Here is a 115,343-nt window from a genome sequence, read left to right on the forward strand (position 1 = left end):
ATGTTTTTGTTGAAGTAGTAGTAAGAACCTACAGAGATGTATTTAACTAGATCTTCGTTACCGTAACCTTCGATGTCTTTACCTTTAGATTGGTTATAACCTAAAGATGGTTTCAGACCGAAGTCGAACAGGTATTGAGCTACTAATTCAACGTTTTGAGTTTTGTTAGCAATTTCGTGATCTGTACCGAAGTGAGTAGTGTTCAGTGCTTCACCGTACATAGCTGCTAAGTATACGTTGTTAGCGTCAAATTTCGCACCAACGTTCCATGCTTGAGCACGTTTACCTTCAGCTTCTGAAGTTTTTTGAGCTTCAGTACGAGCAGAGTTAGAGTAACCACCACCCAGAGTCACGCCCCAACCTAAGTCATAAGCGGTAGAGAAACCGTAACCGTCACCGTTGTCTTTGTAACCAACGCCAGTACCTGATTTGTTAGAATCAGTGTTTTTGCCTTGGTATTGCAGCGCGAAGCTCAGGCCATCAACATAACCGAACATGTTGTTGTTACGGTAAGTAGCTAAGTTACGGTTACGTGAAGTCATGAACGTGTCAGTTTGAGCCATAGTGTCGCCGCCCCATAATGGGAAAACGTCGGTCCATGCGTTCGTGTCATAGATAACACCGTAGTTACGACCGTAGTCGAAAGAACCGAAATCTTTAAATTTCAGACCAGCGTAAGCTAAACGGTTTTTGTTATCGTTGTTGGTTTCAGTTTTGTTAGTCTTAGTTTCCCACTCGAAACGACCAAAACCAGTCAGTTGGTCAGTGATTTGAGTGTCACCTTTAACACCTAAACGAACACGTGAATCGTCGCCGTCTTCGCCGCTTTCTGAGTTAGCGAAGTAGTGACGAACGTCAACTTTACCGTACAGGTCTAATTTGTTGCCGTCTTTGTTGTAGATTTCAGCTGCGTTTGCTGCACCAGCAGCTAACAGAGCTGGGATAACCATTGCAAGAATATTGCGTTTCATCATTATTATTACCCTCATTGGTGTTATTCGGACACCTGCCACTGCCAAAAATAATCCATAAATTTCTTTTGAACTATTTATGAGAGATTAGTGTCGTCTTTAGTCGGCGTCCAGTGTTCCATTGGTAGATAAATTTATCTACCCCCAAAATGCTACAAAAACGAAGATTCTGAAACAAATGGTAACAAGGTGTTTCTAAATGTAAAAAATAGAGTAAAAAATAACCACTCATCCTACCAGTTGAAAAAATTTTACAAAAAAGAGGGAACTTTTTTGAAAGACAAATTGAACTTTTTTCGAACGATATCATTCATTGATGAGGGAAAAGTGTACTGACAAATAAGAATGGCAACACGCTTAAAGCAGATTATTCTTAGTCGGAATAGGAATCGTTAATAAAAAAGCAAAAAATAGGGCAATAAAAGGAAAACTGTGACAGTGCTCTCAAAATATTCAGTCAGGGCCAATAGTTAGCGATAAATCAGTATTTGCGACCCTTTGGGGTATAACGCTTTTGATAAAAAGCGAGTAATAAAATAAACAGTAGGGATAAAATATCGGGCCACTCAGTGACCCGATATGAATAACCATTTAAGCCCTATGATGGGTAATTGGCATTAGAATGCTGCGTTTCTTGGAGTACGTGGGAATGGGATCACTTCACGTACGTTGCTGACACCAGTGACGTAAGCAATTAAACGCTCAAAGCCAAGACCGAAACCGGAGTGTGGCACGGTGCCGTAACGGCGCAGATCACGATACCACCAGTAATCTTCTTTATTCATGCCCATTTCTTCTAAACGTGCATCCAGTCTGTCCAAACGTTCTTCACGCTGAGAGCCACCGATGATTTCGCCAATGCCAGGGGCTAAGACATCCATCGCTGCAACGGTTTTACCGTCTTCGTTAAGGCGCATATAGAAAGCTTTAATATCTTTCGGGTAGTTTTTAACCACCACAGGCGCTTTAAAGTGCTGCTCTGCTAAGTAACGTTCATGTTCAGAAGACATATCGACACCCCAATAAACTGGGTTTTCGAATTTCTGACCACAGGTTTCGAGGATTTTGATCGCATCGGTATAGTCAACTTGCGCAAAATCAGAACTCACAAAACGTTCCAGACGGTTAATCACGTCTTTATCGACACGCTCAGCAAAGAATTCAAGATCATCACGACGTTCAGTTAATGCCGCTTTGAATGCATATTTCAGCATTTTTTCAGCTAGACCCGCGATGTCATCTAAGTTAGCAAATGCGACTTCAGGCTCTAACATCCAGAATTCAGCCAAGTGGCGGCTGGTGTTGGAGTTTTCAGCACGGAAAGTTGGACCAAAGGTGTAGATTTTGCTTAATGCGGTGGCATAAGCTTCACCGTTCAACTGACCAGAAACCGTTAAGAAGGCTTCACGACCGAAGAAATCTTCGCTGAAATCCACTTCGCCTTTGTCATTACGTGGCAAGTTGTTGTAGTCCAGTGTAGAAACACGGAACATTTCACCCGCACCTTCAGTATCTGATGCAGTGATAAGTGGGGTAGAGACCCAGAAGAAACCTTGCTCATCAAAGAAACGATGCAGAGCTTGCGCTAATGTGTGGCGAACACGCGCAACAGCACCGATTAAGTTAGTGCGTGGGCGCAAGTGAGCGGCTTCACGTAAAAACTCGACGCTGTGGCGTTTGGCTGCCATTGGGTAAGTGTCAGGATCTTCAACCCAACCAACGACTTTCACTGACGTTGCTTGCAATTCAAAAGATTGACCTTGACCTTGAGATTCGGTCACGACACCGGTGACTTCCACAGAGCAGCCTGTGGTTAAATGCAGGACTTCGTCATTATAATTAGATAAATTATTATTGATGATAGCCTGTAATGGGTTAAAGCATGAACCGTCATAAACGGCGAGGAAAGAAAAACCAGCTTTTGAATCTCTCCTTGTACGTACCCAGCCTTGAACGGTGACTTCAGAGCCCACCGCCACACGGCCTTGCAGTACATCGACTACAGGCGCAACGATCATAAAAATTACTCTCTTTTAAATAATATTAACGATATGAGATGACGAGTATGCGTTATTGGGGTTGACTGCTTAAGGGTTTACAAAGAAACACTATATAAGAAGAAAACTCACGATAAGAAAAAGCGATAACCCGACATCTTTTCCGAAATCCCATATTTCAGGGGTAATCTGCTATGTTACTTGCCATTTGGCAGGAAACAAGTAAAAAATCGCTATCGGGTTATTAATTTGTTTTTAGCAGGCTTTTTCCATTTTAGGAAGGTCAAAGGCTTTGCGTAGCTGATTCACAAATTCATCATCTTCACAGATGGTTTTTCCGGGGCTATCGGATAATTTAGCAACGGGCTTGCCATTACATTCCACCAGCTTGATCACGATATTCATCGGAACAACATTCGGAATGTTGCAAGTGAGCCTTGTGCCAATACCAAACACTAAATTTATCCGTTTATGGAAATAATGGTAGAGCTCTAGGGCTTTTTGCAGGTCTAAATTATCAGAGAACACCAACGTTTTACTCAGTGGGTCAATGCCCAATTTCTGATAATGGGCGATGGCTTTTTCACCCCATTCAATAGGATCCCCTGAATCGTGGCGTAATCCTTGGTAACGATTAGCAAATTCACGGTCAAAATCACGCAAGAATGCATCCATCGTAATACAGTCGGTGAGGGCGATACCTAGATGATTTGGGTACTCATCTAGCCAGCTTTGTAGGGCTTCACGTTGGCTATTGGCGAGTTCAGGGCTTATCTGTTGATGAGCTTGGAACCATTCATGCGCTTGAGTGCCTACAGGCATTAAGCCCAATTCACGCGCCAATTTGTAGTTACTGGTACCCACTAAATAAGGGAATTCTTGCTTGAGCATACCCACAATAGCCGCTTGCACTTCATAGGAAAAACGGCGGCGAGTACCGAAATCCATCAACTTAAAACCCGATAGGTTCAATTGGCGTTCGCTGGCTTCTTGATAAAACAGCCCCAGTAACTTGTGCAGTTGGTTAACAGCATCATCAGCGGTAATGGTAGGGTGTCTGTCACGTTGAACAATTTCACTCACTAACGCTAACAGTGGCACTTCCCACATAATGACTTCGCGCCATGGACCACTGATGCGTATGGCCAGTTGACCATTATCAGCGACGCTGATGACAACTTGCTCAGGATTAAAGCGGAATGTTTTTAGCCACGAGAGGTAGTCTTCGGTGAAAAAGGGCAGAGTACGCAGGTACTGATATTCATCATCCGAAAGAGAAAGCTGTGCCATCAATTGGATTTGTTGTTCAATCTCATTGGCATAGGCACCTAAAATATCACTGCTACGGCAACGAAATTCAGCGACAACGGGAACTTGGTTGTAGCGGTGAAAAACGGCTTGCTGCATATGAAGCTTATAAGCATCGGTATCCAGCAGTGATGTAATAATCGGTGTTACGTCTAAATTCATGCGCGCAGAGTTCCTCGCGGAGCTGACTAATTGCTAAATCGTTAAAGTTGAAAAAGTATACCCGCTTTAACAAAAGATAGAAGTTTTATTCTATCTGTATGTTGTTGGAAGATAATTCAACTTTAATCCACCCAATTAACTGTTGAGTTAAACGCGTTCAACGTGGTGATTATTCTAAACGAATCTTCATTTACTGTTCGATAACATACTCAGAACAATAATCACTGAATGATACTAACATGTAAATTTAGATTTAATAGATCTATAGCACCAACAGGCAAACCGCATGCCCACAAAGTTGGATACTACTCTCATAAATTTGATGGGAAATAATAGAAAAATATCGCAATTTGTGATGAAAATGTTTCTCAAGTCCATTCACATTAGTTCATCTTATAGTATTGTATGCAGTAGAAAGAGACTATGACACGGATATAACGAATAAAAAGGTTACCTATGACTCAGTTAAGACAAGCGAAATATCGTCAAGATTATCAAGCACCTGATTATACAATTACAGAAATATCCCTTGATTTTGACCTTGATCCCGCCAAAACCAAAGTGACCGCTATCAGCAAGGTGAAACGCCTTAATCCGCAATCTTCCACCTTAGAATTATTTGGTGAAGATTTAACTCTTATTAGCCTTGAAATCGATGGTAAAGCGTGGACAAACTATAAAGAAGAATCCGGCAAGCTTATCATTGAATCGCTACCAGAGACGTTTACACTGAGTATTGTTAATGAGATTAGCCCTGAGAAAAACAGTGCGTTAGAAGGTTTATATGTTTCTGGTGAAGCTTTATGTACTCAGTGCGAGGCAGAAGGTTTCCGCCACATTACTTATTACCAAGATCGCCCTGATGTTTTAGCGCGTTACACCACCAAAATCACGGCAGATAAATCCCGCTATCCTTATTTACTTTCTAACGGTAATCGCATCGCGGAAGGTGAACTGGAAGATGGTCGCCACTGGGTAAAATGGGAAGACCCATTCCCGAAACCAAGTTACTTATTTGCATTGGTCGCAGGGGACTTTGATGTGTTACGCGATGAGTTTGTGACTCGTACTGGTCGCAAAGTCGCATTAGAGCTGTTTGTTGATAAAGGCAACTTAGACCGTGCGCCATGGGCCATGAAATCCCTGCAAAATGCAATGAAATGGGACGAAGAGCGTTTCGGTTTAGAGTATGACCTTGATATTTATATGATTGTTGCCGTTGATTTCTTCAATATGGGCGCAATGGAAAATAAAGGTTTGAACGTATTTAACTCGAAGTACGTTTTAGCAAAAAGCGAAACTGCCACAGATAAAGATTATCTGAATATTGAATCTGTGATTGGTCACGAATATTTCCATAACTGGACAGGCAACCGTATTACTTGCCGTGACTGGTTCCAATTAAGTTTAAAAGAAGGGTTAACTGTATTCCGTGATCAAGAATTTAGCTCTGATTTAGGTTCACGTTCAGTTAACCGTATTAATAATGTCAAAGTCATGCGGGCGGCGCAGTTTGCGGAAGATGCAAGCCCAATGGCTCACCCGATCCGCCCTGAAAAAGTGATCGAGATGAACAACTTTTATACACTGACAGTGTATGAAAAAGGGTCTGAAGTTATCCGCATGATCCACACTTTGCTTGGAGAAGAGATGTTCCAAGCAGGGATCCAGCTGTATGTTCATCGCCATGATGGTAGCGCTGCAACCTGTGATGATTTCGTGCAGGCGATGGAAGATGCATCGAACGTGGATTTGTCTCTGTTCCGTCGCTGGTATAGTCAATCAGGAACGCCAGTGTTGACCGTTCGTGATGAATATTCGCCAGAAAAGCAACAATATACGCTGCATGTTAGCCAAATGACGCCACCAACTGCCGACCAAGCAGAAAAACAGCCTTTGCATATTCCATTGGATATCGAATTGTACGGTGAAGATGGTGCAGTGATCCCACTTAAGCGTGATGGAAGCTTGGTTAACTCAGTCTTAAATGTCACTCAAGCGTCACAAAGTTTTGTATTTGACCATGTGACTTCTCGCCCGGTGCCTTCTTTATTACGTGAGTTTTCTGCGCCAGTAAAATTGGATTATCCATATACGGATGCACAACTGGCATTTTTAATGCAGCATGCGAGCAATGAATTTTCTCGCTGGGATGCGGCGCAGCAACTGATTAATAACTACGCCAAAATTAACGTAGAAAAACTGCATAAAGGGGAAGCGCTAGTTCTGCCTGAGCATGTTGTGGATGCATTCCGCGCTGTATTGCTCAGTGACAATATTGATCCTGCATTAGCCGCTTTAATTTTGACTCTGCCTTCAGAAAATGAAATTGCGGAGTTGTTTAGTGTTATTGATCCTGTGGCAATCCATAACGCGATTGAGTTTATCCACTCAACGCTAGCGAATGAAATGCACGATGAATTCTTAACTGTTTATCGTTCGATTAATATTGATGGATATCGCGTTGATCACGGCGATATTGCACTGCGTTCACTGCGTAATACATGCTTGCAATATTTGGCGGCAGCGGACGATCGTGAGTTAGCGAATAAGCTGGTGGAAGCTCAATATCGCAGTGCGGATAATATGACCGATTCACTCGCGGCATTAACCGCTGCAAACGAAGCGGGCTTGCCATGTCATGCTGAGCTGATGTCAGATTTTGACGATCGTTGGCATCATGATGGCTTGGTGATGGATAAATGGTTTACGCTGCAAGGCACCAATCCAGCTAAAAACACTCTGGCAAAAGTACGTGAACTATTAAATCATCGCTCATTTAGCATGACTAACCCGAACCGTGTCCGTGCATTAGTGGGTTCATTTACAGCAGGCAACCCGGTGAACTTCCACGCGGAAGATAGCAGTGGTTATCAATTCCTGTATGAGATCTTAGTGGATCTGAATACCCGTAACCCGCAGGTGGCTTCGCGATTAATTGAGCCATTAATCCGTTTTAAACGTTATGATGAGAAGCGCCAAGGTTTAATGCGTGAGGTTCTGGAAAAACTCAAAGGGCTAGAAAACCTTTCTGGGGATCTGTTTGAGAAGATAACTAAAGCGCTAGAAAGTTAATTCTTCGGATAGTAGGCAGTTAATTCTTAGAATAAATGCATGTAAGCCCTTAGATTTTCGAGTCTAAGGGCTTTTTTATGGTAGAAGATCAAAACAATTAGCACTTTTAGTGATATTTTCATGGATTATTACCCCACAGTTGGGGTAGCATATGTGCCGTTTTATCAAGCCAATCTCACTTGTATACTCACAAACCCTATTTGGTAAAACAGGTTTGGGGGTATTTTTGCACGCGCTGAGTTTGAGTGTGTCGTGTAGAGAAATGCATATTCAATCGTACTTAGACAGAAAGTAGGTTAATAGCTATGTTATATCACCTTGCCCGAAAGGCACTGTTTCAGCTCGACCCTGAAAAGGCCCATGAATTAACGTTTCGTCAGCTTCAGCGTTTAAACCACTCTCCTCTCCAATTCCTCCTTCGTCAATCCATTGCAACCAAACCCGTTACTTGTATGGGACTCTCCTTTAAAAATCCATTAGGCCTAGCCGCAGGACTCGACAAAAATGGCGAGTGCATTGATGCGTTTGGTGCTATGGGATTTGGTTTTGTAGAAATTGGAACCGTTACACCACGTCCTCAAGATGGAAATGACAAACCAAGATTATTCAGAGTTGTTGAAGCGGAAGGGATTATTAACCGCATGGGTTTCAACAATAAAGGGGTTGATAACCTTGTTGAGAACGTTAAAAAATCAACCTACGGCGGGATTATCGGGATTAATATTGGTAAGAATAAAGATACGCCCGTTGAGAATGGTAAAGACGATTATTTAATTTGTATGGATAAAGTGTATGCCCATGCAGGGTATATCGCGATTAATATTTCATCACCAAATACCCCTGGATTACGCACATTACAATATGGGGAAGCGCTGGATGATTTATTAAGTGGCATCAAAGAGAAGCAATTAGCATTGCAATCACTCCATCAGAAATATGTTCCTGTTGCGGTCAAAATTGCACCGGATTTAACTGAAGAAGAAATTGTGCAAGTGGCTGACAGTTTAGTGAGACATAATATTGATGGCGTTATTGCGACGAACACCACATTGGATCGTTCTTTAGTTCAAGGTTTAAATTACTGTAATGAAGCGGGTGGTTTAAGTGGTCGTCCGGTGCAATTAAAAAGTACCCAGGTCATTAAACTTATTTCCCGTGAATTAAATGGAAGGTTACCAATTATTGGTGTTGGTGGTATTGATTCATTAACTGCAGCCAGAGAAAAAATGGAAGCAGGGGCATCATTAATCCAAATTTATTCTGGTTTTATTTACCACGGACCAAAATTAATAAAGGATATTGTTAATCACATCTAAAAAATGGTGATTAATTATACAAGGGGGGTTTATTTATTCCCCCTTTTATCCTATATTAAGATTGAACATAAATTATATCCATTAAATGACAAGTTATACGTGTAGTTGTGCGCCATATAGTTTTCGCTCATCTGATTAATTCGTTTTTAAAAAAGCCGACATTGATGTTTGCTTAATATTGATCAGTCTGTCGTGTATCTTTTTCTTTTAAGCTTTAGGATATAACAGAGATATGTTTAAAGGGATCTTAATAAAGGATCCAAACAAAGCTTATTTGCTTATAACATCGCTAAAGGATCGTTTATGAATATTAAACCTGATGATCATTGGCGTTGGTATTTTGATCGTGACCATGACAGAGTGATGTTAGATCTCGCCAACGGCATGATATTTCGGTCTTGTTTTCCAGCTAAAATGTTGACTGTTTCTGCACAAAATGAAATGCCTTTTAGTATTGAAGATGCAGCAGAGTTTTATTTATTTGATGAGCAAGCCAAGAGATTAAATATTAGTTATGAAGAGAGAGCGGAATTAGTCTTAAATAGCCTAGTTGCTTACCGCTTCTTAAAGCCCCAAATGCCAAAAAGTTGGTATTTTTCCAGTTTCCATTTTATGAGTACGCCAGAACGTGGTCAGTTAATTCAAGTGTGCTTAGAAAATACCAATGTTTATTCAACATTTATTATTGCAGAAGCGGGTCACTCAGCAAGCTTATGTTTATTAGCTGAGCCATCATTAGAATTACCGGATCGTACTTTACGATTCTGTGATCCAATTAAGATCATGAACGATCGAATGATGCATTATCAATCGAGAACCAAGCGTCTATTATATGGAAATGCTATGTAATTGATCACTGATGATCATATTCGTATTTCGATTACTTAATGTGCGGAATAAAGTTTTCCATGCAAAATAAATAAAATGAAAAATAGGCATGATAAAATTTTTACGATAAATGTAGCTGAAGAATATGGGAAAAATTTATCTTTAATTAAGAGCCTCAACTAAAAGATTATTTTCTTAGTTGAGGCTTTATTTTTATTTAATCAGCTTGATTAAAAGCAAGCTTGATGGCAGTTTTTGGAATACAGCTACAAGCTAAAATATCTCCATTATCTTTGATAGCGCTTTGTTTTAGTGGGGTGACTTCCCCTTCAAGCAGTGAAATTCGGCAACGTCCACAAATTCCCGCGCGGCATGAATAAGGGATTGAAAGCCCGTGAGATTCAAGCTGTTCAAGGATCACATGCTCTGTGTTTCCACTATATTCTATCTCTTCAAAAACTAGGTTTACGGTGGTTGGAGTTGGCTTTGTAGCCTGAGCAATAGGCGCTTCTCTATCGCGTAATGGATACTGTTTTGGCTGCTTAGTTTCTAATACCGTGAGGGTATCTCCTACGCGGATGATCCCCGTATTTTCGATTAATGCATTTTGTCCAAAATCCACATCACCGGAGTCATCCATCCGGAAGGTTTGCAGTGTAGCAAGAGGTTCTGCATGGGGGTGTTTGATCCCTTTTTCTGGGCTGACGGTGGTCAAAATACAGCGGCTACAAGGCTTATCTAAGGTAAAGATCACATCACCAATTTGAATGCGTTTCCAGCTATCTTCTTCGAACGGCTTAGCACCGGTAATAATTAAGTTACCGCGAAATTGTTCGAGTTTTACGCTGGCAGGGCAGCGGCGTTGTAGCTCTTGTACTGAGGCTTCATTGATAAGTAAAAATGGGTAGCCATCGGCGAAAGATAAGGGAACGTCTTGGTGCTTTTTGACTCGACGAGATAGTTCAGGACTTAACCATCTTAGTTGTACTGGCTCGTCAAAAAAGCCGCTTAACCAACTATTTATCTCATCGGGTGCAATAAGTGCATGAAAATGATTGCCCCAAACTTCTGTAGGACTCTGCTTCTCATTAAAGTCCTGATACAATACGGTGGCGCTTTCACCATTAAGTGCTTTTAGATAAAGCCCATTATTGAGCATAGCCGGGGTAAATAATAACATCTGCGGATATTTACGCGCAGTGATAAACTTACCTTCTAATGTGGTGACCATAAAGTTACGATCAAACGTCAATCCGCTGATATCAGCGTAACCATGAGATAGACGAATGCCCCTCATTGACTTGACTGGGTGTGTATACAGGCGCGAAAGCGTAATCATTTTTTAATCCTATAATTGTTGTGCAGCAACTTTATGACAAGTGCATGAGATTAGCTATAATGCGCAACAATTTTTCATCGAAATCGGTAATAAATACTATGAATTTTCTGTTTGCCAGCACAGCTCGAGGCCTGGAAGAACTACTGAAAACTGAATTGGAAGCGCTAGGAGCTAGCCAGTGCAAAGTGGCACAAGGGGGCGTCTATTTTCAGGCTGATGACCGTGTGATGTATCAAAGTCTGCTGTGGAGTCGACTGGCATCCCGTATTTTATTACCGCTGAATGATTTTGATGTCTATAGCGACCTTGATTTATATCTGGGTGTTCAAGCGATTGATTGGTCTGAAATCTTCGATGTGAATGACACATTTGTGGTGCATTTCACGGGAACCAACGAAGAAATCCGCAATAGCCAATACGGGGCATTGAAAGTGAAAGATGCCATTGTCGACAGCTTTGTGCGTAAGTTAGACCAGCGCCCGAATGTTGCTCGCCAAGAAGCTGATATTCGTATTAACGTTTATTTAAATAAAGAACGTGCAAGTGTGGCACTCGACTTGAGCGGAGATTCACTACACATTCGTGGTTATCGTGACCTTGCCGGACAAGCACCATTAAAAGAGACGTTAGCGGCAGCAATTATTAGCCGTTCAGGGTGGCAGAAAAATACCCCAATGGTCGACCCAATGTGTGGTTCTGGAACACTATTAATTGAAGCGGCAATGATTGCCGCAGATAGAGCGCCGGGATTATATCGCCAGCATTGGGGATTCAATGCATGGTTGAAACATAACCCTGAATTATGGCGTGAAGTTGTCACGGAAGCTCAGGTACGTTTCCGCCAAGGCTTGAAAGATACCACTTCCCGTTTCTATGGTTTTGATATTGATAAGCGTGTGCTGGATATGGCGCGTGCCAATGCTCGTCGTGCAGGATTGCAAGATTTAATCACTTTCAATCATGGTGATGCTGCGGCGCTGGAAAACCCAGTTAAAACGGATATCACGGGAACCATTATCAGTAACCCACCATACGGTGAGCGTCTGGAAAGTGAACCGGCATTAATCGCATTACATAGCCAATTTGGTCGTATTGTGAAAGCGCGTTTCCCAGGCTGGCGTTTATCGATTTTCAGTGCATCCCCTGAATTATTAAGCTGCTTACAATTACGTTCTGAACGTGAATTTAAAGCGAAAAATGGTCCACTGGATTGTGTACAGAAAAACTATCAATTAGCGGAAACGCCATCAGAAACTATTGCGGAAATTTCACCAGATTTTGCTAACCGTTTACGTAAAAACCAGAAAAAACTGACGAAGTGGGCGAAGCAGCAAGGTGTTGATTGCTACCGTCTATATGATGCGGATTTACCTGAATACAATGTGGCTGTGGATATTTATGGCGACAAAGTCGTTATCCAAGAATACGCACCGCCAAAAACCGTTGATGAGCGTAAAGCGCGTCAGCGCCTGTTCGATGTGATCACCGCGACAATGAATGTCCTTGAGTTAACCTCGAATCAATTAGTATTGAAAACGCGTCAGCGCCAAAAAGGTAAACAACAGTACGAAAAATTAGCGCAGAAAGATGATTTCTTTTTAGTGAATGAATATAACGCTAAATTGTTAGTTAACTTAACTGACTATCTGGATACTGGGTTATTCCTCGACCACCGTATTGCTCGTCGTATGTTAGGTGAAATGAGCCGTGGTAAGGACTTCTTAAACCTCTTTTGCTACACCGGTACTGCCACCGTTCATGCGGGGCTAGGTGGTGCGAAGAGCACAACCTCTGTGGATATGTCTCGTACCTATTTAGAGTGGGCAGAGAAGAACCTGCAAGCCAACCAGCTTACAGGTCGCCAGCACCGTTTAATGCAAGCGGATTGTTTGAATTGGTTAGCCAATACTGATGAGCAATTTGACTTGATTTTCATCGATCCACCGACGTTCTCAAACTCGAAACGTATGGATGGAACCTTTGACGTTCAACGTGACCATGTGCAATTAATCACCCATTTGAAACGTATGTTGCGTCGCGGTGGTACCGTGATGTTCTCCAACAACAAGCGCGGATTCAAAATGGATCTCGAAGCACTGACTGAACTTGGCCTAAAAGCACAAGAAATCACCGCTAAGACACTGTCAGAAGACTTCGCACGTAACCGTCAAATTCACAACTGCTGGTTAATTAGCCACGCAGAGTAAGGAACAGAATTAATGGCTTTGATTAATTTATCAGGTGCATACCTCGCGTTTAGTGATGCGCCTCTGTTAGACAATACTGAAATTCATATTGAAGATAATGAACGTGTCTGTTTAGTGGGTCGCAACGGGGCAGGAAAATCGACCCTGATGCGTGTCTTGACGAAAGAGCAGCCACTGGATGATGGTTCATTAACTTATGAACAAGATTTAATTGTTGCTCGCTTACAGCAGGATCCACCGCGTAACGTGGAAGGCACTATTTTTGACTTTGTGGCCGAAGGTGTTGCTGAACAAGCACAATATTTAAAAGATTATCACCATGTTGCTAAGCTGGTGGAGTCTGATCCAAGTGAGAAAAATTTAAATAAACTGGCGGATTTACAAGAGGTTCTGGATAACTTAAATCTCTGGTTATTAGACTCGCGTATTAATGATGTGCTCAAAAAACTGGGTTTACCGGCGGATGCAGAATTATCTTCACTTTCCGGTGGCTGGTTGCGTAAAGCGGCATTAGGACGTGCTTTGGTAAGCAATCCTCGTGTGCTTTTCTTAGATGAGCCGACTAACCACTTGGATATTGAAACCATTTTATGGTTAGAAACCTTTTTGAAAGATTTCCAAGGTAGCATTGTCTTTATTTCCCATGACCGTTCTTTCATTCGTAATATGGCGACCCGTATTATCGATTTAGACCGTGGTCAGCTCGCGTCTTGGCCGGGTAACTATGATGATTATCTGATCAATAAAGAAGAAGCGCTGCGTGTTGAAGAGATGCAAAATGCGGAGTTTGATCGCAAATTAGCCCAGGAAGAAGCCTGGATCCGCCAAGGGATCAAAGCGCGTCGTACCCGTAATGAAGGGCGTGTTCGCGCGCTGAAAGCATTGCGAGTCGAACGCTCGGAACGTCGCGAAGTGATGGGCACTGCGCGTATGCAAGTGGGTGAAGCAGCGCGTTCTGGTAAAATTGTATTTGAGTTAGAAAACGTTAATTATCAAGTTGATAATAAAGTTTTAGTGAAAGATTTCTCTGCGCAAGTGATGCGTGGCGATAAAATTGCATTGGTGGGACCTAACGGTTGTGGTAAAACCACACTGTTACGTTTAATGCTCGGCGATTTGCAAGCAGATAGTGGACGCGTTCACTGCGGGACTAAACTTGAAGTTGCGTATTTCGACCAGCACCGCGCAGCACTCGACCCAGATAAAACTGTTATGGATAACCTTGCCGAAGGTAAGCAAGAGGTCATGGTTAATGGTAAACCTCGTCATGTATTGGGTTACCTGCAAGACTTTATGTTCCCGCCCAAACGCGCGATGACGCCTGTAAGAGCGTTATCCGGTGGTGAGCGTAACCGCTTATTATTAGCGCGTTTATTCTTAAAACCAAGTAACTTGCTGATCCTCGATGAACCAACCAACGACCTTGATGTTGAAACATTAGAGTTATTGGAAGAGCTGGTGGATGGGTATCAAGGTACCGTTTTATTAGTTAGCCATGATAGAGAATTCGTGGATAACAGTGTAACAGAGTGCTGGATTTTCGAAGGTAACGGCGAAATTAACCGCTTTGTGGGGGGCTATAATGATGCTCAACAACAAAGAGCACAAACCGTACGTCTGAAATCGGAGCAAACCAGTAAAGTAGCTGCGCCAGAAAAAGAAGCTAAGCCAAAAGAAGCTCCTAAACGTGCAAATAAGCTTAGCTATAATTTATTGCGTGAATTAGAGCAATTACCGGCGAAATTAGAGCAACTTGAAGGGGAAATTGAAACTCTTCAAGCACAAATTGGCGATGCAGATTTCTTTAATCAGCCACATGATGTGACTGAGCAAGCGTTAACTGCACTTGCCGCTAAAGAACAAGAGTTAGAACAGGCGTTTGATCGTTGGCAGGAGCTAGAGCTGTTGAAAAACGGTTGATATGACGGCTTGAATCAAAAGGAGAGAAAACACCTTGTGTTCTCATGAGCCCCATGAACATGTGCTCTGTCCACAGTGCGACATGATGGTTGCTGTTCCTGAATTGGAACAAGGAAATAAAGCCACATGTCCGCGTTGTGAAACAACACTCATATCCAAGTGGCGTTATCCTTACAGGCAACCCGCAGCATATGCATTTAGTGCATTGATTATGCTGGTAATTGCCTGTCTTTTCCCATTTGTAAAAATGAGTGCAGCAGGCATTGAGAATGAAATCTCCATGTTTCAAATCATCGAGATTATTATGGGGACGCGTTACAGCGGCTTAGCGCTGTTTTTTCTCCTATTTTCTTTGATTATTCCTGCGTTTTGCATGGTGACTATCATCTTGTTAGGGCTGCAGGTTCACCTTCCCAAATCAATCAAAGTGCTTATAACCCGAATTCTCTTTCAGATGAAATCGTGGTGTATGGCGGAGATTTTTTTGGCGGGGGTATTAGTTAGTTTTGTTAAGTTAATTGCCTATGGTGATATTGGCATTGGGATGAGTTTTCTCCCTTATTGCGCATTTTGTATGATGCAAGTGCGAGCATTCCAGTGCCTAGATCGACATTGGTTATGGAACCGAATTGAAGAGGCGCCCAAACTCAATAAACCGCTGATTGTTGGGAAAACAGGAATTAGCCAAGATGTGCGTTTATGTTTAGTTTGTACGGCAATTTTGCCAGCAGACCAACATGAATGTCCGCGTTGCCATGCCCATGGTAGCGTACGTAAAAAGCAAAGTTTGCAGTGGACTTTGGCATTATTGTTAACTTCTATTTTGCTTTATATTCCCGCAAACGTTCTGCCGGTGATGACAACAAACGCCTTAGGTAGTGGGTTGCCTTCTACTATCATGGATGGTGTGATCCTTCTTTGGGAAGATGGTTCATTCCCCGTCGCCATGATTATTTTTATTGCCAGTATTATGGTGCCTTCCTTGAAAATGATTGGTATAGCATGGCTATGCCTCGACTCTAAAGGGTTTGGTAACCGTGATCCTCATCGAATGCATTTTATTTATGAGCTGGTGGAGTATGTTGGTCGCTGGTCAATGATCGATGTGTTTGTAATTACCATTTTGACTGCATTGGTTCAAATGGGGCAGTTAATGAATATCGTACCGGCACTGGGGGTTATTTTCTTCGGTGTAGTGGTGATTTTAACGATGTTTGCCGCAATGACATTTGATCCTCGCTTAACATGGGATCGTTGTGAAAAGAGAGATGCAGTTAAGACTGTTGAACAAGAAGGAGCCGCAGGGTGACAGATCAAGAAACACCACAGGCCAATGCTAAAGTGAGTAAGTTAAAGAGCTGGTCACCGGTTTGGGTGATCCCGATTGTGACTCTACTCATCGGTGCTTGGATCATGTTTTACCATTTCAGCCATCAAGGCCCAGAAGTGACGTTAATCACTTACAGTGCGGAAGGGGTTGAAGCAGGTAAAACCAAAATTAAAAGCCGTAGCGTGGATATTGGGGTGGTTGAAAGCGTCACCCTCGATGCTAATTTTAGCCGCGTGATTATTAAAGCCCGCTTGAATCCTGAAATGGAAGGTTTGCTGCGCTCTGATTCTGCCTTTTGGATAGTGAAACCTACGATAGGTCGTGATGGGGTAACAGGGCTAGGTACTCTGTTATCAGGGGCATATATTGAACTGCAGCCGGGATTAGCGGCAAAAGAACATTTTGAGTTTACGTTATTAGATACGCCGCCTTTGGCGTCTCCTGATGCTAAAGGTAAACGGATTATTTTAACCAGTGACAAAGCAGGGCAGTTAAATGCTGGCGACCCTGTGTTATTCCGTGGTTATCGTGTCGGATCCGTTGAAACCAGTAATTTTGATATGGATAAACGCGATATGCGTTATCAGCTGTTTATCAATGCACCGTATGACAAGTTAATTAGTAGTAACGTACGTTTCTGGAAAGACAGCGGTATTGCCTTTGATATGTCTTCCCAAGGTGTTCATGTTTCCATGGGATCGGTGGCGACATTATTAACTGGTGGCGTGAGTTTTGATGTGCCTGAAGGGTGGGTACCAGGAGAAACAGTTAAAGAGAATGCACAGTTCGAACTGTTTGATACTCAATCAAGTATTCAGGATTCGTTATACACCACATACCAAGATTTTGTGCTGTTCTTCTCTGATTCTGTACGCGGTCTACAGCCGGGGGCTCCAGTAGAATTCCGCGGTATTCGCTTAGGTACAGTGGCACAAGTGCCATTCTATACGGCGGGTCTGGATCAATCACTGGATAATAACTTCCGCATTCCTGTTCTTATTCATATCGAACCAGAGCGTTTTTCTAAGGATGTTGGTAAAGATTTTAACCTGAAAAATGAACTGAATCTGGCGATGAAAAATGGCTTAAGAGCCTCGTTAAAGTCCGGTAATTTATTAACGGGTGCACTGTATATCGACCTCGACTTTATTCCAGATGTGCCAGAGTACAAAGGTCCTTATGTTATTGCTGGCTATAAAATTATTCCAACACACAGTGGTGGTTTAGCGCAGATCCAACAGAAAGTGATTGCCGTACTGGATAAAATCAACAATATGCCAATTGAGCCTATGTTGAAACAAACAACGCAAACATTAGCTGAAGGTCAAAAACTGGTTCAAGAAGCAAATGTGATGTTTACGCAGTTGAATAAATTGATGTCTAGCAAAGAGTTCCAGAGTTTACCTGCTGACATGCAAAAATCATTGAAAGAGATAAACAAAACGATGCAAGGCTTCCAACCAGGCTCACCAGCCTATAATAAGATGGTTGATGATATGCAGCGTTTAGATCAAGTACTGCGTGAAGTACAACCACTACTGCGCACGCTGAATAATAAGAGCAATGCGCTCGTGTTTGAAGCAGAGCCAAGCAAGGACGTTGTGCCTAAAGGAGTGAAAAAATAATGAGATATCTATTAGCGATAGGCGTTTTTCTCCTGGCGGCTTGTAGTAGCAGCCCAGAAAAAATGTATTATCAATTACCTATGAAGGCCCCCGAAGTTCAATCTGTGGCTGTGATGGATAAAGGACAAATCTGGCTACAGCGTATTACGCTGGCGGATGTGCTGACATCAAATGGGATAACTTACCAAACGTCCGATGTTGCTTATTCAAATGCGAGTGCGCATTTATGGGCAAGCCCGTTAGAGCAGCAATTAGGGCAATCAATGGTGCGTGAGCTATCTTCTGCTCTACCGGATAGATTTATCTCATTACAACCTTTGCAAAACTCACCTGAGACGTTAGACATCACTCTAACGGCATTTAATGGTCGTTATGATGGAAAAGTGTTAGTTCAGGGATTTTGGACATTGATGCGTGGCGATAAAGTTGTTCGCCGCAACTTTGATATCCAATTAGAACAGCAAGAAGATGGTTATCCTGAATTAGTCAGAACATTAGCGAATGGTTGGCAAAAAGTGGCGGCAGATATTGCTCAAGAGATAAGCAAGCCATGATTTGATAATGATTTTGTTGTGAAATGAATGCGCTACGGTAAAACGTAGTGCATTTTTTTATTATTTTTCATTTTGAAAAGTGGATATTATGAATCTTAATTAACTGATAAATAATGAATTTATTTTTAATCATTTGAATATCAGTAGGTTGTGATTATCACGAAATGTAGGTCACATTTATCATAATTATGACAATAATATGAAATTCTTTACTTGCATTTCTTATGGACGGGCGCTATTTGTATAGTGTATCTATTAACAAAAAATAGATGCTGTTTTCTTTTCCATTTAAATGATGAGGGAAGTAAGGCATGAAAAGACAGAAGCGAGACCGTTTAGAAAGAGCGTTATCAAGAGGTTATCAAGCAGGTTTAACCGGACGTTCCAAAGAATTATGTCCTTATCAGGCAGTAGATGCCCGTTCGCATTGGCTAGGTGGTTGGCGAAAAGCGATGGAGGATAGAGCGGCAGTAGCCGTTTAATTGGTCATTTAACGAGGATCATTAAATTATTTTGCGGAAATTAATTAGACGCATAATTTAATACCATCCCCCTGAAATTATAAACCTCCGCATTTGCGGAGGTTTGCATTTAAGGCAAGCTACGATTAGAACGCGCTTGTATCCTTAAATAAGCCGACTTTCAGGTCTGTTGCAGCATAAATCAGTTTGCCGTCTACCAGAACTTCACCATCTGCTAATCCCATAATTAACTTACGGTTAATCACACGTTTAAAGTTAATACGGTAAGTGACTTTTTTTGCGGTCGGTAATACTTGTCCAGTGAATTTCACTTCACCGACACCTAACGCACGACCTTTACCTTCGCCGCCTAACCAGCCGAGGTAAAAACCAACCAGTTGCCACATAGCATCAAGACCTAAGCAACCTGGCATAACAGGGTCATTCGTGAAGTGGCAACCAAAGAACCATAAATCTGGATTGATATCCAGTTCAGCTTCAACGTAGCCTTTATCAAATGTACCACCATCTTCGGTCATTTTGATGATGCGATCCATCATCAACATATTACCTGATGGCAATGGAGGACCATTTTCCCCAAATAATTCGCCTCTTCCAGAAGCCTCTAAATCTTCTTTTGTATAGGATTCGCGTTTATCAACCATGATCTTCAGATAGCCTTTATTATGTGTAGGTCAACAGAATAGCTTACACTTGTACGCTGAACAACTCCGATCAGCTAATATTTACTCAATCTTTACTTAGCCCATCCACTTTAAAAACCAAGGTAATCTAGACTTATCCGGTGAATTTGCTTGGTTTATGCGTTCTTGAATTAAAGCTAACAAGTGTACGTTATCACCTTCTACTTGTTGTTCAAAGTAAGGTTGTTTCGTTAAGAGAGAAATTGCTTGAGCAACATGTTCGACAGGCCAAATATGGAATTTCTCTTCTTTGACTGCCTCGATAACTTCTTGTTTCAAACAGAGATGGCGTACATTAGACATTGGGATGATGACACCTTGATTACCTGTTAGCTCACGCTTATCGCAGATATCAAAAAATCCTTCAATCTTTTCGTTAACACCGCCAATCGGTTGAACATAGCCAAATTGGTCAACCGCACCAGTGACGGCAATTTGTTGGTCGATAGGCTGCAATGATAATGCGCTAATTAAGGCACACAGTTCAGCTAATGATGCGCTATCACCGTCAACTTCACCATAAGACTGTTCAAATACAATAGAGGCAGAGAAAGGCTGTGGTTGCTCTAATTTTAATTCATAGTTTAGGTAGGCTTGCATAATCATCATACCTTTTGCATGAATATTGCCGCCTAATTCTGCTTTGCGCTCGACGTCGGTAAACTCACCATCGCCTAGATGCGCCACGCAGGTGATCCGTGATGGTTCACCAATTGCATCAGGGTATCCCGGATACTGTAAGACAGATAGCCCGTTAATTTGACCAACAACTTCCCCTTCAGTTTTAATCAAAACTTGCTCTTGCAGGATGTCGTCTTGATTGCGCTCAACAAGGAAAGAATGACGCCATAAACGATTTTCTTTGGCTTGAGAGAATGATTCAGCCGTTAAATAGCCTTCATGAACGTATTGAGCTGCATTGGTTAAATTGCGAGTTAGCCAATTAATATCAAGAGGCAAATTGTATTTGTCTTCACAACAACGCGTCGCTTGCAAAATAAATTCAGACCAGCCGTCAGCAGCAATTTCTGGTAGCTGATTACTGTTGATAATGAATTTAATGAAATTCATCCATAAGCTTAATTGTTCTTCGTCTTCGAAAAACATGAGAGGTTCATATTCTGCATATATTGAATAATCAAACAGCTCAGGAGCTGCAAACTCAAACTCTTCGAGTATGAGTCTATCACCGACAACAATTACTTTAAGTTCAAGCGGCTGAGGCTCAATTTCAATCGGTAAGGTTTGATTTTCACTATGTGGCAGCCACTCTAATTGACGGCGAGTCACCATATTTTTTAGGCGAGTCCACATTAATGGCTGAGTGACCAATGCGGTTGCAGAAATAACGAGGACTCCGCCGTTAATTTGGTGTAGCAAACCTGGGACTAGATTTTGATTTGGCGTGATATAGCCGAACAGTTGTTCTGGTTCAATCCAGTGGCGGTAAGCGATTTTTTCATGTGAGGAAAAACGACCAGTAACATCGTTTTGCCACTGATATCGTTGCTTATCTTCAGATAATTGATAATTACCATTAATAAATTGGGTTTTAGTCAATAGTGGAGTGATAGAGTCAGTAAATAGTTTGAGATATTCTTCACTTTCGTCAGACTTGATGAACATAAAGCGCGTTTGAGCATATTCACGAATGAAATGCTGCATCCCATCGAATAATCTTGGTTGAATATCAGCCAATGTTGCCGGAGTCAACGTCGCTGAAGAGGCAAATTTTGTCTGAAAAGACGATAAGTTAGGAGTTAGGCCTTGCCATGTTAATTCTTGACTGATCACTATAATTATCTGCTATTAGTATGGTTATCAATAAATGCCTGCCAATCAGCAGGGCGCATATGCCTGAGTTTATTTCTGTACCGTCTGTTTTATATACAATTTCAGGCTAATTTATTACCTTAAAATATTTTAGGCTTAAGATTGTTATATTAGCCTTTGAACGCTAATCTTGCAGCAATATTTGTCGAAATATCGAGTTAGAATAAAGAAAACATGAGAGCGACGGGTAAACTCAGTGGCCATGTAAAGCCAATCAGAAGCGCACTCAATAATCTCATGCAAAAACTAGGATCTTTGGTTACTAGCAGGGCGAATAACGCTGAACATACTCCTCCAATCCCATAGATAAGAAGTATGTGTTCAAAAGTGGACATGCGATTTTAGTGGTTTGTTAACGTGTGGATGCGAATTGTACACTATTTTTTTATTTACTGTTATTTTCTTTGTGTTAATCAATGGATAGTCGATTAAATGAAATCCACCTTGAGCATTTTTCTTATATTATTGCTAATATAATGATAGGTACGATTTTCTTCGGGAAAAAATATGAAATATCAGCAACTTGAAAATCTTGAATGTGGCTGGAAATGGGAATATCTAGTCAATAAAGCGAGAAGTGGGGAGCCTATTACCCGATATATAGAAAGAAGTGCGGAGCAAGAGGCAATTGAGCTGCTGTTAAAGCTGGAAAATACGCCTGTGGATGTATTGAAGTGGATTGCAGATCATATGTCCCCTCAATTAGATAACCGTATGAAACAGAGTATTCGTGCGCGTCGTAAACGTCACTTTAATGCTGAGCATCCACATACTCGAAAAAAGTCGATTGATTTAAATTATTCGGTTTGGCAACGACTATCTAATTTGGCAGTAAAACGAAATAAAACCTTATCAGAGACGATTATTCAGCTAATTGAAGATGCGGAACATAAAGATAAGTATGAGAGCCAAATGAGCTTATTGAAGCATGATCTTCAAGCGATCTTAGGTAAGTCAGAGAAAGAGTAACGATTTTCAGTTGAACAAATGGATTACTGTAACGATCTTTATTTCTAAGGATGAAAAAAAGCCCCAATAAATTGGGGCTTTTTATATTCAGTTCGAAATTCAAACTAGGGCTATAAATTAAGCGCCTGGTTGAGTTACAACTTCAGTTGTACCTTGGATTTCGATTTCAACGCGACGGTCTGGCGCTAAGCACTCGATCAGAGCTGCACGGCCTTTAACTGCGTCACATTTGTTACCAGTTACTGGATCTTCTTTACCACGACCTTCAGCAGCGATTGCGCTTGCTGGAACGCCTTTAGATACTAAGTAGTCTACTACTGACTGAGCACGTTTTTGTGACAGTGGCAGGTTGTAGTTTTGTGAACCGATACGGTCTGTGAAACCAACTACCAGCACGCGACCTTGAGTTGGGTCGATGTTGCTCAGTTCGTTGTACAGTTCGTTCAGTGCTTGCTGACCTTCTGGCTTCAGAGTCGCTTTGTTGAAGTTAAACAGAACGTCTGAACGCAGAGTGAAGCGTTTGTTTTCAACAACTGGAGCTGCTGGCTCAGCAACTACTGCTGGAGCAACAACTGGAGCTGCTTCTTGACCGAAACGGTATGCAAGACCAACGCTCAGCATGCCGTTGTCTGGGCTAACACCGATGTTGTCTTTGTCACCCATGCGGCTAACCCACTGGTAGTCTAAACGAGTCGCTAATTCTGGAGTGATAGCATACTCAAGACCCAGTGCGTAAACTGGAGAAACGCCAGTGTCAGTTTCTTTACCAACGCCGTTAACTTTAGCTTCTGTACGGTAAACCATACCACCCAGACGAGTATAAACGTCTAAGTCATCCATGATTGGATAGCTCAGTTTGGTAGTCAGAGAAACGCCCATTGAAGAAACGCTACCTGCGTTGTCACCTTTGTACTTCATTTTACCAAACCAGTCATAGCCCATTTCGAAGCCCATGTACTGGTTGTATTGGTAACCTGCGTACAGACCCGCACCTAATTGGTCACGAGTTTTTTTGCCAGTACCAACTGAAGTTTCATCTCCAGCAGCATCTTCAAAAGTAAATTTAGCGTGCTCGTAGTGAGACCAACCTAATTTACCACCAGTGTACCAAGTGTTATCTTTTGGAGCTGCTTGTGCAACAGTTGCAAATGCTGCCACTGCCACTGCTACCGCGATAGCTGTCTTTTTCATTTTTACGCCTCGTTATCATCCAATATTGGCTTGGCTTCGTGAGCCTTATTATTTGCCATTGGTTCAATTTAATTGCTAGGTTCAGCTGACATTATCCACAAAAATTTACGAAAAGTAAAAAAATAATGTCATGAGCTTAACAGGCTAAAGTCTACAACGAACTCCAAAAGATACAAGTATGGTAAGCAATAAAGGTTAAAAAAAGTCTTTTTTTACCGTTGAAATCAGAGAGATAAATATATTACCCATTTTGTTGTTAATAAACGCATCTTATTGTTTTTAAAGAATTTAAATATATTTCTTTATAATTATCTTGATGAATGTAAAATTTCGTAAGAAAAATCTTATTATTGTTTAGTGAATGTTATTGGCGTGAATCTTTAAAAGGTTTTGATGTCTAATATCCGCTGAGCTTGTATTATATGTTTTTTCTGGTCTCATAATGAATCCCATCGAATGACCTGCTTCTGCTGCATTTTGTAAAAGAATAAAATCTTGTTCATTTATTTCTGGCAACCATCCTAATACAACACTGTAATTACCGCTTCTTAATGCTTTTTCCATGGCATCAATGGTCGTAATAGAATTAACTTGGTTAAATTGCATGATTTTATTGATGGGCAAACCAGCTTGCTCTAACCAGTGTTTACTCAGTTTTTTATCTGGGCTCAGCCATAATAGCCAACGTGATTGAATACCGAACTGGCGCAACATGGGTAGCAAGATGTAATCCATAATTGGGTGTTGTTCGTTATAGACTAGCTCGCTCACCATGCCTTGTTGTATTGAGCCATTTGCAAAACTCATTGCTGGGGTTGCATTGCTTAAATTGCTATGCGTAAGACGGTCATGCGTGAAGCTATCATTAGTAAAATGATTAAGAGAATGTGTTGTTGCGCTATTCCAAGTAGAAATACTCATAATTCACCTCGCTACAATTTTACATGTAGAACAATGTTTCATGGAGATAGTTGCTGTATGAACATACAGTAACTGTATATTTATACAATATCAAGGCTATTTTTACAAAGCGCTTCGCAACTTTGTGGTTTTTATGCGAGTTATACTTGGCATTTTTAACTGAAACTTTAAAATCGATTAAACATAATTATATGTAAAAACAGTTGTTTTTTTATTGCTTGAAGCTCAAGGACGATTGTGTTTTTTTTATTCATAAGGAGATGGAAAAGTGTCATTACAAAATGAAAGAAGTTCCCTTTTACAACAAATTTTGGGGCAGTTTGGCGCGCTAAAAAAGAAAAACCATTTCGGTGGATACTGTTTGTGCATTGATAATGCACTGGTGGGGTTAGTACTGGATGGTCAATTCTATGTTCGTGGGTGCCTGTTTTCTCGTAGCTATTTTGAATCAGTTGGGTTTGAACGGTTGGTATACAGTAAAAGAGGTATACCTCTAGAGATGCGCTATTACCAACTTCCGGAAGAGGCCTGGTGTAACCCATCAATATTGAGTCATATCATTGAATTAGCTTACCGCTCAGCCATGGAAGAAACTCAACAAAGAGAGTCGGCGGCGGTACGCATCAAGGACTTGCCAAATATGAATATGGCAATGGAGAGGGCGCTTGGGAAAATTGGAATTTTCCATGCTGAAGACCTCATTATGATTGGTGCTAAAGCGTGTTTTTTGAAACTAAAACAGCATGGGAAGCTAATACCAAGTGTAAAACAATTGATTGGATTGGCTGCGGCTATTGAGGGGTGCCATAGTGAAGTATTACCTTCTCGAACTCGGCAGGAGCTCATTAACTGGTTTAACAGCATGAACTAATTTTCATTCTTTCAAATCAGCGGGCATGACCATTAATAGGTTTTAATGCCCGCTCATCAGTTTATTTTATGACAAACTAATCTGTTTAATCATTGATTTTATTTCAGGAATTAATTCAACCAGTAATTTAGTTTGTTCCATGATCAAGACGGTTTTCTCATCGTCATCGCTGGATGCACGGTCAATGCGATTCAGTAAGCTCACTCTTAGGCGCTCTGATTTTTCGTCAATAATTGCGGGATCTAAGGATGTGGCTTGAATAGACGATTCGATATAGCAGATTGCATCATTTAATAAGGCGAGATTCGCTTCGTTTTGCATTTGCTCTCGATGGGCGCCGAGTGCTGAAATATAGCTCAGTAATGTATGGTTTAAACACAGTAAGCGGAATGCTTGCTCTTGCGTAATTTGGTATGACTTAGGATCCGATGCCATATTTGAAACAATTGAAGCAAATTCTGCGTCATTATTATGGGCGTCACGCCTTGCAACACGGTACTCCAAGCTATTATCTTTACCTTGATAATATTGCTGCAAAATAGCGTCTAAATAACGGCAGTTGCTATCCATCGTTTTCTGAACTACTTGTGGTAACTGTCGAAATTTCCAGTCAGGCCAAATAAAACTGACGGCAAGTAATGCGATAAAACAGCCAATTAGAGTGTCGATTATTCGAGGTAATGCGACTTCGAAACCTTCACCGAGTAAATTGAAGCAAAATAGCACCAGTAATGTAATAAATAGTGTTGCTTGGGCATATTGGCTGCTACGGAACATGAAGAACAGTAACCCGGTGATAACGATTAGGGTGAGCTGCCCCTCAATGGATGGCACGATATTGAGTAAAGGTAAGCCAATGGCAATCCCTAATAACGTGCCTGTAATACGTAATGCTAGACGGCGCTTAGTCGCATTATAGTTGGGTTGGCATACAAATAAGCTAGTGAGTAAGATCCAATAACCGCGTTCTAAATCAAATAATTGAATAATCAAGTATCCAGTACAAAGCAAGACTGACATTCTGATTGCATGACGAAACAGCGAGGATTTGGGGGTTAAATGATGTTTGAAGCGGGCAAATACATCACGAATACCCGAGACTGATTCGTCAGATAATTGTTCAATTTGCTTATTATTTTGCTGCCAAGAAGCTTGGCCTAAGCTCAAGCCTTTTAGTTGGACATCAATACCTTTGAGATTTTTTAGCAAATTTCGTAATGCTTTTATTTCATGCAATTCAGGAGATTGTTGCTGGAGTAGCTGCAAGGAGTTTTCAATATACGTAAATGTGCGCTCAAAGCGTGGATTATGCTGATACTGCTTGCGCCATAACACGGATTGAGCTATCTGCTGGCAGGCTCTAGCTTGCATGGTTAATAAGCGTTGAAAGCGAAATAAAATATCACAATGACGCAAACGACGACTAAGTTGTTGATATTGAATGTGCGATGAACTAGCTCGTTCATGAATGTCTTGAGCGACAAAGTAATATTGCAATGTATTACGCGTGCCTCGCTGACCTCTATCGCCTTTTAATCGGCTGAGTAGCGATATTTTTGCCTGATTCATTGTACTGACTAACGTACTGTTAACTAAGGCTAAATCATAGACTGATTGCTGATAGTCATCTTCAAGATCAGGATCAAATAAGTTTGCCTTTGCATCAAGATAAGCCGAAAGCTGCTGATAACATTGTGTTATGGCATCTTGTAGCGGGCGAACAGGGAACAGGATATGCCCGATAAGGGTAAGAATGTTGTACCAAATGGCGCCAGTTAATAAGAGCGCTGGCTGGATGTACCAAGTATCAAAAATAGGTACGCCCAGCATGGTGTATATTGCAATGAGCAGAGCACCGAAAGCGATAGTGGCATAACGTTGCCCTAATGCGCCAAGTAAGATAAAACCGCAGGTTGAGAATGCTAACCCAAAAAAGAATAAAACAGGGTAAGGGAAAAGTAATTCAATAGAGACAGAGGCAATTAAAAAGCAGAATAAAGTGATAATTAAATTTTTTATTCTGCCAGTCAATCTATCATCTAAGTCAGTGAGTGCGGCAGCGACAACGCCTAGAGTTAAAGGGATAGTGACTTTAGGCTCTAAGCCTAAAAGCCATGGAACCAAGGTTGAGCCTGTCAGCGCAATTAAGATTCGGATATAATATAAAATATGGCTGTTATAGAGCACACGACGATAACTGGTTAGCAGCGTTAGCACAAAGTACCTCAGTGGTAAGACAAATCCTTATCTATATAGAATAACGTGTTTACGTAGAATAAAAAACTATTAGCAATTATGCTTTGATTATTTTCACGAATGATTCACACAGGTGCAGAACGTATGGAACTGAAATCGACACAGATTGGACAGCGCCTGGCTCAGCATCCCTATAATCGGGTTCGCTTACTTAATGCAGGCATTGAAGTTAGTGGTGAAAACCATCAATATCTTATTCCCTTCAATGAGCTAGTCGATATTCGCTGTAAGCGTGGGATCGTCTGGGGGGAATTGGAATTTGAAGTTTTAGATGAACAAGTCGTTCGTTTGCACGGTACTGAGTGGAAACAAACTCAGCGTTTCTACCATTTTTTGAATGAAAAATGGCAGCAATGGAGCGTTGAAATGAGCGAGGTCAGTGCTCAAGTATTGACGTCTTTAACCCAGTCGATTTTACAACAAACTCAGCAAGATGCGTGGTTAAGTTTACGTAGCTTGCAGTCGATAAAAGAAAGGATCACTCAGCAGTTTTCATCACTTCCTTTACCCCTCGTTCGAATGCCTTTATTTGAAAACTGTGCCGCACATTACCAATTTTGCAAGCAGTGGCTAACGAATAGTGAACAATGCCGCAAGCAAAATAATCAGAATTGGTGCCAGTCAGTTCTAACACGCTATGATGATTTTTTCCAACATATTGAATCCTCTCCATTAAATTATTCTCAATCATTATCAGTTATTAATGGCGAAGATAATGTTTTAGTTTTAGCGGGAGCGGGCAGTGGAAAAACGTCGGTGCTGGTTGCAAGGGCAGGGTGGCTTCTATTAAGAGAGCTGGCTAAACCTGAGCAAATCTTATTATTGGCGTTTGGGCGTAAAGCTGCAGAAGAGATGAATGAGCGGATTCAATCTCGTTTACAACAAAAAGAGATTGAGGCGAAAACCTTTCACGCACTTGCATTGCAGATTATCCGCGAAGGTAGCAATAAGTCACCAGTAATTAGTGCGTTAGAGTCGGATACCGAAAAGCGCCAATCTCTTTTGTTGAATGAATGGCGAGAGCAGTGCTCCAGTAAAAAAGCCCAAGCGAAAGGCTGGCGAGAGTGGCTGTCAGAAGAATTGCAATGGAATATTCCTGAAGGTGAATTTTGGAATGATGAAAAAATTAGTCGCAAAGTGGTCGTTCGACTAGAGCGCTGGTTGAGTTTGATCCGCTCTCATGGTGGTAGCCAAAAAGAGATGGTCGACAATACGCGGGAAGAAATTCGTGCGCTATTCCAAAAACGAATTCGTTTAATGGCTCCGTTATTGAAAGCTTGGAAGAGTGCTCTCAAAGATGAAGGTGCGATTGATTTCTCCGGTCTTATCCATCAAGCGATCAATATTATTGAAAAAAGGCGTTTTATTAGCCCATGGAAACATATTTTAGTTGATGAATTTCAAGATATTTCACCACTGAGAGCCAAATTATTACATGCATTACGCCAACAAAATAAGCAAACCTGTTTATTTGCGGTTGGTGATGATTGGCAGGCAATCTATCGCTTTAGTGGCGCTGAATTGGATTTGACGACGTCATTTAAAACGCATTTTGGTGAAGGGGATTTATGCGCATTAGATACAACATACCGGTTTAATGAGCGCATTGGTGATGTTGCGAATCGTTTTGTGTTACAGAACCCAAGCCAGTTAGATAAGCCATTAAATAGCCTAACTAAAGGTAATAAAAAATCAGTCGTTTTATTGTATGAAGATGCGCTAGAGCGTTTATTGGATAAAATGAGTGGTTATGTTTTAGATGATGAAAATATCTTAATTTTGGCTCGCTACCATTATTTAAAACCGGAAATTCTTAATAAAGCGGAAACTCGCTGGCCGAAATTGAAAATTCAATTTATGACCATGCATGCATCGAAAGGTCAACAAGCGGATCATGTCATTATTTGTGGTTTAAATGGTGGCAAAGAGGGGTTCCCAGCGCCTGCGCGGGAGTCGATTATTGAAGACGCTTTGCTGCCGCAACCTGAACATTTTGAACATGCGGAAGAGCGACGACTATTTTATGTGGCATTGACGAGAGCGAAGCAACAAGCATGGTTATTGTATAACCCTGATAATCCATCCGAGTTTGTTGAAGAGCTAAGGCAAATGGGCGTACCTAGACAGAAAAAACCTTAAAAATCGCTTATTAAAGTTCAGAGCTTAAAAATGAAAACTGCGCCATTGAGTATACTGATGGCGCAGTTTTTTATTTATTTACGACTATTTTCAGGCGTACTATTAATTAGTGCGTTTATTTAAATAGCTTTGATAATCAGGGATCACAATATCAATTTCCCCATCAAAGAAAGGGGAGGTAATCAGAAAATCAGCGGTAGCAGGATTGGTGGCAACAGGAATATTCCATACAGTGGCCAGTCGCAGAAGCGCTTTGACATCAGGATCGTGAGGAACGGCATTTAACGGATCCCAAAAGAAAATGAGTAGGTCGATTTTCTGCTCTGCAATCATGGCACCAATTTGTTGGTCACCGCCCATTGGGCCGCTCAACATGCCAGTAACGGGTAAACCGGTTTCTTTATTGACTAAGCTCCCAGTGGTACCTGTTGCAAACAGTTTGTGTGAGCTTAATTTCGTTTTATTTTGGGTTACCCAACCGAGTAAGGATGATTTACAGTGGTCATGGGCAACTAAGGCAATATTTTTTGAAGCTGCGATTTTTCGGGTGGTAGATTCCATGAGGTTCCCTTAAACAAGATTGGCATCACAAATAGATAGCTGTCACGCATCTTAAAAATTGAGTGAACAAAGATGTACAACATATATCATAATGCATATGAATAGTTTACTGATTTTGGGAGATATTTTGATGAGAGATCAAGAAATTGCTGAAATTCTAACAAGCGTTAAGACAATTGCATTAGTTGGCGCGAGTGACCGTACAGACCGCCCAAGCTATGAAGTCATGGAATACCTCTTACATCAAGGGTATCAGGTTATTCCGGTGAGTCCGAAGCTCGCGGGGCAAACATTATTAGGGCAGCGAGTTTATGCACAACTGAGTGAAATTCCTAACCCTGTTGATATGGTTGATGTTTTTAGAAATGCAGAGGCTGCAGTTGGTGTTGCTCATGAAGCCGTCGCCATTAAAGCTAAAGTCTTATGGTTACAAAAAGGGGTTATTAGCGAAGAGGCGCAAAGAATTGCTGTGAATGCGGGATTACAATGCGTGATGGATAAGTGTCCTAAACAAGAAATTCCAGCGTTAGGTTTGGAAAAATAAGTATCGCGAGTTCATCGACGGTAATGTAAAAAAATAAAGCAGCTGGTGGGCTGCTTTACTGGATTGCGTTCATGATCAGTTACGTAGACGTGGAGCTTGTAATTGGGATCTTATCGATTCTGCTAACTCATCCATAGAAGGTTGTTCCGGATGGTCATCAGTCATCTCATAAGTAATCTGTGCTTCTGCTAAATAAGTATGAACCGCTTCCCCATTATCATCTTCCATGACGACATGATACCAAGGCAGATCGCGTAATGTACTGTTGGATGCAATGTCATCATCATGTGGTTGGTCGAGCGAGTATTCAGGGTCAACATCAACAACTACCCCAAGGTAGCCGAGAAGTTTGTGTCTGACTTGTTGCCCGATACCATATTTACTGGTGATCATCATAGCGACCTCCTTAAAAGCCTTGCTTGTGCTGTAAACTACATGTGGGCAGTGCTGTGCGTTTTCAAGCCAATGTGTGGACAATTACTCATAACGCAATACACTGTCTTTAAGTAATAACGAAAAGCAGTGCCTCAATAATCAGATTATCTGCTGAATGAATAAAAAACAACTGCGCCAGAGGGTTTTAATTGATTAAGTAATGACATCGGAGGCTTATATGACAGCAACAGGTCGTTATTTCTATATTTATGGGCGAGTCCAAGGTGTTGGGTTTCGTTACCAAACCTATCATTGGGCGAATCAAAATGGGGTCAAAGGTTTTGTTTATAACCGGGATGATGGCAGTGTGAAACTGGCTATTTATGGTTCCGAGCAGGATATTGAATTTGTCGATGATTGGCTGAAAGCGGGCGGGCCTCCGGGCGCTAAAATCGACCACTACTTTAGTGAAAATTGGCATACGGAACCAATAGCGGATTTTTCCGTCCGCTATTAATGTATTCTTAAATGATTAGCAGGTTCTTAAATACATTTTACGGGTTTAGGAAGACCTGCAAGTTTTGTCGCTTGCTTCGCAGGACCTTGAGGAAACAGTCGATATAAATAACGGCTGTTGCCTTTTTCTTCCCCAAACTGCTGAGAAACCGCTTTAACTAACATTCTGATCGCTGGTGATGTATTAAATTCTAAATAAAACGCACGAACGAAACGGATAATTTCGAGATGCTCGTCAGTGAGTTCAATTTCTTCTTGCGCAGCGAGTAGCGGAATAAGATCTTCGCTCCATTGTTGGCTATCAAGTAGGTAGCCTTGCGAGTCTGTTTCAATTTCTTGATTATTAAAAACCAACATACTTAATTTCTATCCAAACAAAAGTAGACCGCAAATTTAGCAAAAAACCAGCAATAACCCAAGTAAACCCTGTTGGAATAGGAAAAAATGTTGATAATTTCATCCATTGAATCAATGTGCGTCTATTTTTAAAGCGAACGAACAAATTAGGGGTTTACATTGAAAGCGCAGATGATTATAGTGCTCGTCATTGCGGAGGGGTGGCCGAGCGGCTGAAGGCAGCGGTCTTGAAAACCGCCGATGGGAAACCATCCGAGAGTTCGAATCTCTCCTCCTCCGCCATCTTCACTTCTAATCAAGTCTACTAAAGTCTCTCAATCCCAAGTAAATCAAGCATTCAAGCTAAATCCCATTATTCCAACGTCTACTATCGTCTATTGAAAACTACCCCCTTTAGGTGGTACATATGGGGGTACATTTATACCCCATGATTTGAGTACCCCCAAATGAAGCTAACCGTTAAGCAAATTGATTCCAGCAAGCCTAAAGAAAAAGACTACAAACTATCTGATGGTGGTGGGCTGTACCTATTGGTTAAAACGAACGGCGGAAAGTATTGGCGGTTAAAATACCGAATCGATGGTAAAGAGAAGCTTTTAGCTATTGGAATTTATCCAACTGTTACACTCGCTGATGCCAGAAGAAAGCGTGATGATGCAAAGAGATTGCTGGCGGATGGAATTGACCCAAACCAACAACGCAAAGAACAAAAGCAAGCCTCAAAGATTGACAGTGTAAACACCTTTAAAAATATCGCCCTTGAATGGTATGAGGGAAGAAAGGATCGCTGGTCTGTTGGTTATCGTGATGACATGATGGACGCATTCGAAAAAGACGTCTTTCCTTATATAGGTAATCGCCCGATTGCCGAAATCAAACCAATGGAATTACTTGAAGTGCTTTCTATTATGGAAAAGCGCGGAGCAACCGAGAAGCTAAAGAAAGTGCGTCAACGTTGTGGTGAGGTATGGAAGTACGCCATTATTACTGGTAGGGCTGAGTATAACCCCGCGCCAGATTTAGCCAGTGCCTTTGTTCCGCATAAGCGTGAGCATTACGCCCATCTTTCAGTAAGTGAATTACCAGAATTTCTTTCTTCTATTGATAAGTATATGGGAAGCCAGATTGTTAGAGTGGCATTAAGGGTACTTATATTAACTGGAGTTCGACCAGGCGAATTGAGAAAGGCCGAATGGTCAGAAATTAACTTTGATACTGGAGTGTGGGAGATACCGGCTGAAAAAATGAAGATGCGCCGCCCTCATATTGTACCGTTATCAGAGCAGGTTATTGATTTACTGAAGCAGATACACCCCATCAGTGGCAGTTATCAATATGTATTCCCTAGCCGCACTGATTATAGAAAGCATATATCAGATATGGCACTGAATACGATGATTAGGCGCATGGGTTATAGTGGCAGAGCCACAGGTCACGGATTCAGGCACACAATGAGCACCATCCTACACGAACAAGGCTATAACACAGCATGGATTGAGACACAGTTAGCGCACGTTGATAAGAACTCTATTCGTGGAACGTATAACCATGCTCAGTATATTGATGGACGTAGAGAAATGCTTCAATGGTACGCTGATTACATGGGAGCATTAGAGAACGGGGATAATGTTGTCCACGGTAACTTTAAACGTGCTTAAGTAGCCAGCAATCGAATACTGAACCAGACAGTAAAAAGTCTGGTTTTTTTGTACCTAAAATAGTCATAACTGGACAAATAGACAGTAATTATAGACTGTAGTAGACTTGTGCAGACTATAAAGAATAAAGCTATGTCTAGGCTGATCCCCGAAAACTAGTACACCTCTACTAGCTGGCATAGCTCCTATCAAAAGAGGGCGTGAGGTGGCGAGTGAGTTTTTTTAAAGCGATAGAGAGAGAGAAACAGCAGGTAATTTACCTAGAAGAATTTATTAATGAAATTGCAAAAATGCAAGGTGTGAGTGATGTTGATGTTGTGGCTATTTTATATAGAGAAATATATGAAGAAATTCCATTTAATAAGCCATTTAATTTATATTACTACACCGAACTCGACTCTTTTGTGAAACTATCAAAGCACGAGGCTACACAGGTATTATCTGAATTTAGTAACGACAGTTGCCCGTTTGCTCCATTTGACATAATGAGACAAGTCTCAGATAGGGAGTGGAAATCATATAAGGTGTGCGTTAAAGCAATGGAAGCGGCAGTCTTTCTGTTAGATGTTAATGTACCGCTTCCTAGTTGTTTAGACTTTATAAAAGAGAATGCAGAGATACAGCTCAGTGAGGAGAGAAAGAAAAACCAAAAAGTAGCTGATGAACTTAAAAAGAAATATGAAACAGATAAAAACATACCAGAACTGAAAAAGTGGAATGAGTTTGCTGGTAAAGAAACTGCTTTAATGTTCATAGCTGGCTTATGCTTGGCTTTAACCGATAAAAAAGGAGCCGCTTATAAGAATGGTTCCAAAATGAACAAAAGCGCTATAGCAGAAGGCGCTATTGCTGCTATAGACAACTACGGGAAAGGCTCAACAATAAGTACAAAATCACTTACTAATTTGATTAATCAAGCGCTAGATGAAAACGAGCCAGATGATGGATTTAGTCTATAGAGTAACTGCGCTTCCAAAGATAAAAACGAGACTTCCAAACTGTATGTAAAATAACCGAAAATGGATATTTCTACTTCCAAAGACTGTTTTTTATCGCTTCCTACTATTTTGCGCACACTTCCATACAGTGTGTTAATTATTTGATTCAATAACCCCTGAAATATATGGGCGTCTATTAAGGCGCATCATTGACTAGATAACAGGGGGCATCATGCCAACAGTTACAACCTTAAAAGAAAACCTCATTCGCTTACCTGAAGTAATGCGCCGTACAGGCTATGCTAAAGCATGGGTGTATGTGCTTATTGCAAGAAATGAATTCCCTAAACCAGTGAAGATAGGCTCTCGTTCTATTGCTTTCGTTGAATCGGAAGTGGATGAATGGGTAGCAAATAAGATTGCTGAATCGCGTACTGGCGAGGTGGCATAATGGAAAAGAAAAACCACCCGCTACAGGTGGCTTCTCAGAATAACGTCACAGAGTCTATTCTACCAAAGAACCCGCCGAAAAAACATCGCGCCCGTTTATATATGTTAGGTACTGGCATTAATGGATTTACAGAGAATGAAATATTAATTCATTGTCGTTTATCGTCAGGACGTAATTATCCAAATGAATTGGAGCGCTTATTAAATATCGAACTAGAACGCATTGATGAACCTAATTCTGATGGTATCGGGTCACACTACCGTTATCGCTTTAAGACAGCTCAGGATGCGCAAAAGGTTATCAATTTAATCAATGAACGCGCTGAAAAAGGTAATTATCAAACACTGAATAAAACACTCGTAGATAATATTTTAAGCCTCTACCCGACAAAATAGCGGAATAAGAAAATGAAACTAAAAAATAACAGCTTAAATGCTGGCGGATTCGCTCACCCTAAATTCAGCGAAGAGACTATTTTAAATATTAATTCAGATGATATTTCTGTTATTCGATTTGAAGATGTTCAGGTGCGGATAGTTAAAATTAATAATGAGCCGTGGTTTATTGCTACTGACTTATGTAGCGCCTTGGAGCAAAGCAATACAGCTAAAGCGGTAAAAGGATTAGATGATGATGAAAAGATGACTGTAACTTTAAGTTATAGTCAAGTTGCCTCTCATGGCGGAGTAAGAAAGTTAATAATCGTTTCGGAATCTGGTTTTTATAAACTGATTACCCGTAGTCGTAAGGCTACCACTAAAGGAACTTTAGCCCATAGGTTCACTAATTGGGTATTCCGAGACGTTATCCCATCTATTCGTAAAACTGGTGCGTATGGTGTGCCATTCTCAGCGTTAAATGACTTCACTAAGCGTCAGCAACAATACCAAATTACAGCCTCAAAACATGGGCGTGATCTGCAATCCTGTAAGCAAAAGAAAGCTGATTTACAGCGTGAAGAACGCGAGTTGTGGAAGAGGTACCAGCCTGATTTTTTGAGTGGGGAGGTTCACTAATGCTTACCTACCAAGAGAAAGCCTCATTTCTGGCTGGCAATCAATCAGACAAAATTTCGTCTGGTTACTCGGTCAACATTTTGGCTCAGCAATCAGCTAAAACTTTAGCCGATGTATCAGCGAAAATACGTGGAGAATTTACACCATTAGCTAAAGGTGATTTTTCTCATCTTTCCAAAGAGGCTAATTATCCTCATTGGCAAGATTTAATTGGGGTCACTACACAAGGCAGAATTGAGTTTTGTCAGTCCATAAAAAAGGGCAGCCAATCGGCTACCCTCGGGAACGTCGATATTGAATACCGAGCAAGTGAGAACTATGAGAATAGTATTCATCTTGTTATTGGTAAAGGTAATAACCTTGAGTTAATACAAAAATGTGCAATACATCACTTGCGCTTATGGGTAATAGTTGGCTATAGTAAAAACGCACTAGCAAAATCTAGTGTCAGGATTTGCACCCTGAATCAGTTACTGGCGACACATGACGCGCCTTGCGTCTTTTTTTGTGTCAATGCCTACGCACACCTATTAAATGCGGTATTATATCGCTCTTATTCAATGGTGGCGTTGGTGAGGCAGCTTTCGGGCTGGCTGGATTCCAGTAACTCCAGTAGTGCAAACCTTGCCAACGTCATCACCCCTATAGAGATTTGCACCTCTGGTGATGACTCCTTAGTTAAGTTACTGGAGATCATCGTTATGATGGCAACCCCTACCCAAACTCAATTCAAATTTCTGTTTTTGAGCATTAAACGCTCAGATACTACCGCTAAACCTTGTCGTATTACTGTGACAGCATCGAACGAACACGATGCAAGACTGATGCTTGTACGTGATTACATTCTGTCATTCGCTGGTCGATTACCTGCCCAGGAGGTGACAGCATGAGCGCAGATATCACTATCCATCAAGCAGCTGAAAAAGCACAACAGCTAGAACTGATTAGCCTGATGCTTCCTAATTATCCCCGTAATTTTACACCAAGCGATATCGTCGCTATTTCCTCACTTATGACTGAATTATCCGGTGATGTAGCGGCATTCTTGAACGATGCGGCAGCACAGGAGGGGAAAGCATGAGCAAGCTAATTTCTTTAGATGTAGCAGCATACAAGGCACAACAAGCCCATTCATTAGTAATGACCATATTGGAAAAGGCTAACGGGAAATGCCCGACTGAACTAGTAGACCTAATTACTATCGCTTGTGATTTAAGTGGTGAAATTCGGGAATCACTCGAGGAGGCGACCAAATGAAAACAATCAAATTAAAAGTTGGTCACTTATCTACCTTGGAAGAGGTTGAGCATATCAACGAAGAACTCCAAGCGTTGTTAATCCCGCTGTTAACGGCTGTAGAGAATGAGGCTGATACAGATACACATTTTCTACTGAGAGCAGTTAATCGCCTTGTACATGCTCAAGGGAAAGAAATTACTCGGTTAGCGGAGGTGATGAAATGAGACAGGTCACTATCAATGCCACCAGCCTAAGCCCATTCATGTATCAAGGTAAGCGAGTTGTGACCTTTGCCATGATTGACGAGGTACACCAACGCCCGAAAGGTACAGCAAAGCGCACATTCAACACACATAAAAAGCACTTCATTGATGGGGTAGATTACTTTTTGCTCACTAAGTACGTAATACGTACCGAGTTACCCGAACTAGAGATAGGCGGCAAGGCAAAAGAGTTAATGCTTATCACTGAGTCAGGTTATTTGATGGTTGCCAAGCCATTTACCGATGATTTGTCGTGGCAGGTTCAACGCTCAATGATTAACAGCTACTTTCGTTTGTCTGAGTTTCCCGAAATTAAACATATTCAAATCCCCACGCTGGCGGAACTTGAAGCCATGCCAATTGGTGAGGCTCAGAACTTGATTAGCCGTTTAGAAGCTGATTCTTATCAAGGTCACGGTAGGCGCGGTAGCTATGCCATGAACCTACGCCGCAAGGAGAAGAAAGCACTTAAACCAATGGTAATGGCTATTGAACAAGCCTCACAGCTACACATTCAGGATATGGGGGGGTATCGCTCATGAGAATGTTTCAAATTGCAGGGTATGGCACAACTCCGAAAGGGTTAACGCTAGGTATTTGTAAACAGGTGTTATCTGCCACCCAGAAAGACGCTCAATCGCAAGTGATGCGAGAAGCGCGACGTGACGGTTTAACCGATATCCGAATTAACTATGTGCGTGAGGTGAAGTAATGACTCAGGAACAAAAGCGTGAAGTAGAAATGTTACTAGAGCCGCACCAAGCAAAAGTATTAATGCTGATTACTTTACTGTCTACGTGGCTGGAAGCAGAGGGATGCGAAGAAACCAGAAACATGATCTGGGCGGTATTGACCGTTGTTTATTCGATTAGGGATGAAATGAACGAAGCGGCGGAGGGAAGATAATGAAACTTAATTATTTTGATAGTGGCGCAGTCGCCAAAATCACCGTAACCAGCAATCTATTTCAATATAAAAAACATTGTCGCGTTGTGGATACGGTGCTACTCAAAACCCATGTAACAGCCAGCACAAAGCGCGGTTTAGTGATTAAAACAGTGATTACAGGTAAGTCCTCGCATGTGTTGCGAGCTTACAAGGTAGCAGTAGCGGAGGCGAACCGATGAACATTACAAACATTAACGCATTCGAGCACAGCGAACAGGGTGTAATTCTCATTACTGGCGCAGCGAATCAAGAGGCTATCAGCTACAGCGAAGCACTGGACGCACTGAATAATGGCACCTTTGATGGCAATTTGATTTTGGGTTTTGAGTTAGTTCTCACTATTAGCAAGGGAGAGGTTAACGGCTTCTTTAAATCCACGATTGAGCAAACCGTCATTCTTTGGCGTTGGATTGTCGCTGCCTCGTTTGTTATGGAGCAAGCCGATCATAACGGGTTTCATTATGCTGGCGATGGGAAAGGCGGCACGACCATAGCAGCCATTTACAGCAATGAGCTTGCGTCACTCACTGTCTATCCGTCCAGTGAGCGAATGTTATTAGCAAACCATGTTGAGGGTGTGGCTTATGAACATTACGAGCCTGAATATGCCCCTTCAATGGCTTTACGTATGTATCGTGATTTTATCAATCTTGAGCCAAAACAAGGCTGTCGGCTATCAGATAGAGGTCGAGAGGGGCTATCGATGCTTCACGATGATCTCATTCGAATGATAGAAGATGGTGACTTTAAAGACACCGTCACCGTTCACTAGGGAGCCAATGACATGATAATCACAACCTTTAAAGTTAATTCACTGGCAAACCGTTACGCAGAGGCAATCTATCAGGATATTAAAGCCTGTAATGGTGGCGATTACTTCACAATGAACGTGGGTAATAAAGTGATTGAGGTCGCTATTAGCGACGGTGCGAAAAGTGTTCGCTTGCTGGTAGACAGTTACTTATTGAACGCCTTGAAGCAAGAGAAAAAAGCATGGAAAAAAGCCGCCGTACAAGTCTTAAAAGTTTGTGTGATAAATGGGGTTATTACAGGCTACGGGCGTGAAATATGGAAAAGCATGATTAATGACATGGGTAATACCTTAGCTGAACAAGGAGAGTTTCAATGAAGCCGATTGATGTTATCCGTGATGTGAAGCTGAAAGCCAACGGACAATGGCAAAACATATTGTCTAACCTTGGGGCAGAAGTGCCCCTAAACACGCACACCGCTTGCCCTCATTGTGGCGGTAAAGACCGTTTTAGATTTGACGATAAAGACGGCAACGGCACGTTTATTTGCAGTCAGTGCGGCTCGGGTGATGGGTTGGACTTAGTTCAGCGTGTTCTGGGCGGTAGCGTGACCGAGGCAGCGTATGAAGTGGCTGGCATGATTGGTATTGATACCCGTTCAGATAATCCACCAGCCTACCGTAGCCATGAGGTGAAAGCGCAACAGGACGCATTGAAAGCACAGCAAGCTCAGAACCAAGCTAACGAGCAGATAGAGAAGCATAAACGCTTTACAGCGCGATACAGCCGCACTATTGCCAATGCTAAACAGGGCGAATCTGAGTACCTAAAAGCGAAAGGCTTTGATAGTAACACCGTGACCCTATTAACCGATGGCTCGTTGATTATTCCATTGATGGACGCTGACGGCACAATTACAGCCGCGCAGACCATTAAGCCCAATGGCGAGAAACGGCTATTACTCGATAGCGCGAAGAATGGTAGCTATTACCCTATCAATGAGCCTGTCAACGTTTCTACGGTGATTATCGCTGAAGGATTGGCAACCGCCATGACGTGCCAGTTAATCCAACCAGAAGCGCACACAGTAGCGGCAATTGATGCGAGTAACTTAATTCATGTAGCTAAGGTGATGCGGACGAAGTACCCAGAAAGCCAAATTATCATTGCAGGGGATAACGACAGTAAAAATGAGATCAACACAGGCAAGGTGAAAGCAGAAGCCGCAGCGAGAGAAGTTAGCGGCTATGTTTCAATTCCACCTTGTCAGGGAGATTGGAACGATTACCTGCAATCCAGAGAGAGGGAAGCCACCGCCTCTGCTTTCAGCGAGGGAATGTATCAGCCACAGGACAATATGGCAATGAAAGAGGACAACGTGATCCACATTGACGCGAAAAAGAAAGTTAGACCCCACGATGATTTAGCCCCATTTTTTGATAAGCGTCACGGTGGCTTGTATTACATCGAACGCAAGCAAAATAACACGACGGGCGAGATTGACGAAAAAGAAACATGGTTTTCGGATGAAATGGCGACGGTAGGCATTGGCTCTGACGGTAAAGACAGTTATTTGGTTATCCAGATGAAGCAAGAGGGCAGCAACCGCATAATTTATGAAGCCATTCCAAGGCGTGAACTAGGCTCACCTCAAGGGTGGGGAAGATTGCGATCCCGTGGCGTTAATATCACAACAAAGCGCGGTCAATTGGATTTACTGGCTAACTATCTTCAGCGAAAAGGAAAGCGTGACGAATGGACGATCACCCATACCGCTGGTTGGCATGATGGGGCATACGTGATGCCAGATGGTCATATTATTGGTACACCTAGCCGCCCCGTTGCCTTTTGTGGTGGAACGTCTGCCGTTGCGGGTTATGTCGTCAGGGGAACAGATGAAAGCTGGCGGAAGAATGTCGGTAATTTAATGAAAGGCAACCAATCTATGATTTTAGGTGGGTTAGTCGCGTTAGCTGCCCCGCTGAACTCGTTATCAGGCGGTAGCTCATTTGGCATTCACTTATTCGCTCAGTCCTCAGCAGGGAAAACCACCACGGTAGAAGCCGCCTCAAGTATCTACGGTGTACCCGATGAACTGAAATTAACATGGGATGCGACAAAGTACGGACTAACGATTGAAGCCGCTTCACGAAATGACGGGTTTATGCCGATTGATGAAATTGGACAGGGTAACGATGTGCGGCATGTTGCAGGAAGTGCCTACAGCTTATTCAATGGTACGGGGCGTATTCAAGGTAATAAAGACGGTGGAAATAAAGCTGTTTTACGTTGGGCGATTGTGGCGTTATCAACGGGTGAGGAAGATTTTGAAACTTATCTCATTCGTAATGGTGTCACCCCAAAAGCAGGGCAATTAGTGCGGCTGGTTAGTGTGCCATTTACCGATACTGTCGAGTTTCACAGCCTTGATGATGGTGATTTACATTCACGAGCCATCAAGCGCGCATCAACGCAGCATTGCGGGGCTGTCGGTAGAGCATGGATTGAGTATTTAGCCAACAATCAGGATATCGCCAACCAGAAAGTAACCTTTAAAGAAAACGAATGGTTATCGAGTTTACCCGAAGAAGCATCGCCACAGGTTAAACGAGTCGCTACCCGTTTTGCCATGTTGGACGCTACCGCAGAGTTAGCAACATCAATCACAGGTTGGGATATTGCCGAATGTAGCCGTTTTATTCGTAATAGCTTCAATGAGTGGCTGGAGAACTATGGCACAGGGAACCGCGAAAAATACCAAGTCGTCAAACGGGCAAGGGATTTTATTCAACGCTATGGATTGAATCGCTTTCAACCGTACACCTATGGCAAGCGTAACGGGGATCTAGACCGAACTTACGCAGGCAGGATAACAAACCTTGCGGGCTATTTGGTTTCTGGACGCAGAGAGGACGGCAAGGACGAATATCACATTATCCCGTCAGTGTTCGAAGATGAAATACTCTCAGGCATTCAAAAGAAACTGGGGGCAGAGGCACTCGACGAGGCAGGTATTTTAGTCAGACCAGAATCAGGGCGTGTAGACGGTAAGACCATCAGTATTAACGGAAGCCAGCAGCGATTTGTTGTCTTAATTGATAGCGAGGAAGAATAGCCAGCCAGAACAGAATCCCTGTGATGAATCAAAAACGTTGGGATAAGTGGGATAACGGGATAAGAACTAAAAAAGATAACAGTATTATTAAGTTAGGTTACTTCTATTTATCCCATGTTATCCCAAGCTATCCCAAAGGTAATGATAATGAATTGTTATAAATGTTAATTGAAAATCAAAGTTATCCCAAAAATAAAAAGTATGGGATAAGAAAATAGGGTGTTTGGGATAAGTTAACTTGATGATATTAAATAGAAATAAGCAACTTATCCCGTTATCCCAAAGAAAAATCATTTTTCGCCTATAGAGAGATATTTAAATGAGTAACAAATTGACCATTAAAAGCCTGACACCTGCTATCTCTGGTTGGTGGGTTAAAATCACCGATAATGACGCAGATAAAACTGAATGGTACTCGCCTGTAGCAGCATGGGCGTTATGTGATGTGCGCTATGAAAAAGAGTCGAAAGTATATACTCAAATCCTGCCTGTATTGACAGGGGGGTTTGGTATGGAGCCATTACACCCAGATGAGGCTTACAGTGAAATTCTTTACTTGCCTGATGATAGATTTATTCATATGGGTGAGCCTTGCGTTTACTCATGGGCAATTGTTAAGGGAGACGGGATATAATGGTCACTCAAACACTGACGTTAAAATGTAAAAATCCACCAGCGACGAACACCCCAAAAAGCATACAGGCTAAAACGCCACAGGAAGCCCCACAGCAACCTAAGAAGAAAAATAAGGCAGATGTTCATGCGAAGAAGAAACAGCACCGTATCGACCGCATAGCGCAGCACTGGACGCTATTTAGCGGGACAGAAGCCAAGCCGCTAATGATTGGCATCAAGGAAGCTATGATTGCTGAGGTTAAAGATAAAGGGCTGGATATCCCAGATAGCCACATTAAACAGGGATTACGCTCATACATCAGCCGCAAGGCGTATTTGAAAGCTCTTACTCTGGGTGGCAATCGGTTTGATATGCACGGGCAACCTAACGGAGAAGTCACACCAGAACAGCAAGCCATAGCAGAACAAACGCTGGCGGAATGGAACGGAAAGTAATACCACAATTCAAAATCAATCATCACATACAAGACGAAAGCCGACTCAAATAGTCGGTTTTTTTGTTGTCTTATTTCCATGGCATCGAGCATTAGTAGAAAATATTTCTATTTATGAGTCTAATCATAGCAATAATTTGTTGTTTATTTTTTAATCTGAATTAAAATTATGGTGTATATAAAAACAGGGTGGATAAATAACCATGAGCAAACAAAAAAGAACGTTCAAAGCTGTATCAATTGATAGCGAGATTTTGGAACGCATAGAGAAGTTTCGCCGACAACGCGCGGAAAAGGACTATTTAATTAATGAAGCTCCGATGACGCAACTAATTAGAGGGCTGCTCAATGAGGCTTTACGCCGTGAGGGGGTATAAATGGCAACATTAATAGATACATTGCTAGTATCGCTAAAGCTGGATTCGGCAAGTTTTGCCGCCGATGCGAAGAAAGCGACGAATGAGAATGATCGGTTATCAAAATCTATCGACTCATTAAATGACGTACTTGGTGATGTTAACGAAACGCTCAAGGGTACAAAAGAGCAGCAGAAGAAAGCGAAAGAGCAAACGGACGAGTTCGCCAAGTCAGTCAATAACGGAATTAAAGCCCTCGCCACACTATTTAGCACAATCTTAGTTTCATCAGGGTTGCAAAAACTCATTGACGATACCGCCAAAGCTAACGATCAGCTTAATTTCATGAGTAAGAATCTAGGCGTTAATGCGACGACTGTTAAGCGCTGGCAAGGTGCGGCAGAAATGGCAGGAGGCAGCGCAGAGGGCATGGCTGCCAGTATGGGCGGATTAAGCAAATCATTGTGGGATTTGGCTACAATGGGTGATACCTCAATCCTGCCGTACTTTAACGCGCTGAATGTGGGTGTGATGAAAAATAGCGGGGAACTGAGAAACCTTGATGATATCTTGCTGGATGTCGCCGATAGCCTGTCTCAAATGTCCAGACCTCAAGCCTATAACTTTGCTAAGAATATGGGCTTTGATGAAGGCACGATAAATATGTTACTGCAGGGGAGGAAAGAGGTAGAGGAATATCTAGCCTTACAAAAAGATATCGTGGTTTCGTCTGAACAAGAGCTAGAGATTAGCCGGCAACTGAATAAGCAAAATGCGCTAGTAGGTCAGCAATGGGAGGGATTAAAGACGCTACTGTCTAATTATGTTATCCCTTATGCGCTTAAATTCTCTGAGCTAGTGTCTGGCTTCCTGAATTACCTGAATAAGAACCGAGATACCGCCGTCATGGTGTTTAAAGCTATGGGGGCGGTGATAGGCATTACCCTCATACCCTTAGTATTAAAAGCCGCGGCAGCGTTCCTAGGCATGTTTGGGGCTATCGGACTCATGCCAGCAGCACTACTTCTACTGGCTGGGGGGCTATGGCTGCTCTATGACGACTTCAAAAAGTGGAAGGAAGGCGGCGAATCATTACTTGGCGAGTATTGGAAAAAGTGGGATAGCACAATTACACCGATACTGAAAAAACTGGAAGAGTTCGAAAAATGGTTCAAAAAAACGGAGATTGGCAAGTGGTTCGCCGACCAAGAGGGAAATCTTGATACTTGGAAAGTGGCACTGGGTGGATTTGCTTTGTGGTTCGGAACTAAATGGGCTGCTAGCCTACTGGCAACGTTAGGAAAAGTAACCAAAGGCATTAAAGGCGTTGGGGTTGCGGCAGGTAACGCATCAAAGCTCGCAAAAGGAGCTGGAATGATAGGCGCAACATATATTGGTGCTGAGTTAGTAGATGAAGGGCTGAATAAACTGTTTGGCAAATATGACGCATATCAGCGTGCCAGAACCGCGCCAACGTGGGGGTATTTCTGGGATTCATTTTCAGGAGGTAGCGGAGATGCTTACTGGAAAGATGGCGAGTGGATTGATAACCGAGGAAAAGGGAACGGTCAGTTATTATCTAGCGATACATTGGATATACCAACAGGAGATGTAACAAGGGATTCTTTAGCTGCCAGAGTTACTAGAGGAGAACTTTCATTAGATCAAGCTAATGAAAAGTTAGTTGGTGGCAAGAGTGATGATATAAACGTTTCATCAAAATATAAGGAAAGAGGGTTAAGGTATAACAGTCCATTAAACCTAGCCTATGCAAAACAGAAAGGCGCATCAAATGACGGTAACGGATGGGCTAAATTTGATAGTCCTTATGATGGAATAAGAGCCAGTTCTAGACAGCTAATGATGTACTACAATGGAACATCAGCAGCAGCGGAATATAAAAAGTTACAAACTGTCTGGGATATTATCCATCAATGGGCACCAAAAGGTCACGGTGATAATGACCCTGCTGGATATTCAAAAATTGTCGCTGATAGAATGGGGGTTGGTGTGGACTCTGTTTTAGACTTGAATAACCCGGCTGTCATGCATTCCTTGATCAAAGAGATGTCGAAAGTAGAAAATAGCAATAAATATCCATATTCGGATGCTCTATCAATGGCTGCCATTCAAGGTACTGGCGATCCTATGCAGAACGCTATTAGCAATATCCAATCATTCAACAAACAGATATCAACGCCTTTTGCGGCAGGTGTGAGTGGCTTGGCTAAGGGGTTTTTAGATCAATCCAATGCGCTTAAATCACAAGCCCAAACAATCACAAATAACAAAACGGATGTCAACGTAGGGGGAATAACAGTACACACCACAGCTTCAACATTATCAGGGGTTAATGAATCGGCAGCTGAAGAAGCTACGCGGAGAGTTTATCAACTAGTTCCAACAATGAACTAATTAACTTTAAATAACCTATACCCAATGGCACAATTAATTAAACCAAATTCAGAGAGAATGTAAAATGTTTAAACGATTGTTCATTGGGATAGTACTCAGCATTACAACATCAACAATTGCGAACGCTGGTAGTGGGTTGTATCGAGATGAAAACTTTAACCTGAATTCATATCAAGGGGCGTATATGTGCAATATATACCCAATGCCAAATGACATAACTAATTGGTCAGAATATACAGATAAAGTTATTGGACAGGCGAATGTAGTTGTTGAAAACCAAGAAGGGGGAACGGGAAAGCATGTTTTTGTAAGTCTAAATAATGGTAAAGAACTTAATACGCCTTTATTGCCATTGCTGGAAAAGGGGTCATCAGGAACTATCTATGGAAAGAAAAGCAGCACTTTTACAATGATGTATATTCTTAACGCGGAAGATGGGGCGCTAATTGCTATCCAGGATAAGCGCAAAGGGAATGAACTTAGCGTTTTGCTTGGCGGGTGTAAATTACTCCGAAATCAGGAAGAACCAGCCCCAGCAGACCCGCAGTAAATATAACGTTATGGGGATTGAACACATGCAGCAAAGCATTAAGAAAAAACGCAATCGCTACTTTAACGGTACGCCGACAACGCGCTTAATCGTAACGTGTGAGCAATCCGTTATTGACGCAGTAGATGAGCATATATTGATAAACTATATCAGGGCTGGCAATCGCGCGGAGTTCGTGAGACAGGCGATAATTGAGAAGTTACAGCGTGAACTTTGATGATTAATGGAGTCCATAAAAAAGAGATTTAAATCTCGCAAGTTCAAGAGTTTTGCGAGTCCATAAAAAGGATTGAAAACTTTACTAGCTAAATTGGCTCACACCCATTGATATCACTGGTTTTAACTATACAAATTTACTGACGCTTAATGAAATACGCATATTATTTCGTATTGAAACCTACGAGGTGCTATGAAACCGCAATCAAGGCATTACACGGACGCATTACCGACTATCGGGCATAGCGTAATTGCTACGATTAGGAAGTTTGAAAATCACGGTGAAGGGCTACAGTGGAATACTCGCGTAGGTAAGTTAATCATTGGTAAAGATAGAGATAACTACCTTGTGATTATTGGGGATAAGCGAATTTCTCTATCTCTAGTCACTACACAAGCTGGCTATGGGGTTCGCTACTGGTATTCATGCCCCCATTGCCATAAACGCAGGGCTATCCTGTATCTTGGCAGTAAAGATTTAGGATGTAGAGAGTGTTGGAAACTTCACTATCCCAGCCAGAGTGAAAACCATTTTGACCGACTAAGGCGCAAAGTGCGAGTGGGGCGGCTTGCTATCTGGGGTTATAGCTCAGATGTTAGTGATTTAACTAAATATGTTTATAACTTTAGAAAGCCCAAAGGCATGAGCTGGGCTACATTCGATAAATTAGTAGCAAAACAAGCAAGATTGGAGGATTGTTACTGGCAGGCGGTAATACCTTTTGTTGATAAACTAACGTCGAATATTAAGATAGAGACAGCCTAATAAAACCTTATGCTTTTACAATCTCGCCTTACTCATCAATCTTAACAATTCTTAACGTTTTTATAATGCCAAAATCCTAACAAATCCTAACGTTAATTCGGATGAAATCTTAAGGTTTCTTAGGGTAAATGATAAGGTTTGATAAGGCATGCGTTAACAATTGTAAACGTTTGGATGCTAACATTTGCTAACGTATTTCGGTTAACTCCACCTAATTAAACCTCGCATCTCAATCCTAAAGTTTTAAATATTAGTGAGCGGTAGGGGATTACTGTGCATAAAAAAAACGTCTTATCCCTTCAATTGCTAAAGATGTAAAGATCCACATATTTTCAGGCGTGACGCAATATGCTGCGGTAGTGGTGGTTACATTTATCACTAACCACAAAAAATCATATTTTTTTTGTAGCTCAAAAATGCCTGTTATATAATCTTTGTCTACGAAGAATCTGGTTCTTGAACAATAAATAACTCTTTCCTCATCTGATATATATGGCGGCTCCGCACTTTTTAATAAGAGATATGACATGTGGTATTTATAATATAGAAGCTCAAGAATGCTACCTTTAAAACACCTAGTAAGTCTTGAGCTTGGTATGTAAATGGATAAATGCTTTTCTATAGAAAATCTTTTTGGGTTATATCCTGATTGTACGGTCGAGATTATTTTTATGGAATTGAGTAATGACATCCCGAAGAGTAATTCTATTAAGGTCAACCAAGCCCATTTACAGCGAGTAACTTGAGATTTAACCAATTCACTCCGGCATAAAATTATTTTTAAGTACGGAGTTTTTAAATTATCAGTTTTATCAACTACTTTATAATTTTTCATCTAGATAAGCCTATTTTTGATGAATAACGATGGCATAACTATAGTTAAAATTGTCTAAAGTTAAGCTGTTTATTAAAAATCAAGTTTACTTATGATGTCTTTGTGGCGCTTCCACGCTGAGTAAATATCCTTGTCCCACGCTTTAGCGCCTTTAGTTTGATAACCAGCCTCGTTAATTCGTTCTGCGATAATCCGCCCGTTATCTATACCCTCTGATAGCACCAAATTAACCACAGAAACGACAGCAGACTCATTATAGGTATACGGTGGGATATCTGCCTTACCAGCAATTAAAGACGCGACAGACGATTCTAGGCGTTCCACTAGCGATAACATACGAGCGTCAGGATTGCTATCTGGGCGGTTTAGCTTCTCTTTGATAGCTGAGACTATCCACGCTGTTTTATCGTTGCCAGAATTTGATACAGCATCATTAAACAGGGCTTGCAGTTCAGCAGGTAGACGAAAGGCAATAAGATTAGATTTACTCATGATAATAGTCCGTTATTAACTCAATGATTGCTTATTATATCAGCGTATAACGATGTTATACAGATTAGAAAATGTAAAATTGCTGGTGGATTTAACGAGTAATTGTATAACTTAATATAACAAAGTCAGGGTAACTTACTGTAAAACAAGCAAAGCGTATTATTGCGCCTTGTAACTGACTGAATACATGGCAAAGCTCAAATTTGAGCACAGTCTAATTTTACCAATAGAATCAATCGGCTCATTTTTGAGCCTGTATCAACCGTCATGATTATCGTGACAGTCGGAAAGGGTAACAGTTGAAATGCTGCCCTTGATGCTAAGGATGGCTTGAAATTAAGCTCTCATATCAAAACCACAAATTAGTGCCTTTAGCCAAAGTAGCTAAATATTAGCCAGTACAGCTAACAAGGATAACCATTAATCACGGTGAGATGATGGTGATGTCAAAAAGAACCACGGTGGTTTATTTGGCTATACGAACCTGACAAAACCTGACATCATTTTTTTATTTTAGGTACGCAGTAGGTACTTAATTAATGCTAACTATTGGTTATAATTAAATAAAATCCAGACTTTCGTGAACAGTACGCAGCAAAACAAGGGTAATAAGTTTGGACTAGTCTTGACGGATATAACTTGGTTGCCATTTTGACGGTTGCCACTCTGGTTGCCAGCAAAACAGCATGTTTTATGCTAGTGGAATGATGGGCTTTGATTGTTCCAATTCAGCACAATCAAGGTATAGCGATAATCACAACACCTTTGAGGTATAGCCATGTTACAGCGTGAAACAATAGAAGCCGTTATGATGGAGTTAGCCCACCAGCAAGGACAATCACTCAATGGACGCGATAGGTTAGCGATTAGAACAGGTGTAGCCCAGACAATACAGGCTAAAGAGCGTCACAGACGAAGAATGACAGCACCTACCTACCAATGGACTAAGCCAGCTCCGAAACGCTGATGTGAATATAATCGCAATGGTCAAATATTAAGCGAAGCACTAAAAAGTGCGACGGTATACAGTCTATAGGTTGCCTTGAAATCAAAGAGGTATGAGGCTCTGAAATTGGAGGCTCATCACTGGCTGGCAATATTCTAGTAATGACCATGAGATAAAAGTAACCACTCTGGTAACCACCAAAAGTAACCACAGGACAAATTTGTCCTCTGGGAATTAATCCCACAGTGCAAATAATCACTCTGAATAAAAATCAATAACTTAAACTATGTTGCCCTCACCAATGAGGGAAAGATGGGTAGCGACAATAACGAACTACGGCAAGGTTAAACGGGGATGTTACGGGGAGGATTAAGCCGATAACGGTGAGATTACGGTGAGGTTTCCACAATGGTTTACAGCGAAAACGCACTTTAGCAAATGGGAACTAGCACTAAGGTTACACTAAGGTTCAGGCGGTCAATGAGCGTTAATCATGGCTTTGTGACAGAATTAAGCGTTATCAATAAGTTGTATATTGATTCCGTCGATTTAACGGAATTAAGTATAATCAATAAGTTATAGTTACATACGGGATAATCCCGTATCATCATGGATAGATTAACGTTTCGATCACCACTAATAATTAGAGCGATTACCTGTATAGCCAGAGTCCTATCAGTATTTTATTTTAACCAATGGCTTATATTGTGATGGTATCAATATGAATAAACCAGAAATTAGAAAAGCAAAATCAATCAGGATCACCACATCAGGAACGGTAATAAAAGCCCCTGAGAGAGTTAAAACAGCTACAGGTAAAGTTATGGCCACAATGACTATTCAGGCTGAGAGTGACAAGCGTAGCCCGTACCCATTAAAGATAGTGGCATTCGATATTAACGCACTGGAGATAATGACCTGCCAGAAAGGAAACAAAGTAACTGCTACAGGTCGCTATGAATGGTTTAATGGTTATCAGCTAACAGGGGCGCAGATAGTTACCTGTTAGTAAATGAGCCCTATGATAAAAATAAAGCTCAAAATAAATGAACGTAGATTGAATCGCTATCCCAGAATTAATCACCCAGCTAAGTTATCCTGAAAATTAAAAGTAACTCTTACATATTCAGAGGATAGCAATGGAAGATGATTCACTTTTCACGGTAAAGGAATATGCAGCACTACTTAAGCTTTCTGAGTCGACTGTATATAGAAACCCTGCTAAATATCATATGTTCCGTGTTGGCAGGTCATGGCGCGCTAGTAAAGAAAGCTTAAAACGGTTTGAGCAAGATCAGTTTCATGATGGTGTGAGTCTGTCTATTAGGGAAAAAAGAAAGAAAAGCTCCTTATCGAATGGAAGTTTTAATATGTTTATGTCTCAGATTGAAGCGGAGAGGGAGCTGGAGCAGAGATTGGCGAAAAGAAAACGTAGGCTAACTAATTAAAACATAGTGAATTGTAGGATAATAAGATTAATTGGATTTCTACTGTGATTTTATCAGTATTACGATCTTTAAAGTTAGCATGTATTCTAATTGTAAATATTTTTTATGATTTCATTGGGAAAGCATATGAGAGCTTATGATATTTTATCATTATTAAGAGATAAGGATGTTTCGTTCCGTACTATCCAGCATGGATTGACACACAATGGATTAGCATCAGCAAAAGGATGGGAAGCCGCTTTAGATTATTATAATGAAATTTATGATAGTGATAGTGATGAGATAGTTAAAAATTTATATCTATCCCAGCTGTATTATGGAAAAAGGACTGTCTATTTTAGACGGTTGTCAGATGTAAATGACAAAAACGTAAAGAATACGGTTGATGTAATAAATCGTATTTTTACAACAACAAAGCATAAAGATATTAAAACATATAAAAATAGTTACCCTTATATATTAGACAATAAATCGTTGTTTAATTTGAAATTAAATAATCCATGCCCTGTTCATATCGATGATAATGCAAACGAAATTAGAGTAGTAATGACATATCCTCGAGCTTATAAGCAGAGAGATACATTTGATATTAATGATATAGATTTTGATGGAAACCAACCAAAGCAGTTGGATGGCTATGAAGAAATAATAGGAATTAAAAGTGGTAGAGCTCAATCGTTTGATAGTATTTTATTCAATAAGTTGAATGGTGTTCTGCAAATCCAAATAGACCATAGTCGAAACATTAACAATGAAGAGATTGATAATGCTAATTTAAGATACTGGAATATGATTTCAAATGAATTTAATACATGGTTAAAGATACAGTCACCATTTAAAAAAATAAATTTATTCGATAAAATTAATGAGTTATATGTTAGCGGCGATGGTTTGATTAACACTCTATCACACTCGACTGGGACAGGATCTGTAAAAAAAGAGAGAATGAGGCGTCGTGACGAAGATCTAAGAAGAGAAAAATTTCACCAGGTTGGGTTACAAGCAATAAATGGAGATACAAACAATTATAATATTACTAAACAATGGGATGGAGAGTGTGGTACAGCACTGAAATTGACAATTGATGCAGGAGTAGCGGCAATTTCTCAAAGCAATCCTACTGTAAACTGTGCTATTATTGAAGGGTGTATCACTGAAAGTGATTTTAACTTTTTGGTATCTAAGGTTATATGATGGTAACAAAGGCGCAATTATTAGAGCAGATATCTATAGAGGTCAGTTTTGATCAAGACCTTATTTGCGCCTGCAATTCAATACTAGACTATATTTGTATCTCAGAGAAAGACAATCTCAAACACTTACCTATATATAAAATAAATAAAATTATTAAAAATAAAGAAAGTGGCTTTACTTTCAATGTCATTAATTTTTTGTCTGGTGAGCAGTTTCCTATTTTCAATGTGTGTTTCGAATTTATTGATGGTGATTTTATTGAACAGGTAGATCATGAAACACTAGTTTATAGCCAGATAAATAATGTTTATTATCATCCTGAGACTGGGGAATCAGTTCAAGATTATGAGTCTAAGATATTTATGTATCTATCTCTTTCTGATTTTGGGAGAGAGATAATATGCAATTAGGCTCAAATGACCTTACAATCGCTGATTTAAAAAAATTTGCGCTTTTTGATAAATCAGTGGAAAGTTTTCTAAATAAGTTGCTATGCAATAGCTATGATGATTTTGTCAAAAATGTTTATAAAGAGCTAGAAACATGCATTGAGTTTATGGAAGAGGATCCGTCAGTACGTAAAAATGATGGAGAAGATAGATTAACTACAGATATTATTCACCATTTTAGGGCGAAAGGCTATCATGCAACACATGATGAAATGATCGGCGGTCACTCAGACATAGTCATTAAACATAAAGATTATATGTGGTTGGGAGAAGCCAAAATACATTCAAATTATAAGTATTTAATGCAAGGATTTAACCAATTATGTACAAGGTATTCGTCTGGTACTAACAAAAATTGCAATGGTGGGCTAGTTATATATATAAGGACAAATGATGCCTCAGCAGTTATTGATGAGTGGAAAAAACGATTGGATAGCGAACAGCTACCTGAATATAGTTCGACTCAATGTGACTCTAGGCAAGGATTAAGTTTCCACTCAATACATAAACACGCTCGTTCAGGTTTACCATACAAGGTAAGACATATGGGAGTTGTTCTCGGCTTTGACCCTAAAGATAAAAAATAAACCTAGAATGGTATTTTATAATTTGCAATGATTTTAAGATTATTGATATTTCTGCAATAATGTTACTGGAAAGTGTAGGGCTAACATTGAGGTTAAAAATCACCTCAAAACAAGTATGACAAAAATATTAGGGGGTACATTTGGGGGTATCTAGAAAATTATAAATTAAATAATTATTTATTATCAGTGTGTTGACTGTTATGTATGGTTCTCTCCTCCGCCATCTTCACTTCTAGCAACATCTCCCAAAGTCTTCCAATTCCAAGTAAATCAAGCATTCCAGCGAAATCTCACTCTACCGAAGTCTACTAACGTCTTTCTAAATCTCTACAATTTTGCTCACGAGTGGGAATTAGTGCGCAAAGTACGAATTACTGTAAAGTAAGCTATATTAAGAGTACAAGGTGGTTTTTTACTTAATTCTAGTGCAGAAAAATAAGGTTGTAAGGATAATGCTGAGTTTTTGTGTTGGTTTATTATCAAGAATGGAGCAGCAAAAATAAAAAATCATATTTGCTACTCCATTTTTGATTTGTGTCACATTGGGATATTAGGTAGCTGATACCTGCAATTAAAATGTATTTGGTTTATAACGTAGCGAACCGACTATTCGATCCCAAATTTCGACCATTTGAATATCACTGTATGGAGTGAATTGATCTTGGTTACTCATAAGAATGTGTAATTTAGGGAGAGTTAAAGAGCTAGTGGCCTCATTAGCGTAAAACGTAAAGAAATAATAGGGTAAATTGGGGATTCTTTTATTTTGCTCTTCCGAATAAACCTCTTGTTCTCCTTGAACCAACCATTCTTGAGATGGGATATGACTCGGCAATAGCTCACCTTTTTTGATTGTTTTTCGATTGTGTTGCCTTATCGCCTCATTGATCCCCGCACTTCTACCCAATAACGTATCACTAGAATCGGCAATACTATTATCTGACTCAACCGAAAATGTAAATCCTTTCAATTCGTAATGAAAAGCGACATCCTGTGGCGGTATTTCGTTACCATCTAAAATAAAACCATTGGGAATACAAACCCCTTTATCTGTGGGAATTTCATGATCTAAACGCCCTTGCAATCGAGAAACTAAAGATAGCATGGCTGCTAATTTTGAGGGCTTGTCATTCATTTCTGATTCTGAAAAGCCTGCATTTTCATATATTTTTTTTCTATTTAAATATTTAGGATCTGATAGGTCTAATATTTCTATAGTAATAATGAATGCAACATGACCTGTATAAACATGAGCTTCTAAAATACGACTTAAATCACTTACACCTGGAACATTTCTATCAAAAATGACCCCTTTACCATCCGGTAATTGAATTATTTCTTTCAACATTGGTGCATTCTCAGCACTGGTTTTCCAGTTCCGCAATTCTGCTTCACGTAACTCAATGCGTTGTTTGAAAGCGGGCGGATAGGTAAATAAACTTTCCAGCTTAAAGTCACCGATAGAAACACTATCCCGAAGCTTATTATTGAATGATTCAGGTACATCAATGACATAGCGCCCAATGCACTGAGGTTTCGTTTTTTCAAAAAGTGAGGCAATCACAGTTTTTTCCTTGTTTGCTAATTCTGTTTGTGCAGGAGCGTTTGCCAGGCTCCACCCAATACACACCAATATCCCAATAAAGGAGACAAGATGTTGCGTATAACGATTAATCAGCCGCACGAATATCGACCTCTTGCACCATTTTCACTATCGCTCTTAGGGTAAATCGGATCGCATCCCGATTTCTGATATCTGGAAGGCTATCAACTGCATAGGCGTTTTGATGGTCAACATTGGTTGCCAAACTACCTTTGACTGACGAACTATTGAGAATATCAACCAGTGATTCAACAGGAACGGTACCATCTCCAGCACCTTGAGAAGAAACCAATCGGAATTGGGTGTATTGATAAGAACTGCTGTCGTATTCCCCTAAGACATTTTTCACCTCATTTCCGCCGGAATACACAATGCGTTGGTTATTTTCAGGATTAAAAACTAAAGGACGCCTAGGACCCATTTTCAATGGCACAACTTTTTCCACGCTCCACCGGAGCGTATTATCAGACTCCACTTCGGTACCATAAAAAACGTAAGAATTGGGATGGTATCGTTTTTTCTCTTGATGAATCATGAAATCTCTAATTTTAGTGTCCATCAATTTAGTATATTTACCCCAATTATTTTCAATAATTTGGGGTTCTTTATCTAAAATGTCAGGTTCATACAAACGCCACCACACATCTTTGCGTAAATAGATTTCGTTAAAGGGGTCGAATGTGCCTGTATTGGTATCAACCATCGAAGGATAGCTCCCCCCACCGTCAATAGACAACCAGGATGAGCGATACCGAGGGTATGGCAGAAGTTGCAAGGGAGCAGGGGCAGCCGCAAGTACAGACATAAGTTCTTTTGCTGTCGCGCCTAAGACTTTTCCCGCCATCCCTTCCTGAGCCGCGCCCACTTTCATGCGTCGATACGCGGCGGGTGATCCTAAATCAGGGATAACACCATGCACTACGCCTAAAACTTTGTCTTGGCATCCTTGAAATGCTCCTTCAGGGGGATTCATCGCATAACGGGCAATCAATCCTCCCATGGAATGGGTCAAAATAATGACTTTTTCAATGGCTAAACCATATCCATGTCTATACTTATAAGTCTCTAAGACTTTATCTATATATTTCGTAAGATTAGCGGCAGAGATGGCATTATCTTCAAGCCAGTTATAACCAAAGACATGAACCGAAAATAAAAAGCGTTCAAAATGTGTTAATTCTTGTTCAGTTAATAACGATTCATTGGTTCCGCCAATTGGCTTATTAACAAGTTGTCTTAATACCCCTGTCGATTTATCACCGTGATCTTGAATTGATTTGGTTTTATCCCTTCTCTTGAGGTTAAACATATCTTGCTGCCAATCATCAAGCAACGCGGATTGTAGTACATCCAGAAACGTCCCATAACTTAAAAAAAGAGCCTCTCCCCAACCACGATCTTTTCGTTTCGGTAACATGAATCCATCATCACTGAATGACGTATTATCTTTGCGAATATCAACAAATGCCGAATTATCACTTTGAATATACTTACCGCGATTATCAACCGTCGTAGAATCAACATTTAATATTTTTCGCCGTTCTTTTCCGCCTAAAGAAGCTAGATAAAGCGTATCCATTCCCATGTATTTATCCGCTCGCCAAACGGGATCTCCATTTTTTTTATTTTTAAGGTTAGTTCCCATAATTCCAGGGATAAAAATCACAGGAATAACTTTCCTCGGCGGTAAAATACACTTTGCTTCAGCGTTGAGGGATTTGTGTTGAAGTTGGATATCAATCCATTGGCATTTTCCATTTTCATCCCATTGCGGTAGGTGATAGGAAACATGTTGGCATTCGCCAATGTAGGGCGAATTTTTTTCAGACATGATAACTAATCCTTTTGAATTATCGTGGGGTAAATGAGGATATCTTAATTTAACTTAAGTTTCATGTCATGAAATCGAATTTTTTACTATTGATAAGAATTAATGGATATTAAGTGGTGAAATTAATTAATCAATATTACTTGTCTAATTTAGTTTGAACAGGGTTTTAGTTGAGTAAAAAGTGTGAAGTACATTGAGAATCTCACAACTGTTTGAATAGCCACCAATTCAGTAGCAAAATTTCATTCTACCGACGTTTACTGATACCGTTTTAAATCGCTACTATTTCGCTATGCAATACTGGCGGTTTATGGAACTAGCCAATAAAGCAATTAAGCGTGACAAGCCAAAAGATATTGTACATTCCTTATTAATTCAGCCCTCTACACTTAAACTAACACCAAATTATCTGGGAAATTCAAACCAATCCGCTGAATTTTAGTTACAAGCAAATCTAATTAAGACATAGTTAAATCTAATTATATTCTGTGTAATGGTATCTCTAATTTGAGGCCTCAATATGATAATTAATTGTTATGATAAAAAACTAAGTGAAAATAAAATCGATGAGCTTGTTAACGTACTTTATAAGTGCGTCCTTGGCGGTGCAAGTGTTGGATATACTGATGCAGAAGCTCAAATTAATGAGATGAGAAACTATTGGATTGACGTCAATCATTCGTTATCAACGAATAGTTTTAAGCTGATCTCAGCAGAGCTAGACAATCAAATCGTTGGGGTTGTTGGTCTTGAATTATGCGCAAAACCAAATGGTAAACACCGAGGAGAAATTTGTAAGTTATTGGTGTTACCTGAATATAGGCGTAAAGGACTTGCAAGAAAATTGATGCAAGAGGCTGAGCAAGTTGCATGGAACTTAGGATTGAGGCTTTTAACATTGGATACCAATACTAAAGGGATAACGGTTAGCTTATATAATTCCCTTGGATGGCAGATAAGTGGTGAAATTCCTGATTTCGCTCAATCGGTTGGTGGTATTCTTGAATCCACGACGATTATGTTTAAGCGCAAGCCCGAAAATGGAATTAAAATACACCATCCCTAGCGGTGTAGGGTAATATCTTGTTTTTAAAGGATATTTAAGATGTGACTATCTGGTTTATATGAAAATTCAAATAAAGCCTTATCAACCTCAGAATGCAGAAAAACTGCATGAAATATTTTATACCTCAGTTCATCGTATTGCCGCTGCGTATTATACAGAAGAACAGCTTGAAGCTTGGGCGCCTGATTTATATGAGCGTGAGCATTGGCAAAGCAAAATGAACACATTAAAGCCGTTTATTGCATATATTGATGAAGAGATTGTTGGATATGCAGATCTTCAAGATGACGGGTATATTGACCATTTTTTTGTTATGAAGCCTCGCTGCGGAATTGGTACCGCACTTATGAATAAACTTGTTGAAGTGGCTAATACGAAAAGCATCAACAAGCTATGGTCATATGTCAGCTTATCAGCTGAAGAATTTTTTAAAAATCATCAGTTTGAAATAGTTGAACGTCGAGAAGTTATTGTGAAGGGAGTGCTACTTCATAACGCAATGATGGTCCGATTGGCATTATAGTTAAATGATTTGAAGTATTGATAGATGTTTTGATGAGAAAAGTCGCTTTTAACGTTTTTGTATCGTAGTCATCATTTACGAAGTTCAACTTCTATTCTGCAATACCAATATATAGCACCCATACGCCACTCATAAAATCTGTTTTTCTTACCAAAATAGTGAGTTATTTAGCTGTAATCAAATAATGTTAGCCTTTAAGTGAGATTATTTTATAAGTATAAGCATTAGTTGCTAATGAATAATAATCTAAAAATGATGGATTATTATGTGTTTTCCTTTAAAATCAAAGGGCTATTATTTCCGCCGAAAAAATACAATTAAATCAATTGTTTTCAATGGAATAATGAGGTTTTTGAAAATTAACAAATGAAGTTTTTATTTATTTTTAACTGAGTAATTAGACAAAAAAGTGGGATTACACATAAAATAAACATGATTTACTAATAGTTTACGAATGATTAACAAATAATATAAAATGGTGAAATTGTTAGGTAAGTAATATTGATCGTGTATAAGGAATTGTGTCGAAATGGCAATAACCAGAAGAAAATTTATTATTGGTGGTTCTGTAGTCGCTGTCGCAGCGGGAGCCGGTATTTTAACTCCGATGTTGACTCGTGAAGGGCGATTTGTTCCAGGTAAACCACGTGTTGGTTTTGTTGAAGGAACGCCTGGCGCATTGCCACAGCAATCTGATGTTGTTGTTATTGGGGCTGGTATTTTAGGTGTAATGACGGCAATTAACCTTGCTGAGCGTGGTTTATCTGTCGTGATTGTAGAAAAAGGGAACATTGCGGGAGAGCAATCATCTCGATTCTATGGTCAGGCAATTACATACAAAATGACCGATGAAACCTTCTTATTACACCATTTAGGCAAACATCGCTGGCGTGATATGAATGCGAAGGTGGGTGTTGATACAACTTATCGTACTCAAGGCCGTGTAGAAGTTCCTCTGGATGAAGAAGATCTGGTTCACGTTCGCCAGTGGATGGATGAACGCCATAAAAACGTTGGCTCTGATATTCCATTCAAAACACGCATGATCGAAGGAAGCGAGTTAAATCAGCGTCTTCGTGGTGCTAAATCTGATTGGAAAATTGCAGGTTTCGAAGAAGATTCTGGTAGTTTCGATGCAGAAGTTACTGCATTCGTTATGGCAGAATACGCGAAGAAAATTGGTATTAAAATCTATACCAACTGTGCAGCGCGAGGCTTAGAAACTCAAGCGGGTGTGATCTCTGATGTTGTGACTGAAAAAGGCGCAATCAAAACTTCTCAAGTTGTTGTTGCGGGCGGCGTTTGGTCTCGTCTGTTCATGCAAAACCTGGGTGTAGATGTTCCAACATTACCAGCTTATCAATCACAACAATTGATTAGCGCGGCACCAAATGCACCGGGTGGAAACGTTGCTCTGCCGGGCAATATTTACTTCCGTGAACAAGCCGATGGAACCTATGCAACTTCTCCACGCGTGATAGTGGCACCTGTTGTTAAAGAATCCTTCACTTATGGCTATAAATACCTGCCATTGTTAGCATTGCCAGACTTCCCTGTTCATATTTCATTAAACGAACAGCTGATTAACTCGTTTACCCAAGAGACCAGCTGGAAATTAGATGAAGTTTCTCCATTTGAGAAAAACCGTGATATGACGGCATTACCAGACTTACCAGAACTGAATTCATCTCTAGAAAAACTGAAAACTGAGTTCCCTGCATTTAAAGACTCTAAATTAATTGACCAGTGGAGCGGAGCGATGGCTATCGCACCAGATGAAAACCCAATTATTTCTGAAGTTAAGGAATATCCAGGTCTGGTTATTAACACGGCAACTGGCTGGGGTATGACTGAAAGCCCAGTATCCTCTGAAATGACCGCAGATATCCTGTTAGGTAAAGAGCCAATCATTAATCCGAAAGCATTTAGCCTGTATCGTTTCTAAGTTGAGTACAGCCTGTTGTTGACATTAATGTAGATATAAAAATACTAAAGCCCTCAATATGAGGGCTTTTTTGTATCGACAGGAAGTTAAAATTAGATAAAAACTATAAAGCCGTTTTTTTAATTTCTCAACGATATTAGGTTTGACTGGAAAGTAACCTTACTCTAAATCGCCAAAATGCTGGGTAAACTGTGTTTCGTACTGGCCTATAAATTGCTCTAGTTTTGCCGGAGTATCTCTAATGTTGGTTTCTGTAATACCTGCTTTTGCCATTGCCGCTTTTAATTTTGCTTCCGTTCCTTCATTAATGTCGATGTTAGCAATAACCAGGAAAATGGTTTTTAAATCATCACAGCCGCTTTTTGTTTCACATATCTTCGCGATTTTCTGCTCATTAGACATATAGATAGAATAGCTAAAGGCATCTTTGGTGCACACTACATCATTTCTCTCTTCTGAGGTCATATCTTTAGTTATGGCACTGAAAACGCTATTAGTGACCTCTGTGTAGTTTGCAAAAGAGGTGCTATTTTTAGGGGTTGGCAAACCGCTTTTCGTTAAACTTTGATTAGTCACAGGCAAACAGGTCGAATTGGCCATAGCGCCAGAAACAACCGTACCGCTTAAAATGATCGATAAAAGTAATTTTTTAAACATAACAAACCTTTCGTTTTTGAAATGATAAAGTAACGTATAATTTAAGTGTAATAGAGGATATAGGATTAACGGTATTTTTTAGGTTTTATTTAGACTTTGTAATTGATATCTAATTATTTTACGGAGTTAAGATTTTTAGGTGTTTATAAAGGTTGTTTAAGCATGCGATTGGCTCGATATTTTTATGAAAAAAACGAAACTATGTTAGCAAAATACATATTAGGTACCATGAAAAAGCAGGCCGTATGTGAAGTTATTTTTGATCAGCGCCAGCAAGATGCCCAGTCGGAAGTTATGCAAATTATCCGGCAGTGGCGATTTCATGACGGGGTTATTCTTCAATGCTCTGAAGAAATTGAATTGTCCATTCCAGATAATGATAGCCAATGTCCTGAGCGTTGGATTATTTGGCAAGTTATTGATTCTGCTGGGTGTTCTGTTTTACCTCAAAGAAAAGAGTTTTTTAACGCATGCCAGCAAGCATTTTGGCTAAAAATGCAAATGGCAGAAGAATAAAGCGAAAGATAAGCAAATTAATGACGAATTTAATGTAGAGGCTATCATTGGTTATGAGGTGTTTTTTTGCATATTAACCGATTGAGAGTAATCTTCTGGTAAATTTAGGTATATTAATTAAATTGACTACGTTTTGATAAACACGTTTGAAATATCATATATAGCAAGATTTGTAAGTGAGCGTGCCACATGGCGATGGATAAAATTAAAGAATTATTTGTGAATAACAGGGAATGGGCAACGTCGATTAAAGAACAAGACCCTAGCTTTTTTCGACAATTATCAAAAGACCAACAACCTAAATTTTTATGGATTGGTTGCTCCGATAGCCGAGTACCTTCTGAAAAATTAATTAAAGTTGGCCCTGGCGATCTATTTGTTCATCGAAATATAGCGAATCTGGTGGTTCACACGGATCTCAACTGTTTATCTGCTATTCAATATGCTATTGATGTGCTCAAAGTGGAACATATTATTGTCTGTGGGCATTATGGCTGTGGTGGTGTTGAGGCTGCGATTAACAATAAGGAATTAGGTTTAATTGATAATTGGCTGCTACACATTCGAGATATTTGGTTTAAACATAGTAGGATGTTAGGTGAACTGAAACCAACAGAGCGTATTAATCGCTTATGTGAATTGAACGTTATTGAGCAAGTATATAATCTGGGCCATTCCACTGTATTGCAATCTGCATGGAAAAGAGGGCAGGATATTATGGTTCACGGCTGGATTTACGGTATTAATGATGGCTATTTGGTGGATCTTGATATTACGGCAGATAGCCGAGCAAAACTGGAGCTTTGTTATCGTGAAGCAATAGCGGCTTTAACCACAAAAGCACCGTTTACAACAGGTTGCTCTGCAAATTAATGAAGTAAAGATGCGTTACAGTTAAATTGAGAACTAAATTTTTTCAGTAAAATAATAGACTTATCGAATGAAGTATTAGTTGTGATTCATTGCTCATTTGTGAAAATGAGAATATTGAGTCGTTTGTAAACAATATTTAAAAAGCTTACTATCGTTTCAATATTCACTCGTCTTCCATTAAATGAGGTTTTCTATGTCAATTTCAGCACGTAATCAGCTTACAGGAACGGTCGAATCAGTTGTGGCTGGTGCCGTTAATGATGAAGTGGTTTTAAGCTTAGGTAATGGTGAAACAATTTCTGCGGTGATCACGAAAAATAGCACTCAGTTGTTAGGCTTGGCAAAAGGTAAGCAGGCTGTTGCGATTATTAAGGCGCCATGGGTTGTCTTAGTTTCGGATGAGCGCGAGTATCTTTTTTCGGCTCGTAACCAGTTCAGTGGACGTATTGATGGGATTGAAACAGGTAGTGTGAATGCTGTTGTTCATTTGACAACGAATGCCGGAACGAAATTATCTGCCGTTGTGACAAATAATAGCATTGAAGAGATGAAATTAGAGGCAGGCAGTAAAGTTACCGCTATTGTCAAAGCATCTAGTGTAATTTTAGCGACGAAAAAATAAGTTAGACCGCTCAATATTACCAAGGTCGTAGTTTTTCTACGACCTATCTATCAGAAGTTAGTTTTTTGCATTTATTCTTAATTGTCCATTTGAACAGGTGGTTAGCATATTTTTTTTAATAACAGTGAATTAAACAACGGTTAGATGCATAAATCCACCAGAGAAACGACCACTTTCAGGAACAAAGCATAAGAGTTTTTCGCCTTTATTTAAACGCCCTGAATGTAATAATTCATGGATCATGATGTAGATTGAGGCAGAGCCAGTATTTCCTCGCTCTGAGAGATTGGTAAACCAACGCTCTTGAGGGATCGCAAAGTTGAGGTCAGTCAAGCATTCAGATACTGGTTGACGAAAATATTCGGATGAAATGTGGGGAAGGAACCAGTCTATATTATTTGCTGAAATTCCATATTTTTCGATGACTTTTTGTAGTGGTTTTTTTAGCACTAAGGCGATGATATTTTCATTAAGTAAACGTACATCTTGTTTAATGGAAAAAATTGAACGTGTAATCCATTCTTCTTGTTTCAACTGCTTCCAACTAATTAATTTTCCGTCACTGTCTTTTTCTGCCCCAGCATACATACATGCAGGAATTTCATTCGCGTACGATGAGATATCAATCCAATCAATGCGTAATGATAAGCTATGTGGATTAGGTTGATTTTTCAGCAAGAATGCACCGGCGCCATCGGAAAGCATCCAACGTAGAAAGTCTTTTTCAAAAGCAATTTCTGGGCGCTGAACTAATTGTTCGACCAATGCCTCATTTTCAGCTTGGAAATTACGTGCATGTAAAACGGGAGAGACAACTTCTGATGCGGCTGAAACTGCATTGGTAGTTGTTCCAGAACTGACGGACAAATAAGCATATTTCAACGAAGTTAAGCCTGCTAAGCAAATGCCGGATGTTGAAATAACTTCACAGGGTTTATTTCCAAGTTCCCCATGAACCATGACGCCGTGACCTGGCATTAGTTGATCGGGCAGCGTCGTGCCTGTGGCTAGGCATTCAATATCATTGAGGGAAAAATCACTATCAACTAATCCATGAATGGATTTTGCAGTAACTTGTGCATTGTTAAAATTAGCCACGCCAGAGGAAGGGTTGAGGACATAATGGCGTTTTTTGATTCCATTACTTTTCAGCACAATTCGAAGGGAACGGGATGCCTTTTCACCAATATAACCTAAAACATGTTCTATATTTTTATTATCAACGGCTTCACCGGGGAGGAATATAGACGTTTTTGTAATATATGTATTAATTTTGCTCATATTTTCTCTATTTAATTAAATTAAATATTCTAAATGTTTATGTGAGCAAAGAAATATACCTGAAAACGTTAATTGAAATGGGAATAAATTATTTAACTAATAAATAATATTATTCAAAACCGTTGTTTAGTATCTTAGCTATGTTATTAAATATATTCATTATTTAAATTATGTAATAAAGCATCAATACTTTGGTGGTAATAGTTTATATCGCTAACGTAATTATCCATATTTTTCCTATTTGATACAGCGAGTGCAGCGCCATGAGTAAAATCAATTAAAATATGTATCCAGAGCGTGGCTTGCTCTAAAGAGTATTTTAATTCTATCGCAAGCTCGATTAGAGTATTGGTTATCCGCTGTGCCTCTTCAGGAAACGCATTTGGGTGATTAAATATTGATAACGTTAATTCAGGATAACGTACAATACATTCTCGGTATTTAGTTAAGAGGTGCTTGATTTGTTCGATGGGTGTTCTCGATAAACAAGGCATTACCTTAGCGTAAACATGGTTAGCAATCGATTTGACTAAACACTCTTTGTCTTCAAAATAGTAATAAATTGTCATGGGGTTAATGCCCATTTCTTTAGCGAGCGCTCGCATACTGAGTGCTGAGAATCCATGGGAATCAATAAATATTATTGCTGCACTGACAATTGCCTCCGCTGATATTTTTGGTTGTTTCTTATTTGGGCGTCCTACCGATCTCACTGTTCGTGTTTTTGCTACCAATGCTTTATCCATCATTATTCGCCTTCATCCGAGGATTGTTTTATTTCATAGTGGGATTGGATAAATCCAGAATCAAAGGTTTTAGTTTGTGTATGGTATAAGTGAATATCGTTAGGAATTTTACCAAACAATGGGCGACCAGAACCTAATAAAATGGGGACTCGAGTGATGATAAGATCATGAATCAAGCCTTCAGAAATAAAGGATTGAACTACTTTCCCGCCATCAATATAGGCGTGATGATATCCCTCTACTTTTAGCATCTGCATGACTTCTTTAGGGGATAGGTGAACGAAACGTACTTTTCCTATTAATTCTTCAGGGATAGTTTCTTGAGCGAGTACTTTTGATAGCACAATGACCGGACGATTATAAAACCAAGGTTGAACATGTTTTATTGTCTCATAGGTACCTCTACCCATAATAATCACATCAATATTGGCAATAAATGCATCATAACCGTGATCTTCACCGGTTGAATCTAATTGAAGTAACCAGCTGATATCGCCGTTTTCACGGGCTATAAAGCCATCAATGCTGGTTGCAATAAATACATGTCCAGTCGTCATCACTGTATTCTCGCTCTAATTTATTATACGGCGTATAATAAATGGATAGGTAGAATTTGCAATAGTGAAGTGCTTAATTCCTTATCAGGATAATCTGCATAAAATGGATTAGGGCAGGTGTAAAAAGGTATATTGACAAAGTATATCTAAAGATTAGAATGATTCTCAATTGGTCTCTAAGACTCGTAAGCGTTTACGTTAATCAACGCATATAACTTTGTTGTACCAACAGTTATATGCTGTTGTGTATCCGCTGATTAATGGAGACTGTATGTCATATCAAGACCGTAATTATGTATTAGGTATACCTAAACTTCCTATGAGAGCCCTATTTTTTCTGGTGCCTTTCTTTTTATCTTTGGTGATGAGCGGTATTGTTTCACTAATAAGTACTCTTCGTGCGCTGGGATTCACCTCCGAAATTTATGCGCCTTGGATTAGTTCATGGGCTATTTCATGGATGATTGCATTCCCAACAGTATTATTTGTTTTGCCTATTGCAAGACGTGTATCTCTGCTATTTGTTAAGCAAGCTTAAACAATATGCCGCCTATTATTAGGTGGCATAAATAGTGATTTTATTGAGAAGAAAACATTTTTATGTCATTAAAAATTATTGGATTATTTTTTTTAACTGCGATAGCAGAAATTTTAGGTTGCTACTTTCCTTATTTATGGATGAAAAAACAGGGAAGTATTTGGCTGTTAGTACCCACCGTACTCAGTTTGATGCTGTTTGTTTGGTTGTTAACGTTACACCCTGAAGCCAGCGGACGTATTTATGCAACCTATGGAGGCATTTATATTGTGACGGCATTGATCTGGCTAAAAGTCGTTGATGGTGTTTCCCTTGCTGCCACAGATTGGATTGGTGCGCTGGTGGTTTTACTTGGTGCGGGTATTATTATTAGCGGTTGGAAATAATAATTATCCATATATTAAGTTAATTTTAAATATCCAGCTTAATATATGGATTAGCTATTTGTTTAAATGTAGGTATAAACCACAATATAGAAAACATTTTCTAATCTAATTAAAATTCATTTGCATTATCTTTATTTAACTTAATTTGTTACTTAATTCAAATAATCTATCCAATTGATCCAAATCAATTTAACAATAATTACTCATTAAGTGGTATTTTTAATGGCTAATTAACTACCTAAATGACATTAATTAACCTTTATTTTCACTTTCATTGATTTTAGGCAATATCTAATTACAAGTGACTGATATTCTCTCCCGCGAATATACAAAAATAAAAAGAGGTTAATAATGAACGTCAGTCGCAGAAAGTTTTTTAAAATCTGCGCCGGCGGGATGGCAGGTACAACTGTAGCTGCGTTAGGTTTTATGCCAGGAATGGCAATGGCTAATGTACGTGAAAATAAATTATTGCGTTCGAAAGAAACGCGTAATACTTGTACCTATTGTTCCGTGGGTTGTGGATTGCTGATTTATAGTATGGGTGATGGGGCAATGAATGCTCGCTCTGCCATCTTCCACGTCGAAGGTGATGCCGATCATCCAGTGAATCGCGGTGCTCTGTGCCCGAAAGGGGCGGGGTTACTGGATTACATTCGTAGTGACAGTCGTTTACGTTATCCTGAATATCGCGCACCAGGCTCGAATAAATGGGAACGCATTAGCTGGGACGATGCTTTTACGCGCATAGCCCGCTTAATGAAAGATGACCGTGATGCCAACTTTATTGAAAAAAATGAACAAGGCGCCACTGTCAATCGCTGGTTATCAACAGGGATGCTTTGCGCCTCTGCGGCTAGCAATGAAACGGGGATGTTAACCCAAAAATTCGCACGATCGCTCGGTATGTTAGCGGTCGACAACCAAGCGCGTGTCTGACACGGACCAACGGTAGCAAGTCTTGCTCCAACATTTGGTCGCGGTGCGATGACCAACCACTGGGTTGATATTAAAAACGCCAATGTGATTGTGGTGATGGGCGGTAACGCCGCTGAAGCTCACCCTGTCGGATTCCGTTGGGCGATTGAAGCGAAAAACAATAATGATGCAACCTTGATTGTGGTAGACCCGCGCTTCACGCGTACCGCATCGGTGGCCGATCATTACGTGCCAATTCGTTCAGGAACGGATATTACCTTCCTTTCTGGTGTTCTACTTTATCTTATTGAAAATAATAAAATAAATTCAGAATACGTTCAGAACTATACCAACGCATCTTTGATTGTTAGAGATGATTTTGACTTTAACGATGGCTTATTCAGTGGCTATGACGCTGAAAAAGGTCGTTATGACAAAACCAGTTGGAACTATAAGTTTGATGAAAATGGTCATGCATTACGTGATGACACGTTACAAGATCCGCGTTGTGTTTGGAATCTGCTAAGAAAACACGTTTCCCGCTATACCCCTGAAATGGTTGAACGGATCTGTGGTACATCACAAGCAGACTTCTTAAAAGTGTGTGAAATTCTGGCAACCACGAGCGCCGCAGATAAAGCGGGGACATTCCTGTACGCATTAGGTTGGACTCAGCATACAGTGGGCGCGCAAAACATCCGTACCATGGCGATGATCCAGCTGCTTTTAGGCAACATGGGGATTTGTGGTGGTGGGGTGAATGCGCTACGTGGACACTCAAACATTCAAGGCTTAACAGATTTAGGTCTGCTATCGACGAGCCTTCCGGGCTATTTAACGCTGCCATCAGAAAAACAGTTAGATGTTGATAGCTATTTAGCCGCGAATACGCCAAAAGCCACATTACCCAATCAGGTTAACTACTGGAGCAACTATCCGAAATTCTTCGTCAGCTTGATGAAGTCATTCTACGGTGATGCGGCCCAACCAGAGAATCAATGGGGTTTTGATTGGTTACCTAAATGGGATCAAGCTTATGATGTTATGAAGTATTTTGACATGATGAGCAAAGATAAAGTCAACGGCTACATCTGCCAAGGCTTTAACCCAGTTGCCTCGTTCCCAGATAAAAACAAAGTGGTTAGTTGCTTAAGTAAGCTGAAATATTTAATCGTGGTTGACCCATTAACCACCGAAACAGCGAACTTCTGGCAGAACCATGGCGAAATGAACGACGTTGATCCTGCTTCCATTCAAACGGAAGTTTTCCGTCTGCCTTCAACCTGCTTTGCGGAAGAAGATGGCTCCATTGCTAACTCCGGTCGCTGGTTACAGTGGCACTGGAAAGCGGCGGACGCACCGGGTGAAGCGCGTAACGATGGTCAGATCTTAACGGGTATTTTGCACAAAATCCGTGAGATGTATGAACAAGAAGGTGGTAAAGGTCGCGAGCCATTGCTGCAAATGCGTTGGGATTATAAACGTCAATTCCATCCTGAATCGGAAGAAGTGGCGAAAGAGAACAACGGGGTTGCACTGGTCGACTTATATGATGCTGATGGCAACTTACAAGCGAAAAAAGGCGAGCTTCTGAATTCATTCGCTCTGTTACGCGCGGATGGTTCAACGGCATCTTCTTGCTGGATCTACACGGGTAGTTGGACCGAAAAAGGCAACCAGATGGCGAATCGCGATAACAGCGACCCATCCGGCATTGGTAATACATTGGGTTGGGCATGGGCATGGCCATTAAACCGCCGCGTTATCTATAACCGCGCCTCTTGTGATACCAAAGGCAAGCCATGGAATAAAGATCTGGTTCTGATTGAGTGGAACGGTAAGAAGTGGGTCGGAAACGATGTTCCTGACTTTAATGCATCGGCACCAGAAGTCGGTACTGGACCATTTATTATGCAGCCAGAAGGTTTAGGTCGTCTGTTTGCGATTGATAAGATGGCAGAAGGTCCATTCCCTGAGCACTACGAGCCATTTGAAACGCCATTGGGAACTAACCCATTGCATCCAAATGTTGTCTCTAACCCTGCTGCGCGAATTTTTGAAGATGACAAGAAACGTCTTGGAGATCATAAGGAATTCCCGTATGTCGGAACCACTTATCGCTTAACAGAGCATTTCCACACTTGGACGAAGCATGCGCGCTTGAACGCCATTGCTCAGCCAGAACAGTTTGTGGAAATCAGTGAAACCTTAGCGAAATCCAAAGGTATCGCTTTGGGTGATAAGGTTAAAGTCAGCAGTAAACGCGGCTTTATTAAAGCGATTGCCGTGGTAACACCACGTCTGCAAACCCTGATGGTTGACGGTAAACCGATTGAAACAGTGGGTCTACCTATTCACTGGGGCTTTGAGGGTGAAACGCAAAAAGGCTTTATTACCAACACGTTAACGCCATCTGTGGGGGACGCTAACTCTCAGACTCCTGAGTATAAAGCGTTTTTAGTTAACATTGAGAAGGCGTAAGGGAGGGAACTATGTCCATGCAATCTCAAGACATTATTAAACGTTCCGCGACCAATAGCATTACGCCTCCACCACAGGCGCGTGACGATAAATTTGAAGTCTGCAAACTGATTGACGTGTCATCCTGTATCGGCTGTAAAGCCTGTCAGGTGGCATGTTCAGAATGGAATGATATCCGTGATGAAGTAGGACACTGCGTTGGGGTTTACGATAACCCAACCGATTTAAGTGCCAAATCTTGGACGGTGATGCGTTTTAGCGAAGTCAGTGAGCAAGGCAAATTGGAATGGCTTATCCGTAAGGATGGCTGTATGCACTGTACCGATCCAGGTTGCTTGAAGTCATGCCCATCTGCGGGTGCGATTATTCAATATGCTAACGGTATTGTGGATTTCCAATCGGAACACTGTATTGGTTGTGGTTACTGTATCGCGGGTTGCCCGTTCAACATTCCTCGATTAAATCCAAAAGATAATCGTGTGTACAAATGTACATTATGTGTTGACCGTGTTGCCGTGGGGCAAGAACCTGCTTGCGTGAAAACGTGCCCAACAGGTGCGATTCGTTTTGGTACTAAAAACGAAATGCTGGAATACGGCGCGGAGCGTGTTGAAAAACTGCAAAAACGGGGTTATGCCCAAGCTGGCATTTATGATCCTGAAGGTGTTGGGGGAACTCATGTGGTGTACGTGCTACATCATGCGGATAAACCTGAGCTTTATCATGGATTACCAAAAGACCCACAGATTGATACACCAATTAATCTATGGCAAAGCATCCTGAAACCATTATCGGTAGCGGGCTTTATCGCCACATTTGCAGGGCTGATTTTCCACTATGTGGGTATTGGTCCAAATAAAGAAGTGGATGATGAAGAGGAGAAAGATGACCATGAGTAAAAAGATCAAAATGATCGTTCGGACTAAATTTATTGACCGAGCGTGCCACTGGACAGTGGTTATCAGCTTCTTCTTAGTCGCATTGTCGGGTATTGCACTGTTTTTCCCAACCTTGAAGTGGCTGACTGAAACTTTCGGTACGCCACAGATGGGACGAATTTTGCATCCTTTCTTCGGTGTGCTTATTTTCGTCGTGCTGATGTTTATGTTTGTGCGCTTTGTAAAACACAATATCCCAGATAGAAAAGATATTCCTTGGCTACTGAATATTGTGCAAGTTCTCAAAGGTAACGAACATAAAGTGGCTGATGTGGGCAAATACAACGCCGGTCAAAAAATGATGTTTTGGAGTATCATGAGTATGATTTTTGTACTTTTGATCACCGGGATTATCATGTGGCGTCCTTATTTCGCGCATTTATTCCCAATCTGGATGGTGCGTTGGAGTATTTTGATTCATGCATTAGCGGCAATTATTCTAATCCATGCAATTTTAATCCACATGTATATGGCATTTTGGGTTAAAGGATCTATCAACGGCATGATTGAAGGTAAAGTTAGTCGTCGCTGGGCGAAGAAACATCACCCACGTTGGTATCGCGATGTTGAAGCGAAAGAAGCCAAAGCGGAAGCTGAAAAAAGCCAGTAATTTCGCTGTCAATTAAGTAATATAAGCCACTGTTTTTGACGCTACCGTTAAGGTTGCACAATGACAGTGGCTTTTTTTATATTTAAAGAATGTCTTATTTGAGGTTGATGATATTGAGTCATTTAGGAGGGGAAATGGTTGAGTTAGTAAGAATTTCTGCAAATGATAAACACGATAATGAATTAATTAATGCACTATACGATATTTCATTTCCTGACCATGAAAAACGTTCTTATGCAGGGCGAGCGGCATTACTCCCTCTAGAGCAATATTATTTATATAAAATTACAGACAACAATCAGTTTGTTGGATTTATCGGTGGGTGGGCTATTGATACCTTTTTCTATATTGAACATTTTGCGATTGACCAACATATTCGTGGGTCCGGTTACGGTCAAAAATCGTTGACCGCATTGTGCCAGTTGTACCCACAGATAGTGTTGGAGATAGACCCATTAGTCGATGAAGTTGCAAGAAAACGTCTTCATTTCTATGAAAAAAATGGCTTTGTCAGAAATGATTATGTCCATCACCATCCATGCTATAACGCCCAGTATGCGCCGCATAAGCTGGAAATTTTAAGCTTAAATACGCCTTTCACGCCGAGTCAGTATGACGTATTTAATCATTTTCTGGTGAATACAGTGATGAATAGCCATTATCTATAACAATCTGTCGCTATTTAGCTAATCGCATATGCAGTAAAGGAAATGGATTTCCTTCCCCATCAAGTTCGGAACGAGCATATTGAACAAATCCCATGTGTTGATAGAAACCAACTGCTTGCGGATTTTGCTCATTCACATCGACTTCATTAATATCTAAGTGTTTAATGGCGTAATTCAGGAGTTGTTTACCAATGCCTGTCCCTCTTGCAAGGGGGGAAATAAACAACATTTCTAGACGATTCTCACCCGTACCTAAAAAGCCCGCTATTTTGCCGTTAGGATCAAAAGTCACAAAAACAGACAAATTAGGTAAGTATTGTTCCCTAATGGGTGTTTTTAGCATTTCTATGTTCTTTTCTGGCAGAAAATCATGAGTTGCTCTTACAGAAGCCTCCCAAAGATGAATGATCTCATCGTAATGTTCGACAGTGGCGGGCTGAATATTCATTGCATTTTATCCTTATAGTGAAAATTCATCTTAAATTATGGCTAGTTAATGTCAATATTTGATGGTTATTTTAGTTAAGGAGCATTTTTGGGATATTAATCGCAGAAAAAAAAGATAACTGCTTCATTATTAGAGGATATGTTTCCGAAATTCATATAAGCACTATACTTTATTTTATTGCAGTGTTTATTGTTTGATTATGTTAATCAATTTAAAAACTATGGTAGGAGTATGCTGATGAAATATAAAATGCTAACAGTGTGTTTATCGGCGGCGTTATTAGCACCAATAGCCCCCGCACTGGCAAGTACAGATAATGCACAAAATATGGAATTAGACCAAGTTTTAGTTCTAAGTCGTCATAATTTACGTACTCCTATTGTTAATACAGGGATTCTGACTGAAATAACCGATAAAAAGTGGCCAGCATGGGATGCAGAAAGTGGCTATTTAACGACAAAGGGCGGGGCGCTCGAAGTGTATATGGGGCACTATTTTAGAGAGTGGCTCGATAGCAATAAATTATTTGTGAATGAGTTATGTCCAACCAGCAGCGATGATATCTATATTTACACGAATAGCCTACAGAGAACGATTGCGACTGCGCAGTTCTTTACTGCGGGAGCATTTCCTGGCTGTAAAGTGAATATCCATCATAAACCGGAAATTGGTACGATGGATCCCGTGTTTAATCCTATCATTACGAATAGCTCCCCTGAATTTAAAAAACAAGCACTTGAAGCGATGGAGTCCCACCTTAAAGGGTTAAACCTGAAGCCGGGTTACGATGAGCTGGATAATGTTCTCAATATTAAAAATTCGAAGAAGTGCGCGACGGATAAACTGTGTAATTTAGCCACACCAAAGAACAGCTTTATCATTGAAGCAGATAAAGAACCGGGTGTGAGTGGACCGTTGAAGATGGCGAACTCTGCCGTCGATGCAATTGACCTGCAATATTATGAAGGCTTCCCTGAAAAAGATGTAGCATGGGGAATGGTCAATAGCGATGAAAAATGGCAAAAGCTGAATACTTTAAAAAATGCTTATCAAGAAACGTTATTTACACCGAAAATCATCGCAAAAAATGTGGCGCATCCAATTCTGAGTTATATGGATAAAGGCTTTGTTTCTGTCAATAAAGGTGAAACGGCTAAATTCATTTTCTTAGTGGGACATGATTCAAATATTGCTTCAGTATTGTCTGCGATGGATTTCAAACCGTACCAGTTACCCGAGCAATATGAGCACACACCAATTGGCGGTAAATTGGTATTCCAACGCTGGACAGATAAAAAAGAGACAAAGGATTATGTGAAGATTGAGTATGTGTATCAAACCGCAGATCAGTTGCGAGACAATGCTTACCTCTCTTTAGCAACGCCGCCAAAACACGTTACCCTTGAATTGAAAAATTGCCCGATTGATAAAAATGGGTATTGTTCATGGGAAGACTTTGAAAATGTGATGAAATCGGCGTTGAAACAGTGATATCCAACTGTCAATAATGCCTGAATGAAGCATAAAAAACCCTGCTCTGAGGAGCAGGGTGTGAAATAGTCACGAAAATGTTTATGAGCCTCTAATTTACCTTAAATGTCGAATAAATGGGCTTATAAATTGTATGGAATTGCCCTTTAGTGTAACAAACTTTAACCCTAACCATTCGACGAGTTAAAATAGAGCTTTCTGCGGTTATTAACCCTTCGTATGGATTAGCGAACCACTAATACGCTCGTTTTCGCATAACGTACAACTGAAGCCGCATTGGAACCTAATAAGTAGGTAGACATACTTGGGCGACGTGAGCCCAGTAAAATCACATCGGCTTTAATATCTTCAGCTGTTGCCAAAATTTCATCTTTAACTGAGCCTACAACTGCTTTTACTTGCACTTTGTCTGCAGGGATAGAGAACAGTTTAACTTTCTCTTGTAACTCTTTCAGAATGATATCAGCTTGTTTTTGATCATCCGGGAAGTCACCTGGCAAAATAGTGCCGCCATAGCGTAAATAATTGGAAATTGGTGCAGTCACAGCTAAAAAATGAACGGTAGAATTGTTTAGTTTCTGCATGGCATTAACATGCGGGACTAACATTTTGGTGAGGTCGTCTTCGGTAACATCAATAGGAACTAAAATTGTATTGTACATAATATCTCCTTTTTTCTTTTATATTATAAGTTTAGAACATTTTAACCATTTTTCATATTGATTGTTAATAAATTAATATTAACTGAATTGGATTAAAAATGATGTGAGCGGGAGTACGCAATTGGCGGGAATAAAGAATAGATAATAAAAATAATGGCAATAAAAAACGGTAATACATGAGGGGGAGTATTACCGCTTTCAAAGAGAATATTATTTTTTAGTCGCTTTAGGCTTTGTGGTTTCTTTTTCTGGGCAGGCTGGTTTTAATCCGCCTTTACACGCTTTATCAATATATTCAGCGCCGAGTTTTTCATTAAACTCAGTTCCCTCACCATTTTGTAGCATTTTTCCTAATTGATATTCAGCAGGTGGAAATTTTTTATCGGCTGCTTTTTGGAACCACTCAAAAGCCACGAGATAATTTTGTTTTACGCCAGCACCTTGGTAATAGAATTGACCCATATAGTTTATGGCTTCAGGATTTCCCTTATTTGCCGATTTCTCAATCCAACCATAAGCTGTTTCAAAATCAGATTGAACGCCATTACCATTAAGATACATATCACCTAGGAATAGTTGGGCGTCCGCATTGCCTTTATTGGCTGCCATCGTAAGCCATTTCTTTGCTTTCGGATAATCTTGCTTAATTTCGTTACCAACATAGTAACCAATGCCTAGCATAACTTGAGCTTTCACATCCCCTTTTTGTGCTTGTTGTTCAATTTGCTTAATGACTTCAGGAGGAACAGGGGCTGCGAAAGTTAAATTTGTTGAAAATATAAATAAAGAAATAAAGGTCAATAATCGTAACATAAGGCTTTCCGTATCTTAAGTTGGCTATGAATATCCTTATTTCAAGATAAACTCGAAACGGTGTTAACAGTTATTAACTACAGGATATAACCATCAACGCATCAAATACTCTACTTCTATAATTTATAAATATCAACGCCCCATCAAAAATACAGAGTAAACGAGCCTTTTACTCTTCAGGGGTGAATATTCAAAATATTTTTCTTCATTATAAGCCTGCGGTGATTCTCTTTGACTCGATAAATGAGTAAAAATTAAATATTACTCTTAATAGAGAACTAGTTATTTATATCGAAAATTAACAAGAGAAATACAAAATACGGAATTATTGCAAAGAATAGTAGTGGTTATCATGGTGTCTTGTGATGTTTAGCACGAAATAAAAGGATAATTGTTGGAATTGTTAATAATCACTTATGGGTTATTAAAAGACTAACACCTTTAAAAACAAAGGGTTATAATCACCACATCCAAAAACAATTAATAGGGATTATTTCTGTCGATAGATAGAGATATTTACGCCGGATTGCTCTTTTTAGAGAAAAAAATTCTCTTTATTGGGGGTTTTATAGGTTGATAAAGAGATAATTTTTCTCTCACATATCCTCTATGATGGAATCATTATAATAGCCTGCAAATAATTAAGGTTATTGAAAGAAATAACCACTTAAGTCGCATCTAAAACAAAAAAAATTCTCTTTTAAGAGTTCAACAATATTAAGTGAGTAATTATGGCTACGATCCCTACAATAGATAATGTCGATGATGGAAAAGCTTCTACGGCGGCTTCTCGTGCAGGCATGACACAAGAACAATGGCGTGCTGCCACTAAGTTTGATGGCACAGATGTTGGTTGGGTGATTATGAGTATCGGGATGGCGATTGGTGCGGGGATTGTTTTTCTCCCCGTACAAGTTGGCTTGATGGGCTTATGGGTATTCTTGCTCTCATCCGTTGTCGGTTATCCTGCAATGTATTTGTTTCAGCGTCTGTTTATTAATACGCTGGCGGAATCACCAGAATGTAAAGATTATCCAAGTGTGATCAGCGGATATCTAGGTAAGAACTGGGGTATGCTGCTTGGCGCACTCTATTTTATTATGCTGGTAATTTGGATGTTTGTTTATTCAACGGCAATCACGAATGACAGTGCGTCTTATTTTCAAACTTTCGGTGTAACGGATGGGTTATTATCTGAAAGTCCTTGGTATGGTCTGGTTCTGATTTGTATTTTAGTCGCCATTTCTTCCCGCGGTGAAAAACTTCTATTTAAGCTTTCAAGCTTTATGGTTCTGACTAAATTATTTGTGGTTGCCGCATTGGGCATTTCTATGGTTGGGATGTGGCACTTATATAATGTGGGTTCATTGCCACCAGTTGGACGCTTGTTTAAAGAGGCAATCATCACACTACCTTTCACATTAACATCGATTCTGTTTATTCAAACGTTAAGCCCAATGGTGATTTCATTCCGTAGCCAAAACGTGAACCGCGAAGTGGCACGTTATAAAGCTCTGCGTGCAATGAATATCGCGTTTATTGTTTTATTCTGTACCGTCTTTTTCTACGCAGTATCATTCACATTAGCTATGGGGCACGATGAAGCAGTGAAAGCTTACGAGCAGAATATTTCTGCATTGGCTATCGCAGCGAAATTCTTCCCAGGTGGTTGGGTGACTGTCGTCAGCGTCATGCTAAATATCTTTGCCGTCATGACCGCATTCTTTGGGGTTTATTTAGGTTTCCGTGAAGCCACTCAAGGCATTGTGATGAACATATTACAACGTATTATGCCGGTTGAGCGTATTAATGAAAATTGGGTGAAGAACGGCATTATGATTTTTGCTGTGCTATTAGCATGGGGAGCGATTATCCTGAACGCACCAGTGCTGAGTTTCACATCAATCTGTAGTCCAATTTTCGGGATGGTGGGTTGTTTAATTCCAGCGTATTTAGTCTATAAAGTCCCTATGTTGCATAAATATAAAGGTATTTCTTTATATCTGATTATTTTTACCGGAATTTTACTGTGTATCTCTCCATTCTTAGCATTCGCTTAATGTCGAGAATATGAATAATGTGCGCTCTATCTTAATGATCGGGCGCACATTTTTTATTTACCAATATGAATGAATGGTGGTAAAGAGAGATCCGTGATTACTGTTCAAATAATGGGGTTGGTTTGCCATTTTCATCAATAGCCACGAAATTAAACTGTCCGTGGATCACTTCTTCTCGTCCCTCAGCGTACATATCTTCTAAAAAGATAGAGACATTAACGGTAAGGCTAGTGCGACCAACTCGGATCACTTCCCCGACTAATTCAACGATGGTGCCTGATGGGATAGGGTGGGTAAAATTGATTTTTTCTGTGGAGACGGTTACCAATCTTTTGCGGCAAAAACGGGTCGCGGTAATGAAGGAAACTTCGTCCATCCATGCTAATGCAGTCCCACCGAACAGAGTGCTATGGTGGTTAGTGGTGGTTGGGAATACCACTTTAGAAACATGGGTAACAGATTGTTCAATTTTTTGTTTGATTACATCATCAACGTCGGAACGCATATTTAAGCCTTACTTTCTTTGAATTCTCACTATTTAAAAACTTGAACCGGGAAAGATAATTACTTACCGGAACATTAATGTGCATATCATTAATGTTGCCGATAAGTGTAATCCTGATCACAAATAAATACAGTGATTAATCAAAAGTGAATCGTTCCGGCTAAAAAGAGTGTTGCTTTTCCGGTCATTTTGACGCGATTTCGTTCAACTAAGCAGTGTATTTTTCCACCACGTGCAGAAATTTGGTGACCTAATACTGGGTTTTTCTGTAAGCGTTTAGCCCAAAGAGGAGCAATCGCACAGTGAGAGGTGCCAGTGACGGGATCTTCATTAACACCTTTGGCTGGCGCAAAATAGCGAGAGACAAAGTCACATTGTTCGTCGTGAGTTGGGCTATCAGCGCTTTTCGCGGTAATGGTTAATCCCTGCAAAGGTAATTGTGCAAGACGCAACATATTGGGATGGCAATTCTGCACTTGTTCTGGTGAATCAACAAAACAGATATAGCGATCTTTGGCTAAATACAGTTCAGAAATAGGGGTTCCGAGGATCTCGCTTAATTGTGGATACTGGCTTAAATCGGCAGGTTCACAATCTAAAATAGGGAAGTCTAATGTGAAGCCTTCCTGATTTTTATGAACAGTCAGTTCTCCAGATAAGGACTGAAATACAATAGGGTTTGCTGGGTGCTGCTTAAACTGGTTCAAAATATATGAAGCGGCAAGGGTAGCATGACCACACAATTTAACTTCCATCACCGGTGTAAACCAGCGGATATGTTCACCTACCAGAAAAGCCGTTTCAGATAAGTTAATTTCGGCGGCGATAGCGATAAGCTTGTCATCAGGAAGCCACTCATCAAGTAAAACGATAGCGGCCGGATTGCCATGAAATAGGGTATCAGTGAACGCATCGACATAATAAACAGGAACAGACAGTGTGCTCATCGTAAAAGATCCTTGAAAGGAAATAACGCATTATGATTAAAAAAGTGAGGGAAGAGTAGCATGAGATTTGCGGTATTGAGGAGAGGTTGGCGCAATAACTTTTGAGATTATTACGCCAACAACGACTATCTAATAACGAATAATATTATTTCGCTTTTGCTTCGTTTTTATCTGCGTTTTGCAGCATTTTTCTGACTGGAATAATCAGAGCTGCTAGCACAACAGCACAAATAACCAGTGCGATAGAAACGTGGGAGAACAGGTCTGGCATTGAATCCAGTTGGTCTTTACGGATATTACCACCCATGATACCTGCTGCTAAGTTACCCAGCGCACTTGCACAGAACCATAATCCCATCACCTGACCGCGCATTTTTTGTGGTGCAAGTAATGTCATGGTTGCCAAGCCAATTGGGCTTAAGCACAGTTCGCCTAGCGTCAGTAATAAAATACTGCCGACTAACCAGAATGGTGAGACGCCAGTTTGTGTTGCCAGAACGTGGTTAGCGGCAACCATCATGACCGCAAAACCACCTGCGGCGAACAGGATACCAATCACAAACTTCGTCATGCTGCTTGGGTTCAGATTACGTTTAGCCAAAGAAGGCCAGAACCAGCTGAAAATAGGGGCTAACAGAATGATGAATAAGGCGTTGATTGATTGGAACCAAATCGTTGGGATTTCGAAGTTACCCCATTGGCGATCGGTATAGTCACGCGCAAAGATATTAAATGATGTTGGTTTTTGTTCAAAGGCAGACCAGAAGAACGCCGCAGCAATTAACAGAATCAAACAAGCCAGTAAGCGAGAGCGCTCACTACTGTTTAAACCCGCACAGAAGAACATGAAAATAAAGTAGATGCCCACACACGTAGAGATAATGTAAGCCGAGCTTTTTGCTATTACTGAAGGGTTGAATGGAATAGTACCATTATTGATTAACACCACCAGTACAGCCAGCGCAGCCATGGCAACAGCAACCCATTTACCAACGTTTTTACGTTGAACGGTAGGGTGATTCCATGTGGAATCTAAGCCAACTTCTTTGTCATAACGACGCATTTGTGGGATCGCGTAGAAACGGAAGATAAGCAGGGCAACTAACATACCCAAACCACCTAAACCGAAACCTAAATGCCAGCCGTATTTTTCATGTAATGGGCCGATAATTAATGGGGCAATAAATGAACCCATATTGATACCCATGTAGAACAGAGAGAAACCGCCATCACGACGCGTATCTTCTTTCTTATACAGGGTTCCAACCATTACGGTGATACAGGTTTTAAATAAACCGGTACCTAATACGATCAACAGCAGTCCCACGAAGAAGAAGGTATTGGTAAATAACGCAGACAGCGCAATCGACAAGTGACCCAATGCAATGATCAAAGAACCATACCAAACGGCACGACGCTGACCTAACCAGTTATCCGCGAGCCAGCCACCCGGTAATGAAGTGATATAAACACCACCCGCGAAGATACCCACGATAGCAGATGCTTGTTCAATCGGCAGCCCCATGCCACCTTGCAACAAAGTTGCACTCATAAAGAGGATTAAAAGAGGACGAACACCATAGAAAGAAAAACGTTCCCACATTTCGGTGAGGAAAAGCGAACTCAACGGGTAAGGATGCCCGAAAAAAGTTTTAGTTTTAGTCGCAGAATGACTCATCTGTGAACTCCAATACGTTGTGACTTAAGAGGTTGTGCCGAATTGTGAATGTGGAGCAGAAGCTCCATCACTGTTTTTTATTGATATGTTAATGCTGTGTTGCAAACATATTTTCGGCATACATTATTATAAAATTGCTAATAAGCAGAATGAATTTATCGTAAGAAAGTCAGTTTTAAGATGAAAATTCGATGTAACTCTCATTCTTACGATAAGGGGGCACAGAATAACGGATTTTTATTGACAATAAAAGAATGTTTTTTGAATCGATTAAGTTAATTAAAAACAATGAGTTACAAAATGTTTTTTGCGCTTATAAACTTTTCGTGGAAAAGATAATAAAAAGTTATGTTTTGGCGTAAAAGGGACACATTAACATTACTCTTTAGAGGGAGATGCTCTTAAACCATCGGATTGCTTCCTAATGATAAGCCAAGAGTAAATGAGGTTGACCAACACTAATACGGCGGTGAAGAAGAACACGGCTCTAAAGCCGTATGTTGCTGCAACAAAGGAACCCATTAAAGGACCCGTGACATTACCTACATCGCGTAATGCTTGGTTGTAGCTAAATATACGTCCGGTGATTTGGTGAGAAATATTATAAATAATTAAGGTTTGTACGGCGGGTAACAGCGCGGCGTTAAGGGCGCCGAGTAAGAAGCGCAGAGCGCCTAATTCCCAATAACTGCTGACGAGCCCCATCGGAAATAGAACAAAAATTGAGGCGGCAAGTACGGCTAATAAAACACGGTCAGGTCCAATGCGATCGCTCAGTTTACCGAGCATAGGGGCGCTAATCAGTGCAGCAACGCCGGGAATGGATGCAATAATCCCACTGATAAAAGCAAGATTATCAATTGAGTCTGAAAGCTCCCGAACATACAGGGTGATCACTGGGTTAATCGAACCAATCGATGCTTGGATGATCATGGTGGTGAAAAATAGGCTGATCACTAAGTTTTTATTACGCAAAGAGGCAAAAACTTGTTTTCCGGTCAGAGCATCTTTGCGTGAAACGGGGGTAAAACGCTCACGGACGTAGAAAAGTGTCACAAAAAAGCAGATAAACAACACACTAGCGGTAATAAAGAATACTGGACGCAAGCCATATTGGTCGGCAAGTAATCCACCAATCAGTGGACCAATCAATGCGCCGCTCACCGCGCCAGTTGCCAAGACACCCATCGCCCAACCGCTTTTATTAACGGGGACTTGGGTGGCAATTAGCGCATTGGCATTCGGGACAAACCCGCCAAGTAAGCCTAAAAGCGCCCGCAAAGCCAAAAGTTGCCAAATATTCTGCGCAAAGCCAATCAGCACCATGACAATCGCCATCCCAAGGGCAGAGCGCAGCAACATTAATTTACGACCGTGGCGGTCAGAAAGGCGCCCCCAAAAAGGTGCGGCAATAGCGGAAAATAGGAAGGTAATACTGAAAACGGCACCCGTCCATAAATTCAAAGAGCCATGGTCAGTAATACCAAGTTCTTCGATATACAGAGGAAGAAAAGGCATGATCAAGCTGAAGGCAGCGCCCGTTAGAAAGCAGCCGAACCAGACGATGTAGAGGTTTTTTTTCCAGTAAGTACTTTTCTTCATGTTCTCCCTTCATATTTCGCGCCGCAGCGTTGTTGGCTTCATTCGCGCACCCCAGTCACATACTTGTGTATGCTCCTGGGGATCCACTCATTTGCCGCCTAGCTGCAACACGAACTATTTTGGGATAACTGCCTGCTTCAATGCGAAAAATTTCGGGAATAGGCAGCCTAGCGGTGGTGGATTTTATCTAAATCGCCGTACAGGGAAGGTTCTCCCTTTGGACGCGTTTTAAAACGGCGGTGCATCCACATATATTGCTCTGGCGCTCGTAAAATTTCTTTCTCAATGACCTGATTCATCATCGTTGCGGTGGCGACATTATCGTCTACAGGGAAATTATCTACGGCCGGCTGGATCAGCAACTTATAACCTTTACCATCGGGTAAGCGGATAGCTGAAAATGGTACAACGAGTGGATTGCCAAGAGATAATAAGATTTGTGAGCCATTGGTGGTTGCCGCTTTTTCTACCGCAAATAATGGCGCGAATGAACTGTTTCTAGGACCGTAATCATGGTCAGGGGCATACCATAAAATTTCCCCTTCTTTTAATGCGCGGATCATGCCTTTAACGTCTTTACGGTCAAGCATGTATTTATTGGATTTCAAACGTCCACGAGTTTGTAGCCAGTCCATCAGTTTATTATCGTTAGCACGATAAACACCAATGCCGGGGTTCAACATACCAAATGCGCGACCGCCGATTTCCAACGTTAAGAAATGGACGCCTAACACAATAATGCCACGGCCGGTTTCTTGAGCGGCGAGCATATTTTCACGACCTTCAACTTTAAACCAGCGGCGCACTCGCCAATCAGGCCAGAACCACGCCATTCCCGTTTCGAAAACACCCATACCGACGGCTTCAAAGTTTTTATCCACCATTTTTTGGCGCTCTTCTTGGCTCATCTCAGGAAAACACAATTGCAGATTACGATCGGCAATTTGGACACGTTTTTTTAAGAAGCGCTTGGAGAAACGCCCCAAACGGGTACCTATCCAATAAATGACGGGGTAAGGAAGCAGGACGAGCAGGTAGAGCACGCTAATGCCAAACCAAACTAGCCAGTAGCGAGGATGTAATAAACTTTTTTCAAACTTTGGTGCTGGGATCATTGTTTTTTCGGTTTCTACTTAAGTGGATTTCAATTAAAAATAGCTTGTTAATCTGAATGATATCAAATTAACCCGCAAAAAGTTGTGCTGTTTGCATGGTGCTCATTAATTCGGCAAGGTTTCTCACTGCCATTTTTTCCATCACTCGGGAGCGATGCACTTCGACGGTTCGTACGGATACGCATGCCACTTCTGCGATTTCACGGTTAATTAGCCCTTGAAGCACATAGGTGCAAACGTCTTTTTCTTTCGGCGTTAAGGTTTCATAACGCTGTTTAATCAATGTGCGTTCAGTGGCTTTTATGGTTTGTAAGCGCGCTTGCTCAAGGGTTTCGGCAAGTTGCTGGCTATCAATGGGTTTTTGTAAAAAATCGATAGCGCCTAATTTCACCTGTTCAACCGCCATCGGGATATCCCCATGACCAGAAAGGAAAATCACCGCGAGGGTGCTTTGCTGCTCTTTCAGGTATTGATGTACTTGGCGCCCGTCAAATTTTGGCATACGCATATCGAGCAATACAATTCCTTCCTCATGCAGAGGGGCTTGCTGGATGAACTGCTCACTGTCGTTCCATACGGTAACGTTATAGCCGAGCGTTTCGAGTAAAAATTGACAGGAATCAGTGACATCGGTGTCATCGTCGACAAGGTGAATGACTGGCATTAATTCATACCTCGTGGCTTATTTCTTGTTTGTATAAGTATCTTGCTTATATAAATGGTATCCATAACATTGTCACATATAGTTATTGGGAATGTTATCTTTTGTGTGGCAAAACATGCGCTATATTCTGATTATCTCGAGTAATTAAAAATTAGCGTCACACGCAGCCCATTCTTACCTTCATCATTATGTTGATTTTCAATGCGAATATCCCCACCTTGGCTTTGAATTAATCGCTGGCAAATCACCAATCCGAGTCCCAGCCCTTCCTGTTTAGTGGTGGCGAATGGCATGATACCTTGATTAAGCTGCTCGTCAGGCATTCCACCGGCATCATCTTGTAATACAAGTAAAAAGCGTCCATCGGCAAAATGAAAGCCAAAGGTTAATGTGGTGGCGCCCGCTTGTAGGCTATTACTGATCAAATTTGAAAGTAACTGATCAAGTAAGGTATCTGGTAGCAAGAGCTGGACATCGGGAGTTTCGGGTAATTGCAACCTAACGGCTGGGAAATGTTGCTCTACTTGCAACAGTTGCCAGATATGATTAATGGTCTGTTTGACGGATTGCTGGCGTAGTGTCAGACAGGATTCTTGCCCCGGTTTTCCTGCCCATAAACGCAGGTTTTGAATAATGTCAGCACCCCGTTGAGCCTGTTCATCAATTTTACTGATCGCACCAAGAAGAGGGTGGTTTTCCGACTCTTTCTTCAATCGCAAAATAGAGCCTTGGGCATAATTTCGAATCGCGGATAATGGTTGGTTCAATTCATGGGCAAACCCAGAAGCCATTTCACCTAATATATTGAGTCGTTGAGCTTTTTGTAGATTAGCTTCTTGCTGACGTAGGCGGTTATGTGCGACTTCTAGCTGTTGGCTACGACGGCGAACCAAGAAGGCTATCCAGACGTGGTTAATACCCAACAATAAGAATATTAAGGCGATAATGCCGATGGTAATTTGGTGTTGAATTGTCCAACTGACAATATCTTGCCAAATTTCCCGTTGCTGTGGGTGTTGGTTGACGTCACGCAGTAAGTTTTCTACTTGCGTGATGGATGCTGGAGCCCCCCAGCGCATATTGGGAGTATCTCCAGATAGCAAAACTTTGGTGACTTTATCCACTAAATTGTCAGGAACTTCGCTTAAGGCGGCGAATGACCAATTGGGGTAAAGTTCGGTGCTCGTTAGGCAAGGTAACGCGCTCTCTTTTTGAACAAGCGGACGGAATTGGTGTTTATCAATCAGTCCTTCACTGTCCATATTTTCTAATAAACAGACGGGGACAATTGCCGCAGAGAGCGATTTATCCCGTAAAGCGTATAACAGCGCATCCGCGGGAAAGCCCAAAAACTGCATCCGAAAGTCTTTTTCCGTGTCATACCCTAAATCCCTTAACACTTTATAACCTAATAGATATCCCCCAAATGCATCGGGAGATATTGCGCCGACTTTTTTGCCGATGAGCTGATCAGCGCTGTGAATATCGCTATCTCCACGGACCAAAATAAGGCTGCCTATCACGTTGCGCGTCGTACTGTTTGGCTCCACATCCGAGCGTAAAGAGAGTAGCCAGCGTAGGTGATAGCGATTATCGAGTTGGATAAATTGAGCTGGGTTTGTGAGTAAAAAGTCAATTTTTCGATTCGAAATCGCCTCTTTCATCTCTTCAAGATTCAGGGGTTGCAGGGTAAAGCGTTCACCTGGTATGGATTCATTGAGGGTGTCGACTAAAGGTTGCCAGTGCAACTGAGTGAAACTCGGCCCTCGCAGGGCGAGAACACCGATTGTCCATTGCGCCGCACCCGCCGGAATGCACCATAACAGCAGGGTAATTAAAAGTATGTGATACAACGGCATAGACGTTTTTTTTAACATTTAGGGTTTATTCGTTGCGTTAGATCAAGATCCCTTCGGGTATGTGGAAAACCACAATAGGGGCGCAAGGCTTTTCTTCTTACTATGAACTCAGAATTATTAGAGTAGCACAAAGATAACACACCGATTTTAAAGAGAAATAAGAATTTAGTGGTTATCAGACATCGGTAACACGGTGTTACCAATACGTAAGATAAACCAATAATAGATTGATTATTAACTTTTATTTTCGCATTAGCAATGTCAATACTGGAGCCGATTATGGATCTGAGTAAACGAAAATTCCTACAACAGATTGGGGCCGTCACTGCCGGGGCATCGCTGATCCCAATCGCCGAGGCGGGGTTAAGTTTTTCCCCAACTCGCCGTGAAGGCAACCCTGAAAAACGCTATGGCATGTTGATTGACCTGCGCCGTTGCGTAGGGTGCCAATCATGTACTGTCAGTTGTTCTGTCGAAAACCAAACACCTCAAGGGCAATTTAGAACGACGGTTAACCAATATCAGGTCTCCTTAAAAGGGGAAGAAGGGTTCACTAACGTTTTACTGCCTCGCCTGTGTAACCATTGTGATAACCCACCTTGCGTGCCAGTTTGCCCAGTGCAAGCAACGTTCCAACGTGAAGATGGCATTGTGGTGATTGATAACGAGCGTTGTGTAGGCTGTGCGTATTGTGTGCAGGCTTGTCCGTACGATGCGCGTTTTATTAACCATTCAACACAAACCGCAGATAAATGCACGTTCTGTGCGCATCGCTTAGAAGTCGGTTTATTGCCAGCCTGTGTCGAATCTTGCGTGGGTGGAGCGCGTATTATCGGTGACTTAAAAGACCCGAATAGCACTATTCGTAAGATGCTTTCTGAGCACGAAGCGCAAATCAAAGTCTTGAAACCGGAAAGTGGCACGTTGCCGCAGGTGTTTTATTTAGGGCTGGATGATGCGTTTGTGGAACCGTTGCAAGGTAAAGGGCAACCGGCATTATGGCAGGAGGTGTTCTGATGAGCGAACAAGTGACCTATATTTCCGAAATCATGGCGCAGCCGCAAGAGTTTTTCTGGCTTCCTTGGGCGGTGCAATACTTTTTCTTTATTGGGATTGCTGCCTGTGCGGTGCTGTATGCCTGCTATCTTCATTGGCAAAATCGCAGTGGAAACGGTCGATTAGAAATGATTGCCGTGTTTATTGCTATCACGATGGGGATCACGGCGCCGTTAGCATTAACGGCTGACCTGCACCAAACCGCCCGTGTATGGCACTTCTATGCACATCCAACAATGTGGTCTTGGATGTGGTGGGGTTCGGTATTGCTACCGCTGTTTACCACGTTTGTTGGGTTGTACTTTGTTGCGCTGCTGGTCAAATTGATTTGGAAGAAAGAGTATAAAGCGACCCGCTGGGTAGCGTTACTGAGTGCGTTATCATCCATTGGTTTACTGCTATATACCGGTCGTGAAGCTTCTGTATTAGTGGCTCGCCCAATTTGGTTTAGCTGGTGGATGCCAGTGCTGATGTTCTTAAGTGCGATGCAAGTGCTGCCCGCTTTGATTAGCTTAGGTGCTCGTCGTGAACCGCAATATCAAAATCGTTTAGCGCGTTTCCAAGTGATTACGTTACTCCTGTTTGCTGTCTGTTTTGCACTGTGGATCTCTGGTGATACCACGTCTGGAATTGCAGTTCGTCAACAGTTAGATGTCACAAGCCCAGGTTGGTGGATGTTAATGGGCGTATGCGCGCTGTGGGCAATCACGTTTGTGATGGCGCTGAGTAACGTGAAAGCAGTTCGCTCCGTTCCTTACATTACGGTTTTAGCGTTAGTGTCTATGGCGTTAGCGTGGGTATTACGTTGGATTTTCCTGATGGAGATTCAAGCGGTACCAAAATACAACATCATCACCAATCCATACCATTTCCCATTAGGTAATGATGGACTACTGGCGATTGTCGGTACATTTGGATTGTGGATTGCATTAACAATTATTGTTCGCGAAGGTGTTCGCTGGTTTGCGGGGAGAGTGCAACATGGCTAAATTCTCAAGACGTCAATGGCTTAAAGGTGGTTTAGTTGTCGGTGGTCTTGCTCTTTTTGGAGCGAGCTATCGTGAAGTTGCCAAACGTGCTGTAGATGGTTTAGTGGATGGCACTTCTGGCAAAGTGACACTGGATCGCATCAACGGTAACTCGCTTATTCCTGAAGGAACGGCGATTGGTGGTTGGAAAGAGAACCCTGCGCAAGTGGTTTCAATGACACAATGCTTCGGTTGCTGGACGCAATGCGGTATTCGTGCTCGTGTGGACAGTGCGAAGAATGAAGTTTTGCGAATTGCGGGGAACCCATACCACCCTCTATCCCATGAGAAACACTTTCCATACGGGATGCCGTTATCCACTGCATTTGCCAAAATGGGCGGTGAAAGTGGATTAGAACATCGTTCAACCGCATGTGCTCGTGGTGCAACGCTGATGGAAGGGTTAACCAGTCCATTACGTATTCTCGAACCGATGAAGCGTGTTGGTAAACGTGGTGAAGGGAAATGGGAACGTATTAGTTTTGAGCAGTTAATCAAAGAAGTGGTTGAAGGTGGGGATTTATTTGGTGAAGGTCATGTGGATGGTCTGCGTGCTATCCGCGATTTAGAAACGCCGTTGGATCCTGCTCAACCGAAATTAGGACCTAAAGCTAACCAGTTACTGGTGACTAACGCCGGGGATGATGGTCGTGATGGTTTTATTCGTCGTTTTGCGCAAAATGCTTTTGGTAGCAAAAACTTTGGTGCTCACGGAGCTTACTGCGGTTTAGCGTATCGCGCAGGTTCTGGTGCGTTGATGGATGACTTGGATAAAAACGCCCACGTCAAACCGGATTGGGATAATACGCGTTTCGCGCTGTTTATCGGAACATCTCCAGCACAATCAGGTAACCCATTTAAACGCCAAGGTCGCCAGTTAGCGAGCGCTCGTTTACGTGACTCATTCAACTATGTGGTGGTGTCTCCAGCTCTACCATTGACTACCTCATTGGCCAATGACCATGGTCATTGGGTGCCTGTTCAACCGGGTACCGATGCGGCGTTGGTGATGGGGATGATCCGCTGGATTATCGAGAATGACCGCTATAACGCCGCTTATCTGAGTGTGCCAAGTGAAAAATCCATGGAAGCGGCTGGCGAGAAAAGCTGGACAAACTCGACGCATCTAGTGATCACCGATGATTCTCATCCTCTGGCGGGTAATTTGTTACAGCAATCTCACCTAACTGGTGTAGTGGCTGAAGAGGGTGAGGATGAGAAAAAAGCCTATTTGGTTCAGGATGCAAACGGCGAACTGAAACTGGCGGACGATGTGACAAATGCAGAGTTGTTTGTGACTCGCCAAGTCACGCTTCATGACGGTAGTGAAGTGACGGTGAAATCGAGCTTCCAATGCTTAAAAGAAGCAGCCGATCGCATGACGCTGGAAGAGTACAGTCAGCGTTGCCAAGTCCCTGTAAAAACCATTGAATCATTAGGAAAAGCATTAACCTCTTATGACAGAAAAGCGGCAGTGATATCTCACGGCGGCATGATGAGTGGCAATGGCTTTTATACAGCATGGTCTGTGATTATGCTTAATGCGTTGATTGGTAACTTAAACTTAAAAGGTGGCGTCTCTGTCGGTGGCGGTAAGTTTAACGGGGAAAATGATGGTCCTCGCTACAATATCGCAGGCTACAAAGGCAAGGTGAAACCGAAGGGTGTGGTGCTATCTCGCAGTAATGAAGTGTATGAAAAGTCGGATGAATTTAAAGCAAGGGTGGCGGCAGGTGAAAAACCGTACCCAGCGAAAGCACCTTGGTATCCGTTTGCGAAAGGTCAGTTAACTGAACAGTTGGCTTCCGCATTGATGGGATATCCGTATTCCCTGAAAGCGTGGATCACCAATATGACAAACCCAGTTTATGGTATTGCGGGTATTCGTCAGGTGATGGAAGAGAAGCTGAAAGATCCAAAACATCTACCGCTGATTATTGGTATTGATGCTTTCATGAATGAAACGACGGCGTTAGCGGATTACATTGTGCCAGATACCCATAACTTCGAGAGCTGGGGTTTCAGTGCACCGTGGTCAGGTGTTCAGGTGAAAGCGAGTACTGCGCGTTGGCCGATTGTTGAGTCCCGCACGGCAAAAACAGCGGACGGCCAGCCAGTTTCCATGGAATCATTCTGTATCGCAGTCGCTAAAGAACTGAATTTACCGGGCTTTGGTGACAATGTAATTGCGGATATGGATGGCAATATGTATCCGTTAAATACCGCAGAAGATTACTACCTTCGAGTGGCGGCTAATATGGCATGGTTAGGTGAAAAACCAGTACCAGAGGCGGCAACAGAAGACATTACGATAAGTGGTGTCGAACGTATCATGCCGCAAATTACTCGCACATTGAAACCTGAAGAAGTTCGCCGTGTTGCGTATATATTTACGCGCGGTGGTCGATTTGCACCTTATGAGAAAGCATGGGATGGCGAAGCGACGGGTCCACAGTGGAAAAAAGGGTTACAAATTTGGAACCCTACGGTGGCGATTAACCGTCATGCGATCACCGGTGAGCGTTTTAGTGGCTGCCCGACCTACTATCCACCGCGTATGGCGAACGGTGAAGATGTGAATGCGGTATTCCCAGAGAAAGAGTGGCCATTGAAAATGATGTCATTTAAATCTCATGTGATGAGCAGTTCCACAACCATGATTGAGCGTCTGCGTCATGTGAAACCGACTAACTTGGTAGCTATTCACCCTGATGATGCAGCGAAAATGGGCGTTAAACATGGGGATTGGATCAAGATCACCACACCGGGTGGCCATGCTGAGGCTCAAATTAGTGTGCTCGATGGGGTTATGCCGGGAGTTCTCGCCGTTGAACATGGTTATGGCCATACCGAAATGGGTGCAAAACAGCACTATTTAGACGGTGAAGCCATGCCGATGAATGCGGCAAATGGTTCAGGTATTAACTTGAATGATTTAGGGTTTGCAGACCCGACTCGTGAAGTGGCAAATACATGGCTTGATTGGGTATCTGGCGCCTCCGTGAGACAAGGTTTGCCAGCTCGTATCGAGTTAATTGGTTAAGACAGAAGTCCATCCAGTAGGTTGTAAGTTAGTAAAGTGTAAGTAGTAAAGTGTAGTTAGTAATATAAGCAGTAAAGAGGTTTCTGACCTACTCTGTTCTGCATAGCGGAGTAGGGAAGTACCCCTAAAGCAGTTGACATTGCGCTCTACGATGCGGTTTACCCATCGTAACTTCGGCAAATGCCAGGGAGGGGGAGCCCTCCCTTTTTTCTTTTCTAAAAAGAATTATTTCCCCTAATAAATCATCGCAATATATTCCCCTAACAATAACCTTTCAAATAAAGGGTTTTTTATTAACATAATAAAAGGGATAATAACTCAAAATTAACGAGCAATTCTTTGCTGGTGATTTAAATCTTTTTTATATCAAAGTATTACATAGGAAAGCGAACACCATGCCAGTGTTACACAACCAAGTTTCGAATAAAATTCTTAAAGAGCGTATGTTGGCTGAAACTGAGCCGCGTACGACAATCTCTTTTTATAAATACTTCAATATTCAAGACCCTACAGCATTTCGTAATGAATGGTACCAACAATTCAAAGCGTTGAGCGTATTTGGTCGAGTGTATATTGCCAAAGAAGGGATCAACGCACAAATTAGCGTACCTGCCTCCAATGTCGATGTGTTGCGGGAACTTATCTACGCAACAGACCCGGCCTTAAATGACCTGCGTTTGAACATTGCTATTGATGATGATGGTAAGTCCTTCTGGGTACTGCGCATGAAAGTCCGTGATCGTGTAGTTGCGGATGGTATTGATGATGAAACTTTTAATCCTGCCAATACTGGGCAGTATCTAAAAGCCGAGCAAGTCAATGCGATGATTGATGATCCAGACACTATCTTCGTTGATATGCGTAATCACTATGAATATGAAGTGGGTCACTTTGACAATGCGATTGAAGTGCCATCAGATACCTTTAGAGACCAACTGCCAATGGCGGTTGAAATGCTGCAAGACCAGAAAGATAAAAATGTGGTGATGTATTGCACGGGCGGTATCCGCTGTGAAAAAGCGAGCGCTTACATGCTGCATAACGGTTTCCAGAATGTTTATCATGTGGAAGGCGGGATCATTGAATATGCACGAAAAGCGAAAGAACAAGGTTTACCGCTGCGTTTCAAAGGTAAAAACTTCGTGTTCGATAACCGTATGGGTGAGCGTATTACGGATGATACCTTAGCGTATTGCCATCAATGCGGGGAAGCCTGTGATACTCACACTAACTGCAAAAATGACGGTTGCCATTTACTGTTTATTCAATGCCCAAGTTGTGCTGAAAAATATGAAGGCTGCTGCAGCCATGCGTGTACCGAAGAGATGAAGCTGCCTGAAGATGAGCAGCGTACTCGCCGTGCTGGCCGTGAAGTGAGTAATAAAATATTTAATAAATCTCGCCATCGTTTAGCGGATGGATTATTAAATAGCGGAAAGTAATATTATTTTTAAATGAAGAAAGCCCTTTTTAAAGGGCTTTTTATTTTAATAAAGATACTTAAAAACATTATAAATAAAAAATAGTTCAATTCGGTTTTTAACAAATACTTTTGATGTAATATGCCGTTTTTGTGAATAAACGGTGCTGTTACTTATGCCTAATTTTCTAGAGATAATATGATTAGGGGTTTCATTCATCCAGTTATTAATTATATTTTGTTCTTTCATAGTAAAGATGGATGAGTCATTATTATTAGCAAGCTTAGTTATTTTTTCTATTTGTTCTGAATCAGTGATAACTTTATCCAATGTTTGAGTCATGATATTTTTTGACATGATGAAAAAATTATCTTTTAGTAACAGAGGCTTGTCTGTTAAAGGGTACGCGGCATTGATGTAGATATAGAATCGAATGCTACTGGTTCTGTTTAGTAGAGTTTTCAACGTTGGGCAATAACTCGAGTAATGGCAATAGTAAGTTAAATTTACCAAAACAATACTGGGCGAGTATTTATTGATATATTCAATCCCTTCATTAATGCACCCTGTACTAATGAATTTTAATTTTCTATTAGAAGATAAATATTCGGTAATACCAAGGCGGGTATAATAACACTCATCAATAACTAATATTCTCATAGGGAACATCCTTGTTCGAAAAGAGTATTACAATAAATTGGAATTGATATTGAAGTCAATAAAGTAATAATAAAAATAATAAATTACCGCTTGTATTTGCAATTAATTCATAATTTATAGTTTCTATTTTATCTTTAATAATAAGCAGAAAAATTTCATTTATTAATGATGTGAATTGGAGTGGTGAAATGATAGTGAATGGATATTTGTTATGAGACAAATATCCATTCTTTTTACCTGCTAATGAGTTTTGAAATCAGATTCAAGATATTCGCCAGACTCAATCTTATCAATTCCAGCCTGAAGAATATTAATCAGCTGTTTGGCTACATCGGTTGTCAGCCACATGGTTTTATCAACTATTGCGCTATCCAGGCTATTGTTCTGTTCAGGGAGGTAATGTAAACGTAGCATCATCGCATCGTAGGCATCGACAGTACTGATATCCCAGCCAACAACAGGGTGAGTTTGGATTACATCGCTTTTTCTATTCATTTAGACCTCCTAATCAAACATCGTGATAAATAGTAAATATCTATTACTGACTAAGAGCAGGTGACTCAGAACGAGCTATATCTAGTATAAGAAGATTTTTTTAATATGGTAGTAGTAAAACTATTTTTTTGTGAATTTTGGTGAAAATTAAAAAAATAGCCGGTGATTCTTTAAAAAGAAGATGTGAAAAGGATAAAACCTTTCCACATCATAATGTTATTAGCTTACTTTGATAGTCCAACCACAATCTTCACCCGCTAAGAATGGGATTAATTTATCTGTCCCACAAGCAATAGATTCGCAGGTTATATTCTCAGATTTAGTCAGTGTAATGTGACCTTCATTGACAGGTAATCCATAAAACTTAGGTCCATTTAGTGAACAAAATGCTTCGAAATGCGCTAAAGCACCTAATTCTTCGAACACGGTTGCATAGGCAGCTAATGCGGTTGGAGCGTTAAATACGCCTGCACAGCCGCAGGATGCCTCTTTACGGGATTGAACATGCGGCGCAGTATCGGTACCTAAGAAGAAGCGATCGCAACCAGAAGCAACTGCTGCACGTAATGCTTCTTGATGAACATTACGTTTTAAAATCGGCAGGCAATACAGATGCGGACGTACACCACCAACTAACATATGATTGCGGTTAAACATCAAATGCTGTGGTGTTAAGGTCGCAGCTGTAAATTCGTTAGTCTCTAACACATATTGTGCGGCTTCTTTGGTTGTGATGTGCTCAAAAACTACTTTTAACTGAGGGAATTGAGCGCGCAATGGCAGCATGACTTGTTCGATAAACAGCGCCTCGCGGTCGAAGATATCGATATGGCTGGCGGTCACCTCCCCATGAATGAGTAATGGCATTCCAGCTTGTTCCATGGCAGCAAGAACAGGGTAGATTTTCTTAATGTCAGACACGCCATGGCTAGAGTTTGTTGTGGCATTCGCGGGGTACAATTTGCAGGCCGTAAATACACCTTCATTGAAACCACGAATTAGTTCATCAGCATCAGTTGTGTCAGTTAAATAGCAGGTCATTAACGGTGTAAATTGGTGCCCAGCAGGTACCGCTTGTTTAATTCGCTCACGATATGCTCTTGCGGCTTCTACCGTGGTAACAGGGGGTACAAGGTTAGGCATGACAATGGCACGACCAAAAAATTGGCTTGTGAACGGCACGACTGTATTTAACATTTCATTATCGCGAAAATGAACATGCCAATCATCAGGGCGGCGGATCGTTAGGGTAGTTACAGTTGTCATTAAACCGGCTCCAATAAGGGGGGGAAGTGATGAGCAGATGCTCAAGCCGGGAAAGAATGATAAAACGAAAACGATTAAATAGCTATGATCAAGGACAATTAATATAGAAATTATTTTTCTTTGGAGTTTTTTAACATACTGGAAAATAAAGAAATTTGAACAGAATAAAACAGAGAAAGGAAAGATTAAGTTGGCTCCTCCAGCTGGACTCGAACCAGCGACATACGGATTAACAGTCCGCCGTTCTACCGACTGAACTATGGAGGAACTCCCTTAACACGCAGAGGATATTAGCGTTCTGAGTCGCTAATGTCAAAGGGGAAAATGATAAAATAAGTTTGTTTGCCTGTTATCTGCACGAATCGATAGAATTTTGATCTAACTGATCAGATGTAAAAGAAATAAAGTCAAAAATAGCTGAAAAAAGAGCCAGTTAAAAAGATATGATTAAGATTGGAAAGTAATTTTGATGTGTAAAAATTATCTTTGATAAGGGATTAGTAGGAAAGATAGAAATGACAGGATTAGAAAGCAAGAAGCCCGCTAGGATTAACCTGAGCGGGCTTCTTAAATTTGGCTCCTCCAGCTGGACTTGAACCAGCGACATACGGATTAACAGTCCGCCGTTCTACCGACTGAACTATGGAGGAATTGGTTGTTCCTGAGAACGAGGCGCATATTACCGACCCCGTACTCGGTTGTAAAGCATAAAATTAAAAAAAATGTTCAACAGGTTGTTAAGTAAACAACTTGGTGATTATTTATGCCTTATTTATAGAGTTTCAGGAATTTGCCCGCTGTTTTAAGCGGTGCAGCTAAAATTGAACTGCACATAGGTCATAAGGATTGTTCTATTAATGAGTAGAGCAGGAATAAATAAAAGTAGTCGGGAATAGGGTGAAGAAGAATGAAAAGGCAGAAGAACAACTAGAAAGCAAAAAGCCCGCAAGAATTAATCTTAGCGGGCTTTTTAAATTTGGCTCCTCCAGCTGGACTTGAACCAGCGACATACGGATTAACAGTCCGCCGTTCTACCGACTGAACTATGGAGGAATTGGGTTGTTCCTGAGAACGAGGCGAATATTAACGATATCACCTCGACCTGTCAACGATAAAAATAGAAATTAAATCTAATTGCTCAATCACTACTCATTACGAATAAAAACTACGCTATATTATTGATAATGTTTTAATTTTGAGCGGCTAAAGTAACTTGTGTCGGCAAAGAAACCTCAGGGTAAGCAATATGATAAATATCGTAAAAGGAGATGTTGCCCTTTAATGCTAATAAACGAGAAATTTCTTGCTTGATTGCTGAGCTGACTTCCTGAGAATTAAGAATTTTATTTAACGCGTCCTCAGATACGGTTTCAGTGACAAACCATTCACCGTTATAGCAAACACGCAAATCAAGTACGCCAATATCTTCGAAATGGTAGACAGGCTTAATGTCAAATAACAGAACGCTAGCAAGTATAATAAATAAGAGGGTTATACCAAGTGTCCAATAAGGACCAAAGTAGGGTGCGTACCATAAGATCACGGCAAGCGGTAAATAGGCTGCAATCATGCCAATACATAAATAAGGATGATTGGCGAGAAATTGGCTATTAAAGTAAGGTTTGCCATCACGTTGCTCACGCTGATTAATGGCATCTAAATCATCTATAAGTATTTGTTTGATAATATCCATGGTAAGTGACTCTCTGTCAGATATCTATACTAGGAGGGTATCACGGAGGGAATGAATTGTTATATATCAGTTAAAAAAAATATTTAACTGGATTGTCATTATCTGGGATTAATCCTGTCGATTTTTGAGGCTTAGAGAGGGTTTTCTTTAAAAGAAATCTTTAAAATATCAATAAAATGCAGTTTTTTTGTTAACATAATTCCGCCTAAAAGTGATGGAATCGAAAAAACAGCAATATTTTCAGGATTGAATGTATAAAATAGTTGCTATTATCTCAAAGTCATGAGTTAATGTGCATCGGCCTGTTTAGCAGTCCTATTTGATGTATGATTACTGAGTTAGTGTGTTCTAAAGAAAAAAGTTATCACAGATAGCCTTTTACCGTGACGCTTCATCTTGGTGTTTCCCTGATTAAATAGCTGACTCTGGCCCATATATGCCAAAAGGCAAGTTTTTTTGATGTTATATAGGAAAAGTCAAATGTCCGACAAAATGAAAGGTCAAGTTAAGTGGTTCAACGAGTCTAAAGGCTTCGGTTTCATCACTCCAGCTGATGGTAGCAAAGACGTTTTCGTCCACTTCTCTGCCATTCAGGGCAATGGTTTCAAAACTCTGGCAGAAGGCCAGCAAGTTGAATTCACCATTGAAAACGGTGCAAAAGGCCCAGCAGCTGCTAACGTAACTGCTATCTAAGCTAATTGCTTAACTGATTTTCTAAAGCCCGTCCTTTTTAAGGACGGGCTTTTTCGTTTCTGAAAAATAAAAAATATAGTGTAAAAATAATTAACATTTAAATCTTTACTTAATAATTAGCCGCATCTATACTCAGCTCACATTAATCTATTGGAGATAAATTACTTGGACAGTCAGAGTTGTAATAAAAACTTAATTTAATTGGCAAGTAATTAATAATCTCTTCTATTAGCTGCTTGCCACTACGGCGGGCGGTGTCTGATGCTTCTATCACTCATACTCCCTGATTTATATAAGATTTTTTCATTTTTTAATGAAATAAGCACTGTTGCAGTGAGTGTGTATCATGCAAGTTTATATTTATTCTCTATTCCCTCCGGGCAATAGCCATTAATTACTGAATATTTATTTATTCAGCAATTTGGCATGGGCTTTTTATTCTGCTCATTAATTGTTATCCATTATTTGATGGAGGGATCATTATGTTTTTCACACCAGATATATTAAATCTTTTATCTGCAATGTGCCTTGGCGCATTAATTGGCGCAGAGCGTCAATGGCGTCAAAGAATGGCAGGATTGCGTACGAATGCATTGGTTGCAACGGGAGCAGCCGTATTTATTTTGAGTTCAGTGACAACTTCACCGGATAGCCCTGGTCGAATTGCTGCACAAATTGTGTCAGGTATCGGCTTCTTAGGGGCTGGAGTGATCATGCGTGAAGGCATGAATATTCGAGGCCTGAATACTGCTGCAACACTATGGTGCTCAGCAGGAATTGGTGTGTTATGTGGGTTAGGGCAATACTCACTGGCCACAATAGCTACTTTATTGATTTTATGCGCAAATATTCTATTGCGTGAAGCCGCAGCAAAAATTAATCGCCAACCGCAACAGCAGGCATTGGATGTTGAGCAACGTTATAAAATTCGTGTGATGTGTCACCAAGGTGATGAAATCCTTGTTAGAACGTTGATTTTACAAGCTATTAATGGGCTGCATATTCGCTTACAGTCATTGAGTAGTGCAGATACATTGAAACCAGAACAGTTGGAGGTGTGCGCAGAGTTTCTTGCCACGCCAGTCGAGCAAAAAGAGATAGAAGCATTGGTTTGCCGGATTAGTCTTGAGCAAAGTGTCAGTGCTATCAATTGGAAAGTGGCATCCGAGCTACCAGCTTGATTGCTAAAAATTAACTGATTAAAGGAGCCGAAATGGACGAGCACCCCCCGTCTTGGATATATAAACAGGAGCTATCTGGCTAAAATACAATATTTTCAGTCAGATAGCGTTTAAAAAGTACAACTGTACTCTATAGAGATAACGTTATGACTGAAATAAGGCATCAGCGCAAAGGCGCAAAAGCCCCTGCACGCCAAAAATTCATTGTTGGCGAACAAGCGAGCAAAAACATTGAGCAGGTTCTCAATGAATATCAAACTAACCTTCTGGGGTTGTCTGAAAATGAGGCTCTCGACCGTCTAGTCGTCGAGGGGGAAAATGAAGTTGCCCATGAAAAAGCACCTCCAGCTTGGAAGCAATTACTCACTTCTTTTAAAAATCCATTTATTTTTGTTTTGATGATCCTCGCGATTGTGAGTTTCTTTACTGATTACATGATCCCTGAGCGTCAAGGTGAAGAGACTGATTTAACGGGCGTTATCATCATTGTCACGATGGTTGTATTAAGTGGGTTGCTGCGTTTTTGGCAAGAATATCGAACCAATAAAGCGGCGGAAGCCTTGAAATCCTTGGTAAGAACCACAGCAACGGTATACCGTCGCGACAATAGAACGGGACGTTCTATTCGCAAAGAGGTACCAATCAAGTGCTTAGTACCTGGAGATATCGTTTTATTATCAGCTGGAGACATGGTTCCTGCGGATTTAAAACTGGTGGAATCCCGAGACCTATTTATCAGCCAAGCCATTTTAACGGGGGAATCTATCCCAGTTGAAAAATATGACACTCTCGCAAATGTGTCCGCAAAAAGTTTGGAACCCGCATCACCGACAGAAAATGAATTACTTGAAATTTCCAATATCTGTTTGATGGGCACCAATGTAACGAGTGGAACGGCGAGGGGCATAGTGGTTGCAACGGGGAGCAAAACGTACTTAGGCTCGCTGGCCAAATCGATTGTGGGAACTCGAGCTCAAACTGCTTTTGATCGCGGCGTGAATAGTGTGAGTTGGTTGCTAATCCGTTTTATGCTGGTAATGGTACCAATTGTCTTATTAATCAATGGATTCACTAAAGGTGATTGGTTTGAGGCAACACTATTTTCACTGGCTGTTGCGGTGGGATTAACCCCTGAAATGTTACCGATGATAGTGAGCTCTAACCTTGCAAAAGGGGCGATAGCCATGTCTAAGCATAAGGTTATCGTTAAGCGGCTCAATGCTATTCAGAACTTTGGTGCGATGGATGTATTATGTACCGATAAAACGGGAACATTGACGCAAGATCGCATCATTTTAGAGCATTATCTCGACAGTAATGGGCAAAAAGATAGCAGAATTTTGCAGTTGGCGTGGTTGAATAGTTTCCATCAAAGTGGTGCCAAAAATATGATGGACCAGGCAATTATTCGACGTGGCCGTGGTAATGATAAGGTCGAACAGTTGAAGGCTTATAAAAAAATTGATGAGCTGCCATTTGATTTTATTCGCCGAAAATTATCCGTCACAGTAAAAACCCCTGAAGGTGAAGCTTTATTGATCTGTAAAGGGGCTGCGGAAGAAATGTTGGCTGTTTGTCATAGTTATCAGCAAGATGGACACTCTGTCTTATTGGATGACCAAGCTAAAGCTAGGATTGCGGAGCTGGTCAGTGACTATAATAGACAGGGTTTCCGGGTATTACTGCTGGCAACACGTTCATTGAATGATGCTGAAGCTTTGTTACCGTTATCGGCTCAAGCAGAACAACAACTTGAGTTACAAGGTATTCTTACATTTTTAGATCCTGCAAAAGAGAGTGCAATATCGGCTATTGCTGCACTAAGAGAAAATGGTGTGATGGTCAAAGTGCTTACTGGTGATAATGCCGTGATCACTGAAAAAATTTGCCATGATGTAGGTTTAAATATCGATGAGATAATGACTGGTCTTGAAGTCGAGGCAATGAGCGATGATGAACTGAAAACGAAAGTTGAGCAAGTGTCCGTTTTCTGCAAATTAACCCCACTACAAAAATCTCGGATCCTAAAACTATTGCAAGCAAATGGACATACTGTCGGTTTCCTGGGGGATGGGATCAATGATGCACCCGCTTTACGGGATGCAGATGTAGGAATATCTGTAGATACGGGTACCGATATCGCGAAAGAGTCTGCGGATATTATTCTGTTAGAAAAGGATTTGATGGTATTAGAACAAGGCGTTATCAAAGGAAGAGAAACGTTTGGGAATATTATTAAGTATTTAAATATGACCGCTAGCTCTAACTTTGGAAATGTATTTTCCGTTCTGATTGCGAGTGCATTTATTCCGTTCTTACCGATGCTAGCTATTCATTTACTGGTTCAAAACCTGCTGTACGATATGTCCCAATTAGCATTACCATGGGACAAAATGGATAAAGAATTTTTAAAACGTCCACGTAAATGGGATGCGAAAAATATTGGGCGATTTATGATTTGGATTGGTCCAACATCTTCCATTTTTGATATCACGACATTTGCTTTGATGTGGTATGTATTCCAAGCCAATAGTGTGGCTCATGAAGCACTATTCCAATCTGGTTGGTTTGTTGAGGGATTATTGTCGCAAACCTTGGTTGTTCATATGCTACGAACACAAAAAATTCCCTTTATTCAGAGTACGGCTGCATTACCTGTGTTACTGACAACGGGAATTATCATGGCTCTTGGGCTTTATATTCCGTTCTCATCATTTGGTTCGATGATTGGCTTGCAGCCTTTACCAATGGAATATTTCCCTTGGTTAGTGCTGACATTAGTGAGTTATTGTTTTGTAGCGCAAGGGATGAAGCACATTTATATTAAACGCTTTGGAACTTGGTTATAGTCTGCTCAAGTCACATTACTTTAGTAAAACAGTACAATAAAAAAGAGCCATATAGGCTCTTTTTTTAACAGAGTAGGAAAGATTATTGCAGACCTAAAGCTGTTTTCATTTGTTTCATTGCATCAATGCCTTGCTGGCAAGCTTGATCTTGTTGGTCTTTAGGTAAAGCAGCAACTTGCTTTTTACCTTCTTCTAACTGACCTTTCATCGCATCTAATTGAGCTTTGGCTTGTGGGTTCTCAGAAGCTTTAGCAATTAAGCTATCAACTTCAGCGAAGTAAGCGTTACAAGTTTCAGTTGCACCAGCAACTTGACCTTTTTTCTCTTCTTCTGAACACGCAGTGATTGTCAATGCCAATAAACCCAGTCCACAAGCTAAAATCATCTTTTTCATAATCAACCTTATTAAAATTATTTATATATAAAGCAAATTAAGTATATAAGAGGATCTTCTTTTATCAATGTAACAAATCCTAAAAAGGAAATTGATAATTAATTCAAATGGTTAATCTTTAATGTAAATATTTATACTTTATAAATGACTTTTGTAGTGATAATTATCTATCGTGCTTTATGCTAGCTTATTATGACGTATGAAAAAACAAGAACGGACTATTATTAATTAGTATAAATACGTAATTGATACTGAGCTTCCTTATTCATGAAATAAGAATAACCGTATGAAGTATCTAGTGGGTAGTAAACTATTTTGTAAAAAATACGTTAAGTAAAAGTAACTAAAAATTATATATAATAGGATGAAATTAAACTCCTTATAACTTTTCTAATGATACTAATAACTTTTTTTCATATACAGTAAAAATAATTAAAATTAAGAAGTAGTGTAAAAAATAATTTACACTTCACTTATAAAACTGGATTATCGAATATTTATAGAATTAATGGCTGTACATTTAAAATGCGATTATAGAAGTGAAAAGTGAGCTGTATCACAAATTTATCAATAAAATGCTTTTCACTATATAATATTGATTTTTAAATTAAATTTCCTTTGAACCTTTAGGGGGTTATCAGGTAAAGTCTCTGCCTCCAAGGGGTGCCGCCTTTCGAATCTTGGTTCTTTAAGTGATAAAACTTTGCTATTTAGGTTAACAACGATTAGGTTCGTTAGGTTGACGCTAGGTCAAATTTGCGTGCAAAATTACTCTTATAAGAAATTCGCCAAAGTGTTTTAGACAGGTTAGAATGCTTCGGACAAAGGGAAATAAATTTTCTTACATTACATTCCCAGAAGGATCCACCTTACAAAGGGAAAGTAAGAAAATGAGATAAGGCAATTACGCTTATCTCGATATGCAACATAGCAGACAATCATTAATGCTATGGGCATGGTATGTATGTAACCGGATTTATCTTGTTACTTTTTATTTTTATAATTACACACAGGGCTTTACCATTATGTCTGCTTCTATTGTAAAGAAACGGCCGTTGAGTCGTTATATTAAAGATTTTAAACACAGCCAAACTCATTGTGCACACTGTAATAAAACTCTTGATCGTATCTCCCTCGTTTTCAATGATGGTATCTTGAATAAAGAAGCTATCGCTGACATGACCGATTTGGTTGATGAAGCGGCTTGGGGCGAACTTCAAGGGCAATTTACAGCACTTTGTCGTTTTTGTAGTGAAATTTTCTGTAATAGCAATACAGATTATTTCGATATTATGTCTTTTAAACAGTATTTGTTCTTACAGACAGAAATGAGTCATAGCACCGTCCGCGAGTACGTTGTTCGTCTGCGCCGCTTAGATGAACTGCTGTCATCCTCTAACTTTTCAATGAAAGATTTTACCGCAAGTAAAGTTCAAGAACAGTTGAGCGATAAAATGACTGATTCAGCATTTAGCAACTACAATATTGCACTACGTAAATATGAGCAATATTTAAGCTGGCAGTCAGAAAAAAACTAATAATATTTTAAGTTAATAAAAATAGTTGGTTATACGATTATTTTTAATACTAAAATAGGCAAATAGGTGTCCAATAGGACACCTTTTTTTATTTTTGAATAATAGTCAGTATAAATGACATAAATTGAACAGATTTAGAATTAAACTTAATCAACTGTTATAGCTAATACTTAATATATAATGATAAAAATTAATGGGAACTATTTAATTAAATTTATAGATAAATAAGAATGACAAAAAACAAAAAGTAAGTGGATATTCGGATTTAATGATAAAGAAATAGAATATTATGAATGTAGTTCAAGGGTTTATTGCTAAGAGAGAGCCTGAGTTAATCAGCCTATATTATTCTGGGCTGAAAAACTCAGGCTTTTGCTTATTATCCGATAGTCATTAAGCTTGCATTACCACCCGCTGCGGCAGTATTCACACTTAAAGAACGTTCATGCACTAAGCGTTCAATGAGCAAGTTAGTTTCACCACGCTCAAAGCCTTGAACAGAAATAATCGGTCCTTTACGTTTGGCAATCGCTTCGCAAACATGTTTCAGTTGGTCGCAATCTCCGTGATAAATCACACCTTCAATTGGCTCCACTGTGTTTTGCCAATCTTTGGTGAATGAGATAGTTTTGCAAACTTTTTCTGGCAGTGATTTAAATAGCTTCTGGTGCAGTTCGCTATTTTCCCACAATGTTTGACAACCACTTGCGAGCACAGCAGATAATTGAGTCAAACAATCACGCTCATTATCGCTAAGGCATAAAATAGTGCCGCGTGGACGCAAGGTGTAGGTGTTCTTTTCACCTGTTGGTCCTGGTAATAAACGTGTTGTACCGGCTTGTGTTAAACGGGCAAATTGTTCAACCGTAGATTGTTCAATTATGGATTGCTCAACATCCGTTTTCTGTTTTTGTACCCATGCAGAGAATGCTTCAAATGGTGCGAGTAACTCAGCGCGAGCACTTGCATCCATTGGTAAATGGCTGTCTTGCTGCTCTAGTGTTTGGCAAACTGCATTCTCAGGACGCTCGCTTAATAAACGGTAGAGATAAAGCGGTCCACCGGCTTTAGGTCCTGTGCCTGAAAGTCCTTCACCACCAAATGGTTGTACTCCGACAACAGCACCGACCATATTGCGGTTAACATATAAGTTGCCCACTTTCGCTTTAGCGACCACTTGGTTGATGGTTTCATCAATGCGAGTATGAACACCTAATGTCAATCCATAACCAGCCGCATTGATTTGGTCAACCAATTGCTCTAACTCATCACGTTTGAAACGAACAACATGCAGAACTGGTCCGAAAATTTCTTTCTTCAACTCACCAATATTATCTAACTCAATCAGCGTTGGCTTAACGTAGGTTCCTTCTGCCTGTTCTTGCTGATCTTGGCTATCGGCATAGACGGCTTGGAAAACGATTTTGCCTTTACTGCGCATTTGTTGAATGTGTTGGTCAATATTCTCTTTGGCTTCACTATCAATAACAGGACCAATATCGGTGGAGATGTGTTCAGGATTTCCCATCCGGCACTCTTCCATTGCACCTTTCAGCATACGAATTGTTCGGTCTGCGACATCTTCTTGCACACAAAGAATACGCAATGCGGAGCAGCGTTGACCTGCACTGTCAAATGCAGAGGCGACGACATCGGTGACAACTTGTTCTGTGAGAGCGGAAGAATCAACAATCATCGCATTCAATCCGCCAGTTTCTGCAATCAGTGGATTCGGGCGACCTTGAGCATCTAAGCGACCCGCAATATTGCGCTGCAATAAGCCCGCGACTTCGGTCGAGCCAGTAAACATCACGCCACGAACACGTTGATCGCCGACTAATTTAGCTCCAATCGTTTCGCCTTTACCTGGTAAAAATTGCAGGACATCACGAGGAATACCCGCCTGATGCATAATGGATACTGCAATAGCACCAATTAATGGTGTTTGTTCCGCTGGTTTAGCCAGCACAGTGTTGCCTGCGGCTAATGCCGCTGCGATTTGTCCTGAGAAAATGGCTAATGGGAAGTTCCATGGGCTGATACAAACAACAGGGCCAAGAGGGCGGTGAGTGTTATTATCAAAATCTTCACGAACTTGAGTTGCATAATAGTTTAAGAAATCAACCGCTTCACGCACTTCAGCAATTGCATTCGCGTAAGTTTTCCCAGCTTCACGCACCAGCACATCCAATAATGGCTGCAATTGTTGTTCCATAATGTCGGCAGCACGTAACAGGATAGCAGCACGTTCAGATGGTGGCGTTGCAAACCAAATCGCCCCCGCATCAGTGGCGATATCAAGCGCATGTTCAGCTTCTTGTTCACTGGCTTCACGTACTTTACCAACGATATCACGATGACAGGCTGGGTTGATAATTGCGACAGCTTCAGGTAGCGCTTGTTGTGCCACAAATTCACCACCCAGCAGTGGCTCCGCGATTTTTTCTTGTGCTGCGGCATTGAGCAATGCGCTCGAGAGTGATGCTAAGCGGTGTTCGTTAGATAAATCTAAGCCCATTGAGTTAACGCGACGGGTTCCATACAGGTCACGCGGTAATGGAATTTTAGGGTGTGGTAAGCCAATTTGTCCTTCAGTTTTAGACAGTTCACGAACATCTTTAACCGGATCAGCAACCAATTCATCTAATGGAATTGTGGCATCCGCAATTCGGTTAACAAACGAAGTATTTGCCCCGTTCTCTAAGAGACGGCGTACTAAGTAAGCTAATAAGGTTTCGTGGGTACCTACTGGAGCATAAATACGACATGGGCGGTTGAGTTTACCGTCAGCCACTTTACCAACAACTTGTTCATATAATGGTTCACCCATGCCATGTAAGCATTGGAACTCATATTGACCAGGGTAGTAGTTTTTACCTGCAATTTGGTAGATAGCTGATAATGTATGGGCGTTATGAGTCGCAAATTGTGGGTAAATTAAATTAGGTACAGACAGTAATTTACGAGCACAAGCTATATAAGAAACGTCGGTATACACTTTGCGTGTATAAACTGGATAACCTTCTAAGCCATCAATTTGCGCACGTTTAATTTCGCTATCCCAATAAGCGCCTTTTACGAGACGGATCATCAGGCGTCGTTGGCTGCGTTCGGCTAAATTAATAATTGAGTCGATAACAAATGGGCAGCGTTTTTGGTAAGCCTGAATGACAAAACCAATACCGTTCCAGCCTGCTAATTTCGGCTCAAAACACAATTTTTCGAGTAAATCTAACGAAATTTCTAAGCGATCTGCTTCTTCAGCATCAATATTGATACCAACATCGTATTGGTGAGCTTGCAAGACTAAAGAAAGTAAGCGCGGATACAGTTCTTCCATCACGCGATCGTATTGCGCGCGGCTATAGCGTGGATGCAGGGCGGATAATTTGATGGAAATACCCGGTCCTTCATAGATCCCGCGTCCATTCGATGCTTTACCAATTGCGTGGATCGCTTGTTGGTAAGAGACCATATAATCTTGGGCATCTTTCTCAGTTAAGGCGGCCTCACCCAGCATATCGTAGGAGTATCGGAAGCCCTTGTCCTCTAATTTACGTGCGTTGGCAAGGGCTTGGGCGATGGTTTCACCGGTGACAAACTGTTCACCCATTAAGCGCATTGCCATATCCACGCCTTTTCGTACCAGCGGCTCACCACTTTTACTGATAATACGATTTAACGATGTCGATAATTTGGCTTCATTGTGGGTCGAGACTAATTTACCTGTAAATAAAAGACCCCATGTTGCCGCATTGACGAACATCGAGCTGCTTTGACCAACATGAGATTGCCAGTTACCCGTACTGATTTTGTCTCGGATCAACGCATCGCGAGTGGCTTTATCTGGAATACGTAATAGCGCTTCGGCAAGGCACATTAATGCCACACCTTCTTGAGAAGACAGCGAAAATTCTTGTAATAACCCTTGGACTAAGCCTGAACGACCCACTCCATTTTTTTGATTACGCAGTTTTTCTGCAATGGAGTAAGCCAATTTATGAGCCGCATCAGCTTGCTCAGGAGGCAGCTCAGCTTGTTGTAAAAGCATAGGCACGGCTTGAGTTTCAGGAATGCGGTACGCTGATGTAATTGCAGAGCGTTTAACGGATTGGGGCAAAATATGCTCAGCGAACTCAAGGAATGGCTGATAAAGGGTCTCAGGGGATGAAATTTCATCACCAGAATGCTGATCTTTTGTATCCAAAACCGTTGATAATTCAGGTATAATTTGGTTGTTATCGAGTTGCTCTAAATAATTATATATAGCTTGTTTAATAAGCCAATGGGATGTGCGATCAAGACGTTGAGCGGCGGTTTTAATGCGGTCACGAGTTTCTTCATCAAGTCTCACACCCATAGTTGTTGTGCTACTCATCTTAATTCCTTCCTTTTCACAGGTGTTAAATACCAAAAGTTACACACCATTATGATGATGTTGCAACTTTGTGCAACATTGTTAATGTGTCATGTGAAGAAAATGTGAAACAACTCTTATTTTTATGAGTGATTTATGATGTCCATTGATTTGGTTTTTATAATTCACTTATAAATCAATATATTGATTTATATTTTAGGATGATGGCAAGTTAAACGCTTAATTAAGAATTTGACTTAAAAGTTTAACATTTGTGATGTGTCTTTTATTTATCGAATAAAAAATAGTTAATTTCTTGTTAAAAGCATCTGAGTCTGTCTAGCATGATGTGGCAAAGTTATTGAGTTATGCAACACAAACAATCACAACATAGATAAGGTGTGCATCAAAAAACGCAAAATTGTGCAATTAAGTGCAACACCTTGAGATTAAAAGTTATCAAAGAAAATTATAAAGATAACGACAAAATAGACGCACTATGGAGACGACAGGATGACTGTAAGCACTCCGATGATCATTATGTTCATCGTATATATCACGGGTATGTTATTGATCGGCTATTTAGCCTATCGCTCAACGAAAAACTTTGATGATTACATTCTAGGGGGACGAAGTTTAGGTAGTGTGGTAACCGCATTATCTGCAGGGGCTTCAGATATGAGTGGCTGGTTATTGATGGGTTTACCAGGTGCTATTTTCCTCGCTGGGATTTCTGAAAGCTGGATTGCGATTGGTTTATGTTTAGGGGCTTATCTGAACTGGTTGTTTGTTGCAGGGCGCTTACGTGTACAAACCGAGAAAAATAATAATGCCTTAACGTTGCCAGATTATTTTACAAGCCGTTTTGAAGATAATAGTAAGATTTTACGTATTATTTCTGCGGTTGTTATTTTAGTTTTTTTTACTATCTATTGTGCATCAGGGGTTGTCGCGGGGGGCTTATTGTTTGAAAGCACCTTTAATATTAGTTACGACAAAGCACTATGGTTAGGGGCATTGGCGACCATTGCTTATACTTTCTTAGGTGGTTTCTTAGCGGTAAGTTGGACGGATACTGTTCAAGCATCATTGATGATTTTTGCCCTGATCTTAACGCCAATTGTCGTGATTTTATCCCTTGGCGGGTTAGATACTTCAATAGAAGTCATTAAAGCTAAAAACCCTGAATATCTTGATATGTTTAAGGGAATGAACTTTGTTGCTATTTTGTCATTGCTAGGTTGGGGACTGGGTTACTTTGGTCAGCCTCATATTCTGGCACGTTTTATGGCGGCAGATTCACATCGCACGATCCGTTCAGCACGCCGTATCAGTATGACATGGATGGCATTATGCTTAGGTGGAACAATTGCTGTTGGCTTCTTTGGTATCGCTTATTTTGAAAATAATCCTGCATTAGCAGGTTCTGTAATGAAAAATAACGAACGTATTTTCATGGAATTAGCCGGATTACTGTTTAACCCATGGATTGCGGGTATCTTGCTGTCTGCGATTTTGGCGGCGGTAATGAGTACATTAAGTTGCCAATTATTAGTATGTGCCAGCGCATTAACCGAAGATTTATACAAACCTTTCTTCCGCAAATCAGCGAGCCAGAAAGAGCTAGTATGGGTAGGGCGTGGAATGGTGCTGTTAGTAGCGGCGATCGCAATCTATATTGCCCAAGACCCAAATAACAAAGTCTTAGGATTGGTGAGTAATGCGTGGGCCGGTTTTGGTGCCGCATTTGGTCCCGTCGTTTTACTCTCTGTTATGTGGAAACGTATGACACGTACTGGTGCATTAGCCGGGATGGTTGTCGGTGCGGTAACAGTATTAGTTTGGATGAAATTCAAATGGTTAGGTTTATATGAAATCATCCCAGGCTTTATCTTTGCGACTATCGCTATCATTGTTATCAGCTTGATAACTAAGGCGCCAAGCGCAGCAGCACAAGCCCGTTTTGATGAAGCAGAAGCTGAATACAATACAAAATAATAGATAGATTTGGTTATCGATAGTAAAAAGGCTGAAAGGGAAACCTTCCAGCCTTTTATTTTTGTTAATTGCTTATTCGTCAAATAATCAACGTGGTTTACGGCGTTTTACGACTTGGTAGCCAATAAACAGAATAACAAACCACAGTGGTGTCGCAATTAATGCTTGTCGGGTGTCATGTTGGAACGCTAATAACACCACCATGAAAGCAAAGAAGGCGAGACTGACCCACGACATAAAAATACCCCAAGGCATCTTATAGCGAGATGCGGCATGTTTTCCTGGGCGATTCTTACGGAAATTCAGGTAGCTTAATAAAATCATACTCCAGATAAACATGAATAAAATCGCAGACACGGTTGTGACTAAGGTGAATGCATGCATGATATCGGGAATAAAGTAGATCAAAACAATACCGAAACTTAGGCAGATACAGGTGAAAATTAAGCCTGTTGCGGGTACTGCTTTTTTTGATAACTGACTAAATTGTTTCGGCGCATCTCCCTCTTTAGATAACCCAAACAGCATACGGCTGGTGGAGAAAACACCACTGTTTGCTGATGAAGCCGCAGAGGTAAGTACCACAAAGTTCACGATACTGGCAGCAGCAGGCAGGCTGATTAGCACGAACATTTCCACAAAAGGACTTTTATCCGCCAAAATGGTGCGCCAAGGGGTAACGGCCATAATCACAATCAGGGATAACACATAAAAAGCAATGATCCTAATCGGGATAGCATTAATGGCTTTTGGCAGGGATTTTTCAGGATCACGGGTTTCCGCTGCGGCGGTTCCTACTAATTCAATTCCCACAAAGGCGAAAATAGCAATTTGGAATCCTGCAAAGAATCCACTGAGCCCCATCGGGAACATTCCACCATCGTTCCAAATATTACTTAAGGATGCCGTGTGTCCGGTCGGTGATTGGAAATTCATCGCAATTAATGTTCCACCAACGGCAATTAGCGTGACAATGGCGACAATTTTGATCATTGCGAACCAGAACTCCAGCTCACCAAACAGTCGAACAGATACTAAGTTTAGCGTCAGTAGGGTGGCAACACAGATAAATGAAGTCACCCATTCCGGGAAATTAGGCACCCAGAAACTGACATACGAGGTGATCGCGATAATATCGGCTATTCCCGTGATCACCCAGCAAAACCAGTAAGTCCATCCCACAAAGAAGCCAGCCCATGGACCGATTAAATCCGCAGAAAAATCACTGAATGATTTATAGTCAAGGTTGGAGAGTAGTAATTCCCCCATGGCTCGCATGACAAAAAACAGCACAAAGCCGATGATCATGTAGACAAAGATAATAGAGGGACCCGCAAGGGAGATGGTCTTTCCTGACCCCATAAATAGCCCGGTACCAATGGCTCCACCAATAGCAATTAACTGGATATGACGGTTACTGAGGCTACGCTTTAGTTGATTTCGGTCAGAAGATGGCCGAGAGGTGGTTGTCGCTGCATTTTCTTCCATATTGTTATTTATCCGATAGTCATTGTGATATTAGCCCACACTATTTTTTTAAGTTTGAGGCTGTGTTTGCTCGAAATATTGTGACATAAATCTCAATTAGAGTAAGAGAAAATTTACAAATGGCTGAGAGACCGCTGGTTTAACCAACGGATCCTCCTAGGTTATTAACACTATTAACGAAAAATTAACCTAAAAATAAAAATAGCAGAATAAGATGAAATGTACCAAATACTTAATTCTAAATAATGACAGTTGGGGTATTGGATATATATAAGAGTGATATAGCTTATTTTTTAACTGAAAATTCCACGGGATTTCTTATTTTTAACCGTTATCTTCGTTGGCTATTTCTAAACGATAGGGCTAACGGTCACTTTCACGTCATATCCCACGACAAATAAAGCTTGTTCGAGTGCTTCAATTTTTGACGCATATTGTAGGTCAAGTAACCGCTCTATTTGTTGAGCGCTGATATTGAGTGTCCGAGCAAGTTTGCTCCGCGGAGTTTGAGTTTCAAGAATGGCATTGTGCAGTGCGATTTTTAAGCAACTCAATACAGGTAAATGAATAGCAAACGCATCAGTGACCGAATTTTGGGGAAGAGGAATCGGATTTCTTAATGTGATTAGCTCCGAAAGTGTGGCGAGTAATGTTTCTTGAGCCTCTAGTTCGACATCTTCTGCGCAATAAGTCACGCCTTGAATATCGGGAAAATCACAAAAATTAATTTCGTATACTCCTTCATCTTCGACAAATTCAACTGTTGCTAAATAATTAAACATAGTAAACCTCAAAAATTAATTTCTTTATAAGATAAATAGTACAAAGTGTCACAGAATAGACAATGGGTTGCATGTTAATAAAATGAAAAACGGATAGTGATAGTTTGGAGATCGAACATTTTTACCTCTTTTATGCCTGATTGGCTAAAGAATAAGCCTGTTTCATAATGAAACTATAATGTAACCTCATCACCTCTTTGTGAGCCAAGTCCCAGTTTTAACAATATTTTATCCACCCTTCACCTCAGTATCAATATGCCAATTTTACCCTTTTAGTCATCATATAATTTTTTAAATAAAACATATGAAAACGTATATGTATCTTAATTCGAATAAGCAGTTATACGTAATGTTGTCATTGTGGTTAAGTAATTTGTTAAAATAAAAGTATATAGTAACATTATGATATTATCATTCATTGTTACTAACTGGTAAATAAACAGCGATATGTACGCGGGGGTAATAAGTTAAATTACTTATTCACATAAGTCATATTTTCGAAGTAGGTCATGCTTATTTACACATAAATGTAGTGAACTTGGATGACCATCTTATTGTTTATAAATTCGCTAGGAGAATGGTGCTTAGTTTTTTTTATTTTTTCCTTTTATCAATAACTCAGTGCGCTAACTAATGCTGTGGCTTGAATTTTTTATGCAAAAAATAATAGCTAAATAGGTTAATCAAATGTTTGAAAAGTTAATTTAATTAAAATGAGTTTGTCATACAAAAATAACAATATTGCTTATTAATATGGCAATGCTCGATGAAAATTCATGACAATTTTATCTGAAATCTTTAATGGTATTGTCTGTATATAAAATGGTCTTAATTAGAATTTTTAATGTTATTGCTATTGGTTAATATTAATACAGTTAAATTTAATTAATATAAATTTACTATGGAATAATAATATGTATGACAAATTTAACTTTAATCTTGGCAGGAAAAAATTGAATTAATTTGATTAAGATTTGTAATTTTGATTAAACACATTGAAAAATAATGTTTAATTTTTATTCCTAAGTTACCGATATTACTAAGCCTTTAAACGAATTGCATTTTTACGAGAGTAATAAAGATTGATTTAGATCAATATGTAGGCTCTTTCGTTATGCTTAGTGTTTATCGCTTATAAATTCCCTCATATGTGTGAGTTTTTTACTTAAAATGCTAGTATTTGACTTATGAAAAATCTAAATGTTGTGAATATTTGAGATAAGTAGGATTAAGATATAGTTGTAATAAAGAATTGTTAATATATAGATGGATAATTATCCCGATAGACCAAAAAGAAACATAAGTGTCTTGAATAGTTAATTTAGTGGTGCATAATAATTAACGGCTAATAATGAAATCGGTATATTCTGAGATTTACAGGAAATGCTAACTTTTTAGCCACTCGTTATTGTTGTAGGTAATCAGGAAATATATTTAATTTAAGTTTGAACCTGTGTGTTTATATACTCCAAACTGGGTATTTCAATGGACCTCATGGGATAGTAATGGACTACACTATCCAGCTTTAATTATTTTCATATTTAAAACTTTGGTTAACACATTCGGCTCAAATTGATATTTGTTCTTTCTTCATGCAGATGTTAATAATTATTCGAAAGGTATAAAAAAATGAGCTCTACCACTGATTTTCTGAAGCATATATACGATATTAATCTTTCATATTTGCTTTTAGCTCAAAAGCTTATCGCCCAGGAAAAAGCCACTGCCATGTTCCGTCTCGGGATTTCCGATTCAATGGCAAACACTTTAGCAGAACTTTCTTTACCTCAATTGGTTAAATTAGCGGAAACAAATCAGCTAATCTGTCAATTTAGATTTGAAAACAGCGACACGATTGAAAAGCTTACTCGGGATTCTCGAGTTGATGAATTGCAGCAAATTCATACGGGTATCCTTCTTTCGACCCGATTATTGCAAACGCATAATGAGTCCGATTCAGATATAGCGAGAAAAAGATGAGTAGCGTAGCTGAAAAAAGTATTGTCAAGGAAGCTAATGATATTCGTTTGGCAATGGAATTGATTTCTCTTGGGGCTCGCCTGCAGATGTTAGAAAGCGAAACTCAAATTAGTCGCGGACGCTTAGTGCGTTTATACAAAGAACTTAGAGGTTGCCCACCACCAAAAGGGATGCTCCCTTTTTCAACCGATTGGTTTATGACATGGGAACAAAATATTCACTCATCCATGTTCTACAACGCCTATCAGTTTTTACTGAAAACCGGTCAATGTGAAGGGGTTGATGCTATTCTCAAAGCCTATCGACTCTATCTAGAGCAGTGCTCACCCAATGCTGGAGACGAGCCAATCTTGGCATTAACCCGTGCATGGACATTAGTTCGTTTTGTGGAAAGTGGCATGTTGCAAAGTTCCGATTGCAATTGCTGTAGTGGTTCATTTATCACCTATGCCCACATTCCTGAAAATAGTTTTACGTGTAGCTTGTGCCAGCCTCCATCACGAGCGATAAAAAAACGTAAACTTTCCGAGCATCTCGCCGATATTACGGAATATCGACAAGATGGCATTACCAAAGCGGTAATGTAATTGGATTAATTTGGTTTACAGGCAATTTCATTGCCTGTCCTTCCTCATATTCCCTTTGGCTGCCATCTGTTAACCAACGGAGTGAAAGGGAATACTGTGTTAATACTCATCGGATATATCATTGTTACAGCTGCCGTTATCGGTGGCTATGTCATGGTCGGTGGTCATCTTGGCGCGCTGTACCAACCAGCTGAGTT

The 115,343-nt window shown here is 40.6% G+C and carries 108 protein-coding genes and 4 tRNA genes (2 of these 112 only partly in view); 70 read left to right on the forward strand and 42 right to left on the reverse strand.

The window, feature by feature from the left end:
• The 3 genes from HFU86_RS06365 to pncB all read right to left on the reverse strand — a co-directional run.
• On the reverse strand, nt 1-971 hold the 5' portion of the coding sequence (locus HFU86_RS06365; protein WP_187129820.1) for a porin. The gene continues 112 nt to the left of window position 1, outside the view; only the first 971 of its 1,083 coding nucleotides appear in the window; it begins with the start codon at nt 969-971; the stop codon falls past the left edge of the window.
• Nucleotides 972-1,588: 617 nt separating this feature from the next.
• Entirely contained in the window at nt 1,589-2,989 is a 1,401-nt protein-coding gene (gene asnS, locus HFU86_RS06370) for an asparagine--tRNA ligase (RefSeq protein WP_132494507.1), read from the reverse strand.
• A 234-nt stretch (nt 2,990-3,223) separates the two neighbouring features.
• Nucleotides 3,224-4,438, reverse strand: coding sequence for a nicotinate phosphoribosyltransferase (gene pncB, locus HFU86_RS06375; RefSeq protein WP_187128922.1), 1,215 nt, complete (start codon nt 4,436-4,438; stop codon nt 3,224-3,226).
• 456 nt (nt 4,439-4,894) lie between these two features.
• Between pncB and pepN the strand changes: the two genes are divergently transcribed.
• The 3 genes from pepN to HFU86_RS06390 all read left to right on the forward strand — a co-directional run bounded on the left by pepN (nt 4,895) and on the right by HFU86_RS06390 (nt 9,678).
• Entirely contained in the window at nt 4,895-7,513 is a 2,619-nt protein-coding gene (pepN, locus tag HFU86_RS06380; protein WP_187128923.1) for an aminopeptidase N, read from the forward strand.
• 305 nt (nt 7,514-7,818) lie between these two features.
• Entirely contained in the window at nt 7,819-8,829 is a 1,011-nt protein-coding gene (pyrD, locus tag HFU86_RS06385) for a quinone-dependent dihydroorotate dehydrogenase (protein ID WP_187128924.1), read from the forward strand.
• A 303-nt stretch (nt 8,830-9,132) separates the two neighbouring features.
• A complete protein-coding gene (locus HFU86_RS06390) occupies nt 9,133-9,678 on the forward strand; it encodes a cell division protein ZapC (RefSeq protein ID WP_154600317.1) in 546 nt (181 codons plus the stop codon).
• A gap of 196 nt (nt 9,679-9,874) precedes the next feature.
• On the opposite strand, the gene HFU86_RS06395 is transcribed toward HFU86_RS06390, so the two are convergent.
• Nucleotides 9,875-10,996, reverse strand: a complete 1,122-nt coding sequence (locus HFU86_RS06395; protein WP_187128925.1) for a YcbX family protein — start codon at nt 10,994-10,996, stop codon at nt 9,875-9,877.
• A gap of 98 nt (nt 10,997-11,094) precedes the next feature.
• Between HFU86_RS06395 and rlmKL the strand changes: the two genes are divergently transcribed.
• The 6 genes from rlmKL (at nt 11,095) to rmf (ending at nt 19,114) form a co-directional block, all read left to right on the forward strand.
• On the forward strand, nt 11,095-13,203 hold the full coding sequence (gene rlmKL / locus HFU86_RS06400) for a bifunctional 23S rRNA (guanine(2069)-N(7))-methyltransferase RlmK/23S rRNA (guanine(2445)-N(2))-methyltransferase RlmL (RefSeq protein WP_187128926.1): 2,109 nt from the start codon (nt 11,095-11,097) through the stop codon (nt 13,201-13,203).
• 12 nt (nt 13,204-13,215) lie between these two features.
• The gene (locus HFU86_RS06405) at nt 13,216-15,123 is read left to right on the forward strand and encodes an ABC transporter ATP-binding protein (protein WP_132494519.1); all 1,908 of its coding nucleotides are present in this window, start codon (nt 13,216-13,218) and stop codon (nt 15,121-15,123) included.
• A gap of 34 nt (nt 15,124-15,157) precedes the next feature.
• Complete coding sequence (gene pqiA / locus HFU86_RS06410; protein WP_132494521.1) at nt 15,158-16,432, forward strand: membrane integrity-associated transporter subunit PqiA; 1,275 nt, start codon at nt 15,158-15,160, stop codon at nt 16,430-16,432.
• Nucleotides 16,429-18,078 carry an intermembrane transport protein PqiB gene (gene pqiB / locus HFU86_RS06415; protein ID WP_036951701.1) on the forward strand — a complete coding sequence of 550 codons (1,650 nt, stop codon included), beginning with the start codon at nt 16,429-16,431 and terminating at the stop codon, nt 18,076-18,078. Before pqiA ends, pqiB begins: the two co-directional genes overlap by 4 nt.
• Entirely contained in the window at nt 18,078-18,632 is a 555-nt protein-coding gene (gene pqiC / locus HFU86_RS06420) for a membrane integrity-associated transporter subunit PqiC (protein WP_132494523.1), read from the forward strand. The genes pqiB and pqiC overlap by 1 nt, the downstream gene beginning before the upstream one ends.
• A gap of 311 nt (nt 18,633-18,943) precedes the next feature.
• Nucleotides 18,944-19,114, forward strand: a complete 171-nt coding sequence (gene rmf, locus HFU86_RS06425) for a ribosome modulation factor (RefSeq protein ID WP_036951696.1) — start codon at nt 18,944-18,946, stop codon at nt 19,112-19,114.
• Between the two features lie 125 nt (nt 19,115-19,239).
• On the opposite strand, the gene fabA is transcribed toward rmf, so the two are convergent.
• The 3 genes from fabA to HFU86_RS06440 all read right to left on the reverse strand — a co-directional run bounded on the left by fabA (nt 19,240) and on the right by HFU86_RS06440 (nt 21,965).
• Nucleotides 19,240-19,758, reverse strand: a complete 519-nt coding sequence (gene fabA, locus HFU86_RS06430) for a bifunctional 3-hydroxydecanoyl-ACP dehydratase/trans-2-decenoyl-ACP isomerase (protein WP_036951692.1) — start codon at nt 19,756-19,758, stop codon at nt 19,240-19,242.
• 96 nt (nt 19,759-19,854) lie between these two features.
• On the reverse strand, nt 19,855-21,591 hold the full coding sequence (locus HFU86_RS06435) for an AAA family ATPase (protein ID WP_187128927.1): 1,737 nt from the start codon (nt 21,589-21,591) through the stop codon (nt 19,855-19,857).
• A 197-nt stretch (nt 21,592-21,788) separates the two neighbouring features.
• Entirely contained in the window at nt 21,789-21,965 is a 177-nt protein-coding gene (locus tag HFU86_RS06440) for a GhoT/OrtT family toxin (protein WP_071992149.1), read from the reverse strand.
• 172 nt (nt 21,966-22,137) lie between these two features.
• Between HFU86_RS06440 and matP the strand changes: the two genes are divergently transcribed.
• The gene (matP, locus tag HFU86_RS06445) at nt 22,138-22,599 is read left to right on the forward strand and encodes a macrodomain Ter protein MatP (protein WP_108478890.1); all 462 of its coding nucleotides are present in this window, start codon (nt 22,138-22,140) and stop codon (nt 22,597-22,599) included.
• Between the two features lie 117 nt (nt 22,600-22,716).
• Here the strand turns inward: matP and ompA are convergent, their stop codons facing one another.
• Nucleotides 22,717-23,790: a porin OmpA gene (ompA, locus tag HFU86_RS06450; RefSeq protein WP_036951685.1), complete on the reverse strand. Its 1,074-nt coding sequence runs from the start codon at nt 23,788-23,790 to the stop codon at nt 22,717-22,719.
• A gap of 354 nt (nt 23,791-24,144) precedes the next feature.
• Nucleotides 24,145-24,711 (reverse strand): SOS-induced cell division inhibitor SulA, encoded by a 567-nt coding sequence (gene sulA, locus HFU86_RS06455; protein WP_187128928.1) that lies wholly within the window; start codon nt 24,709-24,711, stop codon nt 24,145-24,147.
• Between the two features lie 268 nt (nt 24,712-24,979).
• Between sulA and HFU86_RS06460 the strand changes: the two genes are divergently transcribed.
• Nucleotides 24,980-25,582, forward strand: coding sequence for a TfoX/Sxy family DNA transformation protein (locus HFU86_RS06460; protein ID WP_187128929.1), 603 nt, complete (start codon nt 24,980-24,982; stop codon nt 25,580-25,582).
• Between the two features lie 66 nt (nt 25,583-25,648).
• Here HFU86_RS06460 and yccS read toward each other — a convergent pair whose 3' ends face one another.
• Nucleotides 25,649-27,799 (reverse strand): YccS family putative transporter, encoded by a 2,151-nt coding sequence (yccS, locus tag HFU86_RS06465; protein WP_187128930.1) that lies wholly within the window; start codon nt 27,797-27,799, stop codon nt 25,649-25,651.
• A 123-nt stretch (nt 27,800-27,922) separates the two neighbouring features.
• Between yccS and helD the strand changes: the two genes are divergently transcribed.
• Nucleotides 27,923-29,977: a DNA helicase IV gene (gene helD / locus HFU86_RS06470; protein WP_187128931.1), complete on the forward strand. Its 2,055-nt coding sequence runs from the start codon at nt 27,923-27,925 to the stop codon at nt 29,975-29,977.
• Nucleotides 29,978-30,079: 102 nt separating this feature from the next.
• Here helD and HFU86_RS06475 read toward each other — a convergent pair whose 3' ends face one another.
• Entirely contained in the window at nt 30,080-30,538 is a 459-nt protein-coding gene (locus tag HFU86_RS06475; protein WP_154637430.1) for a methylglyoxal synthase, read from the reverse strand.
• 130 nt (nt 30,539-30,668) lie between these two features.
• Here HFU86_RS06475 and HFU86_RS06480 point away from each other — a divergent pair, with 130 nt between their 5' ends.
• On the forward strand, nt 30,669-31,082 hold the full coding sequence (locus HFU86_RS06480; protein ID WP_187128932.1) for a CoA-binding protein: 414 nt from the start codon (nt 30,669-30,671) through the stop codon (nt 31,080-31,082).
• Between the two features lie 75 nt (nt 31,083-31,157).
• Here the strand turns inward: HFU86_RS06480 and hspQ are convergent, their stop codons facing one another.
• Complete coding sequence (gene hspQ, locus HFU86_RS06485; RefSeq protein WP_006813539.1) at nt 31,158-31,478, reverse strand: heat shock protein HspQ; 321 nt, start codon at nt 31,476-31,478, stop codon at nt 31,158-31,160.
• A 217-nt stretch (nt 31,479-31,695) separates the two neighbouring features.
• On the opposite strand from hspQ, the gene HFU86_RS06490 reads away from it, so the two are divergent.
• Nucleotides 31,696-31,974, forward strand: a complete 279-nt coding sequence (locus HFU86_RS06490) for an acylphosphatase (protein ID WP_036951674.1) — start codon at nt 31,696-31,698, stop codon at nt 31,972-31,974.
• Between the two features lie 26 nt (nt 31,975-32,000).
• Here HFU86_RS06490 and HFU86_RS06495 read toward each other — a convergent pair whose 3' ends face one another.
• Nucleotides 32,001-32,330 carry a TusE/DsrC/DsvC family sulfur relay protein gene (locus tag HFU86_RS06495; RefSeq protein ID WP_036951672.1) on the reverse strand — a complete coding sequence of 110 codons (330 nt, stop codon included), beginning with the start codon at nt 32,328-32,330 and terminating at the stop codon, nt 32,001-32,003.
• A gap of 194 nt (nt 32,331-32,524) precedes the next feature.
• Between HFU86_RS06495 and HFU86_RS06500 the strand changes: the two genes are divergently transcribed.
• The 24 genes from HFU86_RS06500 to HFU86_RS06615 all read left to right on the forward strand — a co-directional run bounded on the left by HFU86_RS06500 (nt 32,525) and on the right by HFU86_RS06615 (nt 48,083).
• A tRNA-Ser gene (locus HFU86_RS06500) sits at nt 32,525-32,612 on the forward strand.
• A 164-nt stretch (nt 32,613-32,776) separates the two neighbouring features.
• Nucleotides 32,777-33,988, forward strand: coding sequence for a tyrosine-type recombinase/integrase (locus HFU86_RS06505; RefSeq protein WP_187128933.1), 1,212 nt, complete (start codon nt 32,777-32,779; stop codon nt 33,986-33,988).
• A 212-nt stretch (nt 33,989-34,200) separates the two neighbouring features.
• Nucleotides 34,201-34,947 carry a hypothetical protein gene (locus HFU86_RS06510; RefSeq protein WP_187128934.1) on the forward strand — a complete coding sequence of 249 codons (747 nt, stop codon included), beginning with the start codon at nt 34,201-34,203 and terminating at the stop codon, nt 34,945-34,947.
• A gap of 211 nt (nt 34,948-35,158) precedes the next feature.
• Complete coding sequence (locus HFU86_RS06515) at nt 35,159-35,377, forward strand: helix-turn-helix transcriptional regulator (protein ID WP_187128935.1); 219 nt, start codon at nt 35,159-35,161, stop codon at nt 35,375-35,377.
• Entirely contained in the window at nt 35,377-35,772 is a 396-nt protein-coding gene (locus HFU86_RS06520) for a hypothetical protein (protein WP_187128936.1), read from the forward strand. The genes HFU86_RS06515 and HFU86_RS06520 overlap by 1 nt, the downstream gene beginning before the upstream one ends.
• Nucleotides 35,773-35,784: 12 nt before the next feature.
• Nucleotides 35,785-36,393 (forward strand): BRO-N domain-containing protein, encoded by a 609-nt coding sequence (locus HFU86_RS06525; protein ID WP_187128937.1) that lies wholly within the window; start codon nt 35,785-35,787, stop codon nt 36,391-36,393.
• Nucleotides 36,393-37,283 (forward strand): host cell division inhibitor Icd-like protein, encoded by an 891-nt coding sequence (locus HFU86_RS06530; protein ID WP_187128938.1) that lies wholly within the window; start codon nt 36,393-36,395, stop codon nt 37,281-37,283. Before HFU86_RS06525 ends, HFU86_RS06530 begins: the two co-directional genes overlap by 1 nt.
• The gene (locus HFU86_RS06535; protein WP_187128939.1) at nt 37,280-37,474 is read left to right on the forward strand and encodes a hypothetical protein; all 195 of its coding nucleotides are present in this window, start codon (nt 37,280-37,282) and stop codon (nt 37,472-37,474) included. The genes HFU86_RS06530 and HFU86_RS06535 overlap by 4 nt, the downstream gene beginning before the upstream one ends.
• Nucleotides 37,471-37,650 (forward strand): hypothetical protein, encoded by a 180-nt coding sequence (locus tag HFU86_RS06540; RefSeq protein WP_187128940.1) that lies wholly within the window; start codon nt 37,471-37,473, stop codon nt 37,648-37,650. The genes HFU86_RS06535 and HFU86_RS06540 overlap by 4 nt, the downstream gene beginning before the upstream one ends.
• On the forward strand, nt 37,647-37,856 hold the full coding sequence (locus HFU86_RS06545) for a hypothetical protein (RefSeq protein ID WP_004906529.1): 210 nt from the start codon (nt 37,647-37,649) through the stop codon (nt 37,854-37,856). Before HFU86_RS06540 ends, HFU86_RS06545 begins: the two co-directional genes overlap by 4 nt.
• Entirely contained in the window at nt 37,853-38,437 is a 585-nt protein-coding gene (locus HFU86_RS06550; RefSeq protein ID WP_187128941.1) for an ORF6N domain-containing protein, read from the forward strand. Before HFU86_RS06545 ends, HFU86_RS06550 begins: the two co-directional genes overlap by 4 nt.
• Complete coding sequence (locus HFU86_RS06555) at nt 38,434-38,607, forward strand: hypothetical protein (protein WP_187128942.1); 174 nt, start codon at nt 38,434-38,436, stop codon at nt 38,605-38,607. Before HFU86_RS06550 ends, HFU86_RS06555 begins: the two co-directional genes overlap by 4 nt.
• Entirely contained in the window at nt 38,607-38,801 is a 195-nt protein-coding gene (locus HFU86_RS06560) for a hypothetical protein (protein ID WP_132494555.1), read from the forward strand. Before HFU86_RS06555 ends, HFU86_RS06560 begins: the two co-directional genes overlap by 1 nt.
• On the forward strand, nt 38,801-39,022 hold the full coding sequence (locus tag HFU86_RS20075) for a hypothetical protein (protein WP_187128943.1): 222 nt from the start codon (nt 38,801-38,803) through the stop codon (nt 39,020-39,022). Before HFU86_RS06560 ends, HFU86_RS20075 begins: the two co-directional genes overlap by 1 nt.
• Nucleotides 39,019-39,615: a hypothetical protein gene (locus tag HFU86_RS06570; RefSeq protein ID WP_187128944.1), complete on the forward strand. Its 597-nt coding sequence runs from the start codon at nt 39,019-39,021 to the stop codon at nt 39,613-39,615. Before HFU86_RS20075 ends, HFU86_RS06570 begins: the two co-directional genes overlap by 4 nt.
• A gap of 12 nt (nt 39,616-39,627) precedes the next feature.
• On the forward strand, nt 39,628-39,972 hold the full coding sequence (locus HFU86_RS06575) for a hypothetical protein (protein ID WP_132494562.1): 345 nt from the start codon (nt 39,628-39,630) through the stop codon (nt 39,970-39,972).
• Nucleotides 39,969-42,710, forward strand: a complete 2,742-nt coding sequence (locus HFU86_RS06580; protein WP_187128945.1) for a DUF927 domain-containing protein — start codon at nt 39,969-39,971, stop codon at nt 42,708-42,710. The genes HFU86_RS06575 and HFU86_RS06580 overlap by 4 nt, the downstream gene beginning before the upstream one ends.
• A gap of 23 nt (nt 42,711-42,733) precedes the next feature.
• A complete protein-coding gene (locus HFU86_RS06585; protein WP_154632360.1) occupies nt 42,734-42,871 on the forward strand; it encodes a hypothetical protein in 138 nt (45 codons plus the stop codon).
• 158 nt (nt 42,872-43,029) lie between these two features.
• Complete coding sequence (locus HFU86_RS06590; protein WP_187128946.1) at nt 43,030-43,344, forward strand: hypothetical protein; 315 nt, start codon at nt 43,030-43,032, stop codon at nt 43,342-43,344.
• Nucleotides 43,344-43,781, forward strand: a complete 438-nt coding sequence (locus HFU86_RS06595; RefSeq protein WP_187128947.1) for a ProQ/FINO family protein — start codon at nt 43,344-43,346, stop codon at nt 43,779-43,781. The genes HFU86_RS06590 and HFU86_RS06595 overlap by 1 nt, the downstream gene beginning before the upstream one ends.
• Before the next feature lie 202 nt (nt 43,782-43,983).
• Nucleotides 43,984-44,157 (forward strand): 3-hydroxybutyryl-CoA dehydrogenase, encoded by a 174-nt coding sequence (locus HFU86_RS06600; protein ID WP_132494568.1) that lies wholly within the window; start codon nt 43,984-43,986, stop codon nt 44,155-44,157.
• Nucleotides 44,158-46,551, forward strand: coding sequence for a hypothetical protein (locus tag HFU86_RS06605; protein ID WP_187128948.1), 2,394 nt, complete (start codon nt 44,158-44,160; stop codon nt 46,549-46,551).
• Between the two features lie 184 nt (nt 46,552-46,735).
• The gene (locus tag HFU86_RS06610) at nt 46,736-47,101 is read left to right on the forward strand and encodes a hypothetical protein (protein WP_187128949.1); all 366 of its coding nucleotides are present in this window, start codon (nt 46,736-46,738) and stop codon (nt 47,099-47,101) included.
• Between the two features lie 409 nt (nt 47,102-47,510).
• Entirely contained in the window at nt 47,511-48,083 is a 573-nt protein-coding gene (locus tag HFU86_RS06615; RefSeq protein ID WP_187128950.1) for a hypothetical protein, read from the forward strand.
• Between the two features lie 268 nt (nt 48,084-48,351).
• Here the strand turns inward: HFU86_RS06615 and HFU86_RS20080 are convergent, their stop codons facing one another.
• Nucleotides 48,352-48,918 (reverse strand): hypothetical protein, encoded by a 567-nt coding sequence (locus HFU86_RS20080; RefSeq protein WP_187128951.1) that lies wholly within the window; start codon nt 48,916-48,918, stop codon nt 48,352-48,354.
• Nucleotides 48,919-48,990: 72 nt separating this feature from the next.
• On the reverse strand, nt 48,991-49,410 hold the full coding sequence (locus tag HFU86_RS06625; protein ID WP_187128952.1) for a hypothetical protein: 420 nt from the start codon (nt 49,408-49,410) through the stop codon (nt 48,991-48,993).
• A 778-nt stretch (nt 49,411-50,188) separates the two neighbouring features.
• Between HFU86_RS06625 and HFU86_RS06630 the strand changes: the two genes are divergently transcribed.
• The 6 genes from HFU86_RS06630 (at nt 50,189) to HFU86_RS06655 (ending at nt 54,034) form a co-directional block, all read left to right on the forward strand.
• Nucleotides 50,189-50,377 carry a hypothetical protein gene (locus tag HFU86_RS06630; RefSeq protein WP_006814834.1) on the forward strand — a complete coding sequence of 63 codons (189 nt, stop codon included), beginning with the start codon at nt 50,189-50,191 and terminating at the stop codon, nt 50,375-50,377.
• 700 nt (nt 50,378-51,077) lie between these two features.
• Nucleotides 51,078-51,365, forward strand: coding sequence for a hypothetical protein (locus tag HFU86_RS06635; protein ID WP_187128953.1), 288 nt, complete (start codon nt 51,078-51,080; stop codon nt 51,363-51,365).
• A 130-nt stretch (nt 51,366-51,495) separates the two neighbouring features.
• The gene (locus tag HFU86_RS06640) at nt 51,496-51,804 is read left to right on the forward strand and encodes a helix-turn-helix domain-containing protein (protein ID WP_187128954.1); all 309 of its coding nucleotides are present in this window, start codon (nt 51,496-51,498) and stop codon (nt 51,802-51,804) included.
• Between the two features lie 126 nt (nt 51,805-51,930).
• Nucleotides 51,931-52,998 carry a hypothetical protein gene (locus HFU86_RS06645; RefSeq protein ID WP_132494587.1) on the forward strand — a complete coding sequence of 356 codons (1,068 nt, stop codon included), beginning with the start codon at nt 51,931-51,933 and terminating at the stop codon, nt 52,996-52,998.
• Nucleotides 52,995-53,408: a hypothetical protein gene (locus HFU86_RS06650; protein ID WP_132494589.1), complete on the forward strand. Its 414-nt coding sequence runs from the start codon at nt 52,995-52,997 to the stop codon at nt 53,406-53,408. The genes HFU86_RS06645 and HFU86_RS06650 overlap by 4 nt, the downstream gene beginning before the upstream one ends.
• Nucleotides 53,399-54,034 (forward strand): hypothetical protein, encoded by a 636-nt coding sequence (locus HFU86_RS06655; RefSeq protein ID WP_187128955.1) that lies wholly within the window; start codon nt 53,399-53,401, stop codon nt 54,032-54,034. Before HFU86_RS06650 ends, HFU86_RS06655 begins: the two co-directional genes overlap by 10 nt.
• Before the next feature lie 571 nt (nt 54,035-54,605).
• On the opposite strand, the gene HFU86_RS06660 is transcribed toward HFU86_RS06655, so the two are convergent.
• Both HFU86_RS06660 and HFU86_RS06665 read right to left on the reverse strand, forming a co-directional pair.
• On the reverse strand, nt 54,606-55,718 hold the full coding sequence (locus HFU86_RS06660) for a T6SS immunity protein Tli4 family protein (protein WP_442959160.1): 1,113 nt from the start codon (nt 55,716-55,718) through the stop codon (nt 54,606-54,608).
• Nucleotides 55,705-57,468: a lipase family alpha/beta hydrolase gene (locus HFU86_RS06665; protein ID WP_187128956.1), complete on the reverse strand. Its 1,764-nt coding sequence runs from the start codon at nt 57,466-57,468 to the stop codon at nt 55,705-55,707. The genes HFU86_RS06660 and HFU86_RS06665 overlap by 14 nt, the downstream gene beginning before the upstream one ends.
• 520 nt (nt 57,469-57,988) lie before the next feature.
• On the opposite strand from HFU86_RS06665, the gene HFU86_RS06670 reads away from it, so the two are divergent.
• The 3 genes from HFU86_RS06670 to HFU86_RS06680 all read left to right on the forward strand — a co-directional run bounded on the left by HFU86_RS06670 (nt 57,989) and on the right by HFU86_RS06680 (nt 61,002).
• Nucleotides 57,989-58,534 (forward strand): GNAT family N-acetyltransferase, encoded by a 546-nt coding sequence (locus HFU86_RS06670; protein WP_108479548.1) that lies wholly within the window; start codon nt 57,989-57,991, stop codon nt 58,532-58,534.
• A gap of 58 nt (nt 58,535-58,592) precedes the next feature.
• Entirely contained in the window at nt 58,593-59,057 is a 465-nt protein-coding gene (locus tag HFU86_RS06675) for a GNAT family N-acetyltransferase (RefSeq protein ID WP_132494593.1), read from the forward strand.
• Between the two features lie 529 nt (nt 59,058-59,586).
• On the forward strand, nt 59,587-61,002 hold the full coding sequence (locus tag HFU86_RS06680; protein WP_036951608.1) for an NAD(P)/FAD-dependent oxidoreductase: 1,416 nt from the start codon (nt 59,587-59,589) through the stop codon (nt 61,000-61,002).
• Between the two features lie 159 nt (nt 61,003-61,161).
• Here the strand turns inward: HFU86_RS06680 and HFU86_RS06685 are convergent, their stop codons facing one another.
• Entirely contained in the window at nt 61,162-61,659 is a 498-nt protein-coding gene (locus HFU86_RS06685) for a hypothetical protein (RefSeq protein WP_108479550.1), read from the reverse strand.
• A 162-nt stretch (nt 61,660-61,821) separates the two neighbouring features.
• Between HFU86_RS06685 and HFU86_RS06690 the strand changes: the two genes are divergently transcribed.
• From HFU86_RS06690 to HFU86_RS06700, 3 genes are all read left to right on the forward strand, one after another.
• On the forward strand, nt 61,822-62,175 hold the full coding sequence (locus tag HFU86_RS06690) for a hypothetical protein (protein WP_255425946.1): 354 nt from the start codon (nt 61,822-61,824) through the stop codon (nt 62,173-62,175).
• 189 nt (nt 62,176-62,364) lie between these two features.
• Nucleotides 62,365-63,048, forward strand: a complete 684-nt coding sequence (gene can, locus HFU86_RS06695; RefSeq protein ID WP_036951600.1) for a carbonate dehydratase — start codon at nt 62,365-62,367, stop codon at nt 63,046-63,048.
• A gap of 193 nt (nt 63,049-63,241) precedes the next feature.
• On the forward strand, nt 63,242-63,670 hold the full coding sequence (locus tag HFU86_RS06700; RefSeq protein WP_187128957.1) for a TOBE domain-containing protein: 429 nt from the start codon (nt 63,242-63,244) through the stop codon (nt 63,668-63,670).
• Nucleotides 63,671-63,799: 129 nt separating this feature from the next.
• Here HFU86_RS06700 and HFU86_RS06705 read toward each other — a convergent pair whose 3' ends face one another.
• From HFU86_RS06705 to HFU86_RS06715, 3 genes are all read right to left on the reverse strand, one after another.
• Entirely contained in the window at nt 63,800-64,951 is a 1,152-nt protein-coding gene (locus HFU86_RS06705) for a beta-ketoacyl-ACP synthase III (RefSeq protein WP_187128958.1), read from the reverse strand.
• 146 nt (nt 64,952-65,097) lie between these two features.
• Entirely contained in the window at nt 65,098-65,700 is a 603-nt protein-coding gene (locus HFU86_RS06710) for a TetR/AcrR family transcriptional regulator (RefSeq protein WP_243698947.1), read from the reverse strand.
• Nucleotides 65,700-66,254, reverse strand: a complete 555-nt coding sequence (locus HFU86_RS06715; protein WP_187128959.1) for a dihydrofolate reductase family protein — start codon at nt 66,252-66,254, stop codon at nt 65,700-65,702. Before HFU86_RS06715 ends, HFU86_RS06710 begins: the two co-directional genes overlap by 1 nt.
• Before the next feature lie 271 nt (nt 66,255-66,525).
• On the opposite strand from HFU86_RS06715, the gene HFU86_RS06720 reads away from it, so the two are divergent.
• From HFU86_RS06720 to HFU86_RS06745, 6 genes are all read left to right on the forward strand, one after another.
• Nucleotides 66,526-66,792 (forward strand): DUF2798 domain-containing protein, encoded by a 267-nt coding sequence (locus HFU86_RS06720; RefSeq protein WP_132494601.1) that lies wholly within the window; start codon nt 66,526-66,528, stop codon nt 66,790-66,792.
• 62 nt (nt 66,793-66,854) lie between these two features.
• Nucleotides 66,855-67,178: a YnfA family protein gene (locus tag HFU86_RS06725; protein WP_036951590.1), complete on the forward strand. Its 324-nt coding sequence runs from the start codon at nt 66,855-66,857 to the stop codon at nt 67,176-67,178.
• Between the two features lie 351 nt (nt 67,179-67,529).
• On the forward strand, nt 67,530-70,577 hold the full coding sequence (gene fdnG / locus HFU86_RS06730) for a formate dehydrogenase-N subunit alpha (protein ID WP_187128960.1): 3,048 nt from the start codon (nt 67,530-67,532) through the stop codon (nt 70,575-70,577).
• 11 nt (nt 70,578-70,588) lie between these two features.
• Nucleotides 70,589-71,476 (forward strand): formate dehydrogenase subunit beta, encoded by an 888-nt coding sequence (fdxH, locus tag HFU86_RS06735; RefSeq protein WP_165906918.1) that lies wholly within the window; start codon nt 70,589-70,591, stop codon nt 71,474-71,476.
• Complete coding sequence (gene fdnI / locus HFU86_RS06740; protein WP_187128961.1) at nt 71,469-72,125, forward strand: formate dehydrogenase-N subunit gamma; 657 nt, start codon at nt 71,469-71,471, stop codon at nt 72,123-72,125. Before fdxH ends, fdnI begins: the two co-directional genes overlap by 8 nt.
• A 134-nt stretch (nt 72,126-72,259) precedes the next feature.
• Entirely contained in the window at nt 72,260-72,793 is a 534-nt protein-coding gene (locus HFU86_RS06745; protein WP_243698948.1) for a GNAT family N-acetyltransferase, read from the forward strand.
• Nucleotides 72,794-72,803: 10 nt separating this feature from the next.
• Here HFU86_RS06745 and HFU86_RS06750 read toward each other — a convergent pair whose 3' ends face one another.
• Nucleotides 72,804-73,241, reverse strand: a complete 438-nt coding sequence (locus tag HFU86_RS06750; protein ID WP_132494609.1) for a GNAT family N-acetyltransferase — start codon at nt 73,239-73,241, stop codon at nt 72,804-72,806.
• 237 nt (nt 73,242-73,478) lie between these two features.
• On the opposite strand from HFU86_RS06750, the gene agp reads away from it, so the two are divergent.
• Nucleotides 73,479-74,732, forward strand: a complete 1,254-nt coding sequence (agp, locus tag HFU86_RS06755) for a bifunctional glucose-1-phosphatase/inositol phosphatase (protein ID WP_132494611.1) — start codon at nt 73,479-73,481, stop codon at nt 74,730-74,732.
• A 224-nt stretch (nt 74,733-74,956) separates the two neighbouring features.
• On the opposite strand, the gene HFU86_RS06760 is transcribed toward agp, so the two are convergent.
• Together HFU86_RS06760 and HFU86_RS06765 are read right to left on the reverse strand one after the other, a co-directional pair.
• A complete protein-coding gene (locus HFU86_RS06760) occupies nt 74,957-75,394 on the reverse strand; it encodes a universal stress protein (RefSeq protein WP_036951577.1) in 438 nt (145 codons plus the stop codon).
• A gap of 210 nt (nt 75,395-75,604) precedes the next feature.
• Nucleotides 75,605-76,207 carry a tetratricopeptide repeat protein gene (locus HFU86_RS06765; protein ID WP_132494613.1) on the reverse strand — a complete coding sequence of 201 codons (603 nt, stop codon included), beginning with the start codon at nt 76,205-76,207 and terminating at the stop codon, nt 75,605-75,607.
• Between the two features lie 731 nt (nt 76,208-76,938).
• Here HFU86_RS06765 and HFU86_RS06770 point away from each other — a divergent pair.
• Complete coding sequence (locus HFU86_RS06770) at nt 76,939-78,267, forward strand: amino acid permease (RefSeq protein ID WP_132494615.1); 1,329 nt, start codon at nt 76,939-76,941, stop codon at nt 78,265-78,267.
• 97 nt (nt 78,268-78,364) lie between these two features.
• Here the strand turns inward: HFU86_RS06770 and HFU86_RS06775 are convergent, their stop codons facing one another.
• The 7 genes from HFU86_RS06775 to ttrS form a co-directional block, all read right to left on the reverse strand.
• A complete protein-coding gene (locus tag HFU86_RS06775) occupies nt 78,365-78,772 on the reverse strand; it encodes an acyl-CoA thioesterase (RefSeq protein ID WP_036951567.1) in 408 nt (135 codons plus the stop codon).
• Between the two features lie 140 nt (nt 78,773-78,912).
• Entirely contained in the window at nt 78,913-79,719 is an 807-nt protein-coding gene (locus HFU86_RS06780) for a PhzF family phenazine biosynthesis protein (RefSeq protein WP_187128963.1), read from the reverse strand.
• A gap of 145 nt (nt 79,720-79,864) precedes the next feature.
• Nucleotides 79,865-81,397 (reverse strand): peptide MFS transporter, encoded by a 1,533-nt coding sequence (locus HFU86_RS06785; RefSeq protein ID WP_036951563.1) that lies wholly within the window; start codon nt 81,395-81,397, stop codon nt 79,865-79,867.
• Between the two features lie 378 nt (nt 81,398-81,775).
• Complete coding sequence (gene mdtG / locus HFU86_RS06790; protein WP_108479561.1) at nt 81,776-82,999, reverse strand: multidrug efflux MFS transporter MdtG; 1,224 nt, start codon at nt 82,997-82,999, stop codon at nt 81,776-81,778.
• A gap of 167 nt (nt 83,000-83,166) precedes the next feature.
• A complete protein-coding gene (locus HFU86_RS06795) occupies nt 83,167-84,114 on the reverse strand; it encodes a Kdo(2)-lipid IV(A) acyltransferase (RefSeq protein WP_132494619.1) in 948 nt (315 codons plus the stop codon).
• 67 nt (nt 84,115-84,181) lie between these two features.
• Nucleotides 84,182-84,778, reverse strand: coding sequence for a tetrathionate respiration response regulator TtrR (gene ttrR / locus HFU86_RS06800; RefSeq protein WP_036951558.1), 597 nt, complete (start codon nt 84,776-84,778; stop codon nt 84,182-84,184).
• Nucleotides 84,779-84,909: 131 nt separating this feature from the next.
• Nucleotides 84,910-86,655 carry a tetrathionate respiration histidine kinase TtrS gene (ttrS, locus tag HFU86_RS06805; RefSeq protein ID WP_442959161.1) on the reverse strand — a complete coding sequence of 582 codons (1,746 nt, stop codon included), beginning with the start codon at nt 86,653-86,655 and terminating at the stop codon, nt 84,910-84,912.
• A gap of 261 nt (nt 86,656-86,916) precedes the next feature.
• Between ttrS and ttrB the strand changes: the two genes are divergently transcribed.
• The 4 genes from ttrB (at nt 86,917) to trhO (ending at nt 93,206) form a co-directional block, all read left to right on the forward strand.
• The gene (ttrB, locus tag HFU86_RS06810; RefSeq protein ID WP_108479563.1) at nt 86,917-87,654 is read left to right on the forward strand and encodes a tetrathionate reductase subunit TtrB; all 738 of its coding nucleotides are present in this window, start codon (nt 86,917-86,919) and stop codon (nt 87,652-87,654) included.
• Nucleotides 87,654-88,682, forward strand: coding sequence for a tetrathionate reductase subunit TtrC (gene ttrC, locus HFU86_RS06815; RefSeq protein WP_187128964.1), 1,029 nt, complete (start codon nt 87,654-87,656; stop codon nt 88,680-88,682). Before ttrB ends, ttrC begins: the two co-directional genes overlap by 1 nt.
• Nucleotides 88,675-91,764 carry a tetrathionate reductase subunit TtrA gene (gene ttrA / locus HFU86_RS06820; protein WP_187128965.1) on the forward strand — a complete coding sequence of 1,030 codons (3,090 nt, stop codon included), beginning with the start codon at nt 88,675-88,677 and terminating at the stop codon, nt 91,762-91,764. The genes ttrC and ttrA overlap by 8 nt, the downstream gene beginning before the upstream one ends.
• 395 nt (nt 91,765-92,159) lie before the next feature.
• Entirely contained in the window at nt 92,160-93,206 is a 1,047-nt protein-coding gene (gene trhO, locus HFU86_RS06825) for an oxygen-dependent tRNA uridine(34) hydroxylase TrhO (RefSeq protein ID WP_187128966.1), read from the forward strand.
• A 45-nt stretch (nt 93,207-93,251) separates the two neighbouring features.
• Here the strand turns inward: trhO and HFU86_RS06830 are convergent, their stop codons facing one another.
• From HFU86_RS06830 to HFU86_RS06860, 7 genes are all read right to left on the reverse strand, one after another.
• On the reverse strand, nt 93,252-93,845 hold the full coding sequence (locus tag HFU86_RS06830) for a LuxR C-terminal-related transcriptional regulator (protein ID WP_036951544.1): 594 nt from the start codon (nt 93,843-93,845) through the stop codon (nt 93,252-93,254).
• Between the two features lie 240 nt (nt 93,846-94,085).
• Entirely contained in the window at nt 94,086-94,340 is a 255-nt protein-coding gene (gene bssS, locus HFU86_RS06835) for a biofilm formation regulator BssS (protein WP_036951542.1), read from the reverse strand.
• A gap of 219 nt (nt 94,341-94,559) precedes the next feature.
• Nucleotides 94,560-95,606, reverse strand: a complete 1,047-nt coding sequence (gene pyrC / locus HFU86_RS06840) for a dihydroorotase (protein WP_187128967.1) — start codon at nt 95,604-95,606, stop codon at nt 94,560-94,562.
• Between the two features lie 191 nt (nt 95,607-95,797).
• A tRNA-Asn gene (locus tag HFU86_RS06845) sits at nt 95,798-95,873 on the reverse strand.
• A 307-nt stretch (nt 95,874-96,180) separates the two neighbouring features.
• Nucleotides 96,181-96,256 (reverse strand) — tRNA-Asn (locus HFU86_RS06850).
• 327 nt (nt 96,257-96,583) lie between these two features.
• Nucleotides 96,584-96,659 (reverse strand) — tRNA-Asn (locus HFU86_RS06855).
• 136 nt (nt 96,660-96,795) lie between these two features.
• A complete protein-coding gene (locus tag HFU86_RS06860; RefSeq protein ID WP_036951540.1) occupies nt 96,796-97,299 on the reverse strand; it encodes a YlaC family protein in 504 nt (167 codons plus the stop codon).
• A gap of 480 nt (nt 97,300-97,779) precedes the next feature.
• On the opposite strand from HFU86_RS06860, the gene cspE reads away from it, so the two are divergent.
• The 3 genes from cspE (at nt 97,780) to mgtA (ending at nt 102,022) form a co-directional block, all read left to right on the forward strand.
• Entirely contained in the window at nt 97,780-97,992 is a 213-nt protein-coding gene (cspE, locus tag HFU86_RS06865) for a transcription antiterminator/RNA stability regulator CspE (protein ID WP_004909801.1), read from the forward strand.
• 482 nt (nt 97,993-98,474) lie between these two features.
• Nucleotides 98,475-99,173, forward strand: a complete 699-nt coding sequence (locus HFU86_RS06870) for an MgtC family protein (protein ID WP_036951537.1) — start codon at nt 98,475-98,477, stop codon at nt 99,171-99,173.
• 146 nt (nt 99,174-99,319) lie between these two features.
• Nucleotides 99,320-102,022 carry a magnesium-translocating P-type ATPase gene (gene mgtA / locus HFU86_RS06875; protein WP_187128968.1) on the forward strand — a complete coding sequence of 901 codons (2,703 nt, stop codon included), beginning with the start codon at nt 99,320-99,322 and terminating at the stop codon, nt 102,020-102,022.
• A gap of 82 nt (nt 102,023-102,104) precedes the next feature.
• Here the strand turns inward: mgtA and HFU86_RS06880 are convergent, their stop codons facing one another.
• Nucleotides 102,105-102,416 carry a DUF5339 domain-containing protein gene (locus HFU86_RS06880; RefSeq protein WP_006657479.1) on the reverse strand — a complete coding sequence of 104 codons (312 nt, stop codon included), beginning with the start codon at nt 102,414-102,416 and terminating at the stop codon, nt 102,105-102,107.
• A 1,025-nt stretch (nt 102,417-103,441) separates the two neighbouring features.
• Between HFU86_RS06880 and fliZ the strand changes: the two genes are divergently transcribed.
• Nucleotides 103,442-103,954 (forward strand): flagella biosynthesis regulatory protein FliZ, encoded by a 513-nt coding sequence (gene fliZ, locus HFU86_RS06885; protein ID WP_132494631.1) that lies wholly within the window; start codon nt 103,442-103,444, stop codon nt 103,952-103,954.
• A 379-nt stretch (nt 103,955-104,333) separates the two neighbouring features.
• Here fliZ and putA read toward each other — a convergent pair whose 3' ends face one another.
• Nucleotides 104,334-108,332: a trifunctional transcriptional regulator/proline dehydrogenase/L-glutamate gamma-semialdehyde dehydrogenase gene (gene putA, locus HFU86_RS06890; protein ID WP_255425947.1), complete on the reverse strand. Its 3,999-nt coding sequence runs from the start codon at nt 108,330-108,332 to the stop codon at nt 104,334-104,336.
• Between the two features lie 492 nt (nt 108,333-108,824).
• On the opposite strand from putA, the gene putP reads away from it, so the two are divergent.
• Nucleotides 108,825-110,309, forward strand: a complete 1,485-nt coding sequence (gene putP, locus HFU86_RS06895) for a sodium/proline symporter PutP (RefSeq protein ID WP_036951523.1) — start codon at nt 108,825-108,827, stop codon at nt 110,307-110,309.
• Between the two features lie 87 nt (nt 110,310-110,396).
• Here putP and cycA read toward each other — a convergent pair whose 3' ends face one another.
• Complete coding sequence (cycA, locus tag HFU86_RS06900; RefSeq protein ID WP_187128969.1) at nt 110,397-111,797, reverse strand: D-serine/D-alanine/glycine transporter; 1,401 nt, start codon at nt 111,795-111,797, stop codon at nt 110,397-110,399.
• Between the two features lie 350 nt (nt 111,798-112,147).
• A complete protein-coding gene (locus tag HFU86_RS06905) occupies nt 112,148-112,579 on the reverse strand; it encodes a hypothetical protein (protein ID WP_132494637.1) in 432 nt (143 codons plus the stop codon).
• A gap of 1,629 nt (nt 112,580-114,208) precedes the next feature.
• Between HFU86_RS06905 and flhD the strand changes: the two genes are divergently transcribed.
• The 3 genes from flhD to motA form a co-directional block, all read left to right on the forward strand.
• The gene (gene flhD / locus HFU86_RS06910) at nt 114,209-114,559 is read left to right on the forward strand and encodes a flagellar transcriptional regulator FlhD (RefSeq protein ID WP_036951507.1); all 351 of its coding nucleotides are present in this window, start codon (nt 114,209-114,211) and stop codon (nt 114,557-114,559) included.
• Nucleotides 114,556-115,146: a flagellar transcriptional regulator FlhC gene (flhC, locus tag HFU86_RS06915; protein WP_132494639.1), complete on the forward strand. Its 591-nt coding sequence runs from the start codon at nt 114,556-114,558 to the stop codon at nt 115,144-115,146. The genes flhD and flhC overlap by 4 nt, the downstream gene beginning before the upstream one ends.
• A 96-nt stretch (nt 115,147-115,242) precedes the next feature.
• On the forward strand, nt 115,243-115,343 hold the 5' portion of the coding sequence (motA, locus tag HFU86_RS06920) for a flagellar motor stator protein MotA (RefSeq protein ID WP_036951501.1). It continues 787 nt past the right edge of the window; the window shows 101 of its 888 coding nt (coding positions 1-101); it begins with the start codon at nt 115,243-115,245; the stop codon falls past the right edge of the window.

Source organism: Providencia sp. JUb39, from assembly GCF_012272845.1.
Classification (GTDB): Bacteria; Pseudomonadota; Gammaproteobacteria; order Enterobacterales; family Enterobacteriaceae; genus Providencia; species Providencia lanzhouensis.

Coding starts and splice junctions, on each gene's coding strand:
- HFU86_RS06405 (WP_132494519.1), top strand. CDS start 13,216: ATGGCTTTGATTAATTTATCAGGTGCATACCTCGCGTTTAGTGATGCG.
- HFU86_RS06610 (WP_187128949.1), top strand. CDS start 46,736: ATGTGCAATATATACCCAATGCCAAATGACATAACTAATTGGTCAGAA.
- HFU86_RS06605 (WP_187128948.1), top strand. CDS start 44,158: ATGGCAACATTAATAGATACATTGCTAGTATCGCTAAAGCTGGATTCG.
- bssS (WP_036951542.1), bottom strand. CDS start 94,340: ATGAATAGAAAAAGCGATGTAATCCAAACTCACCCTGTTGTTGGCTGG.
- helD (WP_187128931.1), top strand. CDS start 27,923: ATGGAACTGAAATCGACACAGATTGGACAGCGCCTGGCTCAGCATCCC.
- HFU86_RS06635 (WP_187128953.1), top strand. CDS start 51,078: ATGAATAAACCAGAAATTAGAAAAGCAAAATCAATCAGGATCACCACA.
- HFU86_RS06775 (WP_036951567.1), bottom strand. CDS start 78,772: ATGCGTTCCGACGTTGATGATGTAATCAAACAAAAAATTGAACAATCT.
- HFU86_RS06550 (WP_187128941.1), top strand. CDS start 37,853: ATGAGACAGGTCACTATCAATGCCACCAGCCTAAGCCCATTCATGTAT.
- fabA (WP_036951692.1), bottom strand. CDS start 19,758: ATGGTTGATAAACGCGAATCCTATACAAAAGAAGATTTAGAGGCTTCT.
- HFU86_RS06725 (WP_036951590.1), top strand. CDS start 66,855: ATGTCATTAAAAATTATTGGATTATTTTTTTTAACTGCGATAGCAGAA.
- HFU86_RS06765 (WP_132494613.1), bottom strand. CDS start 76,207: ATGTTACGATTATTGACCTTTATTTCTTTATTTATATTTTCAACAAAT.
- agp (WP_132494611.1), top strand. CDS start 73,479: ATGAAATATAAAATGCTAACAGTGTGTTTATCGGCGGCGTTATTAGCA.
- HFU86_RS06685 (WP_108479550.1), bottom strand. CDS start 61,659: ATGTTTAAAAAATTACTTTTATCGATCATTTTAAGCGGTACGGTTGTT.
- HFU86_RS06640 (WP_187128954.1), top strand. CDS start 51,496: ATGGAAGATGATTCACTTTTCACGGTAAAGGAATATGCAGCACTACTT.
- HFU86_RS06505 (WP_187128933.1), top strand. CDS start 32,777: ATGAAGCTAACCGTTAAGCAAATTGATTCCAGCAAGCCTAAAGAAAAA.
- HFU86_RS06870 (WP_036951537.1), top strand. CDS start 98,475: ATGTTTTTCACACCAGATATATTAAATCTTTTATCTGCAATGTGCCTT.
- matP (WP_108478890.1), top strand. CDS start 22,138: ATGAAATATCAGCAACTTGAAAATCTTGAATGTGGCTGGAAATGGGAA.
- HFU86_RS06795 (WP_132494619.1), bottom strand. CDS start 84,114: ATGATCCCAGCACCAAAGTTTGAAAAAAGTTTATTACATCCTCGCTAC.
- HFU86_RS06530 (WP_187128938.1), top strand. CDS start 36,393: ATGCTTACCTACCAAGAGAAAGCCTCATTTCTGGCTGGCAATCAATCA.
- HFU86_RS06615 (WP_187128950.1), top strand. CDS start 47,511: ATGAAACCGCAATCAAGGCATTACACGGACGCATTACCGACTATCGGG.
- HFU86_RS06720 (WP_132494601.1), top strand. CDS start 66,526: ATGTCATATCAAGACCGTAATTATGTATTAGGTATACCTAAACTTCCT.
- trhO (WP_187128966.1), top strand. CDS start 92,160: ATGCCAGTGTTACACAACCAAGTTTCGAATAAAATTCTTAAAGAGCGT.
- HFU86_RS06680 (WP_036951608.1), top strand. CDS start 59,587: ATGGCAATAACCAGAAGAAAATTTATTATTGGTGGTTCTGTAGTCGCT.
- HFU86_RS06390 (WP_154600317.1), top strand. CDS start 9,133: ATGAATATTAAACCTGATGATCATTGGCGTTGGTATTTTGATCGTGAC.
- HFU86_RS06715 (WP_187128959.1), bottom strand. CDS start 66,254: ATGACGACTGGACATGTATTTATTGCAACCAGCATTGATGGCTTTATA.
- mgtA (WP_187128968.1), top strand. CDS start 99,320: ATGACTGAAATAAGGCATCAGCGCAAAGGCGCAAAAGCCCCTGCACGC.
- ttrA (WP_187128965.1), top strand. CDS start 88,675: ATGGCTAAATTCTCAAGACGTCAATGGCTTAAAGGTGGTTTAGTTGTC.
- HFU86_RS06490 (WP_036951674.1), top strand. CDS start 31,696: ATGACAGCAACAGGTCGTTATTTCTATATTTATGGGCGAGTCCAAGGT.
- HFU86_RS06645 (WP_132494587.1), top strand. CDS start 51,931: ATGAGAGCTTATGATATTTTATCATTATTAAGAGATAAGGATGTTTCG.
- ttrB (WP_108479563.1), top strand. CDS start 86,917: ATGGATCTGAGTAAACGAAAATTCCTACAACAGATTGGGGCCGTCACT.
- fliZ (WP_132494631.1), top strand. CDS start 103,442: ATGTCTGCTTCTATTGTAAAGAAACGGCCGTTGAGTCGTTATATTAAA.
- can (WP_036951600.1), top strand. CDS start 62,365: ATGGCGATGGATAAAATTAAAGAATTATTTGTGAATAACAGGGAATGG.
- HFU86_RS06570 (WP_187128944.1), top strand. CDS start 39,019: ATGAACATTACAAACATTAACGCATTCGAGCACAGCGAACAGGGTGTA.
- HFU86_RS06830 (WP_036951544.1), bottom strand. CDS start 93,845: ATGAGAATATTAGTTATTGATGAGTGTTATTATACCCGCCTTGGTATT.
- putP (WP_036951523.1), top strand. CDS start 108,825: ATGACTGTAAGCACTCCGATGATCATTATGTTCATCGTATATATCACG.
- HFU86_RS06655 (WP_187128955.1), top strand. CDS start 53,399: ATGCAATTAGGCTCAAATGACCTTACAATCGCTGATTTAAAAAAATTT.
- HFU86_RS06525 (WP_187128937.1), top strand. CDS start 35,785: ATGAAACTAAAAAATAACAGCTTAAATGCTGGCGGATTCGCTCACCCT.
- HFU86_RS06585 (WP_154632360.1), top strand. CDS start 42,734: ATGAATCAAAAACGTTGGGATAAGTGGGATAACGGGATAAGAACTAAA.
- HFU86_RS06690 (WP_255425946.1), top strand. CDS start 61,822: ATGCGATTGGCTCGATATTTTTATGAAAAAAACGAAACTATGTTAGCA.
- HFU86_RS06535 (WP_187128939.1), top strand. CDS start 37,280: ATGAGCGCAGATATCACTATCCATCAAGCAGCTGAAAAAGCACAACAG.
- cspE (WP_004909801.1), top strand. CDS start 97,780: ATGTCCGACAAAATGAAAGGTCAAGTTAAGTGGTTCAACGAGTCTAAA.
- ttrR (WP_036951558.1), bottom strand. CDS start 84,778: ATGCCAGTCATTCACCTTGTCGACGATGACACCGATGTCACTGATTCC.
- sulA (WP_187128928.1), bottom strand. CDS start 24,711: ATGAGTATTTCTACTTGGAATAGCGCAACAACACATTCTCTTAATCAT.
- mdtG (WP_108479561.1), bottom strand. CDS start 82,999: ATGAAGAAAAGTACTTACTGGAAAAAAAACCTCTACATCGTCTGGTTC.
- HFU86_RS06710 (WP_243698947.1), bottom strand. CDS start 65,700: ATGATGGATAAAGCATTGGTAGCAAAAACACGAACAGTGAGATCGGTA.
- pncB (WP_187128922.1), bottom strand. CDS start 4,438: ATGAATTTAGACGTAACACCGATTATTACATCACTGCTGGATACCGAT.
- HFU86_RS06700 (WP_187128957.1), top strand. CDS start 63,242: ATGTCAATTTCAGCACGTAATCAGCTTACAGGAACGGTCGAATCAGTT.
- HFU86_RS20075 (WP_187128943.1), top strand. CDS start 38,801: ATGAAACTTAATTATTTTGATAGTGGCGCAGTCGCCAAAATCACCGTA.
- HFU86_RS06625 (WP_187128952.1), bottom strand. CDS start 49,410: ATGAGTAAATCTAATCTTATTGCCTTTCGTCTACCTGCTGAACTGCAA.
- hspQ (WP_006813539.1), bottom strand. CDS start 31,478: ATGATGATCACCAGTAAATATGGTATCGGGCAACAAGTCAGACACAAA.
- HFU86_RS06665 (WP_187128956.1), bottom strand. CDS start 57,468: ATGTCTGAAAAAAATTCGCCCTACATTGGCGAATGCCAACATGTTTCC.
- asnS (WP_132494507.1), bottom strand. CDS start 2,989: ATGATCGTTGCGCCTGTAGTCGATGTACTGCAAGGCCGTGTGGCGGTG.
- HFU86_RS06395 (WP_187128925.1), bottom strand. CDS start 10,996: ATGATTACGCTTTCGCGCCTGTATACACACCCAGTCAAGTCAATGAGG.
- HFU86_RS06745 (WP_243698948.1), top strand. CDS start 72,260: ATGGTTGAGTTAGTAAGAATTTCTGCAAATGATAAACACGATAATGAA.
- HFU86_RS06880 (WP_006657479.1), bottom strand. CDS start 102,416: ATGAAAAAGATGATTTTAGCTTGTGGACTGGGTTTATTGGCATTGACA.
- HFU86_RS06675 (WP_132494593.1), top strand. CDS start 58,593: ATGAAAATTCAAATAAAGCCTTATCAACCTCAGAATGCAGAAAAACTG.
- HFU86_RS06560 (WP_132494555.1), top strand. CDS start 38,607: ATGACTCAGGAACAAAAGCGTGAAGTAGAAATGTTACTAGAGCCGCAC.
- HFU86_RS06760 (WP_036951577.1), bottom strand. CDS start 75,394: ATGTACAATACAATTTTAGTTCCTATTGATGTTACCGAAGACGACCTC.
- HFU86_RS06630 (WP_006814834.1), top strand. CDS start 50,189: ATGTTACAGCGTGAAACAATAGAAGCCGTTATGATGGAGTTAGCCCAC.
- HFU86_RS06600 (WP_132494568.1), top strand. CDS start 43,984: ATGAGCAAACAAAAAAGAACGTTCAAAGCTGTATCAATTGATAGCGAG.
- pyrC (WP_187128967.1), bottom strand. CDS start 95,606: ATGACAACTGTAACTACCCTAACGATCCGCCGCCCTGATGATTGGCAT.
- rlmKL (WP_187128926.1), top strand. CDS start 11,095: ATGAATTTTCTGTTTGCCAGCACAGCTCGAGGCCTGGAAGAACTACTG.
- HFU86_RS06705 (WP_187128958.1), bottom strand. CDS start 64,951: ATGAGCAAAATTAATACATATATTACAAAAACGTCTATATTCCTCCCC.
- HFU86_RS06515 (WP_187128935.1), top strand. CDS start 35,159: ATGCCAACAGTTACAACCTTAAAAGAAAACCTCATTCGCTTACCTGAA.
- pqiC (WP_132494523.1), top strand. CDS start 18,078: ATGAGATATCTATTAGCGATAGGCGTTTTTCTCCTGGCGGCTTGTAGT.
- HFU86_RS06595 (WP_187128947.1), top strand. CDS start 43,344: ATGGTCACTCAAACACTGACGTTAAAATGTAAAAATCCACCAGCGACG.
- HFU86_RS06785 (WP_036951563.1), bottom strand. CDS start 81,397: ATGAGTCATTCTGCGACTAAAACTAAAACTTTTTTCGGGCATCCTTAC.
- putA (WP_255425947.1), bottom strand. CDS start 108,332: ATGAGTAGCACAACAACTATGGGTGTGAGACTTGATGAAGAAACTCGT.
- HFU86_RS06440 (WP_071992149.1), bottom strand. CDS start 21,965: ATGTCCACTTTTGAACACATACTTCTTATCTATGGGATTGGAGGAGTA.
- HFU86_RS06750 (WP_132494609.1), bottom strand. CDS start 73,241: ATGAATATTCAGCCCGCCACTGTCGAACATTACGATGAGATCATTCAT.
- rmf (WP_036951696.1), top strand. CDS start 18,944: ATGAAAAGACAGAAGCGAGACCGTTTAGAAAGAGCGTTATCAAGAGGT.
- HFU86_RS06475 (WP_154637430.1), bottom strand. CDS start 30,538: ATGGAATCTACCACCCGAAAAATCGCAGCTTCAAAAAATATTGCCTTA.
- HFU86_RS06580 (WP_187128945.1), top strand. CDS start 39,969: ATGAAGCCGATTGATGTTATCCGTGATGTGAAGCTGAAAGCCAACGGA.
- HFU86_RS06540 (WP_187128940.1), top strand. CDS start 37,471: ATGAGCAAGCTAATTTCTTTAGATGTAGCAGCATACAAGGCACAACAA.
- fdnI (WP_187128961.1), top strand. CDS start 71,469: ATGAGTAAAAAGATCAAAATGATCGTTCGGACTAAATTTATTGACCGA.
- HFU86_RS06905 (WP_132494637.1), bottom strand. CDS start 112,579: ATGTTTAATTATTTAGCAACAGTTGAATTTGTCGAAGATGAAGGAGTA.
- HFU86_RS06650 (WP_132494589.1), top strand. CDS start 52,995: ATGATGGTAACAAAGGCGCAATTATTAGAGCAGATATCTATAGAGGTC.
- flhD (WP_036951507.1), top strand. CDS start 114,209: ATGAGCTCTACCACTGATTTTCTGAAGCATATATACGATATTAATCTT.
- pyrD (WP_187128924.1), top strand. CDS start 7,819: ATGTTATATCACCTTGCCCGAAAGGCACTGTTTCAGCTCGACCCTGAA.
- cycA (WP_187128969.1), bottom strand. CDS start 111,797: ATGGAAGAAAATGCAGCGACAACCACCTCTCGGCCATCTTCTGACCGA.
- pepN (WP_187128923.1), top strand. CDS start 4,895: ATGACTCAGTTAAGACAAGCGAAATATCGTCAAGATTATCAAGCACCT.
- fdxH (WP_165906918.1), top strand. CDS start 70,589: ATGTCCATGCAATCTCAAGACATTATTAAACGTTCCGCGACCAATAGC.
- ompA (WP_036951685.1), bottom strand. CDS start 23,790: ATGAAAAAGACAGCTATCGCGGTAGCAGTGGCAGTGGCAGCATTTGCA.
- HFU86_RS06590 (WP_187128946.1), top strand. CDS start 43,030: ATGAGTAACAAATTGACCATTAAAAGCCTGACACCTGCTATCTCTGGT.
- HFU86_RS06545 (WP_004906529.1), top strand. CDS start 37,647: ATGAAAACAATCAAATTAAAAGTTGGTCACTTATCTACCTTGGAAGAG.
- HFU86_RS06480 (WP_187128932.1), top strand. CDS start 30,669: ATGAGAGATCAAGAAATTGCTGAAATTCTAACAAGCGTTAAGACAATT.
- HFU86_RS06495 (WP_036951672.1), bottom strand. CDS start 32,330: ATGTTGGTTTTTAATAATCAAGAAATTGAAACAGACTCGCAAGGCTAC.
- HFU86_RS06575 (WP_132494562.1), top strand. CDS start 39,628: ATGATAATCACAACCTTTAAAGTTAATTCACTGGCAAACCGTTACGCA.
- HFU86_RS06860 (WP_036951540.1), bottom strand. CDS start 97,299: ATGGATATTATCAAACAAATACTTATAGATGATTTAGATGCCATTAAT.
- HFU86_RS06670 (WP_108479548.1), top strand. CDS start 57,989: ATGATAATTAATTGTTATGATAAAAAACTAAGTGAAAATAAAATCGAT.
- HFU86_RS06780 (WP_187128963.1), bottom strand. CDS start 79,719: ATGAGCACACTGTCTGTTCCTGTTTATTATGTCGATGCGTTCACTGAT.
- flhC (WP_132494639.1), top strand. CDS start 114,556: ATGAGTAGCGTAGCTGAAAAAAGTATTGTCAAGGAAGCTAATGATATT.
- ttrC (WP_187128964.1), top strand. CDS start 87,654: ATGAGCGAACAAGTGACCTATATTTCCGAAATCATGGCGCAGCCGCAA.
- HFU86_RS06520 (WP_187128936.1), top strand. CDS start 35,377: ATGGAAAAGAAAAACCACCCGCTACAGGTGGCTTCTCAGAATAACGTC.
- HFU86_RS06770 (WP_132494615.1), top strand. CDS start 76,939: ATGGCTACGATCCCTACAATAGATAATGTCGATGATGGAAAAGCTTCT.
- ttrS (WP_442959161.1), bottom strand. CDS start 86,655: ATGTTAAAAAAAACGTCTATGCCGTTGTATCACATACTTTTAATTACC.
- HFU86_RS20080 (WP_187128951.1), bottom strand. CDS start 48,918: ATGAAAAATTATAAAGTAGTTGATAAAACTGATAATTTAAAAACTCCG.
- HFU86_RS06555 (WP_187128942.1), top strand. CDS start 38,434: ATGAGAATGTTTCAAATTGCAGGGTATGGCACAACTCCGAAAGGGTTA.